The following is an 88,253-nucleotide window of genomic DNA, read 5'->3' as shown; positions in this document are numbered from 1 at the left end:
TTGGTGAGTTTCGCTCAACATTTAGGAAAAACAGGTTGGACAGTTCAACGTTTACTCAGAATAATTCAAGTGAATTTGTTTGAAAGAAGAACTTTAAAAGCTTTATTTTCACCCGATAAAATACCCATAAAACAAGAGGAAGCTCAAATGAGCTTCCTCTTGTGAAAAATTGTGGGACAGCAGTGAGCATGATGCTCCTTTTTTATGTAACTGACTTAAGAAACTAATCTGGGTTTAGCCGCCACTTGATCAGACTTTTTTTCAAATTTCAGCACTCCATCTTCAAATGAAGCATGCTTTAATTCTTTACGATCTGCCAAATAGTTATTGCTGACTTTCCACGGTGCATGTTTACCCTGTTTTGGCATCACATCTGCCGCACGTGCAATATAACCTGAAGTCAAGCTTCCCATTACTGTGTCTTCTAACAACTCGGTCGCATCGCCTTGTGGAATCACTTGGTTATAACCATTTTGATCCATATAGTTAATCAATTTACAGATGTATTCAGAAGCAATATCAACTTTTAATGTCCATGAAGCATTAATATAGCCAATAATCATCGCCATATTTGGTACATCACTGACCATCACGCCACGGTACAACATATGCTTAGAGGTATTTAATGGCTGTCCATCGATTGTGGCACTGATCCCGCCTAGAATTTGAATGTTGAGTCCTGTAGCTGAAATCACCACGTCCGCTTCTAAATGTTTACCTGATTTTAATTGAATGCCATTTTCAGTAAAACTTTCAATTTGATCGGTTTCAACAGATGCACGGCCTTCGCGTAAAATTTTAAACAAATCACCATCTGGCACCACACAAAGGCGCTGATCCCAAGGATTGTAATCTGGGGTAAAGTGCTTCATATCCACTTTACCTTTCAACTGCAACTCAATTGATTTTAATAAAAATTTACGGAGTAATTTAGGTTGCTTTTGTGCAATAGCATAAACAGCCCGTTGGACACCGATATTTCGTGCACGGGTAAGTTTATAAGCAACATCTTCAGGTAATACTTTACGCATTTTGTCGTAAATGATGTCAATAGAAGGTACTGAGGCAATATAGGTCGGAGAGCGCTGTAGCATAGTTACATGCCCTGCACCGCCTTTTGCCATTGCTGGCACAAGGGTAATTGCTGTTGCGCCACTACCAATAATCACAACTTTTTTGCCTGCATAATTAAAATTTTCAGGCCAATGTTGTGGATGAATGAAGGTACCTTTAAAGTTTTCCTGCCCTTTAAACTCAGGTTGGAAACCTTGGTCATAATTATAATAACCCGTACAGCCAAAGACGAAATTTGCAACCCAGGTTTGTTGTTTCTTCTTCGCATCTTCAATAACAACAGACCATTTACGAGTTTGTGAATCGTAGTTCGCACTCACAACACGGTGCTGAAAATGAATTTTTTCTTTGATCTTATATTCATCAATCACTTCAGAAAGATAGCCTTTAATCGAAGACCCATCAGCAAGCACACTAGATTTTTTCCACGGCTTAAAATTGAAGCCAAAAGTTGACATATCCGAATCAGAACGAATACCAGGATATTTAAAAAGATCCCATGTACCACCGAAACTTTCACGACGTTCAATAATTTCAAATGAACGATTTGGACAATTTTTTGAAAGATGAGCAGCCAAACCTACACCGGAGATCCCTGCACCTACAATGAGAATATCAACTTGTTTTTCCATGTTGTTCTTTTAACCTATCTTAGATTTATATTTATTAAATCACATTTTTGACAATGCACAATGTCAAGTTTAAGCAAAAGGCGTTTTATTTTTATCTTTTAAGGACAAATTGAATTATTGTCTAACAATATATAGCCACCACAAAACTGCAGGCATTAAAAAAGGTCGGTTAAAAACCGACCTTTTTTAGAACAACGTACGCTGCTCTTCACGAAATTAGTTAACTTCGCGATCTACTAGCTCAACGTAAGCCATCGGTGCAGCATCACCTGCACGGAAGCCCGCTTTAAGAACACGTAGATAACCGCCGTTACGTTCTTTGTAACGAGGGCCAAGAACGGTAAATAATTTACCAACAGTTGCAGCTGAACGAGTACGAGCAAACGCTAAACGGCGGTTTGCTACAGAATCGACTTTAGCTAAAGTGATTAAAGGCTCAGCAACACGACGCAATTCTTTTGCTTTAGGAACAGTAGTTTTAATTAACTCGTGTTCGAACAAAGAATTAGCCATGTTTTGGAACATCGCTTTACGATGACTGCTTGTACGGCCTAATTTCACACCACTATTACGATGACGCATGGTGATAGTCCTACTTAATTAACGGCTACGATAAGCAAAGCGATCGTCCATGCGGAGGCTAGCCGGTGGCCAGTTCTCTAAACGCATGCCCAATTGCAAGCCTTTCGATGCCAGAACATCTTTAATCTCAGTCAACGATTTTTTACCTAAGTTAGGAGTTTTAAGCAACTCAACTTCAGTACGTTGAACAAGATCGCCAATGTAGTAAATATTTTCTGCTTTCAAACAGTTAGCAGAACGAACAGTAAGCTCTAGATCATCTACTGGACGAAGCAAAATCGGATCAACTTCTTCACGAGGCTCTTGAGCAACTGGTGCTTGATCTTTCTGAAGATCAACAAAAATTGCAATTTGTTGTTGCAAGATTGTTGCCGCTTTGCGGATTGCTTCTTCAGGATCAACAGTACCGTTGGTTTCAAGATCAATGATCAGTTTATCAAGGTCAGTACGTTGTTCTACACGAGCGTTTTCCACTGTATAAGACACACGTTTGATTGGGCTGTAAGAAGCATCTAATTGTAAACGACCCACTGGGCGAGTTTCGCCTTCAGGGAAGCGTGAATCAGAAGTCTCATAACCACGACCTTGAGAAACTTTCAGGCGCATTTTTAATGAGCCAGAAGCACTTAAAGTACCGATCAAATGTTCAGGGTTAACCACTTCAACATTGTGTGGTAAACGAAGGTCAGCGGCTGTAACGTCGCCAGGACCTTGTTTTTCCAATGTCAGATAAGCTTCATTTTGATCGAACAGCTTAATAGACAATCCTTTTAGGTTCAGCAAGAGCTCGACGATGTCCTGCTGCAAGCCTTCCAAAGTACTGTACTCGTGCTCGACACCTTCAATCTCTACTTCAACCACGGCTGCGCCAGGTAAAGAAGACAAAAGGATACGACGTAAAGCATTACCAAGAGTATGACCAAAGCCACGCTCTAATGGTTCTAGAATAACTTTTGCCGAGGTCCCGCTTGCCGCTTCGACCTTGATCGCTTGCGGAGTTAGAAACTCATTTGCAGTACGCGTCATTATTGCTACCTCAAGGATTATTTAGAATACAATTCTACAATCAAGCTTTCGTTGATTTCAGCAGGTAAATCAGAGCGATCTGGTGCAGCTTTGAACGTACCTTCCAATTTAGAATGATCAATTTCAATCCAAGATGGAATGCCACGTTGAGTCGCTAACTCAACTGCGTTTTTGATACGCAATTGTTGTTTAGCACCTTCGTGAACTGCAACAACGTCACCAGCTTTAACTTGGATAGACGCGATATTAACACGACGACCATTTAAAGTGATTGAACGGTGAGATACAAGCTGACGAGCTTCTGCACGTGTAGAACCAAAACCCATGCGATAAACAACGTTATCTAGACGGCTTTCAAGAAGTTTCAACAAGTTTTCACCTGTTGCGCCTTTAACACGAGCAGCTTCTTTGTAGTAGTTACTAAATTGACGCTCTAAAACACCGTACATACGACGTACTTTTTGTTTTTCACGTAATTGTAGTGAGTACTCAGATTGTTTGCCGCCACGAGCGCCACCATGTTGGCCAGGTGCTTTAGCAGCTTTTTTTGTTTTGACGTCAAATGGTTTAACGCCAGATTTTAATTGCAGGTCTGTCCCTTCGCGGCGAGAGAGTTTGCATTTTGGACCAATATAACGAGCCATGAATGTTTCTCCTTACACGCGACGTTTTTTAGGTGGACGGCAACCGTTGTGCGGGATTGGCGTCACATCGGTAATGCTGTTAATTTTATAACCCACTGCACCTAAAGCACGAACCGCAGATTCACGACCTGGACCAGGACCTTTTACAAGGACGTCCAAGTTTTTCAAACCGTAATCTAAAGCAGCTTTACCAGCAACTTCAGCAGCTACCTGAGCAGCAAACGGAGTTGATTTACGTGATCCACGGAAGCCTTGTCCACCAGAGGTAGCCCAAGCCAGTGCATTACCTTGACGATCGGTAATAGTCACAATGGTGTTATTAAAAGAAGCGTGAATGTGTGCAACACCTTCAGAGACGGTACGAGTGACCTTCTTGCGTGTGCGAGTATCTTTAGCCATCTTTTAGCTTCCAGAAATCTTATTTCTTAATAGGTTTGCGCGGACCTTTACGGGTACGTGCGTTAGTTTTGGTGCGTTGACCACGGACAGGCAAGCTGCGACGATGACGAAGACCGCGGTAGCAGCCTAAATCCATTAAACGTTTAATGTTCATGGAAATTTCGCGACGTAAATCACCTTCGGTAGGAACCTTAGTAACTTCTGCACGAATCGCATCAAGCTGAGCGTCATCTAATTCACGAATTTTAGTTGTTGGTGCAATACCAGCAGCAGCTAAGATAGCTTTTGCAGTGTGGCGACCAATACCAAAAATGTACGTTAGAGAGATAACAGCATGCTTGTTATCCGGAATGTTTACACCGGCAATACGAGCCATTCAATTTTCTCCAAAAAGGCAGTTAAGATAATCAACCGCCCGACAAAATCTTTGAGGGGCGGATAATAACCTAATTAGCCTACTGAAATCAACAGGTCTTGATCAGATTAACCTTGACGCTGCTTATGACGAGGTTCTGCGCTGCAAATTACGCGAATAACCCCATTACGACGGATAACTTTACAGCTACCACAAATTTTCTTTACAGAAGCTTGAACTTTCATAATGAAACCTCTAAGTGCGCTTATCCTTTCGGATGAGCAGTCGTTTTACGCATTAACGATTGATTGTCATATTGATGCGATGTGAGATGAGCTTGGAGCTGAGCCATAAAGTCCATCACCACCACCACTACGATCAGTAAAGACGTACCACCTAAGCTAAATGGAATACCAAATGAGCTTTGTAGAATCATCGGCATTAAACAGATGATTGTGATATAAACCGCGCCAATAAAAGTCAAACGATTCAAAATATGATCTAAATAGCGTGCAGTTTGCTCACCAGGACGAATACCCGGTACATAAGCACCACTACGTTTTAAATTCTCTGACACTTCTTTAGGGCTAAATACTAGCGCAGTATAGAAGTAACAGAAGAAGATAATTAATGCACCAAATAGCACCAAATACATCGGTTGACCCGGCGACAATACGAGTGCCAAATCTTGTAGGCCACGTTTAATCACGCCAGCATTTGGATCTGCACTGCCTACCCATTGCCCTAAGCTCGCTGGGAACAATAGCAATGAACTCGCAAAAATTGCAGGAATCACACCCGCCATATTAATTTTTAATGGCAAATGTGTTTGCTGAGCGGTAAATACACGACGACCTTGTTGTTTTTGAGCATAGTTTACCGGAATACGACGCTGCGCCTTCTCAATAAACACAATTGCTGCTAACACTGCAACAGATAGCAATGCAAATATTGCAAGACCAATTAAACTAGATTGGCCATTATCTACTGAGGTTAAAGATTGCAGAACCAAGTTCGGCAAACCAGCAACGATACCTGCGAAGATGATCATGGAAATACCATTCCCTACTCCACGCTCAGTAATTTGCTCACCTAACCACATCAGGAACATTGTACCTGCAACCAAAGAAGTTACAGCAGGAACGTAAAAAGCAAGTCCACTAGTCAAAGTAATATTTTGACTAATCAGACCTGCACACATCCCAACAGCTTGCACAAGTGCAAGAAACAATGTGCCTTGTCGCGTATATTGATTGATCTTACGCTTACCTTGTTCGCCTTCTTTCTTTAAAGCTTCCAGCGAAGGAACAACCGTAGACATTAACTGCACGATAATCGATGCAGAGATATACGGCATAATCCCAAGAGCAAGAATTGACATACGCTCTAATGCACCACCTGAGAACATGTTAAACAAACCAAGGATCGTACCTTGGTTTGCATTAAACAGATTCTCTAGTGCGGCATTGTTAATGCCCGGTACTGGAATATGTGCTCCCAGTCGAAAAACCAACAACGCCCCGATGAGGAACATCATACGGCGGATAATTTCACGATATTTCACATGAAAAGGTTGGCCTTTCATCATGTTAACATGACCTGTCGAACTAGGAGTCATAGACACTGGGGATTACTCCTCGACTTTACCGCCAGCAGCTTCAACAGCAGCTTTAGCGCCTTTAGTCAATGCAACACCTTGAACAGTGAATGCACGAGTAATTTCACCAGAAAGTACGATACGTGCACGTAACATATCTTTACGCACAACGTTAGCAGCTTTTAAAGTTTCAAGAGACACGATGTCGCCTTCAACTTTAGCAAGTTCTGATAAACGTACTTCAGCAGTTTTCAAAGCCATTTGGCTAGTGAAACCGAATTTAGGTAAACGACGATATAACGCAGTTTGACCACCTTCAAAACCAGGACGTGTACCACCGCTCTTACGTGAGTTTTGACCTTTGACACCACGGCCACCAGTCTTACCAACGCCAGAACCGATACCACGGCCTAAACGAAGGTTGTCACGCTTAGCACCTTCTGCAGGTGCAATTGTATTTAAACGCAGAGTCATGGCTTATTCCTCTACACTAACCATATAGTAAACTTGGTTGATCATACCACGGTTAGAAGGCGTATCTTGCACTTCAACTGTATGACCAATACGACGCAGACCTAAACCTTTAAGGCTAAGCTTGTGATTTTTCAAGCGATGCGATGAAGATTTAGTCTGGGTAACTTTAATCGTTTTCATGATTGATTACCCTTGAATTTGTGCTACTGATAAACCACGTTTCGCAGCAACTTTCTCAGGAGAAGTCATATCACGCAAACCGTTAAAAGTTGCGTTTACTACGTTAGCAGCGTTAGTAGAACCATAACACTTAGTTAATACGTTACGTACACCTACAGCTTCTAAAACTGCACGCATAGCGCCACCAGCAATTACACCAGTACCTTCAGAAGCAGGTTGCATGTAAACGCGGCTTGCACCGTGACGAGCATTGATAGGGTGCTGAACAGTACCGTCAACAAGGTCAACAGTAATCATGTTGCGACGAGCAGCTTCAAGTGCTTTAGAAATAGCAGCTGGAACTTCACGTGCTTTACCACGACCAAAACCTACGCGACCATTACCATCACCCACAACAGTTAATGCTGTGAAAGAGAAGATACGACCACCCTTAACAACTTTGGCTACACGATCAACGGCAACCAGCTTTTCAACAAGACCTTCGTTTTGTTCAACTTTAGCCATGATTAGAACTCCAAGCCGTTTTCACGAGCAGCATCAGCCAAGGCTTTGATACGACCATGATATTTGAAACCAGAACGGTCAAATGCAACTTTAGTTACACCAGCCGCTTTAGCACGTTCTGCAATTAAAGCACCAACTTTCTGAGCCGATTCAACGTTACCAGTAGTACCAGCACGTAGAGTAGCGTCTAAAGTAGAAGCTTGCGCTAATACTTTGCCACCATCTGCAGAGATAACTTGAGCATAGATGTGACGCGGAGTGCGGTTTACACACAAACGAGTCGCACCCAATGCACGGATGTGCAAGCGTGTGCTTTTCGCACGACGCAAACGGGATTGTTTCTTTTCGTTCATAAGAACCTCGCGCCTTATTTCTTCTTAGCTTCTTTACGAAGTACAACTTCGTCAGAATAACGAACACCTTTACCTTTATAAGGCTCTGGCGGACGGTAACCACGGATTTCTGCAGCAACTTGACCTAATTTAGCTTTATCAGCTGATTTAAGTACAATTTCAGTTGCAGTAGGAGTTTCTGCAGTTACACCTTCAGGAAGGTTGTAGTCGATCGGGTGAGAGAAACCAAGGTTAAGGTTAACAATGTTACCTTTAACCGCAGCTTTATAACCAACACCGATAAGCTGTAACTTACGTTCGAAACCTTCGTTAACACCTTTTACAAGGTTGTTAAGCACAGCGCGAGCAGTACCAGCCTGCATCCAAGCATCTTTAGATTCAGCTTTAGGAGCAATAACTAGAGTACCGTCTTCCTGTTTTAGCTCGACCAGCGCATGCAGGTTGAAAGACAATGTACCTTTGCTGCCTTTCACTTCGACCTGCCGGCCGTTCTGAGTAACTGTAACACCGTTAGGTACAGTTACTGGGGCTTTAGCCACACGAGACATGAGGAATCACCTATTAAGAAACAAAAGCAATAACTTCACCACCGATACCTGCAGCACGTGCAGCGCGATCAGTCATGATGCCTTTGCTTGTAGAAACAATTGCAATACCTAAACCTTGCTTAACGCTAGGAAGTGCATCTTTACCGCGATATTGACGTAGACCAGGACGGCTTACGCGTTTCACAGTATCGATAACTGGTTTGCCTTCGAAATATTTTAAAGTAATCGTTAAAGTCGCTTTGCCTTCATTGTCAGCAACAGCTACATCAGCGATATAACCTTCTTGTTGAAGTACGTTAGCAATCGCAACTTTCAACTTTGAGTTTGGCATAGAAACAGTTTGTTTCTTTGCCATTTGTGCGTTACGAACACGTGTTAGCATGTCGGCAACGGTATCTTGCATACTCATTTATAGTGCTCCTTACCAGCTTGCCTTAACAACGCCCGGTACATCACCTTGCATTACTGTTTCACGTAATTTGTTACGGCTTAAACCGAACTTACGGAAGTAACCATGAGGACGACCAGTTAAACCACAACGGTTACGTAGACGTACTGGAGACGCATTACGTGGTAATGCTTGAAATTTCATCATCGCTTCGAAACGTTCTTCGTCTGATGCATTTACATTTGCGATAATTGCTTTTAATTCAGCACGTTTCGCAGCGTATTTAGCAACAGTAGCTTCGCGTTTCAATTCGCGATTAATCATACCTTTCTTAGCCATATCGACCTCTTATTTGAACGGGAAGCCGAATGCACGCATAAGCGCACGGCCTTCGTCATCGGTGCGAGCAGTCGTAGTGATGGTAATATCCATACCACGAATACGATCAATCTTATCAAAATCGATTTCAGGGAACATGATTTGTTCCTTAAGACCCATTGAGTAGTTACCACGACCATCGAATGATTTCGCAGAGAAACCACGGAAGTCACGGATACGAGGGATCGCGATAGAGATCAAACGGTCTAAGAATTCGTACATACGTTCGCCGCGTAAAGTAACTTTACAGCCGATCGGCCAACCATCACGGATTTTGAAACCAGCGATAGATTTACGAGCTAAAGTAAGTACTGGTTTTTGACCAGCAATTGCTTGCATATCAGAAAGAGCGCCATCTAACAATTTCTTGTCAGCTGATGCAGCACCAACACCCATGTTGATGGTGATTTTTGTAATGCGAGGAATATCCATCACATTCTTAACGCCCAATGTTTCTTTTAATTGAGCCTTAAGTTCGTCGTTGTAACGCGTTTTAAGTCTGGCCATTGCCTAGTCAACCTATTACTTCGCTACCGCCACTGATTCACCATTAGATTTGAATACGCGAGTTTTCACGCCTTCAATCACTTGGTAACCAACACGGTCAGCCTTTTGGGTTGTAGCATTAAAAATTGCCACGTTAGAGATATGAAGCTCAGCTTCTTGAGTTACGATGCCGCCTTCAGCGCCAGTAGCTCGGTTAGGCTTTTGATGCTTCGTTACCAAGTTAAGGCCTTCAACCTTAACACGGTCATTTGAAACAGACAAAACAGTACCTTGTTTGCCTTTTTCTTTACCTGCGATCACAATTACTTGATCGCCCTTTTTAATCTTAGCCATGAGTGCCTCTTATAGAACTTCAGGAGCCAATGAAATAATTTTCATGAACTGTTCAGTACGAAGTTCACGAGTCACTGGTCCGAAAATACGAGTTGCAATCGGCGCTTTGTTGTTGTTCAAAATAACAGCTGCGTTATCGTCGAAACGAATAACTGAACCATCTGCACGACGGATGCCGAATTTTGTACGTACAACTACAGCATTCATCACGTCACCTTTTTTAACACGTGCGCGTGGAATAGCTTCTTTTACAGTAACTTTAATAATGTCGCCAACAGAAGCATAACGACGATGTGAACCACCAAGTACTTTAATACATTGTACGCGGCGAGCACCACTGTTGTCTGCTACGTCTAGCATACTTTCGGTTTGAATCATTGCCCTACTCCAAAACCGAGCATCACCGGTCGCAATTTCGAAAGGCTCAAAGAGTACTCGAAATTGACCGATGATGCAAGAACGTTTAATTACTCAGCAGCAGCTTCAACAACTTCAACTAAAGTCCAAGACTTAGTTTTAGAAATTGGGCGGCTTTCTTTGATGCTTACTACGTCACCAACTTTAGCAACATTGTTTTCATCATGAGCGTGTAATTTAGTTGAACGGCGGATTGATTTGCCATACAACGGGTGTTGAACGCGGCGTTCGATAAGAACAACGATAGACTTGTCCATCTTGTCGCTAACTACTTTACCGGTTAACGTGCGAACTGTTTGTTCACTCATTGTCCGTTCCCCTGTTTTTCGGTTAGGAGTGTCTTAATACGAGCAATAGTTTTACGAGTAAGCGCAACTTCGTGCGATTTACCCAATTGACCAGTTGCTTTCGCCATACGAAGACGGAATTGGTTAAGCTGTTGCTCATCAAGCAAAGCTGTCAACTCTTCTACCGACTTTTCACGTAGATCATTAGTTTTCATTACATTACCGTCCGAGTCACGATAGTGGTTTTAAACGGAAGTTTTGCAGCAGCAAGCGTAAATGCTTCGCGAGCAAGTTCTTCGTTAACACCATCAATTTCGTACAAGACTTTACCTGGTTTGATTTGGCAAACCCAGTATTCCACAGAACCTTTACCTTTACCCATACGAACTTCTAATGGTTTTTCAGTAATTGGTTTGTCTGGGAAAACACGGATAAAGATCTTACCACCACGTTTAATACGACGGCTGATTGTACGACGCGCTGCTTCAATTTGACGTGCAGTCATTTGACCACGTTCAATTGATTTAAGTGCAATAGTACCAAAAGATACTGAGCTACCGCGATGTGCTAGACCAGTGTTACGGCCTTTTTGCACTTTACGGAATTTAGTACGTTTAGGTTGTAACATGGATTATTCTCCTTTTTCAGCAGAACGATCATTGCGACGACCACGACGCTCTTGACCTTCACCACGACCACGACCACGTTTAGCTGGACGTTCTTCAGCTGGAGCTGGGTTCATGACTTGTTTCATGCCGCCCAAGATCTCACCACGGAAGATCCATACTTTAACGCCGATCGTACCGTAAGTAGTCTCAGCACGCATAGTAGCATAGTCGATGTCAGCACGAAGAGTATGAAGAGGTACACGACCTTCACGATACCATTCAGTACGAGCAATCTCAGCACCACCTAGACGGCCTGAAACTTCTACTTTGATACCTTTAGCACCAGCACGCATAGAGTTTTGAACCGCACGCTTCATAGCACGACGGAACATTACACGTTTTTCTAATTGAGAAGCGATTGCCTCAGCAACTAAACGAGCGTCTAAATCTGGGCGATCGATTTCGTTGATACTTACTTGCGCAGGAACACCCATAATGGCTGTTAATTCGCGTTGTAATTTCTCAATGTCTTCGCCTTTTTTACCGATCACGATACCAGGACGTGCAGTGCTAATAGTTACTTTAGCTGCGCCTGTAGGGCGTTCGATAAGAATATTGCTTACCATCGCATTCTTAAGTTTTTTAGTTAAAAACTCACGAACTTGAAGATCTTTTAGCAAATATTCAGCATATTGTTTCGGATTCGCATACCAGTTAGCGTTATGACGTTTCACAACACCTAGGCGGATACCGATTGGATGAACCTTCTGACCCATATCAAACCCCTACCTTAACGGTAATGTGACAAGTACGCTTAGTAATACGATCTGCACGGCCTTTAGCACGTGGCAAAATACGTTTCAGGCTCATGCCTTCATCAACGTAGATCGTAGAAACTTTAAGGTCGTCTACATCTAAACTGTTATTGTGTTCAGCGTTTGCAATCGCAGATTCCAATGCTTTCTTAACTAAAACTGCAGCTTTTTTGTTGCTGAAGTTTAAGATATTCAAAGCATGCGCAACAGATTTGCCGCGAATTAGGTCTGCAACCAAACGTGCTTTTTGTGCCGAGATAGCGGCACCGCGTAATTTAGCAGTTACTTCCATCATAGCACCTATTAACGTTTAGACTTCTTGTCAACACCGTGACCACGATAGGTACGAGTTGGCGCGAATTCACCTAATTTATGACCAACCATATGCTCAGATACAATCACTGGAACATGGTTACGGCCATTGTGTACAGAAATTGTTAGACCAACAAAATCCGGTAAGATCATCGAACGACGCGACCAAGTTTTGATCGGCTTACGGTTATTAGCCGCGATAGCCGCTTCAACCTTAGCGAACAAGTGCGCATCGACGAATGGGCCTTTTTTCAGAGAACGAGGCATTGTCAGATTCCTTTACTTGTTACTTAACGCGACGGTCGCGAATGATCATCTTAGTCGTACGCTTGTTGGTACGTGTTTTGTACCCTTTAGCTTTTTGACCCCATGGACTTACAGGTTGAATACCTTTGTTACGTCCTTCACCACCACCATGTGGATGGTCTACTGGGTTCATCGCCATACCACGTACGGTAGGACGAACGCCACGCCAGCGTGATGCACCTGCTTTACCAAGTGAACGAAGGTTGCTTTCTGAGTTAGAAACTTCACCTAACACAGCACGGCATTCAACGTGTACTTTACGCATTTCGCCTGAACGAAGACGAATGATAGCGTAAGAACCGTCACGACCCAACAATTGAGCAGATGTACCAGCAGAACGTACTAATTGTGCGCCTTTACCGATTTTAAGCTCGATGTTGTGAAGAGTAGAACCGATAGGCATGTTGCGAAGTGGCAAGCAGTTACCTGGACGGATTGGAGCATCGTTACCAGATTGAACTTGATCACCAGCGCGAAGGCCTTTAGGTGCAATAATATAGCGACGTTCACCGTCAGCATATTTCAATAAAGCAATATGAGCTGTACGGTTTGGATCGTATTCAATACGCTCAACTACAGCAGGGATGCTGTCTTTGTTACGTTTGAAGTCTACGATACGGTAGTGCTGTTTATGACCACCACCAACGTGACGAGTTGTAATGTGACCGTTGTTATTACGACCGCCAGTACGTTTTTTAGCTTCAACCAACGGAGCATATGGCGCGCCTTTGTGAAGGTGGTTATGAACCACTTTCTCTACAAAGCGACGTCCTGGAGACGTTGGCTTACATTTTTGAATCGGCATAATTTTCGTCCTTATTCCGCTGCGTTTTCAGCGGTATCGCCCAAGTCAGCCATTTCAACATCTTGGCCAGCTTTCAGGGTGACGTATGCTTTTTTAACATCAGAACGACGTCCTAATGTTTTACCAAAGCGTTTAGTCTTACCTTTAGTGATCGTTGTGTTAACTTTAACAACTTGAACACCAAATAGTTGCTCAACAGCTTTTTTGATTTCAAGTTTGTTTGCATCTAGTGCAACTTTGAACACTTGAACACCAGCAGTTTCGCCTAAAACTTGTGCTTTTTCTGAGAATACAGGTCCTTGTAGGACTTGATAGATACGTTCGTTGTTCATCCGAGTTCTACCTCAATTTTCTTAGCAGCAGCAACAGACATAACAACTTTATCGAACGCGATCAAGCTAACAGGATCGATTGCAGCAGCATCAACCACATCAACGTGTGGAATGTTGCGAGCAGCAAGATACAAGTTCTCATCAACAGCATCTGTAACGATTAATGCACGAGGTGCATTCAAGTCGTTAAGTTTTGCAAGCAATTCTTTAGTTTTTGGAGCTGCAACAGCAATCTCTTCAACTAAAACAAGGCGATCTTGACGAACAAGCTCAGCCAGGATGCATTGCATAGCACCGCGATACATTTTACGGTTTACTTTTTGAGACCAGTCTTGTGGACGAGCAGCAAAAGTTTTACCACCGCCAACCCAGATTGGGCTACGAATAGAACCAGCACGAGCGCGGCCAGTACCTTTTTGACGGAAAGGTTTTTTACCACCGCCAGAAACGTCAGCACGTGATTTTTGCGCTTTAGAACCTTGACGACCACCAGCTAAGTAAGCTGTAACAACTTGGTGTACAAGAGCTTCGTTAAAATCACGACCAAACGCAACTTCAGATAACTCAACAGCAGAGCCGGAAACAGTATTTAAATTCACGTTATTTCCCCTCAGGCCTTGATAGTAGGACGAACAGTAACGTCGCCACCAGTAGCACCAGGAACCGCGCCTTTAACAACTAGAACTGAACGTTCTGCGTCGATAGCAACGATTTCAAGACCCTGTGTAGTTACACGTTCAGCACCTAAGTGACCAGGCATTTTTTTGCCTTTGAACACGCGACCAGGAGTCTGGTTTTGACCTGTAGAACCGATAACACGGTGAGATACAGAGTTACCATGTGTAGCGTCTTGAGTACGGAAGTTCCAACGCTTAACACCACCTTGGAAACCTTTACCTTTAGATGTACCAGTAACGTCAACAATTTGACCCACTGTGAACACATCTACACCGATAGTTCCGCCAACTTCACGACCTTCAAGATCAGCTTCTGTAGCGCGGAATTCTTGAACTAGACGACCAGCAGCTACACCCGCTTTAGCGAAGTGACCTTTCTGAGCGTTAGTTACGCGAGATTCGCGACGTTCACCAGTAGTGATTTGAATCGCTTGATAACCATCAGTTTCAAGCGTTTTGATTTGTGTGATGCGGTTAGGATCAACCTCAATCACTGTTACAGGTACAGAAACACCAGCATCTGTAAAGATACGTGTCATACCGCACTTGCGACCGACTAAACCAATAGCCATGTGCATAAACCTCTAAAAAAGCGGCCTAATTAACTTAGAGCGTTAATTAACCGAAAGCCTTAACCCAAAGCGATCTGAACATCAACACCAGCTGCAAGATCTAACTTCATCAATGCATCAACAGTTTTATCTGTAGGTTGAACGATGTCGATCAAACGTTTGTAAGTGCGGATCTCGTATTGGTCACGCGCATCTTTGTTAACGTGTGGTGATGTTAAAACGTTAAAACGTTCGATACGTGTAGGCATCGGGATTGGACCACAAACTTGTGCGCCAGTACGTTTTGCTGTTTCTACGATTTCTTGAGCTGATTGATCAATAAGACGGTGATCAAAAGACTTAAGACGGATACGAATTCTCTGGTTAGACATACCAGTTAACTCCAAGCCAAATATATAAAGAATCACTCTTGACGCATCTCACCCCACTATTTTAAGGCAAGTGTCAAGAGCAGTGAAATATCACTAAGGTCACGATCGATGCCGCGACTGTCACGATGTTAACTACTTTATTCGTAGCTAACCCCCTTCATCAAAGGGTCGCCCATTATAGCTATTGTTTAATGCATAAGCAAATCTCTTTTGCTGTTTTTCTTATATTTTTATTTTTTATGCAAGATCAATTGCTTAACTTTTAATCAATAGGCGTTTTTTCTTAATACATACTCTATTGCTTGGTTTAGTATTTGATTTCCCTCAATAAATTTGTTCTTTGCGCTTTTCCGTAGATCATGTACTGGCTGTACATGTGTTCCTGAAAAAAATGCCACTTCTTCATCATTTTCCAAAAATAAATCGAGTACTTCTGGGGTAATTTCAGGATGAAATTGGAAGCCCAAAACATTTTGCCCGATTTGATACATTTGATTACGACATGCATCATTTTCCGCCAGCAATACCGCTCCTTTCGGAATTTCAAATGTTTCACTGTGCCACTGCATGACTTTAAACTCTTCCGGTAGTTTGAAACAGTCATGCGGTACGTTAGCGACCTTACGGATGGTCGTCCAACCCAATTCTTGTTGTGCATTTCGGCTCACCGCCCCACCCAAAGCATTGGCAATCAATTGCCCGCCTAAACAAAGCCCGATTGCGGGTTTGCCGAGTGCTAAATAGCGTCGCAGCCATCGTTTTTCTATTTTTAACCATGGGAAATTTGCCTCATCATTTACGCTCATGGTCCCACCCATAATGATAAGTAAATCGACATCTTCAACATGCGGCAAAGCCTCGAGATCCAAGGCTTGATCGACAGGTAATGCAAAGAATTCTGTGGCCGTAATTTTGGCCTGATGCTGTTTTAAAAAATCATAACAACTGCCGAACCCTTCGCCAGCAATATGCTGAAAATAATGTACTTTTAAATGCGACTTCATGCGCTAAACCTATTGTTGTTGCTCTGATATCGGTTTTGCAAGAATGAAGCCAACTTTGCTTTTCACTTAATTTTCTATACAAAAGCATCGTAAATCCATGTGTTTTAGTCGTATTCTTTTGAACATTCATTATTATTTTGATCATTTCAGAGCGCCACGTGAAAAAGAATCCTCAAACTGAACTCATTCATGCACCAAGAAAGGCACCGCAATACATCAATAGTGTTCAACCTCCCCTGTTTCGTGCATCCACTATAATTTTCGAAAATACAGATGCGCTATTTAATCGCCATTGGACCGATGATTATGACTATAGCTATGGCACGCATGGTACCCCCACGACATTTACCCTAGGCGATCAGCTTGCTCAGATTGAAGGAGGCTTGTATCACTTACTTGCACCAAGCGGTTTGTCTGCAATTAATTTGGTCAATTCATGTTTTTTAAGTCAAGGGGATGAAGTGTGGGTCGCAGATAATATCTATGGCCCAAATATGGAACATCTACGCAACCTAGAAACCCGCTACGGTATCGTGGTCAAGGTTTATAACCCGATTGATGTCAACTCATTCACACCTTCAGCGCAAGCCAAGCTTATTTGGTTAGAAGCTGCTGGATCTGTCACTTTAGAGTTTCCAGATTTAGTCGGCTTGGTCAAAAAAGCCCAAGCCCATAACATTCTCACTGCACTGGACAATACTTGGGGAGCAGGACTTGCCTTTAATGCTTTTGATTTCAGTGCTGAGCATCTGAGTGTCGATATCAGTGTACATGCCTTGACCAAATACCCAAGTGGCGGCGGGGATATTTTGATGGGTTCGGTAATTACACGAGATAAAAAGCTTCATCACAAACTGTTTCGTGCCCACGCCATTCAAGGCATTAGTATCTCTGGTGATGACGCCGCGCAAGTACAACGCAGCCTGGCTTCAATGCGCCTGCGCTATGAACACCAGTCACAAAGTGCTTTAACTTTATTAAATTGGCTAAAACAGCAGCCAGCCTTTGTACAGGTTTTACATCCTGCTGATGAAGCTTCCGCAGGACATCAGTATTGGAAAGAAATTTGTACAGAACAACACAGTGCCGGCTTGGTCAGCGTGGTATTTAATGAAAAATATAGCTTGCAAGATGTACGCCGTTTTTGCGATGCGCTGAAACTATTTAAACTCGGTTTTAGCTGGGGTGGCCCAGTCAGTTTAGTCATGTTATATAACTTAAAAGTTATGCGTGTACTCGAACATTCACATATTCAAACCGGCTTACTGGTTCGCTTTTGTATAGGACTAGAACATCCTGCAGATTTAATACAAGATATAGAAAACGCACTACAACATTTAAATAAACAGCAACTCGAATAAATACAGGAACATCTATGGGTACACCAATTGTTATTGGCAAAAAAACACAAGACACTACACAAGATGTGGTGCTTCATTCACAATTTGCAAACCGCCATGGTTTGATTGCTGGGGCCACAGGTACTGGTAAGACGGTGACGTTGAAGGTGTTGGCAGAAAGTTTTTCTCGGCTGGGTGTACCTGTATTTTTAGCCGATGCCAAAGGGGATGTTTCTAGCCTTGCCAAAGCAGGTGAAAGCAATCCTAAGTTTGACGAACGAATTAAAAGTTTAAATATCGAGAGCATTCCTTTTGCTGCCTCCCCTGTGGTGTTTTGGGATTTGTTTGGTGAACAAGGACATCCCATTCGCACCACCATTTCTGAAATTGGTCCACTGCTCCTTGCCCGAATTCTGAATTTAAACGACACGCAAGAAGGTGTGCTATCTGCGGTCTTTCGTATTGCCGATGATCAGGGCTTATTGCTCATCGACTTTAAAGACTTAAAAGCCATGATCAGCTACGTCAGTGAACATGCGGCAGAATTTAAAAATGAATATGGCAATTTATCACCTGCAAGCTTAGGTGCAATTCAACGTAATTTGCTCGCATTAGCCGATCAAGGCGGTGACAAGTTCTTTGGTGAGCCTGCACTCAATATCATTGATTTCATTCAAACGGATGCACAAGGTCGTGGCAACATCAACCTGCTCGCCGCCGACAAGTTAATGAATACCCCTAAGCTCTATGCAACTTTCTTACTTTGGATGCTGTCAGAACTGTTTGAACAATTGCCCGAAGTTGGAGATATGGATAAACCCAAACTGGTGTTCTTCTTTGATGAAGCACATTTATTGTTTGATAACGCCAGCCCTGCTTTACAAGAAAAGATTGAACAAGTGGTTCGTCTGATTCGCTCTAAAGGGGTCGGCATTTACTTTGTAACGCAAAATCCACTTGACCTACCTGAGAGTGTTTTAGGACAACTGGGTAACCGTGTTCAACATGCGCTACGTGCATTTACCCCCAAAGATCAGAAAGCGGTCAAGACGGCAGCAGATACTTTTCGAGCCAATCCTGCGTTTAAAGTCGATCAAGTGATTACGGAACTGGCTGTAGGTGAAGCACTGATTAGCTGTCTAGATGAACAAGGCACACCTCAAATTGTTGAACGTGCTTGGGTGATGCCACCCTACTCTTCATTTAGCCCAATTGCTGTAGATGAACGTAAAGCACTCATGGCAAATAGCGTTGTCGCAGGTGTGTATGACACCGAAGCAGACCGTGAAAGTGCCTATGAACTTTTGCAAAACAAAGTGGCGGAGCGCCAACAACAAGCCATCCAAGCGGAACAAGATAAAATAGAAGCCAAAGAGCAAGAAGCCTTGGCCAAACAAAAAGCCAAGGAAGCAGATGCACTCGCCAAACAGCAAGCACGTGAACAAGAACGCCTTGCGCGCGAACAACAAAAAGAAGCTGAGCGTTCAGCCAAACAACGTGAAAAACTGATTCAAGACACGGTAGGAACTTTTGCAAAAAGTGCTGCACGCAGCTTGGGCGGGTCGACAGGTCAGAAAATTATCCGTGGCCTCTTAGGTTCTATCTTCGGCAAGAAATAATCTAAAAGCCCAATTAAAAAGTACAAAATTATGGAATCTTTTTATATTCCATAATTTTTTTATGGTTTTTACTAAAACATGTATTGCGCGGATGTATTTAAAAATGTATTTTAAATACATCTTATAAATAACAGCCATGAGAGATCAGCTATGACTCCGCAGCAAATTGACCTAGTAAAAGCTACTGTTCCTGTTCTACGTGAAAATGGTGTCGCGCTGACTGGTTACTTCTATAATCGTATGTTGGGCAATAACCCTGACCTCAAAGAAACCTTTAACATGGGACATCAGCGCAGCGGTGCTCAGGCACAAGCCTTGGCGGGTGCTGTATTGGCTTATGCTGAAAATATTGAGGACCCATCTGTACTTTTACCAGTTGTAGAATTAATTGCGCATAAACATGTGAGTCTTAACATTCAAGCGCCAGACTATAATATTGTCGGCGAAAATTTGCTGCACTCGATCAGTGAAGTATTAAGCATTTCAATGGAAGATCCACTGATTGCAGCTTGGGCAGCAGCATATGGACAATTGGCAGACTTGTTTATCAGCACTGAAAAAGCGATTTATGAGCAACATCAGCAAACTAAAGGCAGTTGGTTAGGTTGGCGTAATTTCAAAATCGCGAAAAAAGTGGCTGAAAGTGATGAAATCACCTCATTCTACCTTGAGCCTTCTGATGGTGGTGATTTACCAAAATATGAAGCAGGTCAGTACATCTCTGTACGTGTATTGGTCGATGAGCTGGGTCTAAAACAACCACGTCAATATACACTGTCGACCAGCCCACAAGACAACTACTTACGTATCTCTGTAAAACGTGAAGATCAGAAAGGTGACTTGGTTCCAGGTTGGGTATCGAATACACTGCATGGCTTGGAGATCGGTTCAGAAATCGAAGTGTCTGCACCAACAGGTAATTTCTTCCTGATTGATTCACAAAAACGCAATGTCTTTATCAGTGGTGGTGTAGGTCTAACACCAATGATTGCGATGCTGAATCAGTTGGTGACTTTAGACATGCCACAACCTGTAACCTTTATCCATGCCTGCCGTAGCAAACAAGTGCATGCAATGCATAAACACATTCAGGATTTGGAAGCAAAATACCCACGTCTTAGCACTTTTACAGCGTATGAGTTCCCTCATGCTAATGATAAATTAGGTGAAGATTATGATGCTGCTGGTCATCTAGACTTAGGCAGCATGGATACTGCACTGTTACCGATCAATGCGGATTATTACCTTTGCGGTCCAATGCCATTTATGGCTGAACAACAGAAAGCTTTAATTGCTCGTGGTATTCCTGCTAGCAATATTCACAGCGAAGCTTTCGGCACTGGTGGTGTAAAACACTAACTAAGCTATTCACCTGAAATACAAAGGGTTAGTTTAGTTATGCTAGACTAGCCCTTATTTATTTCTCTCAGACTCACAGTATTATCATGCAACTCAATAAATTCACCGATTATGCATTACGCATTTTGCTCTATATCGCACGTCCTCGTGATGTGCCTTATAACATTGCTGAAATTGCAGAAGACCTGCACGTTTCGCGTAATCACTTGGTGAAAATTGTGCATTTTATGGCAAAGCAAAACTGGTTAATCACCAGCCGCGGCAAAGGTGGCGGCATCCGCCTTAACCCTGAAGCACTTGAGGCTCAGCTCGGTCAAATCGTACGGATTTTGCAAGGTAATCACCAGATTGTTGAATGCAATGACCCACCCTGCTTACTGCGCAGTCAGTGTGGTTTAAAAAGCATTTTAGACCAAGCTTTAGAACAGTTTTATCAAAGTCTCGATCAGTACAAACTTGCCGATGTCTTGCAACCAAGCAGCGCATCTAAATTTACAACACAATCTCCGATTCAAATGATCAATCTCTAATTTCACTTTGCCTGCGACAAAATTCGCTTGCCTGCCCGACTTCCTTTATAATGCGTGTTGTTAAATCAGTTATTGAAGTTGGGTTATGCATCAGCACAGAGGAAAATCACGAAACAGTAAAGCGGCCAATGCGCCGAAGCAAAAGATTACTTACGAGAAAAAAGTAGACTCTGCGATTACTGAATATGCTGTGCGCTCGCTCAACTGGCTACGCAAAGCTGAGTTCTTAATGAGTGCGCCTAAACTCAACCTCTGCGTTGAAGATACCGGCTATGAAATTGCCTTTGCTGGCCGCTCTAATGCGGGTAAGTCGAGTGCCATTAATGCGCTCACCAACCAAAAACAATTGGCACGTGCGTCGAAAAAACCGGGTCGTACCCAAATGATCAACTTTTTCAGTCTAGGAAATCCTGATCAACGTTTGGTCGACTTACCGGGTTATGGCTATGCCGCTGTACCTGAAGCGATGAAAATCGTTTGGCAAAAAGAGTTAGAAAACTATCTGATACACCGTGAAAGTTTACAAGGTCTTGTGCTGTTGATGGATATCCGTCATCCACTACAACACTTTGACGTCATGATGTTGGAATGGGCACATTCTCGTAAATTGTTCGTGCACGTACTGCTCACCAAATCAGATAAATTAAACCGTGGCCCAGCCTCTAAAGCACTACAAGAAGTGAAAGCAGCATTGAAAAAAATGAAGCTAAACTTCTCTATCCAATTGTTCTCATCATTGAATAAACAAGGTTTAGAAGAGTTAGCGAGTGTCATGGCGGGTCGCCTAAACTTCACTCTAGAGCAATCCACAGAGTTTGATCTCGACAGCATACCTGAAGCATCGGAAGATGATATTGAAATCGATGCAGATGCGGAAGCATTCGATGACGTCGACACTACATCTGAAGATTTACCCCAAGCTGAAGGCAAAAATTCAGACCACTAATCCAGTAATTTTAAAGTCAGCGCAAGGATGATTGTCTGACAAAAAGTATCATCTGAAGATAATGAAATGTCCTGTATTGCTAATCACAATGCAGGATTTTTTTGGATACTGAATACATCAGATGTGTACTCGATCACATAAAAACAAGGATAGGTCATGAAATTACTCTCCCGCTTGAGAAACACAAAACTTGGATCATCAATCGAATATAAAATTAAGCCACGCAAAGTGAAATTTGAGTGGCAAGATACTCAAGTTGACTGGGTGCCCAACCAACCATTTGTCAGCTATTTTATTAATGAAATTAATATGATCTTACCGGCTGGTGAGTTTTGGTTTTGCCGTCTGTATAACAAAGTATTGCCACAAATTAGAGATGAAAAACTAGCAGAGGACGTTAAAGCATTTATCCGCCAAGAAGCCATGCATGCTCAGGCGCATAACTCTGCCAATAAAGAATATCTGTCTCAGCGCAATATCAGTATTCAACGCAACCTTGAAATCATGGACTTCCTCTTTGGCAAACTGCTTGCGGACCAACCTTTAGGGCTCAACGTACCTAAAGCTTTGGATCATCAATGGGATCTCTTTCGTTTAGGGGTGATTGCAACAGTTGAGCACATGACCTGCGTACTAGGCAAATATGCTTTATATAACAAAGAGTGGGAACGCCTCGGTGCCGATCCGAATATGCTCGATCTAGTAAAATGGCATGGTGCAGAAGAGATAGAACATCGTACCGTGTCTTTTGATTTGTATCGTCATCTCGGTGGGGGCTATATTTCTCGCTATTATCAAAGTGTGATCGTAATTGCAGCCGTACTTGGTCTATGGGTCGATGGTGCAGCACATATCATGCAGCAAGACTCGCGCTATGCATCGATTAAACCTGCCGTATATAAACAGTGGATTTGGCGTGAATGGGCGCGTATCGCGCAAAAAGACAATCGCTTATTGCCACATCCGCTTTGGTTGGTGTCGCAGCAATTGGGGTATTTAATGCCTTGGTACGATCCTGTACATGAAGCAAAAACTGAAGATGCGATTGCCTATCTCGACAACTCTCCTGCTGCAAAACGTGCCGCACTGAAAGTTGCTTAAACACCATTTAAAATCTGTATTAAGCAGGGTTCGCCCTGCTTTTTTTGTGCTCACATCCATTACGCTCCATTTTTTATTGAGCAATCAACAAACTCAAGATGGATAGGCTCATAAGTTCGAGGTTTAAAGTACAGTTATTCCGAGTTCCCTATTCTCTTTAAAATGTATTTATACTCAGTCTCATCCTAAAATAAAAATACATCGTTCAGGAGCATCTCCATGCACGCTCACATCTCCGTCATTACACTGGCCGTGAAAGATTTACACGCTGCATTCGCGTTTTATCAGGAGGGTCTAGGTCTAAATAGCGCTGGGATTATTGGGACTGAATTTGAACATGGCGCTGTGGCATTTTTTGATTTACAACACGGTTTAAAGCTTGCACTCTGGCCGCAAGATAGCCTTAGTCATGACACTGGAATCAGTACATCTGCGTTTTGTCCAACTCAAATGTCTCTCGGACATAACGTCAACAGTACCGCAGCCGTCGATCAAATTATGCAACAAGCCCAACGCGCTGGTGCAAAACCAATTAAGCCCGCACAGCCCACGTTTTACGGTGGTTATGCAGGCTATTTTCAAGACTTAGATGGGCATCTGTGGGAGATCGTCTACAACCCACATTTTAGTGCTTTATCTATTTAATTCGACAACGCTGGTTCATCTACATCTCGCGTATGACGATCCACCACCACACTAATCATCATATCGCCCTGTACGTTCACCACAGTCCGTACCGTATCCAATAGACGATCGATCGGCAGCAATATCGCAATGGCTTCTGCAGGAAGCCCAACCGATTGTAAAACCATAATCATCGTCACCATTCCAGCACTTGGAATGCCCGGTGCGCCGAGTGACGCAATCATGGCGGTTGCACAGACAATTAACTGCTGACCCAAGGTTAAATCTAAGCCCATCAAGTTAGCAATAAATAACGCAGCAGCAGCTTCATACAACGCTGTACCATCCATATTTAACTGTGTGCCCAATGGAATCACAAAACCTGCTGTTTGAGGACGTACGCCTAAATTTTCCTGCGCACATTTCATCGACAGTGGCATCGTTGCTGAACTTGAACTGGTTGCAAAAGCAGTGATTAAGGCAGCTCGTGTTCCTCTAAAAAATGTCAGTGGACTCATTTTCCCAAAAATCCAAAGCAACAGAGGTAACACCACTGCCCCATGGAAAATCGTGGTCCCTGTGACTACGGCAGCAAACTCCGCGAGGCGACTCAACACCGAAATATCTTCGGTAGCAATCAATTTAGCCAATAATGCAAAAATACCAATCGGTGCAAGCTTCATCACCCAACCGATGATCATCATCATGATGTCAAAAAATTGCTGACTGAGCTTTCTCACACTTCGAAATTTTTCACCGCCTTTGACCAAGGCCACACCTAAAAATAGTGAAAACACCACGACAGCGAGTACATTGCCATCACTAAAGGCTTTAAACGGATTGATCAGTGTATTTTGAATAAAATTGGTAAAGAATGAACCTGCTGTGAGGGTGTCAGGACTCTGATGTTGTTGCATTGCATCTTGGAACATGACGATGTCCACGCCCTGCCCAACTTTAAAAATATGCGCACATGCTAGACCCAAGATCAGTGCCAAAGTCGTGGTGGTGACACAGCAAGCTAAGGTAATTTTCCACGTACGACTCAGCTGACCACCCGCTTGTAAATTCGATACCCCCACCACAATCGAACTAAAGATCAGCGGAACCAAGATCATTTTCAGCAAGCCAATAAAAATACTACTGGCAATCCCCAGGCCATACAGGCTGGCGGATAAAAACTGCGTCTCTGGAAACTGAATTAATAAAAAGCCAAATGCCACACCCAATATTGCGGCAATTAAAATCTGCGTATTTAAGCTCATTGTGCCTTGCATTAATCATCCTTTATTCAGGCACTATGCCATGCGACCCACCGGGAATCGAGGAATTTTTTGTCACATATACTGCTACAATTCTGCAAAGCATGTATTCAACCCAATTCAATTTGTACTGCACCCTAATTAGATAACTCGATTCCGTGAGTAGTTGCATAACCCCAAATTGACGGAGATAAAAAACCGAATCAGAAGATTCGGTTTTTTCAGTATTCAGCTTTTACGACTTAACACATAGTGCTTAAAGCTTATTGGGTTTCAATTTCGCGTAAACGGATCAAGCCTTCTTGTGTCGTACTACAGACCAACTCACCGTTTTGCCACATGCGACCGAAATTTAGACCACGTGAACTAGCACTGACCGTGGCATCCATGTCATAAAGCATCCATTCATCCACACGGAATGGCTTATGGAAATACATGGCATGGTCAATACTCGCACACTGCAAACTTGGTGATAAATAACTTAAACCATGTGGGCGTAGTGCAGTCGTCATCAGCGTAAAGTCTGAATAGAATGCCGCAATAGCCTGATGTAAAGAGATGTCATCAACGTCAGCAGCAATTTTGTCATGGGTACGAATATAGTGTGCATACGACGGCGCAGCAGGCTGCGGTTGGTACGGGTTTTGCGGATCAATCGGGCGAATTTCCACATGACGGTCACGCATAAAAGATGCACGGACGTTTTCAGGAACAAATTCCACCATCATTCGTTTTAGCTCAGCTTCAGATTTTAAATCTTCGACGGCTGGATATTCTGGCTCTGCAACTTGGTAATTCAAACCTTCTTCTTGCTCTGCAAATGACACCATACACATGAAAATGGTTTTACCATGTTGAATCGCACGAACCTGACGACTCACAAAACTGCGTCCATCGCGAATACGATCTACTTCATAAATGATCGGTGCATTGATATCACCACCAAATAAGAAATAGGCATGTAAGGAATGAGCAGGTCGATCTGTTGTATAAGATGCCGCACGGAGCGCCTGACCTAAAACCTGTCCACCAAAGACACGCTTCCCGACCAAATTTCGGCTTTGCCCACGAAAAATATTTTCTTCTAATTTTTCAAGACTGAGTAAATCAACCAACTCTTGTGTTAAGGCATTCATAACAAACCTATCTATCATTCGGGATTAAGCTAACGCAGGCAACATCAACAGATGTTTAAATATATTTTCCATTTTGCCATAAATCCAGACTAAAACCCTAAAGATTCGCTGACTGATCTGTCACCTTGCTGATGCAATATAACTGCTAAAAATACGTTTTTTAACGATAAAATCTTACAATATCTATGCAATTTGTCAGAAAATGACATACAGTTTTTAAGTACAATTACGCAGAATAGATTCCCCTCAGAATCTCTGTGGTTTGGTCATGAAAAGTAGGAGTTTGTATGTCCAAGAGCGGCTTTGGTCAGATGTATCGAAAGCTTTCGAGTAAACTGCTTGACCTTGTGGTAACACCGCATGTTTTAGGTGAAGTCCCTGTAGAACCTGTAGTGACTGAAACCGATACAGATACCGGCGTACAGACAACGAAAATTACCTGCTACGTTCTGCAAAATCATTCACGGAGTAATGCTTTAATTGTCGATGGTGAAACCCGTCGTTTAAAGCTACACCCTGCACTCGACCCAATGACTGTGGGTACGCAAACAGAAAAAGCCTCTGTGGTGTTTTTACAACATCATGATGAAGACAACTTACTCAATCCACCGCCACATGCCTTTCCACCTCGTTTATTACGTTTAATTGAGGTTTTGGAAAAAAATCCTGATGCGGATGTTGAGCTCGTTCCTGTAACCGTGCTGTGGGGCCGTGAACCCGATAAAGAAGATTCTTGGTTTAAATTATTATTTACCGATACATGGTCTACACCAAGCAAAGTGAAGCAGCTGGTCAATATTGGTTTGCACGGTCGTCAATCGTACCTCGAATTCCATGAGCCACAGTCTTTGCGTCGTTTGGTTGAATATGCCAAAACTACACATCCAAACTTGTCACCTGCGACTTATATTGTTAGCACACTGAATGATTATTTAGATGCGCAGCGTGAAGTGGTTTTGGGTCCGGATTTATCCGACCGTCGTAATGTGATGCATGGCCTGATCAAATCTACGGATGTGCAAGATGCGATTCGTCGTGAAAGCATTCGCAGTAAAATCAGTATGGTTGAAGCTGAGCGTCGTGCGATTGGTTATTTAAATGAAATCGTTTCTGACTATTCTGCATCAACAGTACGTTTTGCTGACTTAGCACTGACTCGCCTGTGGACACAGCTTTATGATGGCGTAGAAGTACATAACTTCAGTACCGTTCGTGAACTGGCCAAAGACTACGAGATCATTTACACCCCATGTCATCGTAGCCATATCGACTATTTATTATTGTCATATGTGATCTATAAGCGTGGTTTGATGGTGCCGTACATTGCTGCGGGTGATAACTTGAACATGCCATTTGTCGGGCAAATTTTACGTGGCGGCGGCGCGTTCTTTATTCGTCGTTCATTCCGTGGCAATGGTCTCTACACCACCGTATTTAAAGAATACCTCTACAGTATTTTGGCGCGTAATACACCGCTTGAATACTTCATCGAAGGTGGGCGTTCACGTACTGGTCGTTTATTACCACCGAAGACCGGCATGCTCGCCATGACTGTCCATGGTCATTTACGTAATCCAGCCAAACCGATCGTGTTCTTACCGACCTATATTGGTTATGAGCGTTTAATGGAAGGTGCGACCTACGTTGGTGAAATGAATGGTAAGCCAAAAGAAGGCGAATCAATCATCGGGATTATGAAAACACTGCGTAAGATCGAACGTATTTTCGGTAAAGTTCATTTGAACTTTGGTGAGCCGGTTTTCCTTGATGATATGTTGAAACAGCATAATGCAAGCAACATCAAAATCGAGAAAAATGACGACCCAATTCCGCCAGAAGTTTCGGATGCCATTAACAGTTCTGCACACGTGATTTTAGAAAATATTAACCGTGCAGCAGTGGTGAACCCAGTTTCATTGCTTTCACTGATTTTATTGGCAACATCTAAACACACTTTAGATGAAGAGATTTGCATTAAGCAGTTAGATACCTATCGCGATCTTTTAAATGCCTTACCTTACGATGAGCGCATGCAAGTCACACCGCTATCCGGTAAAGAAATCATTGCTTATGGTTTAAAACTCAAGCTGATCAAACGTGTTAATCATGTCCTTGGCGATATTATTGCCATTGCTGATAATCAAGCGGTGCTGTTAACCTACTTCCGTAACAACATCCTGCACGCATTTATTTTGCCATCACTCATTGCCGCTTTGGTTGAACATAATGGTTCTATTCGCCGTGGTGATTTGATTAATGTCATTCGTACACTGTATCCATTCTTAAAAGCTGAGTTATTCCTCAAATGGAATAATGAAGAGCTTAAAGATCAGATCTGTGCGTATGCAGAAGTACTGATCAAAGCCAAGCTAATTTCTGAAGATGCAGAAGGCAACCTGATCTCCCCTGCGCCTAACTCAGAGCAGCACAATCAGTTAGTGGTCTTGGCTGCACCTGTGATGCAAAGTCTAGAGCGTTACTACATGACTTTGGCTTTAATCACACAACGTGGTTCAGGCAATATCTCGACGCGTCAGGTTGAAGAACTCAGTCACTTGGTTGGTCAACGTCTGTCTGTGTTGTATGAATTTAACTCGCCTGAGTTCTTTGATAAGGCCTTATTCCAAAGCTTTATTAAAGTCTTAACCCAACAAGGTTATATCAGCACCAATGAAAACAATGCCATTGTGTTTGATGAAAATTTCCAAAATGTTGCGCAATATGCCAACCTCGTTTTGGATGATGTGACACTCCAAATGTTGCAACACATTACGACCTTTAGTGATGAAGAGTTAAAAGAAGCACTTGATAAAGTTGCTGCGGAACAAGCCAAAAAACGCTTGAAACGTAAGAAGAAATAAACCGTTCTGATTTTTTCGCCATAAAAGCGGAAGAAGATGAGCAAAATCAGGGACAAGTTGTAAAAAACTTGTCTCTTTTTTTGGATTATACAAAAGTATTTAATATTTTCTTTTTTAAAATTAAGGTATATACATTCCAAAATTTTGGAGTTCCATTGGCTAGCGGTTTATTGCCTTTAAATTCATCGATATAAATAATATCAAAGTCCGCATCAAACAATTGTTTAAGCTCTTCCTGCTCAAAACCTATAAATTTTTCAGAAAAATTATTTACCCAATCATCATCTTTCCCTAACCGTTGTATGAGTAAGATGCCTTGCTCACTTAAGGATTCCTGCATTTTCTTTAAAACACTTTCAAGCGAATCCGTAGAACAAAAAAATAAACTGAATAAAGCAATAATTAAACTAGCTTTAGGAAAGCTATAGTCTTCAAAGGCCTGATTAGAAAATAAAAAATTCTTATTGTCTTTAAATTTACTTAGACAGATATTTTTAGCGTCAACAGACGGATCAAATGCATATACTTTAAAATGATGACGGAGTAGAAATGATGATTCATTTCCTGCACCACAACCACAATCAATCGCGATCTTTGGTAAATTCTCAAAATAACTCAAAGCTTTTTCCAAAATCGGTCTATGGGGTAAATTCTGAGTAAGTTCAGCAAATGATTTTGTCATTATTTAAATTTTATCCTTTGAGATCCATTCGAAAATTTGAACAATACATGTTGTAAAAGACCTATTTCATTCATTTATAGAATTTCTTTTAATACTCACCAAGCTACACTGAATTTTATACGTCACACCAATTTTACGCTACACATCACAATCAATCGTGCGCTAACTTAAAACCACTCTCCATCATCCGCATTGCATAAATTTTTTTACCTGTTTCTACTTCACTCTCTAAAACCAATTCGGGTAAATGCATAGCTCTTTGCAAATCCAAGATTCGCTCATGCAAAGGTTGAGGTTGGTTATTAGTACAAATATATGATTTTTCATGATGTTCCACGTGAAGTAGATGACACAGAAATTTTGCCAAATCATCGATATGTATTCGATTTGACCAATGGATATTGGGATAGTGATGAGTCGTTTCTGCCAGTTTCTGCATTCGTGTTGTCGATGTGCCATAAATCCCAGATGGACGTACGATCACGCATTCGGTAGGAAATGCTAGTGAGTAGTGATGCTCCATTTCAAGTAACAACATCCCCTGCTCATCGATCGGACGTGGCACAGTGTCATCATCAATGCGCTCCCCCGCATGCTCACCATAGACACGAGTGGACGACACCACGATTAAACGTTGTATTGGATGATGTGCTAATGCTTGAACAATTGGCTGTACAGAATCGACATAAGTATGTCGGTAAGCATCCACAGCATTGAATTGAGCATGGCGTGCAGGAGCCAAAAGAACATAGACAGCATCAATCGGTTGAACCTGCGACAAATCCAGTTGGTGAATATCTTGGATTAAATGTTCTGCAAAATCATCCTCTTTCGCACTACGACTCACTGTGGTAATTTGGTGACCTTGCTGAAATAATTGTTTAGCAACGCGTTGCGATGTTTTACCATAACCGATAAATAGAATATGCATCAAACGACCTATTCTCAGAACTGATCCATTTAGATCATATAAACCGAAGTTGAGGGGACATGGCTGCCGTCCATCAATTGCAAGGGGTTGGCAATGCCGCCGCTGCTTTACTTGAAAAACTAAATATTTTCACGACAGATGATCTTTTGTTTCATCTGCCACGCGACTATGAAGATCGTAGCACGATCATCCCCATGAACCAATTGACCGTGGGTCGAAGTTATTTACTAGAAGGCACGGTCAAAAGTATCGACTTTCCACCCGGAAAGCGTAAATCGATGGCTGCCCTACTGGATGACGATTGTGGCAAAGTTACTTTACGTTTTTACCATATTTACAAAGGCATTACTGATCGGGTGAAACCAGGGAATCGTTTACGGATTTTTGGTGAAGTCCGTGTTGGTGCTCGTGGCTTAGAAATGTATCATCCTGAACTACAGGTGATTACTGAACACACACCTTTACCACAAACCCAACTCACTGCGATTTACCCTGCAACCGAAGGCTTAACACAGCCCAAACTACGTGAATACGTCAAACAAGCACTACAGTTATATAGTGATGACTTACCTGAATTACTGCCAGAAAAATTCACCAATGGCTATGCACTAAAACAGGCTTTGGACTATATTCATCATCCCCCTGTCGATGCCAATATGTTGCAACTGAGCCAAGGTTCTCATCCTGCACAGCAACGTTTAATTTTCGAAGAATTGGTTGCCCATCAGGTCAGTTTGCTCAGCCGCCGTGCTTATATTCAACAAATCGAAGCACAGTCATTCTCTACAAGTAAGAACTTCACCAAACAACTTTTAAGTACACTACCGTTTGAAATGACCGGCGCACAAAAACGCGTGTCCAAAGAAATTGCGGTCGATCTGAAAAAGAACAAACCTATGCTACGACTCGTACAAGGTGATGTAGGTGCAGGTAAAACCCTAGTCGCAGGCGTTGCAGCCTGTCATGCGCTCGAGGAAGGTTGGCAAGTGGCCATGATGGCGCCGACAGAAATTTTGGCCGAACAACATTATCTAAATTTCAAAAAATGGTTTGAGCCTATGGGACTGACCGTGTCTTGGCTTTCCGGTAAACAAAAAGGTAAGGCTCGAGCTGCGGCAGAACAAAGTATTCAAGATGGTTCAGCCAATTTAGTGGTCGGCACGCATGCTTTATTTCAGGACAATGTTCAATTTGCCAAATTAGGTTTAGTGATTATTGATGAACAACACCGTTTTGGTGTCGATCAGCGTTTGGCGCTACGAAACAAAGGTCTCAATGGCATGACACCGCATCAACTGGTGATGACAGCAACCCCTATTCCTCGTACCTTGGCTATGTCGGCTTATGGCGATTTAGATACCTCCGTCATTGATGAACTGCCACCCGGTCGTACACCGATTCAAACAGTCACTATTCCACTTGACCGTCGTGAAGAAGTGCTACAGCGGATTGCCAGCAATTGTGCTGAAGCTAAACAAGCCTATTGGGTCTGTACCTTAGTTGAACAATCAGAAACTTTAGATGCTCAGGCCGCTGAAGCGACTTTTAATGAAATTAAAGAACGCTTTCCAGACCTCAATATTGGTCTTGTTCACGGCAAAATGAAGGCCTATGAAAAACAAGCAGTGATGCAGCAATTTAAAAATAATGAATTGCAATTACTGATTGCAACCACAGTGATTGAAGTTGGTGTTGACGTCCCGAATGCCTCAATCATGGTAATTGAAAATGCAGAGCGTTTAGGGCTTTCACAATTGCATCAGCTACGTGGTCGTGTAGGACGTGGTGCCAAAGCCAGTTTCTGTGCCTTGCTGTATAAAAATCCCTTATCGCAAAATGGGCAAGAGCGTTTACGCATCATGCGCGAGACCAATGATGGCTTTATCATTGCTGAAAAAGATTTGGAAATTCGCGGCCCCGGTGAGCTCCTCGGCACTAAACAAACGGGAGATATGGGCTTTCGTGTAGCAAAATTAGAGCGAGATGATCATTTACTCAATCAGGCCCACTATGTGGCTCAACAAGTCCTGAACGATTATCCTGCACAGGCTCAAGCGCTTTTAAAACGATGGCTGCCTGAAGCTCCTCGGTACGCCTATGTATAAAATTAGGATGATGGATCGATTATCCTAAAAATGCAGATTGGCTTTAACCAGTAAGCTTGTCGAACAGGTTGCTGTGGTGTCGTGATTGCACTTCACCACAAACTGTGCAAAATACTCAAAAAAGAATGATTAGAATAAAAGCATGCTCCAATCCATCCAACATTTCATCCAAAAAGGAATGCAGAGCGTTTCCCCTTGCCTGCTCTGTGGTATCGATCGACAACGACATCATTCGCTTTGTACCGACTGCTGGGCACAACTACCATGGTTTAAACAAATTGTTGATCGCCATGAACACTGCATCTCTTGTGCCTTTCACTATGATTTCCCAATAGATCGCATCATTCAAAGCTATAAGTATGAGCAACAATTGCACTATCAAAATTTACTAGCACAGAGCCTTTTAAGTTTGCGCATAGCTCGAGTTCAGGCCATTGTTCCCATGCCTATTTCAGTTGAACGCCTTAAGGACCGTGGATACAACCAAATGCTTCTCGTTGCACACATGATGGCAAAGCAATTGCGCATCCCTGTTTGGCAACCAGTGATTCGTCAAGCACAGCACGCTCAAAAAGGTTTAAGTCGGCTAGAACGCCTAGAAAATATCGAACAGCAATTTATTATCGACCCAACTGAAAAACACCGTTTCCGTAAAGTCCTCATTATCGATGATGTGGTGACCACGGGGAGTTCAATCCATGCATTAAGTACGCTGTTACATCAGCTACATTGCACGCAGGTATATGCCGCATGCATTGCTGCGGCACAGCCTTAGTTTCAAACATCAACCTCTAAAGAAAATGAACAAGCGAAGCAGTTTAGCTTTCAGCAAGAGATCGCGCCTGCTGCTTCACCCAAGGAATCACCACCTCACGTGTTAAAGGTGCGAGTTTTGTTTGTGTATCATCTAAGCTGACCCATTGCATCGCTGCAATTTCCGCATCAATTTCCGGCTCACCTCGCAACTGGACCAGATAGACATAACTCACCAGTAGATGATCTGCTTCGTTCGCAGCGGCCGTTTCAAAACGACCAATGAATTGCTCAATCTGCGCAGCGCAGCCTATTTCTTCCTGAATTTCACGCAGCATGGTGATTTCAGGGGCTTCATTGGGTTCCAACTTGCCACCCACTTGCATAAAGAATGCCGTGTGTTTTTTACGAACCACTAAAAGTTCATGCTGTTCATTTAGAATAATTGCTGCAGCAACAGTAATAGTTTTCATCAATCTTGTTCCAAATCCGCGATAAAGGCTGTACGTTCAACCATGCCCCATTTCGGCTCTGGCGCAGTGAAATGTTGAAACTGCTCAACAATCGTTTCAATATTATCTTCTGCAATTAAGCCTTCGATAAAACGCGGATGGGTAAAGCCTTTTTCTGCGGTAGTTTTCAGAAAATTCAATAAATCGTCATAAAAACCATCTACATTGAGAAAGGCACATGGCTTTAAATGAATGCCCAATTGAGCCCACGTCCACTGCTCAAAAATTTCCTCTAAAGTCCCTGCTCCACCTGGAATCGCCACAAAACCATCCGAGAGTTCAGACATTTTAGTTTTCCGTTGTTGCATATTTTCTACCACATGCAATTCGGTTAAATCTGGATGTGCCAATTCTTTATCGACCAAGACTTTTGGAATCACCCCAATGACTTGCCCACCTGCACGCAAAGCACTATCTGCCACAATACCCATCAAACCTGAACGACCACCACCATAGACCAGTGTGATGCCTTGTGCCGCCAAATGACGACCGACTTTTTCAGCCACCTGTAAATAGGCTGGATTGTTACCAAGGGCGGAACCACAGAAAATTGCGATAGATTTCATTTATAATCCCCATCAGATCAGGAACGCTATGCTGGAAAAATCAACTTTAAACAGATTTTTTCATAAAATAAGCATTAGAACAGTGTTTTTCAGCAAATCCTTGTCTAAAATACACCCATTCATTTTTAACTTACTGCGCAAGGGGAAAAGACAACATGCTTGAAGCCTTTTACGCCACAGAGCGCGGTAGCCTGGAAGATGTCACCATCAATGGTGACTTCGATTTACATCAGGATTTAGTCTGGCTCGATCTCATTGCCCCGTCTCAGGAAGAGCAGCAATGGATTATGGATGCCTATGATCAGAATTTACCTACATTAAAATCATTAGAAGATATTTCGTCGAGTGCACGATTCTACCGTGATGACGACGGTATTTTGCACATCAGCACCTATTTTTTAACGAAAAATAAAAATTTTCAGGTCGATGGCGAACCCGAAGAAAATGCCAGCACCTTAGCTACCGTACAAACGGTTGCCTTTATTTTGCATAAAGAACGCTTATTCACTTTACGGGGTGAAAAGCTGGTGGCTTTCCGTGCCTTTCGTGCCCGCGCGCGTCGTAACGATTATGAAATTGACTATAAAGATCCAACTTGGATTTTATTGGGTCTTTTAGAAGCCAAACTCGATGAGCTTGCGGATATCTTGGAAGATATCCACAAGGACTTAGAAAAGTATTCCACAGAAGTGCTGAATAACCGTCATCGTGAGATGATTTTAGACTTAGATGACATGATTACCCGACTTGCACATTTAGAAGATATGCTCGGGAAAGCACAGCTGTGTCTGATCGATTTACGTCGTGTTCTCACCTTCCTGTCACGTCCTCGCGCCTTGGGCAGTCATATTTATGATGCCGACATCCGAGAACTCAGTGAAGACGTACGCTCACTTGTTGAGCATGATGCCTTCTTGTTCCAAAAGGTTCGATTCTTACTGGATACCACCTCAGGGTTCATTAACACCGAACAGAATGATACGATTCGTCGATTCTCGATTTTACCAAGTATGCTTGCGCCACCGATGTTAGTGGCTAGCGTCTATGGGATGAACACCGATGTACTGCCATTCGCACATGGTACAACCAGTTTTATCGTGGTCAGCTTAATCATCGTGGCATTCTTTATTGGCCCATTGATGTACTTCCGCTGGAAGAAATGGATTTAGTGCTTTCCTATTGCGCGGACTTGCGAGAGTTTCTTGTCCCGCTAAAATAAAAAAAAGCACCTTATGGTGCTTTTTTTTATTTAGATCAATTGCAAGTCATGCTCAAGATGACAGGCTTGAATAATCTTCATCATTTTTTCAGGGACTGCTTTAAACTGCAAACCTTGCGCTTTTGGCGTTTGGCGTAACCAACGGACCAAAACAGCTAAAGCCAAAGTGCTGCCATGTTCAAGCTCAGCAAGATTGACCACTAAGGGAAAAGCTTGCTGTTGTTGAATCAATTTCAAGCCGTCTTGATAGTACAATTCGGCATTGTTGTAATCAATTTTGCCTGAAACCATCAATTCTTGTTGATGAAGTTTAATCACACATCACCTATCTTATTTTTTCTTGTCCAATGCTGCGTCAGCATCAGGTTTGAAGTTCGCAATTGCTTTATCAATGTTACCGCCATTACGTTTTACAGTCGCCGCAAACTGATTACGGAATTGTAAGCCTAGGTCGATACCCGAAACGTTGATATTACGGATTTTCCATTGTGAACCTTTATCCGCCAACTGGAAAGAGACTGGAATTTTTTCACCGTTGTTATGGAAATCAATCGTTACAACAGGGTTCTTACTGTTCGACGCTTTATATGGACGCATGCTATACGTTTGGTTACTAAACTTGGCAAAAGCTGAACCATAGTTTTCGATCAGCGTTGCACGGAAGTTACGTTCAAACTGCGCACGTTGAGCCGCTGAGCTGTATTGATTCGTTGCATACGTACCCATCACGATACGTGTGAACGCTTGTGAATCGATATACGGGTCTAAGTTTTGACGAACAATCGTTTTCACAGCTGCAGGGTTATTTTGTAGTTTTGCGTGATCTGCTTTTAAACGTGTAATGAGGCCATCAGCCACTTTTTTTACAAATGCAGGTGGTGCTTCGCTTGGAGCAGCAAAAGCTGTACCTGCCATCATAGTTGATAAGATACTTGCTGTAAGCGTATGTTTTAACAATGTGTTCACTTAATTTCTCCTAAAAATTATTCAACAAATGCAGGTTCTTCTGCCGTTGTTGTGTCAGCAGCTTCTGTTTTTTGTTCAGCTTCTGCTGTGCTGTCAGATTTGTTCCCTGCACCACCGGTCACAAATTTAGACACCAAATCTTCGATTTCCATCGTACCTTGGGTATTACCAATTTGGTCACCACGTTTTAAGAAGTTGACACCACCACCCGGTACAATTTTCAAATATTTCTCGCCCAATAAACCATTGGTTGCCACCATAATGTAAGCATCTTCATCGATATTGGTGATGGATTTCATGTTAGCAATCAGTTGCTGTTCCATTTCTTTTTGTTTCGCAGGTGTTGCTGCTTCATAATCTGATGTGTAACGCAGTTCTTCGAGTGCATTCTTTTGCACTTCTTTTAATTGTTCTGCGTTATAAGAGGTTAATGAGCCATCCATAATCAGATGTGCTGTCACTAAGCGCGTCACAGGATCGAGTTTCAACGACTCCACTTGACCGACTTTGACACCGCTTAAGGTGACTTTGGCACGGGGTTTAATCCCGTTTACATTTTCAAATGTCGCGGTCAATTCATAACTGTCTTCGATGTTATTGCCGACCAAACCACTCACACGCATCGCCAAGAAGAAAATAGCGATAGCAAAAAGAATGACAAAAAAACCGACGGCCAGTTCACTCGTACGTGATTTCATTAAATACCTCCGAACATGACCGCAGTCAACACGAAATCTGATCCTAAAACACACAACGAAGAATACACGACTGTACGTGTGGTCGACGTTGCAATACCTTCTGAAGTTGGGACACAGGCATAACCCTGATAGACCGCAATCCATGTACAAATTAATGCAAAAACAAAACTTTTGATGATGGTGCCATTAAAGACGTCTTTAAAGAATTGCACACTGTTCTCGATGCCACTCCAATAAGAGCCTTCATCTGCACCCAGAAAATCAACACCCACCAATTTACCGCCCATGATGCCGACCGCAGCGAAAATCACCGACAACATTGGCAAGCTAAAAATACCAGCCCAAAGTCGAGGCGAGATCACTCGTTTTAATGGATCGACCCCGATCATTTCCATACTCGACAACTGCTCAGTGGCTTTCATCAAACCAATTTCAGCCGTCAAAGCAGAACCTGCACGACCTGCAAAGAGTAAAGCCGCAACCACAGGTGCAAGTTCACGCAGTAAAGTCAGTGCAACGGCTGTGCCGAGCATCGCTTCACTACCAAAGGTCGACAGAATGCTATACATCTGCAAACCCAGTACCGAGCCAATAAATAAGCCAGATACCACAATAATCAGTAATGAAAGCACACCAACACGGTACATCTGATAAATAAACAATTTCACGCCAAGTAAAGTCGGCATGGAAAAAAGAATCTGCAGCAACATAATGGTTGCTACGCCGATTCCTCGAACACGTTCAATGACGCGTCTACCTAATGCGGCAATAGCATTCATGAACGAACCTCATGATTTAAATAGGGCTGATGACTGAATTGATAATCGACCGGACCTTCTACCGAACCCGTCAAGAACTGCTTCACAAAAGGCGAAGCATGTGCTTTTAACTGCTCAGGTGTTCCCTCGCCCTGCACTTTCCCTTCAGCCACCACATAGATGTAATCTGCAATTGATAAGGTTTCAGCTACATCATGCGAGACAATAATGGTGGTTAAATCTAAAGCTTCACGTAGCGAACGAATCAAGCGGGTTAAAACCCCCATCACAATCGGGTCCTGCCCTGCAAAGGGTTCGTCATACATGATCAGCTCAGGATCGAGTGCAATTGCACGGGCCAAAGCCACACGACGATTCATACCACCTGAAAGTTCAGAAGGCATCATTTGTTCTGCACCGCGTAAACCAACAGACTCTAATTTCAACGCAACAATTTCAGCGATCAAATGCTCTGGCAACTTGGTATGCGCACGAATGGGAAAGGCTACGTTTTCGTATACCGACATATCGGTAAATAATGCGCCGCTCTGAAACAACATCCCCATACGCGCACGCGCAGCGAAGAGCTCCTGACGTGACATCTGTGCAATGTCCTGCCCATCAAGCAACACTTCTCCATTATCGGGAGTCAATTGACCACCAATTAAACGGAGTAAAGTCGTTTTACCTGTACCAGATGGACCCATAATTGCAGTGATCTGACCACGACGAATTTTTAAACTGACATTGTCATAAATGACGCGCTCTCCTCGCTTAAAACTCAGGTTTTTCACTTCGATCAGTGCCTGAGTCTGAGAAGACGTTTGATTATTCATAGCTGAGGATTTTCCTGCATTTTTTTCAGCATGCATACTATAAAGGATTGAAGTTTAAAATGTTACCATTGCATGAGCGCATATCCCTGCATTCCATCAGGTAAATTGTTTTTTATTATTAATGCGATTTTATAGAGGCTGCTTTCAACCCAATAGAAGAATTTAGTTAAAATAATTGTATATATAGTAAACGATATTACACAATAAGAGTGTCAAACCGATATAAGGCATAAGTACCTCGATCATCACTGTACGCATATTTGCCAACGCGTTTCCGTTCATATTAATTATCATTAAACACATAAAGTTTGATCAAGTATACATTTTTCTGATTAAAAAGCTAATTTAAATCCATAAAAAAAACCGGTCTTTCCACCGGTTTTTTCGATATTTCTTTCGAAATTCAATTAGTCATTGAATTTACGACGTGGACGGTCTTCACCGAAAGTGCGTTCGCCACGTGGTTTATCATCACCGAAACGTTTTGGACGGTCATCGCCGAAACGTTTTGGACGATCTTCACCAAATGAACGTTGAGGACGGTCACCGTTGAATTCACGACGTGGACGATCTTCACCAAATGAACGTTTTGGACGATCGCCATAACCTTCACGAGCTGGTTTATAATCTACACGGTTACCACGGTTGTCATCGTTAGAACGACGGTCAAAACCACCTTCACGACGTGGACGATCGCTGTTAAATTCGCGACGTGGACGATCTTCAAAACCGCCTTCACGACGTGGACGATCGTTGTTAAATTCGCGACGTGGACGATCTTCGAAACCGCCTTCACGACGTGGACGATCGTTGTTAAATTCGCGACGTGGACGATCTTCGAAACCGCCTTCACGACGTGGACGATCGTTGTTGTATTCGCGACGTGGACGATCTTCGCCACCGAATGAACGACGTTCGCCATCACGGTTGCCTTCACGACGTTTGAAGTTTGATTCACCTTCAAAACGACGACCGCCACCGAAACCACCACGACCACCGCGACCGCCATCACGACGACCACGACCGCCATCACGGCTACCACGTGCAGGAGGTGGAGATGGCTCAAGACCTTCAATTTCAGATACATTTAAACGTGCATCTAAGAAGTCTTCTAAAGCACGGATTTTACCGCGTTCACGGTAAGTCGCTAAAGTAATCGCGTTACCAGTACGGCCCGCACGACCTGTACGACCGATACGGTGTACATAGTCTTCGTTCTTCATTGGAAGACCGAAGTTAATTACGTGAGAAATAGTTGGTACGTCTAGACCACGTGCAGCAACGTCAGTCGCAACTAAGATTTTTGCACGACCTTCACGAATACTACGTAAACGACGGTTACGTACAGTTTGTGGCATTGCACCGTGAAGAGCAACAACTGAGTGACCTGCTTCTGCAAGTTCTTCAGCCAACATATCTGTATCTTCTTGAGTAGATGCGAATACAACTGCTTGATCTACAGACTCATCAGATAACCAGTGAGTCAAAAGTTTTTTCTTATGTTCGAAACCGTCAGTCCAGTGAAGAGTCTGAGCAATGTCAGTATTTGTAGAATGACCAGTTTCAATCGCAATACGCTGTGGATCATTCATCATGCGTTCTGCAAGTGTAATGATACGCGGCGCAAATGTTGCAGAGAACATTAATGTTTGTTTACGGTTAGCAGCCAAGTCGCTGATCGCTTCTAGGTCTTCAGAGAAACCTAAGTCAAGCATACGGTCAGCTTCGTCAACGATTAACGCATCAACGTTGTCTAGTTTAATTTGACGACGGTTAACCAAGTCAAGTAAACGACCTGGAGTCGCTACGACAACTTGTGCACCTTTAAGCTGTTGGATTTGTTTACCGAAAGGCATACCACCCATAATTGCAGCAATACGAACACCTTTCATGTGACGTACTAAAGCAATTGCGTCTTGGCTAACCTGTTGAGCCAATTCACGTGTAGGGCAAAGTACAAGAATAGACGGTGCAGTTACCGCTTTCATGCGCTCTTTGAAAGACATCAATGTGTCTTGACCAGCCAAAGCATTCACAGTTGGGAGTAAGAATGCAGCAGTTTTACCAGAACCAGTTTGGCTTGATACAAGAAGGTCTTTACCTTCTAATGCAGCTGGAATTGATTGTTCTTGCACTGGAGTCGGTGTAGTAAAACCTAGACCTTGTAATGCTAGTTGTAACGACTCATGTAAAGGAAAATCAGCAAAAGTTTTGCTCATAGAGTATTTCACCCCAAAAATGGGTGCTCCATTAAAAATATAAATTCAGATGGACATCGGCAAAAAGCGGCACAGCAAAAGACGCTGAAAATATAGAATCAGCGGCGATCCGAGAACGACGATGCGTATAACGCACACATGATTACAGCCGCAACCTGAAGGAATCGCTTAGCGATTGGGTGGGGCGCGAAATATCGTCCTCTCTTTGGACCGGAACGCGCATACACAATGATAGAAGAGAATGTTCAGGTAATGAACGAAATTTAGTGCGTGCGGGGATTATAGCAGAAAGTTTTTAAATGTCACCTGTTTTAGTCAACTTCAGAATATTTTTTGTAAGAAGCTTTAAATTATAGGTGTTTAAGCCATTATTTTTGACCGATTAGACAAAAATAAAGCCCTCATAAAGAGGGCTTTATTTCATTATTCTGTCAATAAACTCGAACTAAGCGTTCTATTATTTAGCAGCTTCACCCCAAGCTGGAACTACAGCTTGCATAAGTGGTTTAAGCATTTTCATAGAACATGCAAGTACTTGACCATTGTCCATTGAGTCGTTACCACCACGAGCATCAACCACAGTACCACCCGCTTCTTTCACAATAAGTTCGCCTGCAGCGATGTCCCATGGTTTCAAACCAAGTTCGAAATAACCATCGAAACGACCGGCAGCAACATATGCTAGATCAAGAGCAGCAGAACCTGAACGACGGTATTGAGCACCGGCTTCAGTCACATTTAACAATGAGTTGAAATGGTTTTTCGCATAAGAAACCACTTCGCCATTACGAATTTTACGATACGCATGACCCACTGAAAGGAACGTGTTTTCTAGGCTGTCTTTTACATTTACACGAATACGGCGTTGGTTCATCATCGCACCGCGACCACGGCTTGCAGAGAACAACTCATCTTTCACAGGGTCATAAATAACACCGTGTTGAGTTACACCTTTATGTTGAACTGCGATAGAGATACAGAAATGTGGAACACCATTAACGAAGTTTAATGTGCCATCAAGTGGGTCGATGATCCAACACCAATCAGCGTCGTGACCTTTGCCTTCTTGAAGACCAAACTCTTCGCCTAGGAAACTGTGATTTTTATAGCTTTTACGTAGGGTATCGATAGTCAATTGTTCCAAATAACGGTCTACACGCGTTACTGGACCATCAATTCCTTTTTCTTCGACTTGTAGATCGAGTTTATGACGATTTTGATGCGCTTTTAAAAGCTCTTGACCAACTAATTGAGCCGCACGCGCAGCCATAACCACCATAGGTTCCATTGAACACCCACTACAAATTTGAAGATACTGATAAAGAATAATGCATAAAAGCCCTTATATCTTATCAAATATAAGGGCTTTTAGGGAAAAAAATGTTTCTAAAAATTAGAAAATCAACAAACCACTGTTTGCTTATGTTTTAGCCAGCTTTGTGTCACAGAAGCGCTAATGCCTTCAGCATCCAGTCCAGCCTGATGCAACATTTGAGCATGCGTTGCTTGGTGCATGAACTCGTCAGCTAAACCTAAATTCAGCACCGGTTTAACCACGCCGGCTTGGGCTAAATATTCATTTATTGCACTGCCCGCACCCGCCATGACGGCATGCTCTTCAACTGTCACAAACAGTTGCGTGCTTGCCGCGATTTGATCGATCAACTGTGTATCTAAGGGCTTCACGAAGCGCATATTAATCACACGCACAGCCACATCTAGTTTTGTCGCTAAAGCCTGTCCTGCCTCTATTGCCGCTTGTACACGGCTACCAAAAGCCAGTATAGAAATGGTGTCCTCTTGCTGATCATTGAAGTTTGCAAGAATTTCACCACGGCCAATTTCAAGCTCGGTCATCTCTTGCTGAATCTCAACACCCAGTCCATTACCACGTGGGTAACGTACCGCCGCTGGGCCTTTATACAAATAAGCCGTATGCAACATTTGACGACATTCATTTTCGTCTTTCGGCGCCATGATCACCATGTTCGGCACGGTACGCATAAAGGCATAATCATAAGCACCCGCATGCGTAGGGCCATCTTCACCAACCAAACCTGCACGGTCGATACCAAATGTCACGTCGAGATTTTGCAAAGCAACGTCATGAATCAGTTGGTCATAACCACGTTGTAAGAAGGTTGAATAGATTGCAACAACCGGTTTTACCCCTTCACAGGCCATACCCGCAGCCAAAGTCACCGCATGTTGTTCTGCAATGGCAACATCAAAGAAACGCTCAGGGAACTGCTTGGCAAATTGCACCATGCCTGAGCCTTCACACATCGCAGGAGTAATCGCCAATAAACGATCATCCTGTGCAGCTTCATCACATAACCACTGACCAAAAACATCTGAATATTTCGGTGCAGTTGCCACAGCAGCGGGTGCATTCACTTTACTGATGGCATGGTATTTGATTTGATCTGCTTCGGCAGGTGCAAAGCCTTTACCTTTTTTGGTATAGACATGTACTAAACGTGGGCCTTTGCGTTTTTTTAAGGCTTCAAACACGTGTGTCAATTGTTCAACATCGTGCCCATCAAAAGGACCAAAGTAGTCAAAGCCAATGGCTTTAAATAAGTTATCTGCAGCATCGGTCGCAGCACAATGTAGGCGTGAGTTATACGCCCATTCAGGATGCGGTTGAATATAGGCTTCGCCATTTTCAGAAATATTAACCGATTGACCACTTTCCCAAATCGCAGCCAAATGCTTGGCAAAACCACCGGTACTGCATGAGATCGACATATCGTTGTCGTTCAATACCACCATGAGGTCAGCATTGTGCGCCACTGCATCGTTCATTGCTTCAAAAGCCATGCCCGCTGTCATCGCGCCATCACCCACGATTGCAACCACATGACAGGGATCTTGCTTGAAGCGACGTGCCAATGACATCCCAAGACCAGCAGAAATCGCTGTTGATGAATGGCCTACACCAAAGGTGTCAAATTCAGATTCTTCACGGGCAGGAAACGCAGCCAAACCATCTTTGGCACGAATCGTCACTAATTGTTCACGACGACCAGTTAAGGCTTTATGCGGATAGGCTTGATGACCCACATCCCAAATCAGACGATCACGTGGCGTATCAAAACAGTAATGTAATGCCACGGTTAATTCAATCACCCCAAGATTGGCACCAAAATGCCCACCACTTTGTCCGGCCGCATACAAAATAAATTGACGTAACTCATCCGCCACTTGCTCTAATTGGCTGCGCTCGAGTAAACGAAGTTGTTGAGGATGGTTAATCGTATCCAGCAACGGTGTTACAGGGCGTTGAGATGGTATTTCTTTATACAGCATAATGTGGCAAAGCCTTCTAAAGCCTGGCAAATTCCTAAGCTCGGTCTAAATGGGTAACTCGATCATATCGTCGAATTGTATCACCTTACAATCAGCCAAACTTGTAGCGATGTAATTTTTAGCAATGATCTCGTTGGGGAGATTTTGAATGAGTCAGATTATCCTGAATAATCTTCCTATTTATCAACTATTATCGTTCGCTTTATACAAAAAAGAAAATGTTCTGCATAAATTCGTCGTTGCAATTCTACCAATGTCCAAGCATTACGCTATACTTTAGCCAATTTATAATCGAATAAACGGGTTAAGCAGTGCCTATAGAATTTGTCGCAACGTCAAGATTACCGACCGCTTTTGGTGAATTCAATATTACGGTTTTTCAGGATCCTGAAACCGGTGAAGAACATGTCGCACTATCTAAAGGACTAGAACAAGCTCCCACTGAACCTGTTTTAGTACGTATCCACTCCGAATGCCTGACTGGTGATGCCTTTGCTTCACTCAAATGTGACTGCGGCCCACAACTTCAAGCCACCCAAAAATTAATTAATGAAGCGGGTCAAGGGGTGATTTTATATTTACGCCAAGAAGGTCGCGGTATTGGTTTAACCAATAAAATCCGTGCTTACGCTCTACAAGACCAAGGCCATGACACAGTCGATGCTAATTTATTATTGGATCTTCCTGCTGATGCACGTCGTTATGATATGTGTCCTATCATGTTAAATCATCTCAACATTACTGCGGTGCGTCTCATTACCAATAACCCGTTAAAAATTGAAGCGCTACAAGAACAAGGCGTGAATGTCGTTGATCGTGTTCCGCTGACTGTGGGTCTAAATCCATTCAACGAACAATATTTAAAAACCAAACATGATCGTATGTCGCATATGTATCAAAAGGATGATTTTTAAAAATCCTTTAAATTCTCCATAAATTAATCCCTCCAAACCTCTCTTTACAAAAGGGAGGCTTCCCCCTCTTTATTAAAGAGGAGTTAGGGAAAATTCAAATCGTCATCGAAAAAATACGATTTTCAGGAACACGACGTTTTAATCGTAAATCAAACGCCATGCAGATATTGCGAACAAAAGGCTTGCCTGCATCACTCACCTGAATGTACTGATCAAAAATTTCGAGCAAGCCATCTTCTTGCATTTCAGCCAATTGCGCTAATACTTCATCAAGCTCAGGAAATTGCATTTCTGGACCTGCCCAAGAAGTTTGGAAGGTACACATCAAATTGAGAATATGCTTACGGATGATTAAGTCCTCATTTGTCAGCACATGCCCCCGATAGACTGGAATTTCATTCGCTTCTAAACGTGCATAATAGTCTTCAATTTTCTTTTCATTTTGCGCAAAGCTGTACCAACTATCACTGATCGAGGATAAGCCAAGTCCAATCATTACTTGGGTTTTCGATGCGGTATAGCCCATAAAATTACGGTGCAAACTGCCCTGCTGAAAAGCTTGATACATTGGATCTTGGGTTAATGCAAAATGATCCATCCCAATTTCATGATAGCCCTGCGCTAGTAGCTGTTTTTTACCTTCCTCATAGCATTGACGCTTTAAATCATCTTTCGGGACATCAGCATCTTTAAAACCACGCTGACCATTGCCCTTAATCCACGGCACATGTGCATAGCTATAAAAGGCTAGACGATCTGGCATCAAACGAGTGGTCTGTTCAATGGTATGCAACACATCGTTTAAATCCTGAAATGGCAGACCAAAAACCAAATCATGTGAAATAGAGGTATAGCCAATATCACGTGCCCACTGTGTCACTTGTTCAACATGTGCAAAGGGCTGAATACGGTGGATGGCTTTTTGCACCTTCTCATTATAATCCTGCACTCCATAACTTACGCGTCGAAAGCCCAAATCAAACAAGGATTGTAAATGTTCGCGTGTGGTATTGTTGGGGTGGCCTTCAAAACTAAATTCATGCTGATCTGCAACTGTTGCGTGAGCCAAAATCCCTTGAATCAACTGGGTGAGATGCTCAGGAGAAAAGAAAGTAGGCGTTCCCCCACCCAAATGAATTTCTTTAATCATCGGTCGATCGACCAAGAGCTGACAATATAAGTCCCATTCTTTCAGCACCGCCTGAATATAAGGCAGCTCCATCTCATGTTTTTTCGTAACTTTTTTATGGCAACCACAAAACGTACATAAGCTTTCACAAAAGGGTAGATGGATGTACAGACTGATGCCTTCGCTGTGATTAGTCTCATCAAATGAACGCTTCAATCCCTGTTTCCACTGTTGTAATGAAAACTCAGCTTCCTCCCAATACGGCACGGTTGGATAACTGGTATAGCGTGGACCTGGTACATTATATTTTTGAATTAAAGAACTCGCCTGCTGAGACATCGATGCACCATTTCAATCAATGAGATTCAATTTAAATCTACCTTATGATTATTGTGCTGAGCTTCAGAAGTGAATTCAACCTAGCAAATTTGTCGGAATAGGCACAATTTCAGCCGGAGCAATTGCTGCTAACTTTGCATGATCTTTTGGTTTAATCACTAGATATCTAAATTTAAAGCAAAGATCCGATGCTGAGTATCGGGAAAAATGCCTTAAGTTTTCACGTAATTTATGCTTTGATGACACTTATCTTTAAATTATTTTAATAAAGGTCACCATGCAGAATCCAACTTCAGCCGATATTCAACGTGTAGATGAATTCCTTCGCGATTTACAGGCACGGATTTGTGCCGCATTGGAACAGCAAGAACGTGCTGGTGGCGGAAGTGCCGAATTTGCTATCGATGACTGGGAGCGCCCTGAAGGTGGTGGTGGTCGCTCACGTGTTCTACAAAATGGAACGGTGATTGAAAAAGGTGGTGTGATGTTCTCGCACATCAACATTTCAAAATTACCAGCCTCAGCGACTGAACGCCATCCCGCTATTGCAGGTGCAAAAGCGCAAGCCATGGGCGTGTCACTGGTGATTCACCCGAAAAACCCCAACGTCCCGACCTCACATGCCAATGTGCGTTTATTTGTTGCCGAAAAAGAAGGCCAAGATCCGATTTGGTGGTTTGGCGGTGGTTTTGACCTCACTCCATTTTATCCAAATGATGAAGATGTCTTATCTTGGCATCAAACTGCCCATGATCTTTGTGCCCCATTTAGCGATACACTCTATGATGAACATAAGAAATGGTGTGATGACTATTTCTATCTAAAACACCGTGATGAACAACGTGGTGTGGGTGGTTTATTCTTTGATGATCTCAACCAATGGGACTTTGAAACCTGTTTCAAATATATGCAGGCCGTGGGTAATGGTTATTTAGAGGCGATTTTACCGATCTTCCAAAGAAACCAAGACAAAGCCTATACCGAAGCACAACGAGACTTCCAACTATACCGTCGTGGTCGTTACGTTGAATATAACCTGGTCTATGACCGTGGTACCTTATTTGGCTTACAAACTGGCGGGCGTATTGAGTCGATTTTAGTGAGTATGCCACCCTTGGCAGGCTGGTCGTATCGTCCTGAATGGGAAGAACATTCTGCTGAAAAAAGACTGACTGACTTTTATTTAAAACCGCAAGATTGGCTGAATACGCTGAAATAAAACCGATAAACATGTATTTGCCCCTGTCCGTCAGGGGCTTTTTATTGCCTGAGGATTAGAGTATTCATTTGTATGTAATATCTTGATGCATAAATAAATTTTTTAAGCATTTACTTTGTAATCAGATTGCTCAACAATGACACATCTTTTAAACAGCTTTAAGCTATGTCATTGCACAATGTGTCAATAAACTCATAGCTGTTATTTTCTTGTACGGAGTACAACGCACATGACACATCAAATACTCAATAAAAAAGCTGTCAATCTTACTCCATTGGTGTTTTGGAGCTTTGCTGTTGTGCTGATCAGCGCCATCAGTACCAATATTTTTTCTGAAACGTCTTTGAATGATAATTTGGCTATTGGCTTCATGGTGGTTGCCTTGATTGGTTTAGTCATCAGTGCAGCGAGCATCTTGATTCAAAGCGTCCTAGATATTTGTAATCCTTAATTTTCCGCCTTTATTTCACGATTTTAAGACTGCCCGAACTTTAGCCATCCTCGGTTTTGGCGTATATTGTCTGCTCTTTCACATCTACATGGACGCTGTGCAATGAGCAAACAATTTGCCGTGATTGGCAACCCGATTGAACAATCACGCTCACCTGAACTTCATCATGCCTTCGCTGAAAAAACAGGCCTCGACATTCAGTACAGCAAACGACTTGCGCCACTCGATGGTTTTCAGCACAGCGTCGAATCCTTCTTTGCCGAAGGTGGCATCGGTATGAATGTCACTGTTCCATTTAAAGAACAAGCCTATGCACAATGTGCCGTCCTTACTGAACGTGCCAAAATTGCAGGTGCGGTCAATACATTATGGATGCAAGATGGTCAATTACACGGTGATAATACTGATGGTCAAGGCTTGGTGAATGCCATTCATGCCTTAGATTGGAATTTAGAACAGAGCGATATATTGATCATTGGTGCAGGTGGTGCAACACGTGGCGTGATTTACCCACTGGTACAAGCCGGGGCCAAAAAAATCGTGATTGCCAACCGGACTTTAGCGCGTGCTGAACAATTGGTCGCTGACTTAAAAACTGCTGTCCCCAATGCCGAACTTGTAGCCATTGCCCTCACTGACTTAGCAGGTCAATTTGATCTGGTGATTAACGCAACATCGGCCAGTTTAACGGGTGATCCGCTAATTTTGCCTGAAGCTTTACAATTCACCCACGCCTATGAAATGGCCTATGGCAAACCGTCGACATTTTTGGATCAAGCCAAAGCACGCCATGTTCCAACCTCAGAAGGTTTTGGCATGTTGGTTGGTCAAGCGATCGAATCTTTTTCCATTTGGAATGGTGTCAAACCTGATCTAAAAGACTTTCTATAATTCAAAATGATTTGCTCAATTCACTTTCTGAGCAGTCGAAACACCTAAAAAAAGAACCTCAATCGAGGTTCTTTTTTGATCCGACTTAGTTCTTGTGTTTTTGAATGGCCTTATAGGTTTCATAATAAGCCGATTGGCTGAACAACTCTTCGTGTTCTGCTGTTAGGCCTTGTAATGACGCTTCTGATAATTTTCCTTTGATATCATCAGCAAAGGCTTGCGCATAGATTTTTGATGCTTTCACCAAATGCGCTTTTTTAGTTCCTTCCAGTTCATAACTGGCTAAAAAGTTTTGTTGATATAAATGTGCAAATATCGCCTGATCAGTCTTATAGGTTTTTTGCAACTGCTTCCATTCAACCTGAGCTTTGTACTCGCCAATTCCTGACTGTACATAATGGTTGACCGAAGAACCTAAGTCATCAAAGTCTTGATAGCGATGCAAAGCATGCTTATCACGTAATTGATTTAAACGCTTCAGCGCATTGCCTGTTGGTTCTTTTAAGCCATCAACAAATCGATATGCATAAACTTCTGCAATTTCATTCAAATCATTGGCTGAGTAATAACGCACATACTGAGCGCGATAATTAGCAAATGCCACGACAAATGCCGCTTGATAGGCTTTCACTTCAGATTGATGACGTTTATAACTTTGCAATGCCACAGTACTGAGATATTCAGGAAGTTCGATTTCTTCATTTGCAGCACGGACATCATCGACCGATGCAGTTTCTGCTTCAGCAAGCAGAGGATCATTTCCCGTGATTGGTGCAAGCAGACCTTTCAACATATTTTCAAAGAGTGAATCTTTACTGACTTCCTCAATGGATTTTGCCTGTTTCATGGCTTGACGATCAATTTTAGTCGCATTGCCATAATTCAAGATTTGGTTGCTACTTTTCAGCTTTAATTGACCTAAACGTGGCTCATTAAAGGCCAATTGATAGTCCATTACTTGGACGCGGCCTTTGTGATCTAAGCCTACATCCATCACAACATTCGAAGATGATTTATCCTGTGCATTCAGCACCTGCGCAATTTCAGCTTGATGCTTTTGCCATAATTGCTGAAATTGTTTTACATCGATAAGTTGTTCACTTTGATATTGCTGGAATACTGGTTTTAACTGCTCAACAGCGTCCGAAATCTCTGAATCTGTATTGGATGCGTCCGCAGCAGAGGCCGATGGTACAGAATCTTCTTGCAGCGGTATCACCCGAACATCTTGATAATCCTGACACAGTGTGACTTTACCAATCGGCACCTGTTTGGTGTTCATCAAGGCCTGACAGACTTCCTCAGATAAATTCGCTGTTTCGTCATCTTCTTCGGAAGCCGCATAAGCTTCGGTTACTTCAGTATCCGAACTATAGGTTTCTTCGTCATCACCCGCGGTCGCATCCGCATATGCACTTGCAGTATCGATCGCGTACTCAGCAGATTCAGCTGCAGAAGACGTTTGTTCTTCTTCCGTTTCATGTTGGTGATACATCAGGCCATGCATTTTCGCATTGAGCAGCTCATTCACACGTTCAACAGATGCATAAGCCGCATCAAAGTCTTCATCCTCAGCTGCTGCCGCTACTGCAGTCCCTCCCGCCGCTTCAGCCGCAGCCATCGCCTCTTCGGAAGCACTGAGATGCACAGCTGCGTCCACAGATTTATCTTGCTCAGCGTCACTATTGCGCTGACCTTTGATTTGCGTGGTGTAATAGTTGGCGTTCACAAAATCGAAAAGTTCAAGCTGGGTGTATAGCGCATTAAGATCACCCACATAGCGGATTTTTTTAGTCAGCCCTGCATTTTTTTCATCACGTGTTAAAGCAATATTTTGCACTTGATTCGGCTCTGCCAAGACATAGGGCAAAGCATTCATTTGTTTTAAATAGTCAGCAAATTTTTTCAAATCGTACTGAGCAATCGTCTCTTTATGTTTTGAAAAATCCACATAAGCCAAGCTGCTTTGGCTTTCACGATTTACCATAAACGGCATGAACGCAAAGTAGTTGGTATAAAATTTATGTTGATTAAAATCAATGATCATCGGCAACTGTGCATTGACCTGCAAAGTCGGTTTTTGATAACTCAATTGCAAGGTTAAGGCAGCAAGTTTTTCTCTAAAATGTACTGAACCGCTATAGCTAAACTGTAAATCATTCAACACATTCAGCAGTGATTGAGCAATTTTAGATTGCGGAGAAACGCCATCCTCTTCATCGCTATAACGCGCTGATGGTGGGATCGATTCATTGGCAATGGCTTGATAGAGCTGTTTCTTTTCTTTTTGGCTAAACGGAATATTTTGGGTTTTAATCAACTGATCAAGTTGTTTTTTAAGTTTAGGATCCAGCTCTGGCTGTGTACTAGTTGCAGGTTTTGACTTGGTTTCAGGCTTTTTTTCATCGAACTGAATATCGGTTTGAATTGAAAATTGCCCTTTCATGTCATAACTGGCATTTTCAAACATTGCGTTTAAGCCTTGAGTGGCTTGTTGCCCGAGAGACTGATCCGTTGAATTGGTTTTTATGACATGTTGAGCACACCCAGTAATACTCAAACCCAGTAAACAAAGTGTTATATATTTTAATCGCATAATTGTACGAAAGACCTAAGTTCTTTATGATTTATTAAAAGAAAAAAATGATCAAAAGATCAACATCAAGTCTATCAGAAGTTTATTTTTCACATGTTGGTTAAATATTACAATTCGCCTTTCTGACATTTTTTAAGGGCGTATTCATCAATGTTTTTTTGATGAAATTATGAATAATCAAATCATCAATACAGATAATCCAAAAAATTTAGATATTAGGATTAAGATTATGCCTGCATATAAAGCGCCTTTACACGATATTCGTTTCTTAATGAATGAAGTACTCGATTACCCAGCACATTACAAAACTTTGTCTAATGGTGAAGCTGCTGATGCAGACACTGTCGACATGATTTTAGAAGGTGCAGCGGATTTTTGTGAAAACATCCTTTCGCCTTTAAACCAAACGGGTGATGAAGAAGGCTGTCATTTTGAAAATGGCGATGTAAAAACACCAAAAGGTTTTAAAGAAGCCTATGACCAATTTGTACAGGGTGGCTGGCAAGGTCTGTCTTTCCCTGAAGAATTTGGCGGTCAAAACTTGCCACAGTCGTTGAATCTCATCAAATCTGAAATGATGGGTACAGCAAACTGGTCATTCCAAATGTATCCGGGTCTCAGCGTAGGTTGTATCAACACCATTCTACAATTTGGTTCAGAAGAACAGAAAAACCAATATTTACCGAACCTTGTTGCTGGAACTTGGTCAGGCACCATGTGCTTAACTGAACCTCAATGCGGTACCGACTTAGGTCAGGTAAAAACCAAAGCGGAACCTCAAGCTGACGGTAGCTATGCAATTTCTGGTACAAAAATCTTCATCTCTGCGGGTGAGCATGATTTAACAGATAACATCGTGCATATCGTACTTGCTCGTCTTCCAGATGCACCTGCGGGCACCAAAGGCATTTCATTGTTCATCGTTCCAAAATTCCTTGTGAATGCAGACGGTTCAGTGGGCGAACGCAACCCTGTGACTTGTGGTTCGATTGAACACAAAATGGGGATCCGTGCTTCAGCAACAGCTGTGTTGAACTTTGACAATGCGATTGGTTACTTGATCGGTGAAAAACACAAAGGCCTACACGCAATGTTCACCTTCATGAACACTGCACGTATTGGTACAGCGATCCAAGGTATTGCACATGCTGAATTGGCATTCCAAGGCGCTCTTCCATATGCCAAAGAACGTATGTCTATGCGCGCACTTTCAGGTAAAAAAGATCCTGAAAAAGTAGCCGATGCGATTATTCACCATGCAGACGTACGTCGTATGCTTTTAACTCAAAAAGCGATCGCTGAAGGCGGCCGTTCAATGATTTACTATGCAGCTCAAATTGCGGACAAAATGACTGATGCTTTAACCCGCGGTGATACAGCAGCGTTTGAAGCACATGATGACCACTTAGGCTTCTACACCCCGATTCTCAAAGGTTTCTTAACCGAAATGGGTTATGAAGCTGCAAACCATGGTATGCAAGTATACGGAGGTCATGGTTATATTAAAGAATGGGGCATGGAACAAATTGTTCGTGACTCACGTATCTCTACTCTCTACGAAGGCACAACCGGTGTTCAAGCACTAGACTTGATTGGTCGTAAAGTTCTGCTGACCTCTAAAGGTAAAGTGATTCGTGACTACACAGCTGAAATCTTGAAGTTCTGTGGTCAACATGCACGTAACAAATACATGCGTCGTTTTGCGTGGGACTTAACGAAGCTTTGCGCACAGTGGAATGCATTAACGGTTCGTATCATGCTTGCAGCACGTAAAGACCGTGACATCGTATCTTCTGCTTCTGTCGATTTCTTAATGTTCTCTGGCTACGTGATGATGGCTTATTTCTGGGCACAACAAGCTGCCGTAGCTTCTGAAAAATTAGCAGAAGGCAATGGTGCAGAAGTTCCTGAGTTCTATAAAGCAAAAATCAAAGTGGCTGACTTCTACTTTGAACGTCTATTACCACGCTCACAAGGTCACGCTGAAGCAATGGTTAACCCATCGAAGACCATGACTTCTTTGGCTCCTGAACACTTTAGCTTTGACTACTAAGCTTTAAACCGAGTTAAATGACTCTATAAAAAGACCGCTTCGGCGGTCTTTTTTGTCTTCTCTTTTAATTTTGATCTATAGGAATTACGAGTAGTATTTTTAATTTCTTCATGAGGTAATAACAATGTATAAAGATGAACTTTATATGGAGAAATATTGTTGTATTTTTCAACAAAAATAGAACACCTTATCGCTAAAACATAATTTTATTTAATAAATATTAAATACTTAAAGTAAATTTAACTCCATAATTTTAGCTTTACATTTGTATCTCATACAACTTCATATCTTCTCCATAGCCTCCCCCTATGATGACTTCATTGATTCATAGAGAGCGTAACCATGAAAAAATTGATGTCTTCATTGATGGTTGGTCTGATTGCAACAACTGCGACAATGTCTGCAATGGCAGCGCCTGCATTCGATCATAAAAATCCGCTACCTGCTGCACACTTCGATAAAAAACCTGTACCGCCTAAAGCAACACATCACAAACCTGCTGGGCCGCAAATGGTGAAAAAAGAGCATCAACAAGCTCATGCAAAATTTGCCAAACAAAATCATAAGGCAGTAGCTTTTAAAGGCAATCAACACAAACCTGTTTCGCAGCATAAATTACCGCCAATGCCACCGAAACATCGTTAAGCTAAATTAAAAAAAGACCGCTCATGCGGTCTTTTTTAATATTTACTTTGCTTTATCAGCAATAAATTCTTTAATCTCTATGGGTTTATCTTTTACCAACTCAACAGTGCCTTCATTCACACCATTAAAGTTCTTAAAGTGAATTGAAACACCTTGGTCGTTGGCAAGTCGTACACCACTTCCTGAAACTCCTCGTTTCAATTCATACACACGATCAGAATTATCCGTCAATTGTGCAGTTTCAAAATTATCTTTGGTTTTTAGCTCAATCGTCAGATCTTGCGGCCCAGTAAAATGAATAACTTGCTCGTCCTGAGCAATAGCAATGTCATTCGACGGAGTAGTTGCTGACGCTGGTTCAGTTGATACCGTGTTTTCTACTGTAGCCTTTTTATCTGCACAACCAATCAAAGCTAAACTGAATACTGCAGCACTTAAAATATATTTCATTTTTAGGATAGTCCTTCTTGTAATATGTATTGGATTATTACAGGTCTAATTTTACAAATTGGACGCAAACTACATTAGAAATATAAAAATTTACGTGCTTTTTAAATTAAAAAAACAATTTTTCAATAGCATTCATTACAAAAACTCTTCCAACACTGAGTTTAAAAAGATATGCCCCTGTTCAGTACAAGACAAACGCTCAGGATCATTCACCATCAATTGACGCTGACGTAATGAAGCCAATAATTCAGAGATTGGCGCTAAACTCTCACCCGTTCTCTGCGTATACAAACTTGCATCTACACCATGATTTAGCCGTAAAGCATTCATCATAAATTCAAAAGGCATATCTTCTGACTCAATGCGTTTAAACTGAAGATTCTCCGCTGGGACTTTGGCTAAATAGTCTTTCGGCAATCGGGTTTTTTGGAAACGATACACCCCGTCTGGCATGGTCACTTTACCATGCGCGCCTGCGCCAATCGCTAAATAGTCACCAAACTGCCAGTAATTTAAATTGTGTGCCGACGGCTTTTCTTTACGCCATGCCGACACTTCATAATTGATAAAGCCTTGCGCTGTTAAATAGGCTTCGCCCTGCGCTTGAATCTCTTCAAGCACATCATCGACAGGCAGAATCGGCTGGGTGCGGAAAAAGACCGTATTCGGCTCAATCGTCAACTGATACCACGACACATGTGTTGCGCCATTTTCCACAGCCAATTTCAAATCCAAAAGCGCTTGCTCAATCGCTTGTTCAGGCAGGCCATGCATCAAATCGACATTCACCCGTTCAAAACCTGCTTCCCGTGCATGCTGAATGGCAGAAATGGCATCGTCATTCGAGTGAATCCGACCCAGTTTTTTCAGTTGCTCGGTATTAAAACTCTGCACACCGATAGATAAACGATTAATCCCTGCCTCTAAATAACCTGAAAAAGGATCGTGCTCAACCGTACCGGGATTGGCTTCCAAGGTAATTTCACAGCCCTTTTCAAATGGCACCAATGCTTTGAGCTGAGTAAATAACCATTGATAACCTTGGGCAGAAATCAAAGATGGTGTACCGCCACCAATAAATACACTATGAATCAGGCGACCCTGAGCAAAATCGACTTGGGTTTTAAAGTCTTCAACCAACGCCTGTAAATATTCTTGTTCTAAGTCCAAAGACAATTCACCATTCGGCACCGCATGCGAATTAAAGTCACAGTATGGACATTTACGCACACACCACGGCATGTGAATGTATAAAGACAAAGGAACGAGTGCAGGATTTAATTCAGCCAAGGAGATTGCTCAAAATGCGTTGAAGAATGCTGCGTATTTTAACATGACTGCATCAGAGTGCTTGTGAAAACTCTGATTGAATACAGTAGACTGATCATATTAAAAAAGAATTTGCTGATAACAAGATGAAAATAAGCAGCCATTTATTGTACTTACTGCCGCTCGCGATGGGTGTTGGTATCGCCATGACCATTCAAACAGCGATCAACAGCCAATTGCGTGAATATTTATATTCACCGCTGCAAGCTGCCCTTTTTTCTTTTTTGGTTGGTACAATAGTCCTCGCCTTTATGGTGTTTTTTCAATCGGTCGAAAAACCGGACTTTGCAAGTTTTGCTCAAATCCCTTGGTATTTATGGCTGGGGGGATGTTTGGGTGTTTATGCCATCAGTATCAGTATTTATACCGCACCGAAACTGGGTTTTTTATCCCTCTCCGGTCTGATTATTTTTGGACAGATCTTAATGTCGATGGTAATTGACCATTTTGGCTTGCTCGGCACTGAAAAAACCCCGATTAACTGGCAACGCTTATTGGGTGGCGTGGTGATTTTTATTGGTGTGCTTCTCACTTTCCAACGCTAAGACCTCATTCCTAAGCACCTCACAAGAAATGAGTACATTCTGTGTCTATTGTCACGGCTGTAACAAGCAGCAAGTATGAATTAAAACAACTGTTTCATTTAATGATCCCGATATTGATCACGCAGTTTGCGCAAGCGGGATTTGGTCTCATTGATACCATCATGGCTGGACACATGTCCGCCAATGACCTTGCAGCCATTGCGGTCGGGGTCGGCTTATGGATACCAGTCATGCTGCTGTTCAGCGGCATTATGATTGCCACCACCCCATTGGTTGCCGAAGCCAATGGTGCTCGGACGCCTGAAAAAATTGCCACCATCGCCCGTCAGTCTTTGTGGGTTGCGTTGTTTCTTGGCATTATCGCTGCACTGGTTTTACAGGCAATGCCGCTTTTACTTCCTGTACTTAGTGTACCTGAGGCCTTGCTTCCCAAAGCCAGTTTATTTCTACATGCGATTAGTTTAGGTATGCCTGCTGTCACCATGTACGCAGCTTTACGTGGTTACTCAGAAGCATTGGGGCATCCGCGTCCAGTCACTGTGCTGAGTCTATTGGCCTTATTGGTGTTAATTCCACTGAACTTTATTTTTATGTATGGTTTAGGCCCAGTCCCTGAATTAGGTTCTGCAGGATGTGGTTTTGCCACCGCGATTTTGCAATGGTTGATGTTCTTTGCTTTGGCGATGTACGTTTTCAAAGGATCGGCCTATCAAAAGACCCAACCTTTCGCTGCTTTTGAAAAAATGAACAGTGAATGGATCAAACGTATTTTAAAACTTGGCTTTCCCATTGGCTTAGCTATTTTCTTTGAAGTCAGTATTTTTAGTACAGCCGCTATTGTGTTGAGTCCTTTGGGCGAAGTTACCATTGCAGCGCATCAGGTGGCCATTTCGATTACCTCGCAATTGTTTATGATTCCAATGTCACTAGCGATTGCGCTGACCATTCGGGTCGGTACCTATTATGGGGAAAAAAACTGGCTAGCTATGCGAAAAGTCCAGAAAGTCGGTATGTTGACAGGGACGGTATTTGCCCTAATTACCATGCTGCTGCTTTGGCTTTTACGTAATGAAATTGTGTCACTGTATACTAATGACTATGATGTGACTCAGCTTGCCGTGTATTTGGTTTTGTTCGCGATTGCCTATCAGTTGATGGATGCATGGCAAGTCAGTGCCGCAGGGTGTTTACGCGGTATGCAAGACACTAAAGGGCCGATGTGGATCACCATGATCGCGTATTGGATCATTGCCTTCCCTGTCGGGATCTATCTTGCACGCTTTACCACGACTGGTGCTGCAGGCGTTTGGATTGGCCTGATTGTGGGCCTGACTGTCGCATGTATACTGCTACTTACACGTTTATTTATGATGAATAAACGTTTAGCACATGCGGGATAAGCCCTAAAAAATCATCTAAAAAGTTACTTTAAAAAGGCGGCTAGGCTATGCAGAAGATTAATGCAAATTAGCACCCTGCATAGCAATGCCATAAATAAAAAAGCACGAAGAAGAGGAAAATAAACATGTCCTATGTATTTCGCTCGATCAGTCTCTGTCTGAGCTTAGGCTTTTCCATGTCACTACTGGCTGAACAGTCAATCAACCGACATGAATTTCCTTTATATCACGCACCCATCAAAGTCCAATCACAACCCGAATTTGATTACATCAATCAAGCACTTTGGACAGCCTTTCGCTTTTATCATGAACAACAAGCAGACTCATATACCGCACGTTTAAAATTAAGTTGTCAGCAATCTGGTATGACGTATACCTATCAGGACTTCATCAAGGCCAATCAAAAGTTTGCCTCTGCGGATGATCAGGATTTTATCGTGACGCAAAACCTCATCACCTTGAATGAAAATTTACACCATAACCAATGCAGCAAATATCTCATTCCACATTTAGAACTGGAAAAAACTGAAACGAGCGAAGCAGCAAAGCCAACTAATTAAGCGCATCGATGGCCTTTTTTAAACCTTGTGGCACTTGGCTGTCGACTTCTACGTCTTTCACGATCGCCTGCCCGACGATCACATCTGTCCCATTAAAACTCATAGTCGGTGAGCCATACAATTCATAGCCTTCATTTAAAGCTTTGGTCACACGGGCACAGAAATTGACATCATCTTTACCGGTTAAATAGCGATACACTTTCATCGTTCAGTTCTCTTCTAGCGACGCGATATTTTAAACCATTCAGCGCGTGGCTTAAATTTGCCTGAATTATTTTCAGTATTTACATTTTTGCCCATCATTTTATCAATGGAAATAAAGTCTTAACAATTTAAAGTAGGCAGTTTGTGTTTTGTCGCCTATGATCGGTATTAGATAATAAATGATGATCTTGAGGAACATCACATGGCAAAAACGGCTAGCACACCGGGTCGTCGCTTTATGAAACTTGCCAGTATGACGGCAAGCATTGCTACTAAAACCGTTTCCAATTCCATCCGCAATATCACTGCCGATGAAGAACAGAAAAATGCATCTCGCAGTAAACTTTTTCAGGACATCGGTCTGCAAATTGCAGACACTTTGGGTGAAATGAAGGGTGCGGTGATGAAAGTCGGACAAATTGCCTCGCAGTACAAAGACATTTTTCCACCTGAAGTCGCAAAAGCGATCAGTAAATTACAACGCCAAGCGCCAGCCATGCCTTTTGCTGAAATTAAGGCTCAAGTAGAACAAGAACTCGGCAAACCCCTCGCGCAAATTTTTAAAAGTTTTGAAGAACAACCTTTTGCCGCTGCATCCATTGGGCAGGTGCATAAAGCCGTGTTACCTAATGGTCAGCAGGTTGTAGTGAAAGTCCAATATCCGGGTGTCGAAGAAGCCTGTGACAGTGACTTAAAACAAGTTCGGCTTGCACTTCGTCTGATGGGCGTATTGAAAATTGATCGGAAGTTACAAGACAAGCTGTTTCGTGAAATTCAGGACAGTTTGGATAATGAACTAAACTATGAAATTGAAGCACAAAACTTAGATGTGGCCCGTGCTTTTCATAGTGCGCTGGATGACAAAATCATCATTCCACAGGTCTATAAAGATTATTCTTCACGTCATATTTTGACTCTAAGTCTAGAGCTTGGCGACAGTATAGAAACTGCCAGCACATGGTCACAAGAAACACGAAATGCCTTGGGAAGGCGCTTATTCCGTGCCATAGGCCGTGAAATTTTCTTCCTTAAACGTTTCCACTGTGACCCGCATCCGGGCAACTTCGCCTTTCGTGAAGATGGTTCAGTCATCGTATATGACTACGGCGGTGTGAAAACCCTGTCTCCTGAAATCGTGTCGCACTTTAAGCAATTGATTAATGCTGCACGCAAGCACGATATTCCACTGATGGAACAGCAACTCGATGCCCTACATTCCCTCAATGAACTCGGTAAATTCCCTGTGGACTTGTATGAGCAATGGCTTGAAGTACTGATGCGTCCGCTGACCACACAATACGACTTTGCTGAAAATTCAGCGCACCATGACGGGGTAGAATTAATTAAGCCATCTCTTAAATACTGGGATGTGTTTAAACCGTCGCCAGACACCCTGATGGTGAACCGGACTGTTTCAGGGCATTATTGGAATTTGATTCATTTGAAAGTGAATGACAATCTCAATGATCTTTTTGATGAGTTGGTCCCACCTAGCGCTTAAGGGAGCGTAAAGCGCTGATGATTGCCCGATGAATTTCGGGCAATATTTGCATTTTTAATTGTTATGTTATAACATTTCTTTAATCAATAAATTTAAGGAACAGAAGAATGCGTGCCAACATCCATCCCGAATACCGTGAAGTGCTCTTTCATGACACCAATGCCAATGCCTTTTTTGTCATTGGCAGTACCTTAAGCACCAATCAAACCAAAGAGTTTGAAGGCAAGACCTATCCATATGTGACGCTCGATATCTCAAGTGCATCACATCCTTTTTATACAGGTGAACAACGTCAAGTGAATAACGAAGGACGTATTGCGAACTTTAATAAACGCTTTGCGCGTTTCAAACGCTCACAATAAGTTCAGTTTCGATTAAGTTTTTGCTTTTAAAATTAAAGCATTGAAGAAGTTCAGGGTTCCCCTCCTCCAGCCTGAGCTTCTTTTTTATGTCTGAAATTTTGAGGTTTTCAAACGTTGTTTTAAACATCTATTTTTAAAATCGACTGAAATAGGTAAAATCCCAGCCCCAATACAATGACACCAATCACCACACTAGAAATGGCATAACTGAATGCTAGCCCACTTTGCCCTTGTCTAAGCAGTTGAAAGGTTTCTAAACCGAAACTGGAAAAGGTGGTAAAGCCACCTAAGATCCCGACCATAAGCAATAAGCGTGCTTCATTTTGTAGAACGGGATATTTTTGGCTAAATGCAAAGAACACACCTGCACAAAAGCAACCTAAAATATTCACCCACCATGTTGCCCAAGGAAAAAGTACTGTTGGCTTGGCCAATAACAGTCCTGCTGCATAGCGAAGTGTTGCCCCAATTGCGCCGCCACATGCGACCAAAAGCCAGTTCATAGTTGTCCTACTTCAACATCATTGGTATCTACAATTTAGGCAACAGTCTGCCTAAGGTCGCCCTTCAATATACACGCATTTAATTTACGCAAATAGTGTTAAATGTTTGGGCCAAAGCTTGCTATAGTCTGCAACACTTTGCGGTATTTTTTATTGAAAGAGGACATTATGGCTCAGGAATTATTAGATCAACTTCAAGCAGGGACTGCGAAATTTTCAGATGTGATTGCATTTATTGAAGCGCGTTATAACCACACACCAACTGCTTTTACCAATGGCAAACAAGCCAATGCAGCGACTGAAAACCAAGGCAGTGCCAAAGTATTTTCTTTTGCCCAATTGAATGGTCTAAACCAAGCTGAAACATTAAGTCTTTTTGCTGAACATTATGCTGCTGTTTTGGCGACACCAGACGCAACTGACCACCAAAACATTCGCCAATTTATGCAAAATGGTTGGGAAGGTATTCAATTTGACGGTCAAGCGCTCAGCGTGAAATAATGCCTAGATAGACGTTCTAAATCAGTTCGTCTGCAATAAAAAAGCCAGTATAAATACTGGCTTTTTTTATCTTTTCATCATTGGTTCAAATCAAGATACTCGAACTCTGCAAGTCCATTCAGCCATCGCGGTTTTTTCCCAAGCTCGTGCATGCTTCAAATGTAGTAATTCTTCACCCGCAGTCGTTGCGGTAAAACGATAAGTTTTTTGACCACCGGCACCAAGCACTGGTGTCGCATCTGCAGCAGCAGCTTGTTGTTGTTGTTGAGCTGATTGAAACACTTCTTCAACTTTAAAAAGTTTCGGTTGCTCAGCCAAAGACCATACATATCCGGTACTTGGATTTTCGTTTAACAGTACTTCCAAAGTCTGTCCACGATCCATCTCAAGCAAAGTCGGACAACTTTGCTGTTCAGTAAATACATGGGTTTTCCCATCTACAGTTGAACTCATACTGGTACATCCACCAAGCGCCAAACCACTCGCCAACATTAGACTCAAAATAAGCTGTTTCTTTATCGTCATTTTCATCATCAAATTATTTTACCTTGAATCTAATGCACACCGATTTCAATACGATCTCGATGCAATCGAAGTTTAGCCTTTGACTTTTTCAATCCACTGAATCGAACTTACACGAAAAACCTCACAAGCCCCATCACCCGTATCTGTTGGGGTCAAAGATGAAGTCCAAACCAAATCTTTGTCTTTCACCTCAACCAAATCCCCTTTTAAACGCACAAGATCGCCACGTTTCACTTGAGTAATTTGTTTCGCAATTTGCGGGTTTGCAGGAATGATGTGCATATTCGACACCATCATCATGGCTTGCTTTTGCGGTACAGGAACGCGATCCATTTTCCAATTTAAGAAACGGTCATATTGATTGACTGAAATCGTACGAGCTATTTCTGGCTCTGCAAATAAACCCCAACTGACCGCATAATCGATCGGAGAAAATTTTGCTTGTTCATCTGTTTGATAGGTTTTTGAACCTAGAATTCGGAAATCACCTTTAAATTCTTTCAAGGTAGAAATTGACTGGCCTTTGGCAACAGGTGCTAAGCCTTTGGCAATATTATAATCTGAAGACGCTTGGACACCGACATTCAATAAAAAGCCTGCAAGCACAGTACTTAATGCAATTCGCTTGATCATCGCGTTATCCTCTTTACCCTGTAATACTTCACATTACTCAATTTTAATTCTGCAATTGAGCCGACTTCATCTATTCATAATGCCCCAACCTGAACATGAGCTTAAAATCGCGTAGGTTGAGCCTGATGAATGTCGTTTTCACTAGTTGTAACTCTATATTACGCACACAGTCTGCATAAACCTTATGAACTTGGTAACAAAATGCTGTTATTCAGTCAATTGGCCCATATCCACGCCCTACCACATGATTTAAAATTAAAAAGACATGAATTACACTTTAAAAAAAGCCAACAAAAATCCTCGCTATGATTTATAAATTTTATCAACAACACATTTTTCCGCATCTTTTAAATCAAGTCATGCAGGTGCCAAGCCTGATGGATAAACGACGCGAACTCCTTTTAGCCGTGTCTGGTGAGGTGCTCGAAATTGGCTTTGGTACAGGTTTGAATTTAGCGTTTTATCAAAATGTCGATACGGTTTTTGCCCTAGAACCCAATCCTGATATTTTTCATTTAGCTGCTGAACGTGTACATGCAGCGCCGTTTGAGGTACAGCATATTTTAGCCGGTGCTGAAAAATTACCCTTTGCAGATGAAAGTCTAGATCATGTCGTGAGTACATGGACCTTATGCAGCATTGCCGATATTGAAACTGCGCTTGAAGAAATCTACCGCGTCCTTAAACCAACAGGGACATTTCATTTAGTAGAGCATGTACAACACAATGAAAATCGGAAAATTAAGCAGTTACAACACCTACTGACGCCCATTCAAAAGAAAGTCGCGGATGGCTGTCATCTGGATCGTCATATGCAAAAGTTGCTTGAAGATGCCCAGTTTGAATGTTTTGAAACGCAGTATTTTGATGCAGAAGGCATTCCAAAAATTGGTCAGCGCATGTTGCTCGCCCGCGCACGGAAGTTGAGTTAAAGCGTCCAAGGCCATGTTTAAGCACAATCAAATATAGATAAAAGTACCTAGTCTTTGATTAGTCGAATGGCATTAATTTTTAGGATATGACAGGGCTTTTTATTCAACACATTATAGGTGTTATACGACTTCCCTGTTTTGATGGAATGCACATCCACCCATTCACCCAAAATCTCCACGCGATCACCTGATTTTAAACGCCGAATACGATTTGCGACATCTTCGGATTGAGCAATCACACTAACATTTTGCAATTCGGACTTGAGCTGTTCAATTTGTGTCGAGGGCGCGTCTTTCGCTTGCACACTAAAACAGCGGTTCTGCTGAGACCATTCAAGATGGTATTTTAAAGATTGGATATCATTTGCGCCTGAACTCAGTAGCAGATCAATATTGCTGACATAGGCCAAGTCTTGAAAGCCACCCACCACAGTCGGTGCTGCCGGATGTAGTGTACGACTACTGGCACTGTAGTAGCGTTTATCCAACAGCAAATATTCACCGGAAAATGCCTGAGTCGCTGTGACCTGAAAATTTTTCAGCACACCTGTCTGCTCTAAATGTGGAATGGCACGAAAATATTCAGACCATATCCACAGCATGAGCGCAAAAACGGCTGCAGTCGCTAAGAGTTTTTCCATGTGAATATTCTGTCCTTATTACTTTTCTACGCTTCTGAGCCTGAATCACGCGAGCTTAAATATGCTCAAAATCAATTCGGATGGTTTCAAAACGCACTCGCCCTTCGGCAATGGCTTGAGCAATCGCTTGTTGCCCTTTGGTCAAACGTGCCCCACCACTTTTAATATCAATCAGCACCACTTCGATGTCTTCAGCGAGTCCATCACCATCACGAAAATCAGTGTAACCATCAAAAACCACATAATCGATCGGGTCACCGAGAAACTTTGCATCGCTAGGTAAATACTGAAATTCAGGCATGATCGGCGCCATTTGTTCAGCCATTTTGCCTTTTAAAACAGCACGACTGGTATTTACACTGCGTTTTTGTGCATGGGCCAATGCCTGCTGATGTTCCAATTCTAGTTCTGCAATATATTGCTCGTATTCTGCCTTAATCCTTCCATTGCGACTGCCACTTAATATTAAGGTGGTCAGTACAATCCCAATACACGCGCCAATGAGCATGGCCATCCAGACAGACATTTAAAATTCCTAATCTTTTTAATATATTACAGCGAAACGTATAGAAAAAACTTAGACTTTGGTTCTTTGTCATATTCCCCGCATTAAACAATGATATGCTAGGGATGAGCAGAATAAAATCTATTTAGGTCGATGAAAACGATATTAATTGCCAATCAAAAAGGTGGTTGTGGCAAAACCATCACAGCAATCAGTTTAGCCTCTGCACTTGCGCAAAAAGGTTATAAAGTGGCCTTGGCAGATGCTGACAATCAAAAGTCTGCACGTCAATGGCTCAAACAGCGCCCAGAGACTGCCGCCCCAATTCAGAGCCTAGATTGGCGTCATGAAAAGTCGATTGGTGATGTACCAAAAGGGATTGAATATCTAATTATCGATGCACCGGGTGCGTTATCGGGTGAACATGCAGATCAGTTGGTCAGTGAAGCCCATGCCATCATTACCCCGCTACAACCATCTTTCTTTGACATCGACTCGACCCGTCGTTTTTTAAAGCATTTGCAAGAAATTAAACGGATTCGTAAAGGTAAAGTCCAAATCTTATTGCTTGCCAATCGTGTAAAACACAATTCTGCTCATTCCAAAGAAATTCAAGATTTTTTCAATAAAGTTGAACAACAGCCCGTTGCTTGGATTTCTGAACGTACCGCTTATGGTCAACTTGCCATGCAAGGTCTTTCAGTTTTTGACAAAACGCAAAAATTGTACCTCGGTATGCAACAACAATGGCAACCTGTGCTCAATGCCATTATTGAAGACGAAGCCGAGTGGTTTTAACCCATCATTCCACATTTCGCTGATATAAAGGCCAATCTTGCAAGGATCTAGCCTGAAAGATATTCACCATAAGTTAACAAGCTCTCGTTTTCGGGAGCTTTTTTTTCGGTTAAGATTGAACACAACATGATGAAAAAATCAGAGCACGCATTGCCAACGTTCGCACCTACATTACAAAAAGTCTTATTGTTCGGATTATTTTTTATCCTGATTTTTTTGAGCTTTAGCGTACTCAAATACTTTATTGTGCCCGTCGTTTGGGCTGCGATTATTGCTTATATGACATGGCCGCTGTATCAATCAGTACATCGTTTTTGTGGCAATCGTGCAAATCTAAGTGCGGCGCTGATGATCTTACTGGTGGTACTCGTGGTGGGTCTGCCGGTGATTTTTGCAATCTTCTTGTTACAACATGAAGGCCGTAACTTGTATTTTGAATTACAAAAGCAAGTTTTCTCTGGTCATGTCAATGTGCCTGATTTTATTCGCCAACTGCCGTTTATTGGTAAAGAAGTCAGTCGTACCCTGCATGAACTGAACAATGACCCGAACAGTATTATTCAATCGGTACAAATTTGGATTCAGGGGCATTTGAACTACGGTAAAGTTCTGGTCGGCGAAGTCAGTAAAAATATCTTTAAGCTGTGTTTTGCCGTGATGTCTTTATTTTTCTTCTATCGTGATGGTCAAACCATTTTAAGTCAGGTCAGTAAAGCCCTCGAAATGGTGATCGGGCCACGTATTCATCATTATCTTGCCACTATTTCGGATACTACACGTGCCGTAGTGTATGGCATCGGTCTTACCGCCATTGCCCAAGCTTTACTTGCCGGTGTTAGCTATTTTGTCGCCGATGTGCCTAACCCAATGTTATTAACCATCATTACCTTCATGTTGGCACTGATTCCTTTTGGCCCACCGATTTCATATACCGCTGTATCGTTGTGGTTATTTTCACAAGGTCAAACCATTGAAGCCATTGGCGTCATGGCTTGGGGTGTTTGTGTGGTGAGTACAGCCGATAACGTGATTCGTCCTTTAGTGATTTCAGGGGCAACGCAGATTCCATTCTTATTAATCATGTTTGGTGTTTTGGGTGGGATCGCCAGTTTCGGTCTTGTTGGTTTATTTATCGGGCCAGTGATCTTGGCTGTATTGTTAGCCATTTGGCGTGAATGGTTGCATGAAACCCAAATTGAAGCCGTCATGATGCCCAAAGCAACGTTGGCACATAACTTAGACAATATAGATGATAAGCCTGAACAACCTTAATTCAGGCTTGAATTCATTAAACAAATATTACAATCAAATACTTAAATTATCTGTCATCCTGTATTCGCATCTGTTTCAATGGTTGAGACTCCATAAAAACAGACAGGATGCCAAACATGTCTTCACTATTTAAATTCGGTGCGCTTGCTGCGGTCAGTGCCCTGATGTTTACAGGCTGTGCGAGTACCTCGACTTCAACAGGTCTGAATGCAAAAACCGTGACGGTCAATGCCGTGACTGCTCAAGGTATTGGTCAAAGCATCGGTCAAATTAACTTGGTTGATAGCCCTGCTGGCTTGGTTATTCATACCAATTTAACCCAGCTTCCTCCGGGTCCACACGGTTTCCATATTCATGAAAAAGGTTCTTGTGCCCCAGCTGAAAAAGATGGAAAAGTGGGTGCTGCACTCGCTGCGGGTGGTCACTTTAACCCTAAAGCTGCACCTCACCACGGTACACCGTTAACCGGTCACATGGGTGACTTACCGATCCTTCAAGTTCAAACGGATGGCACAGCAAAAGTGAATTTAATTGCACCACGCTTGAAATTGGCGGATGTACAAGGCTTAGCCATCATGGTCCATGCCGGTGGTGATAATTACTCTGACGACCCTAAACCTCTAGGCGGTGGCGGTGACCGTATTGCCTGTGGTGTGATTCAATAATCAACTTTGCATATAGATTTGAACAAGCGGACTTTAAGTCCGCTTTTCTCTTACCTAAAATAAGCAGTTTATTGAAAAAATTCAGTCTACTTTCCAAAATATCCTCAGCATGTCATTGTCCACAAAAACACACTACCGAAATAGATATTGCTCAAACGCTAATTATGAAAAGCCGAAACTCAATAATGGCTTTAGCATATATTGAATTAAACCAAGCCCATCACTCAGAATTAATTTATTAAAATACATCAACTTAAGGATTTTATCTGTTTAATAAATATTAGGTTTGGCCCATTATTTCAGGTACACTCAAGGCTTAAATGACTTTGAATGTAAACTGTACATGAATATCAAGACCTTACGTATTGTGGGCCTATTAGAAGGCATTTCATTTCTATTATTATTGTTTATTGCTATGCCCATGAAATACCTGATGGACAATCCAATTTTGGTGAAATACGTCGGCATGGGTCATGGTGTGCTCTTTATTGCATTCTTGGCGGTGCTGTTTGTGGTCTGTGAAAAACAAAAATGGTCCCTTAGTGTGTTTTTAATGGGCCTGATTGCTTCTATTTTGCCTTTTGGTCCTTTTATTTTTGATCGTAAATTAAAGCAGTCTGAACAACTTACTACACAAAATTAATCGTACAATTTAAAAAGCCCAACCACTTGATCAAACACATTGTCGGGCTTTTTTTATCGCTGATTTATGGGTAGATAATAGCGAACTACCGTTTAGCCTACTTTTAAAACTCACCCCTAGCTTTACGCTGCTGCATAATCTTTTTAACAAAAAACCGTGGGAAACTAAACCACAGTAAAATTAAGCCAACGCCGGTCAAGCTATACGCCCATAAGCCAAAGCCTTCATACAGCACCCGCACCAACTCGATCACCGCGAAGAATGAAATCATCATTAAAACTGAAACGGCTGCTGCCACAGTGCCCTTCGATACCTCAGATGACATCAAGGCAAAACGGTATAATACGGAGAAACTAATGCCTTCACCAAAACTGACCAAAGTCATTCCTATAATCAGTAACGTTAAAAAATAAGTCGGTGTGAACATGCCAAGCACTACCAAGCCTGTTCCCAACAGCATCAACGGTAAACCAATCATGACCGATTGACCTAAAGGCAATTTGTCGATAATTTTAATCAACACCAAGTTCCCAATAATCAAACCGCCCAATACGGGGAATTGTGCCAAACCATATTGCATGCTACTGAGCCCTAATTCCTCCACCAAGATCACTGGTGACAGTGCAATCCAGAGCATCAATGGCATTGCCACCATCGGCAGTCCAAAAGTCAGGGCCAAAAAGCGTTTATTTTTCAATACCTGTTTAAAGTCATCAAAAATATAACCAATCGGCTGTTTCGGAATACTGATCTGCTGCGTCGGCATTTTGGCTTTTAAACCAAACCCACTCAGAAAGGACAGAAAAGCAATGCCAATAAAACCCCAATGCCATGACACATGATCAATCATAAAGGCACCAAGTACTGGCCCCATCAAGGGTGCAAGTAAGGAAATATTGGCCATCAATGCCATGACTTTAATGGCGTCACGCTCTTCAAAAGTTTCCTGAATGGCGGCATAGCCCACAGCAGAAATTACGGATAATCCAAAGCCTTGTAAAAAGCGCAGGGTTAAAAAGCTTTCAATAGTGTCGGTCAGTAAAATCGCCAAACAACACAGTGTGAAAAAAGCCACACCACCGAGCAGTACGACTTTACGGCCGAGGCGGTCAGACAAAGGCCCTAAAATAGCCGCGACACACGCGCCACCAAGTAAATAAAACGACATGGAAGAAGGTGCCCACGCACTACTCACCCCAAATTCTTGGGTAATGGCAAGCATAGCTGGCTGGACTAAATCGTTACCGATATAGACTGAAAATTCAAATAACACCAATGCCAAAGGAAACATCAACGTGGCACGGCTTAACTTTGCAGTATGTACGTTTTGCATTGTTATCTACATATAAAAATGTGTCGGAATCAGGCATAGTCTATATTCGTGGAAAGACGCGTCAGCTCAATGACAAACACTGTAAAATATTAAAATATAAAATTTGGAGAGTGCAGGAAATTTGCAAGGTTTGCGCCGTATTCACAAGACGCCAATAAGAAATTCATCAGAACTTAAACAGCAGATCGTACGTACCGAGTAAGTTCATCTAGTTTAGCAGCGTTTTCTCTAACTGTATGTGTATTTTTTGGCTTTATTCAGCATCAGGTGTTTTGGCTAGTGCACACAGAAAACGATTCTGCTTCAAATCCACGATGTGGGTGTTCAAGCACACCTTTTTTCAGTTGGGTTGGTTTCAGAAACCTAATCCCTAAATGGTCGAACAATAAAAAAGGCGACACGGTATTGCCCAATTCATAATGGGAAAAATACGGAGGTGACAGGGGCAAAATCCCCCACGGGTGAACCTGAGTCATTGACGTGGATGAAAATTAAGATACACGGAAACTCATTCGCAACTGTCCGAGTCAGGACACACTTCAACATGTAACGTTTCTGCGACCTACTCAATAGAAGAAGGTATTTGACGAGTTTTGCGGTAAGGAGGTTGCTCCGCAAGTTGGTTTCCTTACGAAGCACACTTCTCATTTTACCGAAACAAAAGTAGATACCAGCTCCAATCATCGAATTTTAAATGAAAGGACCTCGCCATACTGAATATTTTATAAAAAATTTAGACCGTATCTTTTTACAGTTTAAGGACACTTCGTCGCTTGGAAAGTCTTGGTATTTTTACCACGTTGGCACTGATATTCCTTCTGCGTATTTACGCGATTCCACTCCCCATCCACAAATCTAAAACTATAAATGGTACGAATCGATTTCACTGAATCATCCATCAAACCCGTTTCAGTCACTTTCACCTGTCCTGCATTTGGTGATTCCACACGGTTAAAGTACTGACGAATTTCCACAGTCGACAGCTCTTTACTCAAATCGGGACGTTCTTTTAACACCTGATCGAGTGGTGTAGCAGAAGAACCCACTTTAGACACAATTTTCTGCGTTGTCGCACAACCCGCTAACATCCCCACACACAATGCAGAAACAACCATTAAACGATTCATAAGCCCAACTCAAAATTATGATTTACCACATTATCATGCAGATTTTTTACAGAAAACACTATTTAAGCAATTTGACATCCTCACCTCCCTTAAACGGAGGTGATTCCTACAGCTAGACGCTTATGCCCAAGCGCAAGAATGTTCTTTGCAGCATTAATGTCCCGATCATTTAGACTGAGACATTTTTTATTACTGCACTGCCATTCTCTTATTCGCAAATCTATCCTACCTGTCGGACTACTTGCGGTGATCTCACCGCAGCACGAACAGATTTGGGAGGTGAAACTCTCATTGACTTCCTCAAACAATACGCCTGCGTTCTCGCATTTATACTTGAGCATTGTTTTTAGTGCCGAAAATCCTGTGTCTAAAACAGATTTCGCCATTTTAGTTTTTACGAGTTTCTTAGCACTGAGATCACCAACAACAATCAATGCATTTTCCTTAACAAGCATGCTGCTTGCCTTATGCAAATGGTCTTTACGACTATTTGCAATTTTTGCATGTAATGCACGTACACGCTTCTTGTTGTTTGCTCGTTGAGCAATTCCTAGTTTCTGTTCATATTTTCGATAGAATTTAGGATTTGAAATCACGGTACCATCTGAACAGGTTGCAACGTCCTTTAAGCCTAGATCAATGCCTATGGCTTTGGTGGCTGTCGGTTTTTCTTGTTTCAGTGAATCCACTACAAGGCACACATACCAACGCCCACGACTATCTTCAACAAATGAGCCTGTTTTAATACAGTATTTACTTAAGCCATAGCTATCCCATAGCTTAAATTGTTGTTTGCCATATTGAACATATCCATCAGCGTATTTGATCGCTACTTTCTTAAACGGTATCCATCCAAGTGATCTTCTTGCTGATTTCTTATTGCTGACACGCCATTTAAGCTTGGCTTTTTTAAACTGCTTTCTTCGGGTAACGAGTTCAGCAGAAATCGCCTGAATGGTTTGGCTGTGTAATCCACACTCTTTAGATGCGCCTTTGGTGTACTTATCAATGTCATAGGATGAAAGAAATTCACCCTTTCTCTTTAAATGTTTAAACCCTAAATCATTCACATAATTCCAAACAAAGTTCACCTCAGATGCCAATTGGTCTAGCACCTTGCAATGTTTGTCTTTTATGCGTAATTTAAGTGTTTTCATGCTTTATATTTTAATTGGTCTATCATGGTAAATCAAGAAATAAGATCAGGTCGCCACTGTGTTTTTAATATGCACGTTCACTTGGTATTTGTGACTAAATATAGAAAAGACGTTTTTACAAAATCAATGCTTGATTCAATGAAAAGGATGTTTAAAAAAGTCTGTTTGGACTTTGAAGCTGAATTAACCGAATTTAATGGCGAAGACGATCACGTTCACTTATTAATCAATTATCCACCCAAAGTTGCTGTTTCAAATTTAGTGAATAGCTTAAAGGGTGTTTCAAGTCGCCACTTAAGGAAAGAATTTCCTGAAATTAAAAGCAAATTATGGGGTGGCTCTTTATGGTCGCCAAGTTACTTTGCTTCAAGTTGTGGTGGTGCGCCATTGGAGATTATTAAGCAATATATTAAACAACAATCATCACATTAACACCTAACGGTGGTCGCTTATATCCCCAACATGAACGATGGGGGGGCTTTTCGCTCCATTTGGTAAATCAACATGACAAAATAGATGTATATTAAGCTGTTTAAAAAATCGGAGTTAAAATAAGGCATAAAAAAACGCATCCGAAGATGCGTTCTAGTACGTCTTTAAAAATTAAAGATCGAATAATTTACCCGGGTTCATAATCGCATTTGGATCGAATACTTTTTTCAAAGCTTTCATATATTCGATTTCTTCTGCTGAACGGGTGTAGTCAAGGTAAGGCTTTTTGGTCATGCCTACACCGTGTTCTGCCGAAATTGAACCGTCATATTTTTTCACAGTTTCAAATACATATTTGTTCACGACTTGGCATTTTGCAAAGAATTCATCTTTAGACAAATCCGCAGGTTTCAAAATATTTAAGTGCAAGTTACCGTCACCAATATGACCGAACCAGCAAATTTCAAAGTCTGGGTAGTTCTCTGCCACAATTGCATCAATTTCTTTAATAAATGCAGGTACATGCGTAATCAGTACTGAAATATCATTTTTGTATGGGGTAAATGGTGCAATCGACTCTGAAATGTCTTCACGTAAACGCCATAAGCTATGTACTTGGTCTAGGCTTTGGCTCATCACGCCATCCAGTACCCAACCTTGTTCCATGCAATGTTCAAAGATTTCCATTGCCGCGTCCATAATCGGTTCAAATGGTGCTTCAAACTCAAGTAATACATAGAACGGACATGGCGTTTCAAACGGACGTTGAACATGACCATTGTCCAATACTTTTTGCATTGCAAGTTCACCAAAGAACTCAAATGCAGTCAGGTCGATTTTCTTTTGGAAAGCATGCAATACCGGCATGATTGCATCAAAATCAGGTACACCCAGAACCAATACTTGTAGATCGTGTGGTTGACGTTCGAGCTTAATTTCAGCTTCAGTTACTAAACCTAAAGTGCCTTCACCACCAATAAATAAGTGTTGTAGCGCATAACCTGTCGCGTTTTTGATCATGCCTTTGTTCAAACGCAGGATGTCACCTTTACCAGTCACTACAGTCATACCCAACACCCAGTTACGAGTCATACCGTATTTGATGACTTTAATACCACCGGCATTGGTCCCGATGTTGCCACCAATTTGTGACGAACCTGAAGATGCAAAATCTACTGGGTAGTACATGCCCTGTTCTTCAGCATAGTTTTGCAGTTGTTCAGTTACCACACCTGCTTGTACACGAACCATACGGTCAGCGGGGAAGAATTCCAAAATTTGGTTCATCTTGTCCATGCTCACCACGATTTCACCGTTGGCTGCTACCGCACCCGCAGATAAACCGGTACGACCGCCACTTGGGGTAATCGCTACATTAAATTGGTTTGCGAGTTTGACAATTTGTTGAACTTGTTCAGTGCTTGACGGGAAAACAACGACCGACGGGTTTGGATCGAAGTGCTTAGTATGGTCACGACCCCAATTTTGGAGACTATCCGCATCGGTTTTAATTCGGCTTTCGCCAACAATAGCGGTCAATTGGGTCAATAACTCTGGGGTTAAAGCGACTGGAGCATTCATCGTTTTCAGACCTTGCAAGAAGTAAACAAGTTTTTTTAAAGGTCCAGATCATCTTCAGTTAAAACTGCGGCAATGCATATTTTAAGAAGAAGCCTGAAACTGGGGGCATTCAATCAGTAGCGGAATCGTACTGATTAGCTTGAGTCGCATTATTATAAGCTATAACTGGCTTTTTTTGACAAAACCGATAGAAAAAGCTGTTTTTGCAATGTTTTGTTGAATATTACAAGGTTAATTCGACCATTTTCGACCTGTTCTGACACATCATTTGCCAAAATAGCAACGTCTTGGGTCATAAAGGAAATGTATATCGGCTAATTTCCTATGCTATTATATGCGCACTAAATTTGGCCTTTGTAGCGGAGCCGTAATGAGCCAACATCTTTCTCTACCTAAAGATAAAATTCGTTTCTTGTTGTTAGAAGGCGTTCACCAAAACGCAATCGACACTCTAAATGCTGCCGGATACACCAACATTGACTACCGTAAAACTGCGCTTGAGGGTGAAGCGTTGAAAGAAGCGGTTAAAGATGCTCACTTCATTGGTATTCGTTCACGTACTCAATTAACTGAAGAAGTTTTTGAAGCGGCGAACAAACTGATTGCTGTGGGTTGTTTCTGTATCGGTACAAACCAAGTGAACTTAAATGCTGCAATGATTCGCGGTATTCCAGTATTTAACGCACCATACTCAAATACGCGTTCAGTTGCTGAACTAGTACTTGCTGAAGCGATTCTATTACTTCGTGGTGTTCCTGCAAAATCTGCTTCAACTCACCGTGGTGGTTGGAACAAGTCTGCAGTTGGTTCATTTGAAACTCGTGGTAAAACTTTAGGTATTGTTGGTTACGGTTCGATTGGCTCGCAACTTTCTGTACTTGCTGAAAGTTTAGGTATGCACGTAATTTATTACGATGCCGTAACTAAACTTCCAATGGGTAATGCACGTCAAGTCGGTTCTATGGGTGAACTTCTTGCCAATGCAGACGTCGTATCTCTACACGTTCCAGACGTTCCATCAACTCGCAACTTCTTCGGCAAAGACCAATTTGCTCAAATGAAAGAAGGCGCAATCTTCCTCAATGCTGCACGTGGTACATGTGTCATCATTGAAGATCTTGCTGATGCAATCAAATCTGGTCATATTGCTGGTGCGGCTGTAGACGTATTCCCTAAAGAACCTAAAGCAAACGGTGAAGAATTCGTTTCTCCACTTCGTGGCCTAGACAACGTGATTTTAACCCCTCACGTTGGTGGTTCTACGATGGAAGCGCAAGCGAACATCGGTCTTGAAGTTGCTGAAAAATTCGTTGCTTACTCTGATAAAGGTATGACTTTATCTGCAGTGAACTTCCCAGAAATCGCGTTACCGTTGACTGAAGGCAAACACCGTTTACTTCATATCCACAAAAACGTGCCAGGCGTTCTTTCAAAAATCAACAACTTGTTTGCTGAACACGGTATCAACATCTCTGGTCAGTCATTAATGACTAAAGGCGATGTGGGCTATCTTGTGATGGACGTTGATGCAACTGCATCTAAAGAAGCTTTGGATACTCTTCACGAAGTGGAAGGTACCATCCGCGTTCGCGTATTGTTCTAAATTAATTAGACACTGAAGCCACAGCCTTCGGGCTGTGGTTTTTTTATTGTAGTAGACTTTTAAAATCTGGCTTTTGCCAATCTCCCGCTATTCGAGTCATCGAAACAAATTTAGTCTATGCCAAATTTTAAAGTTGCACCGGCTGTCCAAGCACCGCTGATCTTGCTTATTGCCATGATCAGCATGCAAAGCAGCGGTTCCTTTGCCAAATATCTTTTCGGTCAATTTCCCATACTGACCGTTTCGGCCATGCGTTTAATGCTGGGCGCTTTGATCTTGGCGATTATTTTTAAAGTTTGGCAGATCAATTTTAAACAAGTGAAATGGTCGTCTATTCTGAGCTATGGCTGTGCCTTAGCAGGGATGAATGTATTATTTTACTTGTCGATTGATCGTCTCCCGCTCGGCATTGCCGTCTCTTTTGAATTTATGGGCCCGCTCAGTGTCGCACTATTTGCTGCACGCCGAAAATTTGACTTTATTTGGGTCGGACTGGCTATTTTAGGCCTTATCCTACTTTTTCCTTTTGACCAAGCTGCACAACGACTTGATCCTGTTGGCATTGCCCTCGCCCTTGGCGCAGGTGCCTGTTGGGCACTCTATATTGTGGCAGGTCAGAAACCCTCTGGCGTTTCAGGCAACCATACGGTTTGTTTAGGTATGTTTGTCGGCATGTGTATGCTCATGCCAATTGCATTATTTGTAGGGATTCCTGCACATGCCTTTGAACCGATGAGCCTCTTTTATTTTCTTGCTTTAGCCACCTTAGCCAGTGCCATCCCCTTTAGCTTAGAAATGATTGCGCTCCGCAATTTAACGGCACTCAGTTTCGGAACGCTTATGAGCCTAGAACCTGCAATTGCAGCACTCTCTGGTTTTGTTTTCTTAAATGAACAATTACTTTGGACCCAGTGGTTAGCCCTTGCTGTCATCATCTGTGCCTCGATTGGGTGTACCTATACCACGCAAAAAGCCAAAGTCATTTAAATTCAAAATATGTTCCCACTGACAATGGATGAACTGCATGAATCTCAGACTCAATTTTTTGAATTCAAATTGAATCATGATGTGCTCAGTCCTGCTCTTACATCCGCCGAACCTTAGAATATTAAATTTAGAACCCATCATGATTTGATCAAATGTTAAAATTCACTCAACTGTCAGCATTAACCGCTATACTGTACTGATTCAAAAATAGGGCTCAACGCCGCCCAACAACTGTGTGCCGCATGCCAAATTCACAACTTCTTGCTGTTGTTTTCATGGTGCTCTCCATGATCTCCTATCAGATCAGTGCTTCCTTTGCCAAACAACTGTTTTTGGTACTAGACCCACTGAGCGTGACCATTTTAAGGCTGTGTTTTGCCTCGATTATTATTTGTTTGATGTTCCGCTCTTGGCACATTTTAAAACGGCTGTCATTTTTAAAATGGCGTGATTTACTCTGCTATAGCGCAGCCCTGTGCCTCATGAATGTCTTGTTCTATATGTCACTGGGCAAACTCCCTCAAGGCATTGCTGTAGGACTGGAGTTTATTGGGCCTCTAGGTTTGGCATTGCTGTCGATTAAAAATCGTAGTGACTATATTTGGGTGTTTTTGGCGATCTTAGGGATTGCGTTGATGGTGCCTTGGGGACAAGCCCAGAGTGGTAATTTCTCACTGATTGGTGCGGCGTGTGCCTTGGCTGCCGGACTCTGTTGGGCCTTTTATATTTATTTCGGGCAAAAAGTGGTACACCAAAATATTGGCATGCATGCACTGACCATTGCCATTAGTTTATCGGCATTGACCTTATTACCCATCGGCCTCTATAACAACGCAGCAGCTTTATTGGATACACAATATTGGCCTAAAGCACTATTGATTGCCATTTTAGCCACAGCGATTCCCTATGCCCTAGACCTCAAAGCCTTGAAGATTCTAAGCAAGCTGAGTTATGGCACATTGTCGAGTATCTCACCTGCTCTGGCAGCTATTACGGGTATGGTTTTATTGGGAGAACGTATCGGCATGTGGCAATGGATCGCACTGGTGTGCATTATGCTCGCCTCAGTCGGGGTGACGATGCGTTCCTCTAAATCGGAAACAGCCAGCTAAATTTTTAAAGGCAAAATAGTTAAATAAAAATGGCGGGATTGCCGCCATTTTTCAACAAATTGTCTAAGCGCTCTTACATCTAAGCTTTTAAATACAAGGTTCGAAAAAGTCTAGATTCTATACAGGACTTAACCGGTCAGACTGTCTTTATCCGCTTTTTTATATTTTTTATACTCGGCTAAATATTGTTTGGCCAAGGCTTCTTTTTGCTTATCATCCAATATTTTACCGGCTTGTTGAAAGAAACCGTGTTCCTCTTCCTGTAAATGATGATGCACTGTTTCTGAAAGTTTTTTGGCAATGGCCAGCCAGCCCGGATTGCTAAATTCAGTCTCAGTCAACTGCTCTAAAAGTTCGTCCATTTCATGATGTTCAGCCAAGGCATGACGGGTAATATTCAGCCCCGAATCGGTCATCATTAAAGGAATATAAAAATATCGGTCTTCCCCGACAGCATGCGCGAATAATTCATTTTTAAGTCGGTCAAACAAATCCCGACGTTCTGGACTATCACCAGAAGTTTGTACTAATTGTTCTGCAAGCGCTCTTTGTTGTTCATGACTTTGACGTAAAGCTTCAAAAATATTCATTCTGATGATGCCCTCTGATGCTTAGCGATAGCTGAGTATTTTTTTAATTCAGCAAAATAAAGTGCTTCATTTTTATACTAAACATATCCGCATCAGAATACAGCGCAGCTCTGTTAAGTTTTGTTTTAAGCTTGTCCCGTAAAGGTTTGATACCCTAGCCGTACAATCAAAATACTCACCAAAATCAAAAATAGAATTCGAATAAAGCCACTACCGTATTTAATTGCCGCACGTACACCAACGATCGAGCCTAAAATATTTGCTACAGCCATCATTAAGCCTATAGCAAATAACACATGGCCAGTGGGCGCAAAAAAACTCAGTGCTGCAAGGTTGGTGGTTAAGTTGGCGACTTTTGACAAAGCAGAGGCATGTAAAAAGTCTGCTTGTAGATAACGAATAAAAAAGAAAATAAAGAAACTGCCAGTGCCAGGTCCAAAGATGCCGTCATAAAAGCCAATCACCAGACTACCAATAGCGGCAAAACCGAGGATTTTAGGAGTCAGTTCTTGGCGTACATGCACCTGACCAAATTGTTTTTTGGCAAAGGTATAAATCGCAATCACGATCAACATGACCAAAACGAAAGGACGTAAGACTTCTTTAGGAATCATTGATACACAGGCTGCTCCCACAAAGGAGGCAACAAATGCACAGCTTGCAATGACCGCAAGTAATTTCCAACGGAGTTTGACTTGGCGTAAAAAAGAATAGGAAGCTGACGCTGTACCAAAAATCGAAGACAACTTATTGGTGCCAAACACCGTCGCCGGAGATAAGTGCGGCATGGCATTCATAATGGCAGGAATTTGAATCAGTCCGCCACCGCCAACAGCTGCATCAATTGCACCAGCAAAAAATGCAAAAAATAGCAGGCTTAAGATGATTTCAATTTCCATAATTTGGCTTCAGTGGCTGTTAATGACTATTCCAGATTTAATACACGTTTTGGTACTAAGCGCTTACGATCGGTAATTTCCGCTAGACCTAAGCAACGTTCCCCATCAAATACCAAAACCTGCGCTTCTGCCTCATGTTCAATATTACTTTCCATGCCACGACTGAAATATTCTGCACGCCCTTCTGGCGCTTGCACTTTGCAGAAATGATCGACGGGTGAATACACCGGCAGCAATAATGCTTCACGCTCCACTTCAGTCAAGCTTTCCAAATATTCAATGGTGTAAGTTGGATTAAGGTCAAAATGCCCCGTTTGCGTACGGTGTAGATAGGTCAAATGTCCAAAAGTACCTAATGCTTTGGCAATATCTTCGCCTAAAACACGAATATACGTGCCTTTGGAACAGGTGATATCGAGTGTAATACTATTCTCATCAAATGATAATAACTCGATGGCATAAATCGAAATCGGACGTGCTTCACGCTCAATTTCTATGCCTTTACGCGCCAACTCGTACAGCGGGCGACCTTCTTTTTTCAGCGCAGAATACATCGGTGGAATTTGTTGAATATCTCCCACGAACTGTGCCAACACCTGCTGAATCGTGGCTTCCGTCAAAACAGGTACGGCTTGTTCCATCAGTACCTCACCTTCCACATCACCCGTCGTGGTGCTGTGTCCTAAAAAGACCGTGGTTTGATAACGCTTGGTCGAGTCGAGCAAGAAATGTGAAAATTTCGTCGCTTCACCCAAACAAATCGGCAATAAACCTGAGGCTAATGGATCTAGCGCACCTGTATGTCCTGCTTTTTGTGCTCGATACAACCAACGCACTTTTTGTAATGCAGCATTCGAGCTAATGCCCAAAGGCTTATTTAATAAAAATACACCATGTACTGGACGACGCTGAATCTTAGGAGAAGCTTTTTTCATGACTAAAATAGGGCAAAAAGAGAACTGCGCCATGGTATCAATCCATGCTAAGCGTTTACAACTTTTCTATGTTTTTATCATTCTTTTATGTCATATTGAGTTCACATTTAGAACTCATAAAACAATTAAAACGGAATAAAGGTGCATTGGGATATGCAAAAAAATAAACTCTGGCTGATTTTAGCCATTGTGGTTATTGCGGCAGCCGCATTCATGTATTGGCTTACGCCAAAAACATCACAAAATGATCCTTCAGATCAATCGATTCAACAACAAAATACGCCTTTAGCTCAGGGCGAAAATGCTACAGCACAAGCCACAAGCGGTTCTTCACTGCTCAGTCCAAGTCAACAAGACACGGAAGTTAACTGTCAAATCAGTATGGATGGTTCAAACCACCTGATCGTGAACGAACAAACACGGAATTGTTTTGAATATTTCATCACTCAATATGGTGAAAAGTCGATAGATCAAATCAAAAAGGATTTTAAAGCCTACATTGCACAAGGTCATAAAGAACCGGCGCTGTCCCAAATTTATGATTTGTGGGATCGCTATATGAAATATCGTGAACAATTAGGTAATTTACAGCCACCAAGTGACGACAAAGAATCTCCACAATATTATCGCTCGATCTACAGCAGCACACAGAATTTAAGAAAACAGTTCTTTTCTGATTATGAAATTGAAGGTTTATTTGGCAAGGAAAATACCTATCACGAATACACGCTGAAACGCATGGAAGTGGTGAATGACAAAAAACTGTCTGAGTCTGAAAAAGCCCAAAAACTAAAAGCTCTGTTTGATGAGCTCCCAGAAGACTGGAAAGAAAATCTGGAACAAATCAATAAACTTGAAGATTTACGCAAACTCACAGCGGACATTAAAGCCCGTGGTGGTTCAAGCGAAGAAATCCATCAAATGCGGTTAAATTTAGTTGGTCCAGAAGCCACTCAGCGCCTTGAAAATCTAGACACCCAGCGCAGCTCTTGGAAATCTAGTGTGAATCAATATCTCACAGAGCGTGACAGTATTGTGAAAAGCAATATGAGTGACAGCGCTAAACAACAAGCAGTACAGCAGCTCCGTAATCAACATTTTAAATCGAAGGAAGATCAGCTCCGCGTCAGTACCTTTGAATCTGTGCATGATCAGGGTGGAAAATTACCTTTCGCAGAATAAGTGCAAATAACAATTTAAAAATAACTTCAATTTCAGGATGAAATGATGAAAAAATCACAAGCTCTTTTATGCGCAATTATGGCTGCATCAGCAGCGATCGCCAGCACACAATCCCAAGCTGCAGCAGGACTCCAACATGTCACCGCCAACAGCTCGGCAAACTATGCCAAGACCAAATATCCGATTGTGTTTACCCATGGTATGTTCGGGTTTACTCGCATTGGTTTTGACAGCTTTGGCATGGATTATTTTTATCAAATTTTGCCAGATTTAGCTCGTAATGGGGCCAATACCTTTGCTGCCCAAGTTTCACCGCTAGAGTCGACAGAAGTCCGTGGTGAGCAATTGCTCTCTCAAGTCGAAGAGGTTCTTGCTCTGACCGGCCAATCCAAAGTGAACCTCATTGGTCATTCACATGGTGGACCGACAACTCGCTACATTGCAGCGATCAAACCTGAATATGTGGCTTCGGTGACTGGGGTTGCAGGCACTTATCGTGGCTCTCTAGTCGCAGATAAAATCCAAGCGAATAAAACTATTAACTCAGTCTTTGGAGTCCTTGGCGATCAACTCTTAGCACCGATTATTACTTGGGCTGAAGGCAACTCGAGTCTACCCAACAGTGTTGATGCATCACTTACCGCGATCAGTGAAAAAGGTTCTGCTGAATTTAATGCAAAATTTCCAACCGCAGCACTGGCTGCGAACTGTAATCAGTCGGGTGCCAAAGTCGACAATGGCGTGTATTACTACTCATGGACAGGTACAGCGCAAACCACAAATGTATTAGATGTACTAGATACAGTGATTAGTCAGCTTGCCCCTTTGGCCTATGGAAATCGTGACAATGACGGTTTGGTTGGACGCTGTAGCACCCACATCGGACAAGTAATCCGTGATGACTACAATCACAACCACTTAGATGAAGTGAATATGATCTTTGGCCTACGCAGCCTATTTTCACCTGACCCAGTTGCGCTCTATCGCCAACATGCCAATCGTTTAAAATTACAGGGACTTTAACTCAAAAGTTAGTTCCCTTTCAGCACTGAACAGGACGTCTTTGGACGTCCTTTTTTGTTTACAATTTTTTTATTTGTACGCATTAAACAATTTAATTCAATAAGTTATTAAATGATAACAACTAAAATAAATAGCAAAAATAAAAGACGAATGTATATAAATGTACTTATCACCTCAATGCCTTCCATGTCCTAAAATGACATGGAATTTCAAACCGAGCATGAAAAAATGACAAGGCATCTTTGTCTATTCAAACTCTCTAAAATCAAAGATATGGCCTGGCCAATCACAAAGATGTTGCTTAAAAACAGAGAGTATTTTCATGATTAAAAAGTAATAAAAACAACATCAGATCAAGGAACATTTATGCGATCTTTAGTAAACACGGCCAAGATGGCCTCTGTAGCTGCAGTTGCAGGCTTAGCGATGAGTATATCGGCAAGCACTCAAGCTGCGCCTAGCGTCCTCCAGGTGAAGGAAACGGCAAAATCTGACTATGCAAAAACCAAATATCCAATTTTAATGGTACATGGTTGGCTCGGTTGGTCACGTATCGGTACCGACACCATTGGACTGGATTATTGGTACCAAATCTTGCCAGATATGGCACGAAATGGCTCAACCGTATTTGCAGCGCAATTATCTCCTGCAAATACCACAGCACATCGTGGCGAGCAGTTAATTGCACAAGTTGAAGATGTTTTGGCTATTACAGGGAAGCCAAAACTTAACTTAATCGGTCACTCTCATGGCGGCCCAACGGTATTGTATGTGGCTCAAACGAAACCTCAGTACATTGCGTCTATTACAGGTGTTGCAGGGACCTATCACGGCTCTAAAGTAGCGGATGATATTCAAGGCAACTCACTTTCTCGTACTGCCTTCAATATTTTAGGTGATTATATTGTCGGTCCACTGATTGCTTTGGGTCAGGCAAAACCAGAGCTTGAAATTGATTTTGATGCTTCAATGAAATCATTATCACAAAAAGGTTCTGCTACATTTAACAGTACGGTTGCAAAATCTGCTGTAGCTGACGGTGTTTTGGCTTCTTCAGAAAATTGCAGTAAGAACTTAAAGCAAGTCGACAGTAAAGGCATCCGATACTATTCATGGACCGGTGTTGCACAAACCACGAATATCCTTGATATCGATACGATCCTGATGCAACTCGGGCCATTGTCTTATGGTAATAAAGACAATGACGGTATGGTTGCACGTTGTAGTGCTTATATCGGTAAAGTCATTAATGACAGCTACAAACTTAATCATACCGATTTAGCCAATATGATGTTCGGCTTAACGGGGCTATTTGCACAAGATCCTGTTGCGCTGTACCGTCAACATGCTAACCGTTTAAAACTGCAAGGACTTTAATTCTTATCGTTGAAGTTTAAATGCAATAAGGGGGCTTCGGCCCTCTTATTTACTTTTATCAATCTGAAAATTCGTGATCTTTTATTTTGTTACATTTAGCGTCACAGTTAATCTTTTTCAATTTGCAACAGGTGATCATTATTGCTTTATTAGAAGTGACAATAAATATTGTCATAAAACAATAATACATTGAGGATCGCTCATGAAATACGGACCATTTTTAGCAGGTTTAATTGCAGCTACGTGCATTGGTAATGTATCTGCATCGCAAGCAACCCAAGTCACCGCCAAAGCTAGTTCTAGCTATGCAAAGACCAAATATCCAATCGTATTTAACCATGGTATGGGTGGTTTCATTACCGTTGGTACGGACTCATTTGGACTCGACTATTGGTATCAAATCCTGCCTGATCTTGCCCGCAATGGTGCAAATGTTTGGGCAACGCGCGTATCGCCGTTTAACTCTACCGAAGTGCGTGGCGAACAACTTTTACAACAAGTCCTTGAAATCCGAGCACTCACCGGTGCGGATAAGGTGAATTTGATTGGACATAGCCATGGTGGGCCAACAATTCGTTATGTTGCCGGTGTTCGCCCAGATGTCGTGGCTTCATTAACCAGTGTTGCAGGACCTCATCAAGGCTCCCCTGTTGCAGACTTAATTTTAAAAGCTGAAGGCACCGCTGTCGAAGCACCCTTGGTTGGAGCTGTGAATTTTGTCTCTAAAGCCATCGTTTGGGCGCAAGGTCTAGATCCAAAGACTTACCCTCATGACGCATTGGCAGGTGGTTCAAGTTTAACGCTAGCGGGTTCTGCAAAGTACAATGCCGCATTCCCTCTGGGCTTGCCTAAATCCAATTGTGCTGATGGCAATAGCGTGGAAAAAGGCATTTATAACTATTCATTTACAGGTGTGGGCCAAATCACCAATATTTTAGATTTAGACTCAGCCCTAAAAGTGACCGCATTACTGATCGATGGCGGAAAAGACAATGATGGCCTCGTATCACGCTGTAGTGCCAAATTTGGTAAAACCATTCGTGACAACTACAACTGGAACCATTTAGATGAAGTCAACCAAGTGCTTGGTCTCAAAGCGCTATTTGCACCAGATCCTGTCGATGTCTATCGTCAACATGCCAATCGTTTAAAACTTCAAGGTTTATAATTTAGTAAAGCTATACATTAAACCCTGTAAATTCAGGGTTTAATGATATTTCTATTAATTAATTTACAAAATCATCTTCATTCCGTCGATTAGTTCGCACATTTCACTTTCCTTTTCTTATAATCCTTAATGACAATAAAAATTGTCAAATAGACGCGTTTGTCTATTTCCAAACTGAACTGAATCACAGTTTGAATACCAAAACAAAAAGAAAGGAATGAAAAATTGCTCTGCGCCACGCTCCTTGCAAGTATGGCAGTGACCCAAACGCATGCTGCATTGGGTATACAGCAAGCGACCACTAAAAAAGTCATCGACAATTATGCTGAAACCAAATACCCCCTAGTGTTTGTACACGGGATGTTTGGTTTTAATCGCTTAGGCGGTGCCGTTTTTGGTCTAGATTATTGGTATCAAGTTCTCCCTGATTTGGCAAGCCATAAGGCAACGGCCTTTGCTACACAAATCTCCCCGTTGGAGTCCATTGAAGTTCGCGGTGAACAACTGTTAGACCAAGTTGAACAAGTGGTTACGATTACAGGCAAACCTAAAGTGAATTTAATTGGTCACTCACATGGTGGCCCTACGGCTCGATATATTGCTGGTGTACGACCTGATTTGATTGCCTCTGTCAGTACAGTCGCAGGAACCAATGACGGTTCACCTGTGGCGGATTTAGTACAGAGCGTGCCGATTTTAAATGGCGTATTAGCGACTGTCATGGATGCATTAATGACCCCAGTGATTAACTTCGCCCAGCAGTCTAATCTGCCTTCAAATTTTAAAGCTTCGATCTACAGTATGTCTCAACCAGGTGTGAAAGCTTTTAATGCAAAATTCCCGCTCGGTATGCCTGCAACCAAATGTGCTGATGGCCCAAGTGTTGCCAATGGCATTAGCTTCTATTCATGGACAGGTATTTCCAACACCACCAACTTACTTGATCCAGATACGATCTTTACCGCAATGGGGCCAATTGCATTTAGCGGACAACCGAACGATGGCTTAGTGAGCCAATGTAGCAGTAAATTGGGTAAAACCGTCCGTGATAATTACAAGTGGAACCATTTCGATGAAGTCAACCATGTATTGGGCCTAAAAAGTATTTTTGCCCCGAGCCCAGTCGATGTTTATCGCCAACATGCCAATCGTTTAAAACTTCAAGGTTTATAATTTTCTTTCTCGCATAAAAAATGCGCCAAAAGGCGCATTTTTTACAGCGTTGTAAAACAAATTATTTTGCTTTACGAGCTGGTAATTTTTCACGAATACGTGCAGCTTTACCAGACAATTCACGTAGGTAGTAAAGTTTAGCACGACGAACGTCACCTCGACGTTTCACTTCGATACCAGCAACGATTGGTGAGTGAGTTTGGAATACACGCTCAACACCGAAACCGCTAGAAATTTTACGTACTGTGAACGCAGAGTTCAAACCACGATTTTTCTTAGCAATTACAACACCTTCAAATGCCTGAAGACGTTCACGCTCACCTTCTTTTACTTTAACTTGAACAACTACTGTGTCACCAGGAGCAAAAGCAGGGATGTCTTGTTTCAACTGTGCATTTTCAACAGCTTGTACTAAAGGATGTTTACCGCTCATGGGGTATCTCCGATTATGCGAGTTAGAAGAGGTCTAATCATCGCTGGGGCTAGAGGCTAAAGCGCATAGACCCGATTGACTTTCCCTTTATGCTTGACCGCTTCAATGCATAAAGAGCCTAATATAAGATTTAAAAAATTTAAACCTTGGAATCTTTTAGCCATTTCTTTTGCTGCTTGGTCAATTCAACTTTTTCAACCAACTCAGGTCGGCGTTCTAAAGTGCGTTGATATCGCTGCAAAAACCGCCATTTCTCAATATTGGCATGATGTCCCGATTTTAATACTTCAGGAACATCTAAACCTTCAAAATGGTCTGGCTTGGTATATTGTGGGTAATCTAAAAGACCATCCACAAATGAGTCTTGCACATGTGATTGTTCATCAGACATTGCACCCGGAAGTCTCCGAATCACACTATCCAATAAAACCATCGCAGGGAGTTCACCACCAGACAAAACGTAATCGCCTATTGACCATTCCTGATCAACATATTGTTGGATCAAACGCTCATCTACACCTTCATAACGACCACACAATACAATCAAACCATCATATTTGACGAAATCTTGTACCGCAGGTTCATTTAAGGTCTTTCCTTGCGGCGACATATACACCACAGGGACATGAACAGCACCCGCTTGCTTGGCAAGCTCTTTGGAACGATGAATTGCTTTCGCTAATGGCTCAGCCATCATCACCATACCTGGACCACCACCAAATGGACGCTCATCCACTCTTTTGTAGTTGCCCTCAGCAAATTCGCGTGGATTAATACAATGAACTTGCACAATGTCACGTTTTGCTGCGCGCCCGCTAATACCGTAGGCTGTAATCGCTTCAAACATTTCAGGAAAAAGCGTAATGACTGCAAAAAACATCGCAGACTCCTCTATTTTCCTGCTGCGTCAATCCTTAAAGGATTAATAATCTACGCCCCAATTTACGTAGATACGACCAGCTTCGAGATCAACACGCTGTACCACATCTTTATGCCATGGAATCATTCGCTCTTCGCTATCGACGCTGTCAGCAGTAGCGCGAACTACCATCACGTCGTTAGCACCTGTTTCAAACAATTCGTGGATTTGACCGAGGTTGACTTCTTGCTCATCTTCTCC

The 88,253-nt window shown here is 42.3% G+C and carries 101 protein-coding genes and 2 pseudogenes (1 of these 103 only partly in view); 38 read left to right on the top strand and 65 right to left on the bottom strand.

Annotated elements, in window-relative coordinates; translation table 11 throughout:
• Positions 1 to 165, top strand: a pseudogene (locus tag FTT98_RS04325) (IS4 family transposase); the annotation flags it as partial.
• 50 nt (positions 166 to 215) lie between these two features.
• Here FTT98_RS04325 and FTT98_RS04320 read toward each other — a convergent pair.
• From FTT98_RS04320 to FTT98_RS04175, 30 genes are all read right to left on the bottom strand, one after another.
• Positions 216 to 1,706: an NAD(P)/FAD-dependent oxidoreductase gene (locus tag FTT98_RS04320; protein WP_111885417.1), complete on the bottom strand. Its 1,491-nt coding sequence runs from the start codon at positions 1,704 to 1,706 to the stop codon at positions 216 to 218.
• 216 nt (positions 1,707 to 1,922) lie between these two features.
• Positions 1,923 to 2,288, bottom strand: a complete 366-nt coding sequence (gene rplQ, locus FTT98_RS04315; protein WP_005012953.1) for a 50S ribosomal protein L17 — start codon at positions 2,286 to 2,288, stop codon at positions 1,923 to 1,925.
• Positions 2,289 to 2,306: 18 nt separating this feature from the next.
• Positions 2,307 to 3,314 carry a DNA-directed RNA polymerase subunit alpha gene (locus tag FTT98_RS04310; RefSeq protein WP_004650465.1) on the bottom strand — a complete coding sequence of 336 codons (1,008 nt, stop codon included), beginning with the start codon at positions 3,312 to 3,314 and terminating at the stop codon, positions 2,307 to 2,309.
• 17 nt (positions 3,315 to 3,331) lie between these two features.
• Positions 3,332 to 3,958: a 30S ribosomal protein S4 gene (gene rpsD, locus FTT98_RS04305; RefSeq protein WP_078192454.1), complete on the bottom strand. Its 627-nt coding sequence runs from the start codon at positions 3,956 to 3,958 to the stop codon at positions 3,332 to 3,334.
• Positions 3,959 to 3,970: 12 nt separating this feature from the next.
• Complete coding sequence (rpsK, locus tag FTT98_RS04300; protein WP_001040166.1) at positions 3,971 to 4,357, bottom strand: 30S ribosomal protein S11; 387 nt, start codon at positions 4,355 to 4,357, stop codon at positions 3,971 to 3,973.
• Between the two features lie 19 nt (positions 4,358 to 4,376).
• Positions 4,377 to 4,733 carry a 30S ribosomal protein S13 gene (gene rpsM, locus FTT98_RS04295; RefSeq protein ID WP_078189269.1) on the bottom strand — a complete coding sequence of 119 codons (357 nt, stop codon included), beginning with the start codon at positions 4,731 to 4,733 and terminating at the stop codon, positions 4,377 to 4,379.
• Between the two features lie 107 nt (positions 4,734 to 4,840).
• Positions 4,841 to 4,957 carry a 50S ribosomal protein L36 gene (gene rpmJ / locus FTT98_RS04290; RefSeq protein WP_000867907.1) on the bottom strand — a complete coding sequence of 39 codons (117 nt, stop codon included), beginning with the start codon at positions 4,955 to 4,957 and terminating at the stop codon, positions 4,841 to 4,843.
• A 20-nt stretch (positions 4,958 to 4,977) separates the two neighbouring features.
• Complete coding sequence (gene secY, locus FTT98_RS04285; RefSeq protein WP_171263746.1) at positions 4,978 to 6,297, bottom strand: preprotein translocase subunit SecY; 1,320 nt, start codon at positions 6,295 to 6,297, stop codon at positions 4,978 to 4,980.
• 45 nt (positions 6,298 to 6,342) lie between these two features.
• Positions 6,343 to 6,783 carry a 50S ribosomal protein L15 gene (gene rplO, locus FTT98_RS04280; RefSeq protein WP_078189271.1) on the bottom strand — a complete coding sequence of 147 codons (441 nt, stop codon included), beginning with the start codon at positions 6,781 to 6,783 and terminating at the stop codon, positions 6,343 to 6,345.
• 3 nt (positions 6,784 to 6,786) lie between these two features.
• A complete protein-coding gene (rpmD, locus tag FTT98_RS04275) occupies positions 6,787 to 6,963 on the bottom strand; it encodes a 50S ribosomal protein L30 (RefSeq protein ID WP_005012961.1) in 177 nt (58 codons plus the stop codon).
• A 6-nt stretch (positions 6,964 to 6,969) separates the two neighbouring features.
• On the bottom strand, positions 6,970 to 7,467 hold the full coding sequence (rpsE, locus tag FTT98_RS04270; protein WP_067762902.1) for a 30S ribosomal protein S5: 498 nt from the start codon (positions 7,465 to 7,467) through the stop codon (positions 6,970 to 6,972).
• 2 nt (positions 7,468 to 7,469) lie between these two features.
• Positions 7,470 to 7,820 carry a 50S ribosomal protein L18 gene (gene rplR / locus FTT98_RS04265; RefSeq protein ID WP_067762903.1) on the bottom strand — a complete coding sequence of 117 codons (351 nt, stop codon included), beginning with the start codon at positions 7,818 to 7,820 and terminating at the stop codon, positions 7,470 to 7,472.
• A gap of 14 nt (positions 7,821 to 7,834) precedes the next feature.
• On the bottom strand, positions 7,835 to 8,368 hold the full coding sequence (gene rplF / locus FTT98_RS04260) for a 50S ribosomal protein L6 (RefSeq protein ID WP_078189272.1): 534 nt from the start codon (positions 8,366 to 8,368) through the stop codon (positions 7,835 to 7,837).
• 13 nt (positions 8,369 to 8,381) lie between these two features.
• Positions 8,382 to 8,777 carry a 30S ribosomal protein S8 gene (rpsH, locus tag FTT98_RS04255; RefSeq protein ID WP_078189273.1) on the bottom strand — a complete coding sequence of 132 codons (396 nt, stop codon included), beginning with the start codon at positions 8,775 to 8,777 and terminating at the stop codon, positions 8,382 to 8,384.
• Positions 8,778 to 8,789: 12 nt separating this feature from the next.
• Positions 8,790 to 9,095, bottom strand: coding sequence for a 30S ribosomal protein S14 (gene rpsN / locus FTT98_RS04250; RefSeq protein WP_067762906.1), 306 nt, complete (start codon positions 9,093 to 9,095; stop codon positions 8,790 to 8,792).
• A 9-nt stretch (positions 9,096 to 9,104) separates the two neighbouring features.
• On the bottom strand, positions 9,105 to 9,641 hold the full coding sequence (rplE, locus tag FTT98_RS04245) for a 50S ribosomal protein L5 (RefSeq protein WP_067762907.1): 537 nt from the start codon (positions 9,639 to 9,641) through the stop codon (positions 9,105 to 9,107).
• Positions 9,642 to 9,656: 15 nt separating this feature from the next.
• Positions 9,657 to 9,974, bottom strand: coding sequence for a 50S ribosomal protein L24 (gene rplX / locus FTT98_RS04240; protein WP_078189274.1), 318 nt, complete (start codon positions 9,972 to 9,974; stop codon positions 9,657 to 9,659).
• Between the two features lie 9 nt (positions 9,975 to 9,983).
• Complete coding sequence (gene rplN / locus FTT98_RS04235; protein ID WP_005012978.1) at positions 9,984 to 10,352, bottom strand: 50S ribosomal protein L14; 369 nt, start codon at positions 10,350 to 10,352, stop codon at positions 9,984 to 9,986.
• A gap of 89 nt (positions 10,353 to 10,441) precedes the next feature.
• Positions 10,442 to 10,699: a 30S ribosomal protein S17 gene (gene rpsQ, locus FTT98_RS04230; protein ID WP_078189275.1), complete on the bottom strand. Its 258-nt coding sequence runs from the start codon at positions 10,697 to 10,699 to the stop codon at positions 10,442 to 10,444.
• Entirely contained in the window at positions 10,696 to 10,893 is a 198-nt protein-coding gene (rpmC, locus tag FTT98_RS04225) for a 50S ribosomal protein L29 (protein WP_005012982.1), read from the bottom strand. The genes rpsQ and rpmC overlap by 4 nt, the downstream gene beginning before the upstream one ends.
• Positions 10,893 to 11,306 (bottom strand): 50S ribosomal protein L16, encoded by a 414-nt coding sequence (rplP, locus tag FTT98_RS04220; protein WP_078189276.1) that lies wholly within the window; start codon positions 11,304 to 11,306, stop codon positions 10,893 to 10,895. The genes rpmC and rplP overlap by 1 nt, the downstream gene beginning before the upstream one ends.
• A gap of 3 nt (positions 11,307 to 11,309) precedes the next feature.
• Positions 11,310 to 12,062: a 30S ribosomal protein S3 gene (gene rpsC, locus FTT98_RS04215; protein WP_078189277.1), complete on the bottom strand. Its 753-nt coding sequence runs from the start codon at positions 12,060 to 12,062 to the stop codon at positions 11,310 to 11,312.
• A 1-nt stretch (position 12,063) separates the two neighbouring features.
• The gene (rplV, locus tag FTT98_RS04210; protein ID WP_035265103.1) at positions 12,064 to 12,393 is read right to left on the bottom strand and encodes a 50S ribosomal protein L22; all 330 of its coding nucleotides are present in this window, start codon (positions 12,391 to 12,393) and stop codon (positions 12,064 to 12,066) included.
• 11 nt (positions 12,394 to 12,404) lie between these two features.
• A complete protein-coding gene (gene rpsS / locus FTT98_RS04205; RefSeq protein ID WP_004281508.1) occupies positions 12,405 to 12,680 on the bottom strand; it encodes a 30S ribosomal protein S19 in 276 nt (91 codons plus the stop codon).
• Positions 12,681 to 12,699: 19 nt separating this feature from the next.
• Positions 12,700 to 13,524 carry a 50S ribosomal protein L2 gene (rplB, locus tag FTT98_RS04200; RefSeq protein WP_078189278.1) on the bottom strand — a complete coding sequence of 275 codons (825 nt, stop codon included), beginning with the start codon at positions 13,522 to 13,524 and terminating at the stop codon, positions 12,700 to 12,702.
• Positions 13,525 to 13,535: 11 nt separating this feature from the next.
• A complete protein-coding gene (rplW, locus tag FTT98_RS04195; RefSeq protein WP_005012992.1) occupies positions 13,536 to 13,856 on the bottom strand; it encodes a 50S ribosomal protein L23 in 321 nt (106 codons plus the stop codon).
• Positions 13,853 to 14,455, bottom strand: coding sequence for a 50S ribosomal protein L4 (gene rplD, locus FTT98_RS04190; RefSeq protein WP_078189279.1), 603 nt, complete (start codon positions 14,453 to 14,455; stop codon positions 13,853 to 13,855). Before rplD ends, rplW begins: the two co-directional genes overlap by 4 nt.
• Before the next feature lie 11 nt (positions 14,456 to 14,466).
• On the bottom strand, positions 14,467 to 15,105 hold the full coding sequence (gene rplC, locus FTT98_RS04185) for a 50S ribosomal protein L3 (RefSeq protein WP_078189280.1): 639 nt from the start codon (positions 15,103 to 15,105) through the stop codon (positions 14,467 to 14,469).
• Between the two features lie 59 nt (positions 15,106 to 15,164).
• Positions 15,165 to 15,476, bottom strand: a complete 312-nt coding sequence (rpsJ, locus tag FTT98_RS04180) for a 30S ribosomal protein S10 (RefSeq protein WP_000070912.1) — start codon at positions 15,474 to 15,476, stop codon at positions 15,165 to 15,167.
• Between the two features lie 266 nt (positions 15,477 to 15,742).
• Positions 15,743 to 16,480, bottom strand: a complete 738-nt coding sequence (locus FTT98_RS04175) for a type 1 glutamine amidotransferase (RefSeq protein ID WP_180008436.1) — start codon at positions 16,478 to 16,480, stop codon at positions 15,743 to 15,745.
• A gap of 158 nt (positions 16,481 to 16,638) precedes the next feature.
• Here FTT98_RS04175 and FTT98_RS04170 point away from each other — a divergent pair, with 158 nt between their 5' ends.
• From FTT98_RS04170 to FTT98_RS04140, 7 genes are all read left to right on the top strand, one after another.
• A complete protein-coding gene (locus FTT98_RS04170) occupies positions 16,639 to 17,841 on the top strand; it encodes a PLP-dependent transferase (RefSeq protein ID WP_180008438.1) in 1,203 nt (400 codons plus the stop codon).
• 14 nt (positions 17,842 to 17,855) lie between these two features.
• On the top strand, positions 17,856 to 19,439 hold the full coding sequence (locus FTT98_RS04165) for a helicase HerA-like domain-containing protein (RefSeq protein ID WP_180008440.1): 1,584 nt from the start codon (positions 17,856 to 17,858) through the stop codon (positions 19,437 to 19,439).
• A 150-nt stretch (positions 19,440 to 19,589) separates the two neighbouring features.
• Complete coding sequence (gene hmpA / locus FTT98_RS04160) at positions 19,590 to 20,798, top strand: NO-inducible flavohemoprotein (RefSeq protein WP_180177053.1); 1,209 nt, start codon at positions 19,590 to 19,592, stop codon at positions 20,796 to 20,798.
• An 86-nt stretch (positions 20,799 to 20,884) separates the two neighbouring features.
• Complete coding sequence (locus FTT98_RS04155; RefSeq protein WP_180110385.1) at positions 20,885 to 21,328, top strand: Rrf2 family transcriptional regulator; 444 nt, start codon at positions 20,885 to 20,887, stop codon at positions 21,326 to 21,328.
• Positions 21,329 to 21,413: 85 nt separating this feature from the next.
• Positions 21,414 to 22,274 (top strand): ribosome biogenesis GTP-binding protein YihA/YsxC, encoded by an 861-nt coding sequence (gene yihA / locus FTT98_RS04150; RefSeq protein ID WP_180010522.1) that lies wholly within the window; start codon positions 21,414 to 21,416, stop codon positions 22,272 to 22,274.
• 156 nt (positions 22,275 to 22,430) lie between these two features.
• On the top strand, positions 22,431 to 23,375 hold the full coding sequence (locus FTT98_RS04145; protein WP_180008443.1) for a metal-dependent hydrolase: 945 nt from the start codon (positions 22,431 to 22,433) through the stop codon (positions 23,373 to 23,375).
• Between the two features lie 219 nt (positions 23,376 to 23,594).
• The gene (locus tag FTT98_RS04140; protein ID WP_180055392.1) at positions 23,595 to 24,020 is read left to right on the top strand and encodes a VOC family protein; all 426 of its coding nucleotides are present in this window, start codon (positions 23,595 to 23,597) and stop codon (positions 24,018 to 24,020) included.
• Here the strand turns inward: FTT98_RS04140 and FTT98_RS04135 are convergent.
• Positions 24,017 to 25,276, bottom strand: a complete 1,260-nt coding sequence (locus FTT98_RS04135) for a dicarboxylate/amino acid:cation symporter (RefSeq protein ID WP_171525930.1) — start codon at positions 25,274 to 25,276, stop codon at positions 24,017 to 24,019. The two genes, FTT98_RS04140 and FTT98_RS04135, sit on opposite strands and share 4 nt — an antisense overlap.
• 248 nt (positions 25,277 to 25,524) lie before the next feature.
• Positions 25,525 to 26,397: an acyl-CoA thioesterase II gene (locus FTT98_RS04130; protein ID WP_078189289.1), complete on the bottom strand. Its 873-nt coding sequence runs from the start codon at positions 26,395 to 26,397 to the stop codon at positions 25,525 to 25,527.
• Between the two features lie 287 nt (positions 26,398 to 26,684).
• Here FTT98_RS04130 and plsB point away from each other — a divergent pair, with 287 nt between their 5' ends.
• Entirely contained in the window at positions 26,685 to 29,258 is a 2,574-nt protein-coding gene (plsB, locus tag FTT98_RS04125) for a glycerol-3-phosphate 1-O-acyltransferase PlsB (protein WP_180092998.1), read from the top strand.
• Positions 29,259 to 29,343: 85 nt separating this feature from the next.
• Here plsB and FTT98_RS04120 read toward each other — a convergent pair whose 3' ends face one another.
• Together FTT98_RS04120 and FTT98_RS04115 are read right to left on the bottom strand one after the other, a co-directional pair.
• On the bottom strand, positions 29,344 to 29,940 hold the full coding sequence (locus FTT98_RS04120; protein WP_180170924.1) for a methyltransferase domain-containing protein: 597 nt from the start codon (positions 29,938 to 29,940) through the stop codon (positions 29,344 to 29,346).
• 151 nt (positions 29,941 to 30,091) lie between these two features.
• Entirely contained in the window at positions 30,092 to 30,871 is a 780-nt protein-coding gene (locus FTT98_RS04115) for an NAD-dependent epimerase/dehydratase family protein (RefSeq protein ID WP_180170923.1), read from the bottom strand.
• A 59-nt stretch (positions 30,872 to 30,930) separates the two neighbouring features.
• Between FTT98_RS04115 and recG the strand changes: the two genes are divergently transcribed.
• Entirely contained in the window at positions 30,931 to 32,976 is a 2,046-nt protein-coding gene (recG, locus tag FTT98_RS04110) for an ATP-dependent DNA helicase RecG (RefSeq protein WP_180177052.1), read from the top strand.
• 142 nt (positions 32,977 to 33,118) lie between these two features.
• A complete protein-coding gene (locus tag FTT98_RS04105; RefSeq protein WP_180135132.1) occupies positions 33,119 to 33,751 on the top strand; it encodes a ComF family protein in 633 nt (210 codons plus the stop codon).
• Positions 33,752 to 33,794: 43 nt separating this feature from the next.
• Here FTT98_RS04105 and FTT98_RS04100 read toward each other — a convergent pair whose 3' ends face one another.
• Positions 33,795 to 34,202: an NUDIX domain-containing protein gene (locus FTT98_RS04100; RefSeq protein WP_180135134.1), complete on the bottom strand. Its 408-nt coding sequence runs from the start codon at positions 34,200 to 34,202 to the stop codon at positions 33,795 to 33,797.
• Positions 34,202 to 34,807, bottom strand: coding sequence for a TIGR00730 family Rossman fold protein (locus FTT98_RS04095; RefSeq protein WP_180170881.1), 606 nt, complete (start codon positions 34,805 to 34,807; stop codon positions 34,202 to 34,204). Before FTT98_RS04095 ends, FTT98_RS04100 begins: the two co-directional genes overlap by 1 nt.
• Before the next feature lie 155 nt (positions 34,808 to 34,962).
• Between FTT98_RS04095 and FTT98_RS04090 the strand changes: the two genes are divergently transcribed.
• Complete coding sequence (locus tag FTT98_RS04090) at positions 34,963 to 35,976, top strand: CorA family divalent cation transporter (protein WP_078189297.1); 1,014 nt, start codon at positions 34,963 to 34,965, stop codon at positions 35,974 to 35,976.
• Positions 35,977 to 36,056: 80 nt separating this feature from the next.
• Here the strand turns inward: FTT98_RS04090 and FTT98_RS04085 are convergent, their stop codons facing one another.
• From FTT98_RS04085 to dxs, 8 genes are all read right to left on the bottom strand, one after another.
• Positions 36,057 to 36,317 (bottom strand): lipid asymmetry maintenance protein MlaB, encoded by a 261-nt coding sequence (locus FTT98_RS04085; RefSeq protein ID WP_218945760.1) that lies wholly within the window; start codon positions 36,315 to 36,317, stop codon positions 36,057 to 36,059.
• Between the two features lie 39 nt (positions 36,318 to 36,356).
• Entirely contained in the window at positions 36,357 to 36,992 is a 636-nt protein-coding gene (locus FTT98_RS04080; RefSeq protein ID WP_078189299.1) for a phospholipid-binding protein MlaC, read from the bottom strand.
• A gap of 17 nt (positions 36,993 to 37,009) precedes the next feature.
• A complete protein-coding gene (locus FTT98_RS04075; RefSeq protein ID WP_078189300.1) occupies positions 37,010 to 37,690 on the bottom strand; it encodes an outer membrane lipid asymmetry maintenance protein MlaD in 681 nt (226 codons plus the stop codon).
• The gene (mlaE, locus tag FTT98_RS04070; protein ID WP_078189301.1) at positions 37,690 to 38,469 is read right to left on the bottom strand and encodes a lipid asymmetry maintenance ABC transporter permease subunit MlaE; all 780 of its coding nucleotides are present in this window, start codon (positions 38,467 to 38,469) and stop codon (positions 37,690 to 37,692) included. The genes FTT98_RS04075 and mlaE overlap by 1 nt, the downstream gene beginning before the upstream one ends.
• Positions 38,466 to 39,284 (bottom strand): ABC transporter ATP-binding protein, encoded by an 819-nt coding sequence (locus FTT98_RS04065; RefSeq protein ID WP_111885426.1) that lies wholly within the window; start codon positions 39,282 to 39,284, stop codon positions 38,466 to 38,468. Before FTT98_RS04065 ends, mlaE begins: the two co-directional genes overlap by 4 nt.
• A gap of 407 nt (positions 39,285 to 39,691) precedes the next feature.
• Positions 39,692 to 41,503 (bottom strand): DEAD/DEAH box helicase, encoded by a 1,812-nt coding sequence (locus tag FTT98_RS04060; RefSeq protein WP_180003429.1) that lies wholly within the window; start codon positions 41,501 to 41,503, stop codon positions 39,692 to 39,694.
• A 457-nt stretch (positions 41,504 to 41,960) separates the two neighbouring features.
• Positions 41,961 to 42,791 (bottom strand): inositol monophosphatase family protein, encoded by an 831-nt coding sequence (locus tag FTT98_RS04055; RefSeq protein WP_078189303.1) that lies wholly within the window; start codon positions 42,789 to 42,791, stop codon positions 41,961 to 41,963.
• 113 nt (positions 42,792 to 42,904) lie between these two features.
• Positions 42,905 to 44,815, bottom strand: coding sequence for a 1-deoxy-D-xylulose-5-phosphate synthase (dxs, locus tag FTT98_RS04050; protein ID WP_180177051.1), 1,911 nt, complete (start codon positions 44,813 to 44,815; stop codon positions 42,905 to 42,907).
• Positions 44,816 to 45,126: 311 nt separating this feature from the next.
• Between dxs and ribA the strand changes: the two genes are divergently transcribed.
• Positions 45,127 to 45,729 (top strand): GTP cyclohydrolase II, encoded by a 603-nt coding sequence (ribA, locus tag FTT98_RS04045; protein ID WP_168379100.1) that lies wholly within the window; start codon positions 45,127 to 45,129, stop codon positions 45,727 to 45,729.
• Between the two features lie 94 nt (positions 45,730 to 45,823).
• Here ribA and hemN read toward each other — a convergent pair whose 3' ends face one another.
• Entirely contained in the window at positions 45,824 to 47,197 is a 1,374-nt protein-coding gene (hemN, locus tag FTT98_RS04040; RefSeq protein WP_180177050.1) for an oxygen-independent coproporphyrinogen III oxidase, read from the bottom strand.
• A gap of 277 nt (positions 47,198 to 47,474) precedes the next feature.
• Between hemN and hemF the strand changes: the two genes are divergently transcribed.
• From hemF to aroE, 3 genes are all read left to right on the top strand, one after another.
• Positions 47,475 to 48,416, top strand: coding sequence for an oxygen-dependent coproporphyrinogen oxidase (gene hemF / locus FTT98_RS04035; protein ID WP_078189307.1), 942 nt, complete (start codon positions 47,475 to 47,477; stop codon positions 48,414 to 48,416).
• 229 nt (positions 48,417 to 48,645) lie between these two features.
• Positions 48,646 to 48,867, top strand: coding sequence for a hypothetical protein (locus FTT98_RS04030; RefSeq protein WP_180146782.1), 222 nt, complete (start codon positions 48,646 to 48,648; stop codon positions 48,865 to 48,867).
• Positions 48,868 to 48,969: 102 nt separating this feature from the next.
• The gene (gene aroE, locus FTT98_RS04025) at positions 48,970 to 49,758 is read left to right on the top strand and encodes a shikimate dehydrogenase (protein ID WP_180021578.1); all 789 of its coding nucleotides are present in this window, start codon (positions 48,970 to 48,972) and stop codon (positions 49,756 to 49,758) included.
• 85 nt (positions 49,759 to 49,843) lie between these two features.
• Here the strand turns inward: aroE and FTT98_RS04020 are convergent, their stop codons facing one another.
• Entirely contained in the window at positions 49,844 to 52,354 is a 2,511-nt protein-coding gene (locus tag FTT98_RS04020) for a hypothetical protein (RefSeq protein ID WP_180177049.1), read from the bottom strand.
• A 229-nt stretch (positions 52,355 to 52,583) separates the two neighbouring features.
• Between FTT98_RS04020 and FTT98_RS04015 the strand changes: the two genes are divergently transcribed.
• Both FTT98_RS04015 and FTT98_RS04010 read left to right on the top strand, forming a co-directional pair.
• On the top strand, positions 52,584 to 54,407 hold the full coding sequence (locus FTT98_RS04015; protein ID WP_168379095.1) for an acyl-CoA dehydrogenase C-terminal domain-containing protein: 1,824 nt from the start codon (positions 52,584 to 52,586) through the stop codon (positions 54,405 to 54,407).
• Positions 54,408 to 54,749: 342 nt separating this feature from the next.
• On the top strand, positions 54,750 to 55,052 hold the full coding sequence (locus FTT98_RS04010; protein WP_180177048.1) for a hypothetical protein: 303 nt from the start codon (positions 54,750 to 54,752) through the stop codon (positions 55,050 to 55,052).
• A 42-nt stretch (positions 55,053 to 55,094) separates the two neighbouring features.
• Here the strand turns inward: FTT98_RS04010 and FTT98_RS04005 are convergent, their stop codons facing one another.
• Both FTT98_RS04005 and hemW read right to left on the bottom strand, forming a co-directional pair.
• Positions 55,095 to 55,502: a hypothetical protein gene (locus tag FTT98_RS04005; protein WP_180177047.1), complete on the bottom strand. Its 408-nt coding sequence runs from the start codon at positions 55,500 to 55,502 to the stop codon at positions 55,095 to 55,097.
• Positions 55,503 to 55,637: 135 nt separating this feature from the next.
• Positions 55,638 to 56,792 carry a radical SAM family heme chaperone HemW gene (hemW, locus tag FTT98_RS04000; RefSeq protein ID WP_180177046.1) on the bottom strand — a complete coding sequence of 385 codons (1,155 nt, stop codon included), beginning with the start codon at positions 56,790 to 56,792 and terminating at the stop codon, positions 55,638 to 55,640.
• A 125-nt stretch (positions 56,793 to 56,917) separates the two neighbouring features.
• Here hemW and FTT98_RS03995 point away from each other — a divergent pair, with 125 nt between their 5' ends.
• The 3 genes from FTT98_RS03995 (at position 56,918) to FTT98_RS03985 (ending at position 59,336) form a co-directional block, all read left to right on the top strand.
• Positions 56,918 to 57,376 (top strand): DMT family transporter, encoded by a 459-nt coding sequence (locus FTT98_RS03995; RefSeq protein ID WP_180059162.1) that lies wholly within the window; start codon positions 56,918 to 56,920, stop codon positions 57,374 to 57,376.
• Between the two features lie 41 nt (positions 57,377 to 57,417).
• The gene (locus FTT98_RS03990) at positions 57,418 to 58,776 is read left to right on the top strand and encodes an MATE family efflux transporter (RefSeq protein WP_373685123.1); all 1,359 of its coding nucleotides are present in this window, start codon (positions 57,418 to 57,420) and stop codon (positions 58,774 to 58,776) included.
• Positions 58,777 to 58,901: 125 nt separating this feature from the next.
• A complete protein-coding gene (locus tag FTT98_RS03985; RefSeq protein ID WP_180003409.1) occupies positions 58,902 to 59,336 on the top strand; it encodes a hypothetical protein in 435 nt (144 codons plus the stop codon).
• Here FTT98_RS03985 and FTT98_RS03980 read toward each other — a convergent pair.
• Positions 59,329 to 59,541 carry a DUF1737 domain-containing protein gene (locus tag FTT98_RS03980; RefSeq protein WP_180003407.1) on the bottom strand — a complete coding sequence of 71 codons (213 nt, stop codon included), beginning with the start codon at positions 59,539 to 59,541 and terminating at the stop codon, positions 59,329 to 59,331. The genes FTT98_RS03985 and FTT98_RS03980 overlap by 8 nt on opposite strands.
• Before the next feature lie 201 nt (positions 59,542 to 59,742).
• Between FTT98_RS03980 and FTT98_RS03975 the strand changes: the two genes are divergently transcribed.
• Positions 59,743 to 61,041, top strand: coding sequence for an AarF/ABC1/UbiB kinase family protein (locus FTT98_RS03975; RefSeq protein ID WP_180003405.1), 1,299 nt, complete (start codon positions 59,743 to 59,745; stop codon positions 61,039 to 61,041).
• Positions 61,042 to 61,148: 107 nt separating this feature from the next.
• Positions 61,149 to 61,403 (top strand): type B 50S ribosomal protein L31, encoded by a 255-nt coding sequence (locus FTT98_RS03970; protein WP_078189321.1) that lies wholly within the window; start codon positions 61,149 to 61,151, stop codon positions 61,401 to 61,403.
• A gap of 119 nt (positions 61,404 to 61,522) precedes the next feature.
• On the opposite strand, the gene crcB is transcribed toward FTT98_RS03970, so the two are convergent.
• The gene (crcB, locus tag FTT98_RS03965) at positions 61,523 to 61,906 is read right to left on the bottom strand and encodes a fluoride efflux transporter CrcB (protein ID WP_180177045.1); all 384 of its coding nucleotides are present in this window, start codon (positions 61,904 to 61,906) and stop codon (positions 61,523 to 61,525) included.
• Positions 61,907 to 62,074: 168 nt separating this feature from the next.
• Here crcB and FTT98_RS03960 point away from each other — a divergent pair, with 168 nt between their 5' ends.
• Positions 62,075 to 62,407 (top strand): HopJ type III effector protein, encoded by a 333-nt coding sequence (locus FTT98_RS03960; RefSeq protein ID WP_180177044.1) that lies wholly within the window; start codon positions 62,075 to 62,077, stop codon positions 62,405 to 62,407.
• A 90-nt stretch (positions 62,408 to 62,497) separates the two neighbouring features.
• Here the strand turns inward: FTT98_RS03960 and FTT98_RS03955 are convergent, their stop codons facing one another.
• Both FTT98_RS03955 and FTT98_RS03950 read right to left on the bottom strand, forming a co-directional pair.
• The gene (locus tag FTT98_RS03955; protein ID WP_257230094.1) at positions 62,498 to 62,932 is read right to left on the bottom strand and encodes a protease inhibitor I42 family protein; all 435 of its coding nucleotides are present in this window, start codon (positions 62,930 to 62,932) and stop codon (positions 62,498 to 62,500) included.
• Between the two features lie 72 nt (positions 62,933 to 63,004).
• Positions 63,005 to 63,565, bottom strand: coding sequence for a hypothetical protein (locus tag FTT98_RS03950; RefSeq protein ID WP_111884184.1), 561 nt, complete (start codon positions 63,563 to 63,565; stop codon positions 63,005 to 63,007).
• Between the two features lie 305 nt (positions 63,566 to 63,870).
• Here FTT98_RS03950 and FTT98_RS03945 point away from each other — a divergent pair, with 305 nt between their 5' ends.
• Positions 63,871 to 64,497 carry a class I SAM-dependent methyltransferase gene (locus tag FTT98_RS03945; protein WP_168378146.1) on the top strand — a complete coding sequence of 209 codons (627 nt, stop codon included), beginning with the start codon at positions 63,871 to 63,873 and terminating at the stop codon, positions 64,495 to 64,497.
• Between the two features lie 47 nt (positions 64,498 to 64,544).
• Here the strand turns inward: FTT98_RS03945 and FTT98_RS03940 are convergent, their stop codons facing one another.
• Both FTT98_RS03940 and FTT98_RS03935 read right to left on the bottom strand, forming a co-directional pair.
• Positions 64,545 to 65,138: a hypothetical protein gene (locus FTT98_RS03940; protein WP_168378147.1), complete on the bottom strand. Its 594-nt coding sequence runs from the start codon at positions 65,136 to 65,138 to the stop codon at positions 64,545 to 64,547.
• Between the two features lie 55 nt (positions 65,139 to 65,193).
• Positions 65,194 to 65,664, bottom strand: coding sequence for a Holliday junction resolvase-like protein (locus FTT98_RS03935; RefSeq protein ID WP_078192492.1), 471 nt, complete (start codon positions 65,662 to 65,664; stop codon positions 65,194 to 65,196).
• Positions 65,665 to 65,796: 132 nt separating this feature from the next.
• On the opposite strand from FTT98_RS03935, the gene FTT98_RS03930 reads away from it, so the two are divergent.
• The 4 genes from FTT98_RS03930 (at position 65,797) to FTT98_RS03915 (ending at position 69,021) form a co-directional block, all read left to right on the top strand.
• Entirely contained in the window at positions 65,797 to 66,441 is a 645-nt protein-coding gene (locus tag FTT98_RS03930) for a ParA family protein (protein WP_180039437.1), read from the top strand.
• Between the two features lie 150 nt (positions 66,442 to 66,591).
• On the top strand, positions 66,592 to 67,713 hold the full coding sequence (locus FTT98_RS03925; RefSeq protein ID WP_180026123.1) for an AI-2E family transporter: 1,122 nt from the start codon (positions 66,592 to 66,594) through the stop codon (positions 67,711 to 67,713).
• Between the two features lie 116 nt (positions 67,714 to 67,829).
• The gene (gene sodC / locus FTT98_RS03920) at positions 67,830 to 68,378 is read left to right on the top strand and encodes a superoxide dismutase family protein (protein WP_180003399.1); all 549 of its coding nucleotides are present in this window, start codon (positions 67,830 to 67,832) and stop codon (positions 68,376 to 68,378) included.
• Positions 68,379 to 68,721: 343 nt separating this feature from the next.
• On the top strand, positions 68,722 to 69,021 hold the full coding sequence (locus tag FTT98_RS03915; RefSeq protein WP_180039435.1) for a DUF3817 domain-containing protein: 300 nt from the start codon (positions 68,722 to 68,724) through the stop codon (positions 69,019 to 69,021).
• Between the two features lie 103 nt (positions 69,022 to 69,124).
• Here FTT98_RS03915 and FTT98_RS03910 read toward each other — a convergent pair whose 3' ends face one another.
• The 4 genes and pseudogenes from FTT98_RS03910 to FTT98_RS03900 all read right to left on the bottom strand — a co-directional run bounded on the left by FTT98_RS03910 (position 69,125) and on the right by FTT98_RS03900 (position 72,638).
• Complete coding sequence (locus FTT98_RS03910; RefSeq protein WP_180039433.1) at positions 69,125 to 70,354, bottom strand: MFS transporter; 1,230 nt, start codon at positions 70,352 to 70,354, stop codon at positions 69,125 to 69,127.
• Between the two features lie 290 nt (positions 70,355 to 70,644).
• A pseudogene (locus tag FTT98_RS18075) lies at positions 70,645 to 70,900 on the bottom strand (hypothetical protein); the annotation flags it as partial.
• Between the two features lie 209 nt (positions 70,901 to 71,109).
• Positions 71,110 to 71,481: a hypothetical protein gene (locus FTT98_RS03905; protein ID WP_180039431.1), complete on the bottom strand. Its 372-nt coding sequence runs from the start codon at positions 71,479 to 71,481 to the stop codon at positions 71,110 to 71,112.
• A gap of 89 nt (positions 71,482 to 71,570) precedes the next feature.
• Complete coding sequence (locus tag FTT98_RS03900) at positions 71,571 to 72,638, bottom strand: RNA-guided endonuclease TnpB family protein (RefSeq protein WP_180039429.1); 1,068 nt, start codon at positions 72,636 to 72,638, stop codon at positions 71,571 to 71,573.
• Between the two features lie 24 nt (positions 72,639 to 72,662).
• Between FTT98_RS03900 and tnpA the strand changes: the two genes are divergently transcribed.
• Positions 72,663 to 73,070, top strand: coding sequence for an IS200/IS605 family transposase (gene tnpA / locus FTT98_RS03895; RefSeq protein WP_180039427.1), 408 nt, complete (start codon positions 72,663 to 72,665; stop codon positions 73,068 to 73,070).
• Between the two features lie 171 nt (positions 73,071 to 73,241).
• On the opposite strand, the gene FTT98_RS03890 is transcribed toward tnpA, so the two are convergent.
• A complete protein-coding gene (locus tag FTT98_RS03890; RefSeq protein WP_180039425.1) occupies positions 73,242 to 74,651 on the bottom strand; it encodes an FAD-binding oxidoreductase in 1,410 nt (469 codons plus the stop codon).
• Positions 74,652 to 75,021: 370 nt separating this feature from the next.
• Here FTT98_RS03890 and serA point away from each other — a divergent pair, with 370 nt between their 5' ends.
• From serA to FTT98_RS03875, 3 genes are all read left to right on the top strand, one after another.
• Entirely contained in the window at positions 75,022 to 76,254 is a 1,233-nt protein-coding gene (gene serA, locus FTT98_RS03885) for a phosphoglycerate dehydrogenase (protein ID WP_078192852.1), read from the top strand.
• Positions 76,255 to 76,371: 117 nt separating this feature from the next.
• Positions 76,372 to 77,241: an EamA family transporter gene (locus tag FTT98_RS03880; RefSeq protein ID WP_180026081.1), complete on the top strand. Its 870-nt coding sequence runs from the start codon at positions 76,372 to 76,374 to the stop codon at positions 77,239 to 77,241.
• Positions 77,242 to 77,483: 242 nt separating this feature from the next.
• The gene (locus tag FTT98_RS03875; RefSeq protein WP_180026082.1) at positions 77,484 to 78,353 is read left to right on the top strand and encodes a DMT family transporter; all 870 of its coding nucleotides are present in this window, start codon (positions 77,484 to 77,486) and stop codon (positions 78,351 to 78,353) included.
• A 128-nt stretch (positions 78,354 to 78,481) separates the two neighbouring features.
• Here the strand turns inward: FTT98_RS03875 and FTT98_RS03870 are convergent, their stop codons facing one another.
• From FTT98_RS03870 to truB, 3 genes are all read right to left on the bottom strand, one after another.
• Positions 78,482 to 78,943 carry a hemerythrin domain-containing protein gene (locus tag FTT98_RS03870; protein WP_168378156.1) on the bottom strand — a complete coding sequence of 154 codons (462 nt, stop codon included), beginning with the start codon at positions 78,941 to 78,943 and terminating at the stop codon, positions 78,482 to 78,484.
• 125 nt (positions 78,944 to 79,068) lie between these two features.
• Positions 79,069 to 79,842, bottom strand: a complete 774-nt coding sequence (locus FTT98_RS03865; RefSeq protein WP_111884173.1) for a TSUP family transporter — start codon at positions 79,840 to 79,842, stop codon at positions 79,069 to 79,071.
• A gap of 26 nt (positions 79,843 to 79,868) precedes the next feature.
• Positions 79,869 to 80,777: a tRNA pseudouridine(55) synthase TruB gene (gene truB, locus FTT98_RS03860; RefSeq protein WP_180165306.1), complete on the bottom strand. Its 909-nt coding sequence runs from the start codon at positions 80,775 to 80,777 to the stop codon at positions 79,869 to 79,871.
• A 153-nt stretch (positions 80,778 to 80,930) separates the two neighbouring features.
• Here truB and FTT98_RS03855 point away from each other — a divergent pair, with 153 nt between their 5' ends.
• From FTT98_RS03855 to FTT98_RS03835, 5 genes are all read left to right on the top strand, one after another.
• Positions 80,931 to 81,959 carry a lipase secretion chaperone gene (locus FTT98_RS03855; RefSeq protein ID WP_180177043.1) on the top strand — a complete coding sequence of 343 codons (1,029 nt, stop codon included), beginning with the start codon at positions 80,931 to 80,933 and terminating at the stop codon, positions 81,957 to 81,959.
• A gap of 78 nt (positions 81,960 to 82,037) precedes the next feature.
• Positions 82,038 to 82,982: a lipase family alpha/beta hydrolase gene (locus tag FTT98_RS03850; protein ID WP_373685124.1), complete on the top strand. Its 945-nt coding sequence runs from the start codon at positions 82,038 to 82,040 to the stop codon at positions 82,980 to 82,982.
• A 366-nt stretch (positions 82,983 to 83,348) separates the two neighbouring features.
• Complete coding sequence (locus FTT98_RS03845) at positions 83,349 to 84,359, top strand: triacylglycerol lipase (RefSeq protein WP_180177041.1); 1,011 nt, start codon at positions 83,349 to 83,351, stop codon at positions 84,357 to 84,359.
• A 202-nt stretch (positions 84,360 to 84,561) separates the two neighbouring features.
• On the top strand, positions 84,562 to 85,527 hold the full coding sequence (locus tag FTT98_RS03840) for a triacylglycerol lipase (RefSeq protein WP_180177040.1): 966 nt from the start codon (positions 84,562 to 84,564) through the stop codon (positions 85,525 to 85,527).
• Between the two features lie 252 nt (positions 85,528 to 85,779).
• A complete protein-coding gene (locus tag FTT98_RS03835) occupies positions 85,780 to 86,700 on the top strand; it encodes a triacylglycerol lipase (RefSeq protein ID WP_180177054.1) in 921 nt (306 codons plus the stop codon).
• Between the two features lie 61 nt (positions 86,701 to 86,761).
• On the opposite strand, the gene rplS is transcribed toward FTT98_RS03835, so the two are convergent.
• From rplS to rimM, 3 genes are all read right to left on the bottom strand, one after another.
• The gene (rplS, locus tag FTT98_RS03830; RefSeq protein ID WP_078189351.1) at positions 86,762 to 87,133 is read right to left on the bottom strand and encodes a 50S ribosomal protein L19; all 372 of its coding nucleotides are present in this window, start codon (positions 87,131 to 87,133) and stop codon (positions 86,762 to 86,764) included.
• 139 nt (positions 87,134 to 87,272) lie between these two features.
• On the bottom strand, positions 87,273 to 88,013 hold the full coding sequence (trmD, locus tag FTT98_RS03825) for a tRNA (guanosine(37)-N1)-methyltransferase TrmD (protein WP_180175631.1): 741 nt from the start codon (positions 88,011 to 88,013) through the stop codon (positions 87,273 to 87,275).
• A gap of 42 nt (positions 88,014 to 88,055) precedes the next feature.
• On the bottom strand, positions 88,056 to 88,253 hold the 3' portion of the coding sequence (rimM, locus tag FTT98_RS03820) for a ribosome maturation factor RimM (protein WP_078189353.1). It continues 351 nt past the right edge of the window; only the last 198 of its 549 coding nucleotides appear in the window; its start codon lies off the right edge, out of view; its stop codon occupies positions 88,056 to 88,058.

It is taken from the genome of Acinetobacter sp. YH12039 (assembly GCF_013420015.1).
Classification (GTDB): Bacteria; Pseudomonadota; Gammaproteobacteria; order Pseudomonadales; family Moraxellaceae; genus Acinetobacter; species Acinetobacter amyesii.
This window is presented reverse-complemented; position numbering and strand designations above follow the sequence as displayed.

What these genes read in the sequence shown, in the direction of transcription:
- FTT98_RS03995 (WP_180059162.1), top strand. Translation starts at nt 56,918, where the DNA reads ATGAAAATAAGCAGCCATTTATTGTACTTACTGCCGCTCGCGATGGGT.
- rpsK (WP_001040166.1), bottom strand. Translation starts at nt 4,357, where the DNA reads ATGGCTAAAGATACTCGCACACGCAAGAAGGTCACTCGTACCGTCTCT.
- FTT98_RS04065 (WP_111885426.1), bottom strand. Translation starts at nt 39,284, where the DNA reads ATGAATAATCAAACGTCTTCTCAGACTCAGGCACTGATCGAAGTGAAA.
- FTT98_RS04060 (WP_180003429.1), bottom strand. Translation starts at nt 41,503, where the DNA reads ATGAGCAAAACTTTTGCTGATTTTCCTTTACATGAGTCGTTACAACTA.
- FTT98_RS03905 (WP_180039431.1), bottom strand. Translation starts at nt 71,481, where the DNA reads ATGAATCGTTTAATGGTTGTTTCTGCATTGTGTGTGGGGATGTTAGCG.
- FTT98_RS03955 (WP_257230094.1), bottom strand. Translation starts at nt 62,932, where the DNA reads ATGACGATAAAGAAACAGCTTATTTTGAGTCTAATGTTGGCGAGTGGT.
- FTT98_RS03865 (WP_111884173.1), bottom strand. Translation starts at nt 79,842, where the DNA reads ATGGAAATTGAAATCATCTTAAGCCTGCTATTTTTTGCATTTTTTGCT.
- FTT98_RS03840 (WP_180177040.1), top strand. Translation starts at nt 84,562, where the DNA reads ATGAAATACGGACCATTTTTAGCAGGTTTAATTGCAGCTACGTGCATT.
- rpsJ (WP_000070912.1), bottom strand. Translation starts at nt 15,476, where the DNA reads ATGTCTAACCAGAGAATTCGTATCCGTCTTAAGTCTTTTGATCACCGT.
- rpsQ (WP_078189275.1), bottom strand. Translation starts at nt 10,699, where the DNA reads ATGAGTGAACAAACAGTTCGCACGTTAACCGGTAAAGTAGTTAGCGAC.
- rplE (WP_067762907.1), bottom strand. Translation starts at nt 9,641, where the DNA reads ATGGCCAGACTTAAAACGCGTTACAACGACGAACTTAAGGCTCAATTA.
- FTT98_RS04135 (WP_171525930.1), bottom strand. Translation starts at nt 25,276, where the DNA reads ATGCAAGGCACAATGAGCTTAAATACGCAGATTTTAATTGCCGCAATA.
- truB (WP_180165306.1), bottom strand. Translation starts at nt 80,777, where the DNA reads ATGAAAAAAGCTTCTCCTAAGATTCAGCGTCGTCCAGTACATGGTGTA.
- FTT98_RS03890 (WP_180039425.1), bottom strand. Translation starts at nt 74,651, where the DNA reads ATGAATGCTCCAGTCGCTTTAACCCCAGAGTTATTGACCCAATTGACC.
- yihA (WP_180010522.1), top strand. Translation starts at nt 21,414, where the DNA reads ATGCATCAGCACAGAGGAAAATCACGAAACAGTAAAGCGGCCAATGCG.
- FTT98_RS03875 (WP_180026082.1), top strand. Translation starts at nt 77,484, where the DNA reads ATGCCAAATTCACAACTTCTTGCTGTTGTTTTCATGGTGCTCTCCATG.
- FTT98_RS04320 (WP_111885417.1), bottom strand. Translation starts at nt 1,706, where the DNA reads ATGGAAAAACAAGTTGATATTCTCATTGTAGGTGCAGGGATCTCCGGT.
- FTT98_RS03960 (WP_180177044.1), top strand. Translation starts at nt 62,075, where the DNA reads ATGGCTCAGGAATTATTAGATCAACTTCAAGCAGGGACTGCGAAATTT.
- FTT98_RS03915 (WP_180039435.1), top strand. Translation starts at nt 68,722, where the DNA reads ATGAATATCAAGACCTTACGTATTGTGGGCCTATTAGAAGGCATTTCA.
- rplF (WP_078189272.1), bottom strand. Translation starts at nt 8,368, where the DNA reads ATGTCTCGTGTGGCTAAAGCCCCAGTAACTGTACCTAACGGTGTTACA.
- FTT98_RS04105 (WP_180135132.1), top strand. Translation starts at nt 33,119, where the DNA reads ATGCTCCAATCCATCCAACATTTCATCCAAAAAGGAATGCAGAGCGTT.
- rplX (WP_078189274.1), bottom strand. Translation starts at nt 9,974, where the DNA reads ATGGCTAAGATTAAAAAGGGCGATCAAGTAATTGTGATCGCAGGTAAA.
- rplW (WP_005012992.1), bottom strand. Translation starts at nt 13,856, where the DNA reads ATGAACAACGAACGTATCTATCAAGTCCTACAAGGACCTGTATTCTCA.
- FTT98_RS03855 (WP_180177043.1), top strand. Translation starts at nt 80,931, where the DNA reads ATGCAAAAAAATAAACTCTGGCTGATTTTAGCCATTGTGGTTATTGCG.
- FTT98_RS04100 (WP_180135134.1), bottom strand. Translation starts at nt 34,202, where the DNA reads ATGAAAACTATTACTGTTGCTGCAGCAATTATTCTAAATGAACAGCAT.
- tnpA (WP_180039427.1), top strand. Translation starts at nt 72,663, where the DNA reads ATGGTAAATCAAGAAATAAGATCAGGTCGCCACTGTGTTTTTAATATG.
- rpsH (WP_078189273.1), bottom strand. Translation starts at nt 8,777, where the DNA reads ATGAGTATGCAAGATACCGTTGCCGACATGCTAACACGTGTTCGTAAC.
- rpsE (WP_067762902.1), bottom strand. Translation starts at nt 7,467, where the DNA reads ATGGCTAAAGTTGAACAAAACGAAGGTCTTGTTGAAAAGCTGGTTGCC.
- rplN (WP_005012978.1), bottom strand. Translation starts at nt 10,352, where the DNA reads ATGATTCAAACCGAAAGTATGCTAGACGTAGCAGACAACAGTGGTGCT.
- FTT98_RS04310 (WP_004650465.1), bottom strand. Translation starts at nt 3,314, where the DNA reads ATGACGCGTACTGCAAATGAGTTTCTAACTCCGCAAGCGATCAAGGTC.
- FTT98_RS04165 (WP_180008440.1), top strand. Translation starts at nt 17,856, where the DNA reads ATGGGTACACCAATTGTTATTGGCAAAAAAACACAAGACACTACACAA.
- FTT98_RS03980 (WP_180003407.1), bottom strand. Translation starts at nt 59,541, where the DNA reads ATGAAAGTGTATCGCTATTTAACCGGTAAAGATGATGTCAATTTCTGT.
- plsB (WP_180092998.1), top strand. Translation starts at nt 26,685, where the DNA reads ATGTCCAAGAGCGGCTTTGGTCAGATGTATCGAAAGCTTTCGAGTAAA.
- FTT98_RS04085 (WP_218945760.1), bottom strand. Translation starts at nt 36,317, where the DNA reads ATGGTTTCAGGCAAAATTGATTACAACAATGCCGAATTGTACTATCAA.
- FTT98_RS04030 (WP_180146782.1), top strand. Translation starts at nt 48,646, where the DNA reads ATGACACATCAAATACTCAATAAAAAAGCTGTCAATCTTACTCCATTG.
- rplS (WP_078189351.1), bottom strand. Translation starts at nt 87,133, where the DNA reads ATGAGCGGTAAACATCCTTTAGTACAAGCTGTTGAAAATGCACAGTTG.
- trmD (WP_180175631.1), bottom strand. Translation starts at nt 88,013, where the DNA reads ATGTTTTTTGCAGTCATTACGCTTTTTCCTGAAATGTTTGAAGCGATT.
- FTT98_RS04145 (WP_180008443.1), top strand. Translation starts at nt 22,431, where the DNA reads ATGAAATTACTCTCCCGCTTGAGAAACACAAAACTTGGATCATCAATC.
- FTT98_RS04095 (WP_180170881.1), bottom strand. Translation starts at nt 34,807, where the DNA reads ATGAAATCTATCGCAATTTTCTGTGGTTCCGCCCTTGGTAACAATCCA.
- FTT98_RS03845 (WP_180177041.1), top strand. Translation starts at nt 83,349, where the DNA reads ATGCGATCTTTAGTAAACACGGCCAAGATGGCCTCTGTAGCTGCAGTT.
- FTT98_RS03900 (WP_180039429.1), bottom strand. Translation starts at nt 72,638, where the DNA reads ATGAAAACACTTAAATTACGCATAAAAGACAAACATTGCAAGGTGCTA.
- rplV (WP_035265103.1), bottom strand. Translation starts at nt 12,393, where the DNA reads ATGGAAGTAACTGCTAAATTACGCGGTGCCGCTATCTCGGCACAAAAA.
- FTT98_RS04120 (WP_180170924.1), bottom strand. Translation starts at nt 29,940, where the DNA reads ATGACAAAATCATTTGCTGAACTTACTCAGAATTTACCCCATAGACCG.
- rplP (WP_078189276.1), bottom strand. Translation starts at nt 11,306, where the DNA reads ATGTTACAACCTAAACGTACTAAATTCCGTAAAGTGCAAAAAGGCCGT.
- FTT98_RS03870 (WP_168378156.1), bottom strand. Translation starts at nt 78,943, where the DNA reads ATGAATATTTTTGAAGCTTTACGTCAAAGTCATGAACAACAAAGAGCG.
- FTT98_RS03835 (WP_180177054.1), top strand. Translation starts at nt 85,780, where the DNA reads ATGGCAGTGACCCAAACGCATGCTGCATTGGGTATACAGCAAGCGACC.
- serA (WP_078192852.1), top strand. Translation starts at nt 75,022, where the DNA reads ATGAGCCAACATCTTTCTCTACCTAAAGATAAAATTCGTTTCTTGTTG.
- rpsD (WP_078192454.1), bottom strand. Translation starts at nt 3,958, where the DNA reads ATGGCTCGTTATATTGGTCCAAAATGCAAACTCTCTCGCCGCGAAGGG.
- rplR (WP_067762903.1), bottom strand. Translation starts at nt 7,820, where the DNA reads ATGAACGAAAAGAAACAATCCCGTTTGCGTCGTGCGAAAAGCACACGC.
- dxs (WP_180177051.1), bottom strand. Translation starts at nt 44,815, where the DNA reads ATGCTGTATAAAGAAATACCATCTCAACGCCCTGTAACACCGTTGCTG.
- FTT98_RS04005 (WP_180177047.1), bottom strand. Translation starts at nt 55,502, where the DNA reads ATGAAATATATTTTAAGTGCTGCAGTATTCAGTTTAGCTTTGATTGGT.
- sodC (WP_180003399.1), top strand. Translation starts at nt 67,830, where the DNA reads ATGTCTTCACTATTTAAATTCGGTGCGCTTGCTGCGGTCAGTGCCCTG.
- FTT98_RS03970 (WP_078189321.1), top strand. Translation starts at nt 61,149, where the DNA reads ATGCGTGCCAACATCCATCCCGAATACCGTGAAGTGCTCTTTCATGAC.
- FTT98_RS04075 (WP_078189300.1), bottom strand. Translation starts at nt 37,690, where the DNA reads ATGAAATCACGTACGAGTGAACTGGCCGTCGGTTTTTTTGTCATTCTT.
- FTT98_RS04015 (WP_168379095.1), top strand. Translation starts at nt 52,584, where the DNA reads ATGCCTGCATATAAAGCGCCTTTACACGATATTCGTTTCTTAATGAAT.
- FTT98_RS04010 (WP_180177048.1), top strand. Translation starts at nt 54,750, where the DNA reads ATGAAAAAATTGATGTCTTCATTGATGGTTGGTCTGATTGCAACAACT.
- FTT98_RS03940 (WP_168378147.1), bottom strand. Translation starts at nt 65,138, where the DNA reads ATGGAAAAACTCTTAGCGACTGCAGCCGTTTTTGCGCTCATGCTGTGG.
- hmpA (WP_180177053.1), top strand. Translation starts at nt 19,590, where the DNA reads ATGACTCCGCAGCAAATTGACCTAGTAAAAGCTACTGTTCCTGTTCTA.
- rplO (WP_078189271.1), bottom strand. Translation starts at nt 6,783, where the DNA reads ATGACTCTGCGTTTAAATACAATTGCACCTGCAGAAGGTGCTAAGCGT.
- FTT98_RS03935 (WP_078192492.1), bottom strand. Translation starts at nt 65,664, where the DNA reads ATGTCTGTCTGGATGGCCATGCTCATTGGCGCGTGTATTGGGATTGTA.
- rplC (WP_078189280.1), bottom strand. Translation starts at nt 15,105, where the DNA reads ATGGCTATTGGTTTAGTCGGTCGCAAGTGCGGTATGACACGTATCTTT.
- rpmD (WP_005012961.1), bottom strand. Translation starts at nt 6,963, where the DNA reads ATGAAAACGATTAAAGTTACCCAGACTAAATCTTCATCGCATCGCTTG.
- mlaE (WP_078189301.1), bottom strand. Translation starts at nt 38,469, where the DNA reads ATGAATGCTATTGCCGCATTAGGTAGACGCGTCATTGAACGTGTTCGA.
- rpmC (WP_005012982.1), bottom strand. Translation starts at nt 10,893, where the DNA reads ATGAAAACTAATGATCTACGTGAAAAGTCGGTAGAAGAGTTGACAGCT.
- FTT98_RS04175 (WP_180008436.1), bottom strand. Translation starts at nt 16,480, where the DNA reads ATGAAGTCGCATTTAAAAGTACATTATTTTCAGCATATTGCTGGCGAA.
- rpsS (WP_004281508.1), bottom strand. Translation starts at nt 12,680, where the DNA reads ATGCCTCGTTCTCTGAAAAAAGGCCCATTCGTCGATGCGCACTTGTTC.
- FTT98_RS04020 (WP_180177049.1), bottom strand. Translation starts at nt 52,354, where the DNA reads ATGCGATTAAAATATATAACACTTTGTTTACTGGGTTTGAGTATTACT.
- FTT98_RS04115 (WP_180170923.1), bottom strand. Translation starts at nt 30,871, where the DNA reads ATGCATATTCTATTTATCGGTTATGGTAAAACATCGCAACGCGTTGCT.
- FTT98_RS03850 (WP_373685124.1), top strand. Translation starts at nt 82,038, where the DNA reads ATGGCTGCATCAGCAGCGATCGCCAGCACACAATCCCAAGCTGCAGCA.
- FTT98_RS04130 (WP_078189289.1), bottom strand. Translation starts at nt 26,397, where the DNA reads ATGAATGCCTTAACACAAGAGTTGGTTGATTTACTCAGTCTTGAAAAA.
- crcB (WP_180177045.1), bottom strand. Translation starts at nt 61,906, where the DNA reads ATGAACTGGCTTTTGGTCGCATGTGGCGGCGCAATTGGGGCAACACTT.
- FTT98_RS03930 (WP_180039437.1), top strand. Translation starts at nt 65,797, where the DNA reads ATGAAAACGATATTAATTGCCAATCAAAAAGGTGGTTGTGGCAAAACC.
- FTT98_RS04055 (WP_078189303.1), bottom strand. Translation starts at nt 42,791, where the DNA reads ATGGAACCTATGGTGGTTATGGCTGCGCGTGCGGCTCAATTAGTTGGT.
- rpsC (WP_078189277.1), bottom strand. Translation starts at nt 12,062, where the DNA reads ATGGGTCAGAAGGTTCATCCAATCGGTATCCGCCTAGGTGTTGTGAAA.
- aroE (WP_180021578.1), top strand. Translation starts at nt 48,970, where the DNA reads ATGAGCAAACAATTTGCCGTGATTGGCAACCCGATTGAACAATCACGC.
- FTT98_RS04155 (WP_180110385.1), top strand. Translation starts at nt 20,885, where the DNA reads ATGCAACTCAATAAATTCACCGATTATGCATTACGCATTTTGCTCTAT.
- FTT98_RS03880 (WP_180026081.1), top strand. Translation starts at nt 76,372, where the DNA reads ATGCCAAATTTTAAAGTTGCACCGGCTGTCCAAGCACCGCTGATCTTG.
- FTT98_RS03950 (WP_111884184.1), bottom strand. Translation starts at nt 63,565, where the DNA reads ATGATCAAGCGAATTGCATTAAGTACTGTGCTTGCAGGCTTTTTATTG.
- FTT98_RS03975 (WP_180003405.1), top strand. Translation starts at nt 59,743, where the DNA reads ATGGCAAAAACGGCTAGCACACCGGGTCGTCGCTTTATGAAACTTGCC.
- recG (WP_180177052.1), top strand. Translation starts at nt 30,931, where the DNA reads ATGGCTGCCGTCCATCAATTGCAAGGGGTTGGCAATGCCGCCGCTGCT.
- secY (WP_171263746.1), bottom strand. Translation starts at nt 6,297, where the DNA reads ATGAAAGGCCAACCTTTTCATGTGAAATATCGTGAAATTATCCGCCGT.
- FTT98_RS04090 (WP_078189297.1), top strand. Translation starts at nt 34,963, where the DNA reads ATGCTTGAAGCCTTTTACGCCACAGAGCGCGGTAGCCTGGAAGATGTC.
- rplB (WP_078189278.1), bottom strand. Translation starts at nt 13,524, where the DNA reads ATGCCGATTCAAAAATGTAAGCCAACGTCTCCAGGACGTCGCTTTGTA.
- FTT98_RS04140 (WP_180055392.1), top strand. Translation starts at nt 23,595, where the DNA reads ATGCACGCTCACATCTCCGTCATTACACTGGCCGTGAAAGATTTACAC.
- rpsM (WP_078189269.1), bottom strand. Translation starts at nt 4,733, where the DNA reads ATGGCTCGTATTGCCGGTGTAAACATTCCGGATAACAAGCATGCTGTT.
- FTT98_RS03945 (WP_168378146.1), top strand. Translation starts at nt 63,871, where the DNA reads ATGATTTATAAATTTTATCAACAACACATTTTTCCGCATCTTTTAAAT.
- rpsN (WP_067762906.1), bottom strand. Translation starts at nt 9,095, where the DNA reads ATGGCTAAGAAAGGTATGATTAATCGCGAATTGAAACGCGAAGCTACT.
- hemF (WP_078189307.1), top strand. Translation starts at nt 47,475, where the DNA reads ATGCAGAATCCAACTTCAGCCGATATTCAACGTGTAGATGAATTCCTT.
- FTT98_RS03910 (WP_180039433.1), bottom strand. Translation starts at nt 70,354, where the DNA reads ATGCAAAACGTACATACTGCAAAGTTAAGCCGTGCCACGTTGATGTTT.
- hemN (WP_180177050.1), bottom strand. Translation starts at nt 47,197, where the DNA reads ATGTCTCAGCAGGCGAGTTCTTTAATTCAAAAATATAATGTACCAGGT.
- rplQ (WP_005012953.1), bottom strand. Translation starts at nt 2,288, where the DNA reads ATGCGTCATCGTAATAGTGGTGTGAAATTAGGCCGTACAAGCAGTCAT.
- FTT98_RS03985 (WP_180003409.1), top strand. Translation starts at nt 58,902, where the DNA reads ATGTCCTATGTATTTCGCTCGATCAGTCTCTGTCTGAGCTTAGGCTTT.
- rpmJ (WP_000867907.1), bottom strand. Translation starts at nt 4,957, where the DNA reads ATGAAAGTTCAAGCTTCTGTAAAGAAAATTTGTGGTAGCTGTAAAGTT.